Origin of the sequence: Citrobacter sp. KTE151, assembly GCF_000398845.1 — a bacterium.
GTDB classification, from domain to species: Bacteria; Pseudomonadota; Gammaproteobacteria; order Enterobacterales; family Enterobacteriaceae; genus Citrobacter; species Citrobacter braakii.
In genome coordinates, this window is sequence record NZ_KB976066.1 from 382367 (window position 1) to 485453 (window position 103087).

97 protein-coding genes, 1 rRNA gene, 1 pseudogene and 1 other annotated feature (1 of these 100 only partly in view) are annotated in these 103087 nt (G+C 51.8%); of the genes and pseudogenes, 41 read left to right on the plus strand and 58 right to left on the minus strand.

Annotated elements, in window-relative coordinates:
* Window positions 1-615, minus strand: the 5' portion of a protein-coding gene (locus WC7_RS02540; protein ID WP_016155022.1) for a helix-turn-helix transcriptional regulator. Its footprint begins 3 nt before the window's first position; the window shows 615 of its 618 coding nt (coding positions 1-615); its start codon is at window positions 613-615; the stop codon falls past the left edge of the window.
* 577 nt (window positions 616-1192) lie between these two features.
* Between WC7_RS02540 and WC7_RS02535 the strand changes: the two genes are divergently transcribed.
* The 3 genes from WC7_RS02535 (at window position 1193) to WC7_RS02525 (ending at window position 4267) form a co-directional block, all read left to right on the plus strand.
* Window positions 1193-1966, plus strand: coding sequence for a winged helix-turn-helix domain-containing protein (locus WC7_RS02535; RefSeq protein ID WP_016155023.1), 774 nt, complete (start codon window positions 1193-1195; stop codon window positions 1964-1966).
* Window positions 1963-2427 carry a hypothetical protein gene (locus WC7_RS02530; protein WP_016155024.1) on the plus strand — a complete coding sequence of 155 codons (465 nt, stop codon included), beginning with the start codon at window positions 1963-1965 and terminating at the stop codon, window positions 2425-2427. Before WC7_RS02535 ends, WC7_RS02530 begins: the two co-directional genes overlap by 4 nt.
* Before the next feature lie 343 nt (window positions 2428-2770).
* Window positions 2771-4267: a C69 family dipeptidase gene (locus tag WC7_RS02525; protein WP_016155025.1), complete on the plus strand. Its 1497-nt coding sequence runs from the start codon at window positions 2771-2773 to the stop codon at window positions 4265-4267.
* 62 nt (window positions 4268-4329) lie between these two features.
* Here WC7_RS02525 and WC7_RS02520 read toward each other — a convergent pair whose 3' ends face one another.
* Window positions 4330-4992: a LuxR C-terminal-related transcriptional regulator gene (locus WC7_RS02520; protein WP_016155026.1), complete on the minus strand. Its 663-nt coding sequence runs from the start codon at window positions 4990-4992 to the stop codon at window positions 4330-4332.
* 482 nt (window positions 4993-5474) lie between these two features.
* Between WC7_RS02520 and WC7_RS02515 the strand changes: the two genes are divergently transcribed.
* The 4 genes from WC7_RS02515 to WC7_RS02500 are packed head-to-tail and all read left to right on the plus strand — an operon-like array spanning window position 5475 to window position 10250.
* Entirely contained in the window at window positions 5475-6056 is a 582-nt protein-coding gene (locus WC7_RS02515) for a fimbrial protein (RefSeq protein WP_016155027.1), read from the plus strand.
* Window positions 6057-6110: 54 nt separating this feature from the next.
* On the plus strand, window positions 6111-6815 hold the full coding sequence (locus WC7_RS02510; RefSeq protein WP_016155028.1) for a fimbrial biogenesis chaperone: 705 nt from the start codon (window positions 6111-6113) through the stop codon (window positions 6813-6815).
* A gap of 25 nt (window positions 6816-6840) precedes the next feature.
* Entirely contained in the window at window positions 6841-9312 is a 2472-nt protein-coding gene (locus tag WC7_RS02505; protein ID WP_016155029.1) for a fimbria/pilus outer membrane usher protein, read from the plus strand.
* On the plus strand, window positions 9303-10250 hold the full coding sequence (locus tag WC7_RS02500; protein ID WP_016155030.1) for a fimbrial protein: 948 nt from the start codon (window positions 9303-9305) through the stop codon (window positions 10248-10250). Before WC7_RS02505 ends, WC7_RS02500 begins: the two co-directional genes overlap by 10 nt.
* A gap of 60 nt (window positions 10251-10310) precedes the next feature.
* Here WC7_RS02500 and WC7_RS02495 read toward each other — a convergent pair whose 3' ends face one another.
* Window positions 10311-11147 carry a helix-turn-helix domain-containing protein gene (locus WC7_RS02495; protein ID WP_016155031.1) on the minus strand — a complete coding sequence of 279 codons (837 nt, stop codon included), beginning with the start codon at window positions 11145-11147 and terminating at the stop codon, window positions 10311-10313.
* A gap of 355 nt (window positions 11148-11502) precedes the next feature.
* Complete coding sequence (locus WC7_RS02490; protein ID WP_016155032.1) at window positions 11503-12408, minus strand: LysR family transcriptional regulator; 906 nt, start codon at window positions 12406-12408, stop codon at window positions 11503-11505.
* Window positions 12409-12518: 110 nt separating this feature from the next.
* Here WC7_RS02490 and WC7_RS02485 point away from each other — a divergent pair, with 110 nt between their 5' ends.
* From WC7_RS02485 to WC7_RS02475, 3 genes are all read left to right on the plus strand, one after another.
* The gene (locus tag WC7_RS02485; protein ID WP_016155033.1) at window positions 12519-13526 is read left to right on the plus strand and encodes a zinc-binding alcohol dehydrogenase family protein; all 1008 of its coding nucleotides are present in this window, start codon (window positions 12519-12521) and stop codon (window positions 13524-13526) included.
* 1 nt (window position 13527) lies between these two features.
* Window positions 13528-13833: a putative quinol monooxygenase gene (locus WC7_RS02480; RefSeq protein ID WP_016155034.1), complete on the plus strand. Its 306-nt coding sequence runs from the start codon at window positions 13528-13530 to the stop codon at window positions 13831-13833.
* A gap of 118 nt (window positions 13834-13951) precedes the next feature.
* Window positions 13952-14854 (plus strand): carboxylate/amino acid/amine transporter, encoded by a 903-nt coding sequence (locus WC7_RS02475; protein ID WP_016155035.1) that lies wholly within the window; start codon window positions 13952-13954, stop codon window positions 14852-14854.
* 28 nt (window positions 14855-14882) lie between these two features.
* Here the strand turns inward: WC7_RS02475 and nlpA are convergent, their stop codons facing one another.
* Window positions 14883-15701, minus strand: a complete 819-nt coding sequence (gene nlpA / locus WC7_RS02470; protein ID WP_016155036.1) for a lipoprotein NlpA — start codon at window positions 15699-15701, stop codon at window positions 14883-14885.
* Window positions 15702-15872: 171 nt separating this feature from the next.
* On the minus strand, window positions 15873-16289 hold the full coding sequence (locus WC7_RS02465; protein WP_016155037.1) for a GNAT family N-acetyltransferase: 417 nt from the start codon (window positions 16287-16289) through the stop codon (window positions 15873-15875).
* A 130-nt stretch (window positions 16290-16419) separates the two neighbouring features.
* Between WC7_RS02465 and WC7_RS02460 the strand changes: the two genes are divergently transcribed.
* Both WC7_RS02460 and WC7_RS02455 read left to right on the plus strand, forming a co-directional pair.
* Complete coding sequence (locus tag WC7_RS02460) at window positions 16420-16713, plus strand: YicS family protein (RefSeq protein WP_016155038.1); 294 nt, start codon at window positions 16420-16422, stop codon at window positions 16711-16713.
* Window positions 16714-16805: 92 nt separating this feature from the next.
* Window positions 16806-18188, plus strand: a complete 1383-nt coding sequence (locus WC7_RS02455; RefSeq protein ID WP_016155039.1) for a glycoside hydrolase family 1 protein — start codon at window positions 16806-16808, stop codon at window positions 18186-18188.
* Window positions 18189-18243: 55 nt separating this feature from the next.
* Here the strand turns inward: WC7_RS02455 and nepI are convergent, their stop codons facing one another.
* From nepI to rbsK (WC7_RS02410), 9 genes are all read right to left on the minus strand, one after another.
* Window positions 18244-19428, minus strand: a complete 1185-nt coding sequence (gene nepI / locus WC7_RS02450; RefSeq protein ID WP_016155040.1) for a purine ribonucleoside efflux pump NepI — start codon at window positions 19426-19428, stop codon at window positions 18244-18246.
* 168 nt (window positions 19429-19596) lie between these two features.
* Window positions 19597-20049, minus strand: a complete 453-nt coding sequence (locus WC7_RS02445) for a DUF1198 family protein (RefSeq protein ID WP_016155041.1) — start codon at window positions 20047-20049, stop codon at window positions 19597-19599.
* A gap of 148 nt (window positions 20050-20197) precedes the next feature.
* Window positions 20198-21589, minus strand: coding sequence for a hexose-6-phosphate:phosphate antiporter (gene uhpT / locus WC7_RS02440; RefSeq protein ID WP_003023929.1), 1392 nt, complete (start codon window positions 21587-21589; stop codon window positions 20198-20200).
* A gap of 142 nt (window positions 21590-21731) precedes the next feature.
* Window positions 21732-23060, minus strand: coding sequence for an MFS transporter (locus WC7_RS02435; RefSeq protein ID WP_016155042.1), 1329 nt, complete (start codon window positions 23058-23060; stop codon window positions 21732-21734).
* 9 nt (window positions 23061-23069) lie between these two features.
* Window positions 23070-24572, minus strand: a complete 1503-nt coding sequence (gene uhpB, locus WC7_RS02430; RefSeq protein ID WP_016155043.1) for a signal transduction histidine-protein kinase/phosphatase UhpB — start codon at window positions 24570-24572, stop codon at window positions 23070-23072.
* Window positions 24569-25162 carry a response regulator transcription factor UhpA gene (gene uhpA / locus WC7_RS02425; protein ID WP_016155044.1) on the minus strand — a complete coding sequence of 198 codons (594 nt, stop codon included), beginning with the start codon at window positions 25160-25162 and terminating at the stop codon, window positions 24569-24571. Before uhpA ends, uhpB begins: the two co-directional genes overlap by 4 nt.
* Window positions 25163-25357: 195 nt before the next feature.
* A complete protein-coding gene (locus WC7_RS02420) occupies window positions 25358-26371 on the minus strand; it encodes an aldose 1-epimerase family protein (protein ID WP_016155045.1) in 1014 nt (337 codons plus the stop codon).
* A gap of 11 nt (window positions 26372-26382) precedes the next feature.
* Window positions 26383-27699, minus strand: a complete 1317-nt coding sequence (gene fucP / locus WC7_RS02415) for an L-fucose:H+ symporter permease (protein ID WP_016155046.1) — start codon at window positions 27697-27699, stop codon at window positions 26383-26385.
* A gap of 27 nt (window positions 27700-27726) precedes the next feature.
* On the minus strand, window positions 27727-28647 hold the full coding sequence (gene rbsK, locus WC7_RS02410) for a ribokinase (protein ID WP_016155047.1): 921 nt from the start codon (window positions 28645-28647) through the stop codon (window positions 27727-27729).
* Between the two features lie 325 nt (window positions 28648-28972).
* On the opposite strand from rbsK (WC7_RS02410), the gene WC7_RS02405 reads away from it, so the two are divergent.
* Window positions 28973-29758, plus strand: coding sequence for a DeoR family transcriptional regulator (locus WC7_RS02405; RefSeq protein ID WP_016155048.1), 786 nt, complete (start codon window positions 28973-28975; stop codon window positions 29756-29758).
* Between the two features lies 1 nt (window position 29759).
* On the opposite strand, the gene ilvN is transcribed toward WC7_RS02405, so the two are convergent.
* From ilvN to ivbL, 3 genes are all read right to left on the minus strand, one after another.
* Window positions 29760-30050 carry an acetolactate synthase small subunit gene (gene ilvN / locus WC7_RS02400; protein WP_003023914.1) on the minus strand — a complete coding sequence of 97 codons (291 nt, stop codon included), beginning with the start codon at window positions 30048-30050 and terminating at the stop codon, window positions 29760-29762.
* Between the two features lie 3 nt (window positions 30051-30053).
* On the minus strand, window positions 30054-31742 hold the full coding sequence (ilvB, locus tag WC7_RS02395) for an acetolactate synthase large subunit (protein ID WP_016155049.1): 1689 nt from the start codon (window positions 31740-31742) through the stop codon (window positions 30054-30056).
* 107 nt (window positions 31743-31849) lie between these two features.
* A complete protein-coding gene (gene ivbL / locus WC7_RS26145) occupies window positions 31850-31948 on the minus strand; it encodes an ilvB operon leader peptide IvbL (protein WP_016155050.1) in 99 nt (32 codons plus the stop codon).
* A gap of 522 nt (window positions 31949-32470) precedes the next feature.
* Here ivbL and tisB point away from each other — a divergent pair.
* From tisB to emrD, 3 genes are all read left to right on the plus strand, one after another.
* Window positions 32471-32560, plus strand: a complete 90-nt coding sequence (gene tisB, locus WC7_RS02390) for a type I toxin-antitoxin system toxin TisB (RefSeq protein WP_003023909.1) — start codon at window positions 32471-32473, stop codon at window positions 32558-32560.
* A gap of 123 nt (window positions 32561-32683) precedes the next feature.
* Window positions 32684-33517 carry a DMT family transporter gene (locus tag WC7_RS02385; protein ID WP_016155051.1) on the plus strand — a complete coding sequence of 278 codons (834 nt, stop codon included), beginning with the start codon at window positions 32684-32686 and terminating at the stop codon, window positions 33515-33517.
* 193 nt (window positions 33518-33710) lie between these two features.
* Complete coding sequence (gene emrD / locus WC7_RS02380) at window positions 33711-34895, plus strand: multidrug efflux MFS transporter EmrD (protein WP_016155052.1); 1185 nt, start codon at window positions 33711-33713, stop codon at window positions 34893-34895.
* Here emrD and WC7_RS02375 read toward each other — a convergent pair.
* On the minus strand, window positions 34822-35904 hold the full coding sequence (locus tag WC7_RS02375) for a cellulase family glycosylhydrolase (RefSeq protein WP_032947245.1): 1083 nt from the start codon (window positions 35902-35904) through the stop codon (window positions 34822-34824). The two genes, emrD and WC7_RS02375, sit on opposite strands and share 74 nt — an antisense overlap.
* A gap of 78 nt (window positions 35905-35982) precedes the next feature.
* Window positions 35983-36909, minus strand: coding sequence for a DNA-binding transcriptional regulator DsdC (dsdC, locus tag WC7_RS02370; protein WP_016155054.1), 927 nt, complete (start codon window positions 36907-36909; stop codon window positions 35983-35985).
* 229 nt (window positions 36910-37138) lie between these two features.
* Here dsdC and dsdX point away from each other — a divergent pair, with 229 nt between their 5' ends.
* Window positions 37139-38476: a D-serine transporter DsdX gene (dsdX, locus tag WC7_RS02365; RefSeq protein WP_016155055.1), complete on the plus strand. Its 1338-nt coding sequence runs from the start codon at window positions 37139-37141 to the stop codon at window positions 38474-38476.
* Window positions 38477-38493: 17 nt separating this feature from the next.
* Window positions 38494-39816: a D-serine ammonia-lyase gene (dsdA, locus tag WC7_RS02360; protein ID WP_016155056.1), complete on the plus strand. Its 1323-nt coding sequence runs from the start codon at window positions 38494-38496 to the stop codon at window positions 39814-39816.
* Between the two features lie 12 nt (window positions 39817-39828).
* On the opposite strand, the gene WC7_RS02355 is transcribed toward dsdA, so the two are convergent.
* The 3 genes from WC7_RS02355 to WC7_RS02345 are packed head-to-tail and all read right to left on the minus strand — an operon-like array spanning window position 39829 to window position 41637.
* Window positions 39829-40941, minus strand: coding sequence for an anaerobic sulfatase maturase (locus tag WC7_RS02355; protein WP_161623139.1), 1113 nt, complete (start codon window positions 40939-40941; stop codon window positions 39829-39831).
* A complete protein-coding gene (locus tag WC7_RS02350; RefSeq protein WP_016155058.1) occupies window positions 40938-41300 on the minus strand; it encodes a DUF202 domain-containing protein in 363 nt (120 codons plus the stop codon). Before WC7_RS02350 ends, WC7_RS02355 begins: the two co-directional genes overlap by 4 nt.
* A complete protein-coding gene (locus WC7_RS02345; protein ID WP_016155059.1) occupies window positions 41290-41637 on the minus strand; it encodes a YidH family protein in 348 nt (115 codons plus the stop codon). The genes WC7_RS02350 and WC7_RS02345 overlap by 11 nt, the downstream gene beginning before the upstream one ends.
* 108 nt (window positions 41638-41745) lie before the next feature.
* On the opposite strand from WC7_RS02345, the gene WC7_RS02340 reads away from it, so the two are divergent.
* Complete coding sequence (locus tag WC7_RS02340) at window positions 41746-42195, plus strand: hypothetical protein (protein ID WP_016155060.1); 450 nt, start codon at window positions 41746-41748, stop codon at window positions 42193-42195.
* A gap of 67 nt (window positions 42196-42262) precedes the next feature.
* On the opposite strand, the gene WC7_RS02335 is transcribed toward WC7_RS02340, so the two are convergent.
* The 4 genes and pseudogenes from WC7_RS02335 to ibpA form a co-directional block, all read right to left on the minus strand.
* Window positions 42263-43924 carry a putative transporter gene (locus WC7_RS02335; protein WP_016155061.1) on the minus strand — a complete coding sequence of 554 codons (1662 nt, stop codon included), beginning with the start codon at window positions 43922-43924 and terminating at the stop codon, window positions 42263-42265.
* A gap of 110 nt (window positions 43925-44034) precedes the next feature.
* Window positions 44035-44136 (minus strand): annotated as a pseudogene (locus WC7_RS27380) (DNA damage-inducible protein D); the annotation flags it as partial.
* 68 nt (window positions 44137-44204) lie between these two features.
* Complete coding sequence (gene ibpB / locus WC7_RS02330; protein ID WP_003827096.1) at window positions 44205-44633, minus strand: small heat shock chaperone IbpB; 429 nt, start codon at window positions 44631-44633, stop codon at window positions 44205-44207.
* A 92-nt stretch (window positions 44634-44725) separates the two neighbouring features.
* Window positions 44726-45139: a small heat shock chaperone IbpA gene (gene ibpA, locus WC7_RS02325; protein ID WP_003023882.1), complete on the minus strand. Its 414-nt coding sequence runs from the start codon at window positions 45137-45139 to the stop codon at window positions 44726-44728.
* Window positions 45133-45205: a sequence feature (ROSE (Repression Of Heat Shock gene Expression) occurs in the 5'-region of heat shock genes and acts as an RNA thermometer to modulate expression.), on the minus strand. Its footprint overlaps the gene before it by 7 nt.
* Before the next feature lie 236 nt (window positions 45206-45441).
* On the opposite strand from ibpA, the gene WC7_RS02320 reads away from it, so the two are divergent.
* Window positions 45442-45777 carry a YceK/YidQ family lipoprotein gene (locus WC7_RS02320; protein WP_016155062.1) on the plus strand — a complete coding sequence of 112 codons (336 nt, stop codon included), beginning with the start codon at window positions 45442-45444 and terminating at the stop codon, window positions 45775-45777.
* Window position 45778: 1 nt separating this feature from the next.
* On the opposite strand, the gene WC7_RS02315 is transcribed toward WC7_RS02320, so the two are convergent.
* Window positions 45779-47005: a YidR family protein gene (locus tag WC7_RS02315; protein WP_016155063.1), complete on the minus strand. Its 1227-nt coding sequence runs from the start codon at window positions 47003-47005 to the stop codon at window positions 45779-45781.
* Window positions 47006-47104: 99 nt separating this feature from the next.
* Between WC7_RS02315 and cbrA the strand changes: the two genes are divergently transcribed.
* Window positions 47105-48223: a colicin M resistance lipid reductase CbrA gene (gene cbrA / locus WC7_RS02310; RefSeq protein WP_016155064.1), complete on the plus strand. Its 1119-nt coding sequence runs from the start codon at window positions 47105-47107 to the stop codon at window positions 48221-48223.
* 4 nt (window positions 48224-48227) lie between these two features.
* Here cbrA and yidA read toward each other — a convergent pair whose 3' ends face one another.
* The 5 genes from yidA to dnaA form a co-directional block, all read right to left on the minus strand.
* Window positions 48228-49040 carry a sugar-phosphatase gene (gene yidA / locus WC7_RS02305; protein ID WP_016155065.1) on the minus strand — a complete coding sequence of 271 codons (813 nt, stop codon included), beginning with the start codon at window positions 49038-49040 and terminating at the stop codon, window positions 48228-48230.
* 130 nt (window positions 49041-49170) lie between these two features.
* Complete coding sequence (gene gyrB, locus WC7_RS02300; protein WP_016155066.1) at window positions 49171-51585, minus strand: DNA topoisomerase (ATP-hydrolyzing) subunit B; 2415 nt, start codon at window positions 51583-51585, stop codon at window positions 49171-49173.
* 28 nt (window positions 51586-51613) lie between these two features.
* Complete coding sequence (gene recF / locus WC7_RS02295) at window positions 51614-52687, minus strand: DNA replication/repair protein RecF (protein ID WP_016155067.1); 1074 nt, start codon at window positions 52685-52687, stop codon at window positions 51614-51616.
* The gene (gene dnaN, locus WC7_RS02290) at window positions 52687-53787 is read right to left on the minus strand and encodes a DNA polymerase III subunit beta (RefSeq protein WP_016155068.1); all 1101 of its coding nucleotides are present in this window, start codon (window positions 53785-53787) and stop codon (window positions 52687-52689) included. Before dnaN ends, recF begins: the two co-directional genes overlap by 1 nt.
* Window positions 53788-53791: 4 nt before the next feature.
* Window positions 53792-55195 (minus strand): chromosomal replication initiator protein DnaA, encoded by a 1404-nt coding sequence (gene dnaA, locus WC7_RS02285; protein WP_016155069.1) that lies wholly within the window; start codon window positions 55193-55195, stop codon window positions 53792-53794.
* A gap of 606 nt (window positions 55196-55801) precedes the next feature.
* Here dnaA and rpmH point away from each other — a divergent pair.
* From rpmH to WC7_RS02245, 9 genes are all read left to right on the plus strand, one after another.
* Window positions 55802-55942 carry a 50S ribosomal protein L34 gene (gene rpmH / locus WC7_RS02280; RefSeq protein WP_003023858.1) on the plus strand — a complete coding sequence of 47 codons (141 nt, stop codon included), beginning with the start codon at window positions 55802-55804 and terminating at the stop codon, window positions 55940-55942.
* A 17-nt stretch (window positions 55943-55959) separates the two neighbouring features.
* Window positions 55960-56319 carry a ribonuclease P protein component gene (gene rnpA / locus WC7_RS02275; RefSeq protein ID WP_003844432.1) on the plus strand — a complete coding sequence of 120 codons (360 nt, stop codon included), beginning with the start codon at window positions 55960-55962 and terminating at the stop codon, window positions 56317-56319.
* Entirely contained in the window at window positions 56283-56540 is a 258-nt protein-coding gene (gene yidD, locus WC7_RS26150) for a membrane protein insertion efficiency factor YidD (RefSeq protein ID WP_003023846.1), read from the plus strand. Before rnpA ends, yidD begins: the two co-directional genes overlap by 37 nt.
* Window positions 56541-56542: 2 nt before the next feature.
* Complete coding sequence (gene yidC, locus WC7_RS02270) at window positions 56543-58189, plus strand: membrane protein insertase YidC (protein ID WP_016155070.1); 1647 nt, start codon at window positions 56543-56545, stop codon at window positions 58187-58189.
* A 135-nt stretch (window positions 58190-58324) separates the two neighbouring features.
* Window positions 58325-59689, plus strand: a complete 1365-nt coding sequence (mnmE, locus tag WC7_RS02265) for a tRNA uridine-5-carboxymethylaminomethyl(34) synthesis GTPase MnmE (RefSeq protein WP_016155071.1) — start codon at window positions 58325-58327, stop codon at window positions 59687-59689.
* A 180-nt stretch (window positions 59690-59869) separates the two neighbouring features.
* Window positions 59870-61051: an MFS transporter gene (locus WC7_RS02260; RefSeq protein WP_016155072.1), complete on the plus strand. Its 1182-nt coding sequence runs from the start codon at window positions 59870-59872 to the stop codon at window positions 61049-61051.
* A complete protein-coding gene (gene yidZ, locus WC7_RS02255) occupies window positions 61020-61979 on the plus strand; it encodes an HTH-type transcriptional regulator YidZ (RefSeq protein ID WP_016155073.1) in 960 nt (319 codons plus the stop codon). The genes WC7_RS02260 and yidZ overlap by 32 nt, the downstream gene beginning before the upstream one ends.
* 166 nt (window positions 61980-62145) lie before the next feature.
* Window positions 62146-62892, plus strand: a complete 747-nt coding sequence (locus tag WC7_RS02250; protein WP_016155074.1) for a 4'-phosphopantetheinyl transferase family protein — start codon at window positions 62146-62148, stop codon at window positions 62890-62892.
* Between the two features lie 30 nt (window positions 62893-62922).
* Entirely contained in the window at window positions 62923-63489 is a 567-nt protein-coding gene (locus WC7_RS02245; RefSeq protein ID WP_003827046.1) for an NADPH-dependent FMN reductase, read from the plus strand.
* Window positions 63490-63604: 115 nt separating this feature from the next.
* Here WC7_RS02245 and adeP read toward each other — a convergent pair whose 3' ends face one another.
* The gene (adeP, locus tag WC7_RS02240) at window positions 63605-64942 is read right to left on the minus strand and encodes an adenine permease AdeP (protein ID WP_016155075.1); all 1338 of its coding nucleotides are present in this window, start codon (window positions 64940-64942) and stop codon (window positions 63605-63607) included.
* A 167-nt stretch (window positions 64943-65109) separates the two neighbouring features.
* Between adeP and yieH the strand changes: the two genes are divergently transcribed.
* The gene (gene yieH / locus WC7_RS02235) at window positions 65110-65775 is read left to right on the plus strand and encodes a 6-phosphogluconate phosphatase (RefSeq protein WP_016155076.1); all 666 of its coding nucleotides are present in this window, start codon (window positions 65110-65112) and stop codon (window positions 65773-65775) included.
* A gap of 83 nt (window positions 65776-65858) precedes the next feature.
* Here yieH and phoU read toward each other — a convergent pair whose 3' ends face one another.
* The 5 genes from phoU to pstS all read right to left on the minus strand — a co-directional run bounded on the left by phoU (window position 65859) and on the right by pstS (window position 70561).
* Window positions 65859-66584, minus strand: coding sequence for a phosphate signaling complex protein PhoU (gene phoU, locus WC7_RS02230; RefSeq protein WP_003023824.1), 726 nt, complete (start codon window positions 66582-66584; stop codon window positions 65859-65861).
* Between the two features lie 14 nt (window positions 66585-66598).
* Window positions 66599-67372 (minus strand): phosphate ABC transporter ATP-binding protein PstB, encoded by a 774-nt coding sequence (gene pstB, locus WC7_RS02225; protein ID WP_003023821.1) that lies wholly within the window; start codon window positions 67370-67372, stop codon window positions 66599-66601.
* A gap of 106 nt (window positions 67373-67478) precedes the next feature.
* Window positions 67479-68369 carry a phosphate ABC transporter permease PstA gene (gene pstA / locus WC7_RS02220; protein ID WP_016155077.1) on the minus strand — a complete coding sequence of 297 codons (891 nt, stop codon included), beginning with the start codon at window positions 68367-68369 and terminating at the stop codon, window positions 67479-67481.
* Entirely contained in the window at window positions 68369-69328 is a 960-nt protein-coding gene (gene pstC, locus WC7_RS02215; protein WP_016155078.1) for a phosphate ABC transporter permease PstC, read from the minus strand. Before pstC ends, pstA begins: the two co-directional genes overlap by 1 nt.
* Before the next feature lie 192 nt (window positions 69329-69520).
* Window positions 69521-70561, minus strand: coding sequence for a phosphate ABC transporter substrate-binding protein PstS (pstS, locus tag WC7_RS02210; protein WP_016155079.1), 1041 nt, complete (start codon window positions 70559-70561; stop codon window positions 69521-69523).
* Between the two features lie 351 nt (window positions 70562-70912).
* Here pstS and WC7_RS26880 point away from each other — a divergent pair.
* A protein-coding gene (locus WC7_RS26880; RefSeq protein WP_155849795.1) for an IS3 family transposase occupies window positions 70913-72276 on the plus strand; the annotation gives its coding sequence in 2 pieces (ribosomal slippage) (window positions 70913-71390 and window positions 71390-72276; 1365 coding nt in all).
* Between the two features lie 69 nt (window positions 72277-72345).
* Here WC7_RS26880 and glmS read toward each other — a convergent pair.
* From glmS to asnC, 15 genes are all read right to left on the minus strand, one after another.
* Window positions 72346-74175: a glutamine--fructose-6-phosphate transaminase (isomerizing) gene (glmS, locus tag WC7_RS02195; protein ID WP_016155081.1), complete on the minus strand. Its 1830-nt coding sequence runs from the start codon at window positions 74173-74175 to the stop codon at window positions 72346-72348.
* A gap of 223 nt (window positions 74176-74398) precedes the next feature.
* The gene (gene glmU, locus WC7_RS02190) at window positions 74399-75769 is read right to left on the minus strand and encodes a bifunctional UDP-N-acetylglucosamine diphosphorylase/glucosamine-1-phosphate N-acetyltransferase GlmU (RefSeq protein ID WP_016155082.1); all 1371 of its coding nucleotides are present in this window, start codon (window positions 75767-75769) and stop codon (window positions 74399-74401) included.
* A gap of 672 nt (window positions 75770-76441) precedes the next feature.
* Window positions 76442-76861 carry a F0F1 ATP synthase subunit epsilon gene (locus WC7_RS02185; RefSeq protein WP_003023809.1) on the minus strand — a complete coding sequence of 140 codons (420 nt, stop codon included), beginning with the start codon at window positions 76859-76861 and terminating at the stop codon, window positions 76442-76444.
* Between the two features lie 20 nt (window positions 76862-76881).
* Window positions 76882-78264: a F0F1 ATP synthase subunit beta gene (gene atpD, locus WC7_RS02180; RefSeq protein ID WP_003023806.1), complete on the minus strand. Its 1383-nt coding sequence runs from the start codon at window positions 78262-78264 to the stop codon at window positions 76882-76884.
* A 26-nt stretch (window positions 78265-78290) separates the two neighbouring features.
* On the minus strand, window positions 78291-79154 hold the full coding sequence (gene atpG, locus WC7_RS02175) for a F0F1 ATP synthase subunit gamma (RefSeq protein WP_016155083.1): 864 nt from the start codon (window positions 79152-79154) through the stop codon (window positions 78291-78293).
* 50 nt (window positions 79155-79204) lie between these two features.
* The gene (gene atpA, locus WC7_RS02170; RefSeq protein WP_003023802.1) at window positions 79205-80746 is read right to left on the minus strand and encodes a F0F1 ATP synthase subunit alpha; all 1542 of its coding nucleotides are present in this window, start codon (window positions 80744-80746) and stop codon (window positions 79205-79207) included.
* Between the two features lie 12 nt (window positions 80747-80758).
* Complete coding sequence (gene atpH / locus WC7_RS02165) at window positions 80759-81292, minus strand: F0F1 ATP synthase subunit delta (RefSeq protein WP_006687767.1); 534 nt, start codon at window positions 81290-81292, stop codon at window positions 80759-80761.
* A 14-nt stretch (window positions 81293-81306) separates the two neighbouring features.
* The gene (gene atpF / locus WC7_RS02160; protein ID WP_003827022.1) at window positions 81307-81777 is read right to left on the minus strand and encodes a F0F1 ATP synthase subunit B; all 471 of its coding nucleotides are present in this window, start codon (window positions 81775-81777) and stop codon (window positions 81307-81309) included.
* Between the two features lie 59 nt (window positions 81778-81836).
* Window positions 81837-82076, minus strand: coding sequence for a F0F1 ATP synthase subunit C (atpE, locus tag WC7_RS02155; protein ID WP_003023794.1), 240 nt, complete (start codon window positions 82074-82076; stop codon window positions 81837-81839).
* A 46-nt stretch (window positions 82077-82122) separates the two neighbouring features.
* Entirely contained in the window at window positions 82123-82938 is an 816-nt protein-coding gene (atpB, locus tag WC7_RS02150; protein ID WP_003023792.1) for a F0F1 ATP synthase subunit A, read from the minus strand.
* 7 nt (window positions 82939-82945) lie between these two features.
* The gene (gene atpI, locus WC7_RS02145; RefSeq protein ID WP_003023790.1) at window positions 82946-83326 is read right to left on the minus strand and encodes a F0F1 ATP synthase subunit I; all 381 of its coding nucleotides are present in this window, start codon (window positions 83324-83326) and stop codon (window positions 82946-82948) included.
* 614 nt (window positions 83327-83940) lie between these two features.
* Window positions 83941-84564, minus strand: a complete 624-nt coding sequence (gene rsmG, locus WC7_RS02140) for a 16S rRNA (guanine(527)-N(7))-methyltransferase RsmG (protein ID WP_016155084.1) — start codon at window positions 84562-84564, stop codon at window positions 83941-83943.
* Between the two features lie 103 nt (window positions 84565-84667).
* A complete protein-coding gene (gene mnmG / locus WC7_RS02135) occupies window positions 84668-86557 on the minus strand; it encodes a tRNA uridine-5-carboxymethylaminomethyl(34) synthesis enzyme MnmG (RefSeq protein ID WP_016155085.1) in 1890 nt (629 codons plus the stop codon).
* 372 nt (window positions 86558-86929) lie between these two features.
* The gene (gene mioC, locus WC7_RS02130) at window positions 86930-87379 is read right to left on the minus strand and encodes an FMN-binding protein MioC (protein ID WP_016155086.1); all 450 of its coding nucleotides are present in this window, start codon (window positions 87377-87379) and stop codon (window positions 86930-86932) included.
* Window positions 87380-87467: 88 nt separating this feature from the next.
* Window positions 87468-87926 carry a transcriptional regulator AsnC gene (gene asnC / locus WC7_RS02125; RefSeq protein ID WP_003023780.1) on the minus strand — a complete coding sequence of 153 codons (459 nt, stop codon included), beginning with the start codon at window positions 87924-87926 and terminating at the stop codon, window positions 87468-87470.
* A gap of 151 nt (window positions 87927-88077) precedes the next feature.
* Between asnC and asnA the strand changes: the two genes are divergently transcribed.
* Entirely contained in the window at window positions 88078-89070 is a 993-nt protein-coding gene (asnA, locus tag WC7_RS02120) for an aspartate--ammonia ligase (protein WP_016155087.1), read from the plus strand.
* A 3-nt stretch (window positions 89071-89073) separates the two neighbouring features.
* Here asnA and viaA read toward each other — a convergent pair whose 3' ends face one another.
* Both viaA and ravA read right to left on the minus strand, forming a co-directional pair.
* Window positions 89074-90525: an ATPase RavA stimulator ViaA gene (gene viaA, locus WC7_RS02115; RefSeq protein ID WP_016155088.1), complete on the minus strand. Its 1452-nt coding sequence runs from the start codon at window positions 90523-90525 to the stop codon at window positions 89074-89076.
* Window positions 90519-92015: an ATPase RavA gene (ravA, locus tag WC7_RS02110; protein ID WP_016155089.1), complete on the minus strand. Its 1497-nt coding sequence runs from the start codon at window positions 92013-92015 to the stop codon at window positions 90519-90521. Before ravA ends, viaA begins: the two co-directional genes overlap by 7 nt.
* 330 nt (window positions 92016-92345) lie before the next feature.
* On the opposite strand from ravA, the gene kup reads away from it, so the two are divergent.
* The 7 genes from kup to rbsR all read left to right on the plus strand — a co-directional run bounded on the left by kup (window position 92346) and on the right by rbsR (window position 100292).
* The gene (gene kup, locus WC7_RS02105; protein ID WP_003023768.1) at window positions 92346-94214 is read left to right on the plus strand and encodes a low affinity potassium transporter Kup; all 1869 of its coding nucleotides are present in this window, start codon (window positions 92346-92348) and stop codon (window positions 94212-94214) included.
* A 192-nt stretch (window positions 94215-94406) separates the two neighbouring features.
* Window positions 94407-94826, plus strand: a complete 420-nt coding sequence (rbsD, locus tag WC7_RS02100) for a D-ribose pyranase (protein ID WP_016155090.1) — start codon at window positions 94407-94409, stop codon at window positions 94824-94826.
* Between the two features lie 7 nt (window positions 94827-94833).
* A complete protein-coding gene (rbsA, locus tag WC7_RS02095; RefSeq protein WP_003023764.1) occupies window positions 94834-96339 on the plus strand; it encodes a ribose ABC transporter ATP-binding protein RbsA in 1506 nt (501 codons plus the stop codon).
* 5 nt (window positions 96340-96344) lie between these two features.
* Complete coding sequence (gene rbsC, locus WC7_RS02090) at window positions 96345-97310, plus strand: ribose ABC transporter permease (RefSeq protein ID WP_003023762.1); 966 nt, start codon at window positions 96345-96347, stop codon at window positions 97308-97310.
* A gap of 24 nt (window positions 97311-97334) precedes the next feature.
* The gene (gene rbsB / locus WC7_RS02085; protein ID WP_016155091.1) at window positions 97335-98225 is read left to right on the plus strand and encodes a ribose ABC transporter substrate-binding protein RbsB; all 891 of its coding nucleotides are present in this window, start codon (window positions 97335-97337) and stop codon (window positions 98223-98225) included.
* Window positions 98226-98366: 141 nt separating this feature from the next.
* The gene (gene rbsK, locus WC7_RS02080; protein WP_016155092.1) at window positions 98367-99296 is read left to right on the plus strand and encodes a ribokinase; all 930 of its coding nucleotides are present in this window, start codon (window positions 98367-98369) and stop codon (window positions 99294-99296) included.
* 3 nt (window positions 99297-99299) lie between these two features.
* Window positions 99300-100292, plus strand: coding sequence for a ribose operon transcriptional repressor RbsR (gene rbsR, locus WC7_RS02075; RefSeq protein WP_016155093.1), 993 nt, complete (start codon window positions 99300-99302; stop codon window positions 100290-100292).
* Here rbsR and mdtD read toward each other — a convergent pair.
* Entirely contained in the window at window positions 100258-101685 is a 1428-nt protein-coding gene (gene mdtD, locus WC7_RS02070; protein ID WP_016155094.1) for a multidrug transporter subunit MdtD, read from the minus strand. The two genes, rbsR and mdtD, sit on opposite strands and share 35 nt — an antisense overlap.
* A 1-nt stretch (window position 101686) precedes the next feature.
* Window positions 101687-102391, minus strand: a complete 705-nt coding sequence (locus WC7_RS02065) for a FadR/GntR family transcriptional regulator (protein ID WP_016155095.1) — start codon at window positions 102389-102391, stop codon at window positions 101687-101689.
* 454 nt (window positions 102392-102845) lie between these two features.
* On the opposite strand from WC7_RS02065, the gene WC7_RS0124775 reads away from it, so the two are divergent.
* A 16S ribosomal RNA gene (locus tag WC7_RS0124775) occupies window positions 102846-103087 on the plus strand; the annotation flags it as partial.

Here is a 103087-nt window from a genome sequence, read left to right on the forward strand (position 1 = left end):
TAAAATATTCGACAGTATTTGATGAATGCTATGGCCTAATTTATCTTCAAGCCTGAGCTTGTAGACATATATTTTCTTAATATCTATATTATCTATTTTGGTAATTTGCTGAATACTTTTCCCTGACACAAACCGCTTCAGTAATATCATTTCTGTATAGTTGAGTGAGCGTCCGCGTTTACTGTTCGCAAGGTGGCCGGTAAATAATCGGCGAATTTTCTGATGCTGAACTTCATCATCATCATCGGAATATATAATCCCTTGTATTTTATTGCTTTTCGACAGCCAGTAGTTGGCTAACGGCGCGAGATTCCTGTCCGCTATCAACACAATATACATACCGCTGTAGGCCAGCCGGTCAACCCATTGCGGATCGGCGAACAGGCGCAAGTTTGGGAAGGAAAAGTCCACAAAAATAAACCCACGCGACAAATGATTTTGATTATTAAGGAGAAGTTTTTCAATAATTCCTTTTTGCAGAAAACTATTTCCCTCTGGCCAGATCGCAAAAGTGGCTCGGTGACAGTAGTTGGCGCGTACCACAGTATCCGGAAATAATTGACAGGATAATTCACAGCTTATGCAACGAACACTCTGTGATGGTGATCTCTTCATCAAAAATGACTCCTGTTATTTTTCCATAAATATTTCATTGGTAAATAAATGTGTCAATCCGACACGTATGACATTCCTTGTCAGTTAATAACAGTGACACTTAAAAAATGTAATAAACTCCTGATATGTTATTATGTATAGGCTGTAAGCAATGCGATTGCGCTAAGCTTTTTTCTGCTTTATCTCAGAATAACAGTCTGGGTATTAGGAATTTTATGCATAAATCCAAATCCCAGAATAAACATTAAAAAAGCACTATTTGCTAAAAATTAATCAATGAAAGGGGTACTTATAAATTACACAATTCTGATAACTCAATCCCCCTTGAAGTGCTGTTGATAAATATAATGAGAATTCAGATAAAACTGTAATGAATTCTCATTATTTAACATTAGTTAATACTCACCTAAGAATTTACAAACGTAACACATTGTATTTAAAGTATTTTTAATCCTTAAGCGAAATTCTTATCTTCGATCACGTATAAAGAGTGAGGCATATTCACGATTTGGATGTAAAATTTAAGGTATGTGTAGGCACACGCGGTGATACGTTATAGTTACTGAGGGCTGGGCAATTGTACCTTATCAATCAGTTGGTCGAATTTAATCCTGACAGCAAAAGTCTGGTCAATCGTCAGACCGGGCGCGCAATACAACTTCAGCTCCCAGCTTCGCTTTGCTTTCTCTATTTAATTACTCACGCAAGTGACATTGTTTCGCAGAACACATTGATGAAAGTGGGTTGGGGTGAGAGAAATAATGTGACCACAACCAACACATTTTACCAGGCTATTCTGACGCTACGTAACGCGCTGGCGGATGTGGGTCTGCCACGTGATACGGTGAAAACTATTTCACGACGCGGACTCAGATTAAATGGAAATACGCAGGTAGAGGCGATAACGCATCCTCAGAGTGAAGTTTGCCAGTCACCGCTAATAGAGGAATACGCGCCCCCAAAGATAATTCCTCCCGCGGCACAACAAACGACGCGGGTCCCCTGGTGGAATATTATATTTAGCGCTGGCATCGTTATTGCCACCTTGTTTATCTGGCTGGTGTGGTATCAGACACGTCCTGTTATGCCGTTTAGTAAATTCATTTCTGTTTCTATGCAGGTCCCATCTCGGCAAAACTGTAAAATTTATTACTCACTGAATGATCACGATCAGGAAAATTATTTCAATCTGATGCAACTGCACCCTTCTCTCTGTGAAAACAACAAACATGTTTTCCTTTCCGGCTACCGTAAAGCGGAGAGGATCGTGGCATTTGTTTGTGATAAAGATGCACGGGTAGATGCGCACGCGTTTTGTACTACCCATTATTACTGGATGCGCGGGCAATGAAAAAAATACACCACCTTATTTTAATCGTAATCGGCGTGGCGACATTGCTCGGCTCAGGCGGATGGCTATGGCATTCACGCTATGCCGAAAAGCAGCTAAATTGCGTTGGAAATGTCGAATGGAATATTGGCAGCAACCGCTTTGCAGGTACGGTTTCATTTCGGATGTACAAAGATGCAGGGCTAGCGACCATTACCGGAAAACTGTACGGACGTAATACCTCAGACATTAGCAGGAACATCTATTTCAGTTACACCCGTCAGCACGAAGCCCGAGTGCTACAGGCAATGCAGGTGGTCAAAACCTTCGCTGATAGCGCCGATGAAGCTGATATTAACAACACATTACCCGGATTTTACCGTCAAAGCGGACGAAACCTGAGCCTGGTTATGGAGGAGTATAAGGGCGCATGGATTTTTGCCAGCTCAAATGTCCCCTCGCTGTATTGCCGCAAAAGGTAACGTCATATCCGGATACAAAAAGGACGCCCCCTTCAATAGAATTCATATTTTCCATCATCAACTTACGCGACATGGGTCACTGAATCCACTCATATCCCATTGCTATTCTTCATCCCGAATCAGGAAACATCCTGAATACCACGATATCCATTGCGCAATAATTAAGCGAAATGGGCGTTTTATTTTGCCCAGAAGACTTCAACCTACGGATGGATATTTGGAGAAGACGTGGACAGGGGCGTTTATCTCTCTCGCGAGCAATGTCTGAGCGTTCAGGCGTTATCGCATTTCAGGAAACGGTGTGTTTCCGGTGTATTTTTGGCGTACATATGAGGGATACGTAATGTTTACTTTTAAAAAGTGCCTGATTGCACTTTCTATAAATTTGGCCGTTGTTTCATCAGGTTTTGCTTGTACGACCCTATTGGTCGGTAATGAAGCATCAGCGGACGGCTCCATGCTGGTAGCCCGTAGCGCTGACAGTGATGCCCTGAAAGCGCAGCATTTTGTCATTCATCCGGCCAAGCAGAATCAGACCGGGGTATACAGCACCAAAGCACATAATGGCGCGAATGACTTTACCTGGCCGCTACCCAAAAACTCTCTGCGTTATACCACCGTTCCAAACTGGAAAACCCAACTGCACGGCGCGACCGGATTTAACGAATTGGGCGTTGGCGTGAGCGGTACAGAATCTATTTTTGCCTCAGCAAAAGCGCTGGCTGCCGACCCCTATGTCGAGGATAAAGGGATCACCGAAGATGATATCCCGGATATTCTGTTGTCCCAGAGCAAAACCGCGCGTGAAGCCGTGGCGCTACTGGGTCATATCGTTGAGACCGTCGGCGCTGGGGAAGGTTTTGGCGTGGCCGTCGTCGACGATAACGAAATCTGGTACCTGGAAACCGGCAGCGGTCACCAGTGGATGGCGCAGCGCCTGCCGAATAACCAGTATTTTGCCACCGGTAATCAGGGCCGCTTACAGGATTACGACCCTAAAAACCCGGACATGATGGCGTCAAAAAACCTGATTCAATTTGCGACCGAAAAAGGTCTGTACGAACCGGCAAAAGATGGCAAATTCAACTTCTCCAAAGCCTATACCCGTGATGATGAACGTGACCGCACGTATAACGATCCTCGCGTATGGACCATCCAGAAAGAGTTCAATCCTTCCGTAAATCAGGATATGGCCAAAGGGCGCGAATTCCCGGTGTTCATGACACCAGAGAAGAAGATGACGCTGGATGATGTGAAGGCCGTGCTGCGTAACCATTACGAAGGCACCAGCCATGACCCGTACACCAACGGTCTGAATGGCAAAGAGCCATGGCGTCCGGTTAGCGTCTTCCGCACCTATGAAGCACACGTGATGCAGGTCCGTCCGTGGTTGCCAAAAGAGATTGGTGAAACGACCTACATTGGTCTGGGTATGGCCGACCTCACCGCGTTTGTTCCGTACTACAGCGGCCTGAAAGCGTATCCGGCAAACTATACGATGGGTACCGATAAAGCGGACGATCAGTCCATTTACTGGAAATACCGTAAGTTACAGACGCTGACGATGACCGATTATCCGAAGCTCGCGCCAATCGTCAAAAAAGCCTACAAAGCATGGGAAGATAAAGTGGCGAAGGAGCAAAAAGAGGTCGAAGCAAAATATCTGAAGATGGCGAAAACCGATAAACCTGCCGCAGATAAGATGCTGAATGACTTCAACTTGCGCATCATGGCCGATGCCGAGAAGCTGACGGAAGATCTAACTAATCAGCTGTTTACCATCCGCACTAAAGACATTCAGTCTGATATCTTCTTCGCAAACGCTGCGAAAAAAGACTGAGTAACGACACGATGACATGCTGGCGCAAAGTAAGCTTCAAAACTTTGCGCCAGTAGTACGGCTTACATTTCCTTCCGCGGCAGTTGATCGAGAGCCAGACTTCTTAGATGCAAGTTGGCCCAGCAAGCTGCCTGTGTTCGGTTATTCACAGATATCTTTTTAAATATATTATAAATATGCGTTCTCACTGTATTTTCACTAATAAAAAATGCGTTAGCAATTTCTACATTAGACGCACCTTTCGACAACTCAGTTAAAATTTCATATTCTCTTTCGGTTAAAACGCCGTAGTTATTATCTGATGGCGTGAGGTTTACATACTCTGGCAGCGGTGACAGTGAGCGTGGTGGACGGGAGGTTTTTAGCCCCTCTTTAAGGAGTTCTAACAAATATTCTGTAGAGCAATTATTTGGTACGATCGACTCAAAATTTGGCCATAGCATGCTCTCATAGAGTGGGAGCGACCGCAGGCAGTTAATAATATAAACGCGCAAACTATATGCGCTGTCATTGAGTAATTTTGACCAGACATTTTTTAATTTACGGCTTGATGCCTGTATATCATAGAGGATGATACTTCCCTCAACGATAAATGACATGTCTGGTCTGCTAATGTTAACAAAATCAACCAAGATATCGTTTTGCTTATTGAGATAATCCAGCAAGAGTTGCGTCTGTATTGATTGGTTACTAATGAGTATTATCTTACTGTCCATGTTAAGCATATGTAGCCTTCATTCAAATGATGATTGACAATATTCCTTATCGTTATTGCATGCCAAGCCAATAACAAGTCACTACTTAAGATTAAAGATAATCTGATTGAATTATAAGAATTTAGCTAATTGTGCAATTCGATCATTCGCTTTTTCCGAGCGCAGGATTCGATTTTTCTTTATAGCACTTAAAGAAGTATCACAATACAAACATAACATATTGTATTCCAAGTGTTTTTATTTAACCCTTGAGTAAAGGACTATCTCAATCACAATCTGCTTATAGATAATAATAATTCATTAATACTCATAGTTAATGATCATTATTAATATTATAGGATGAGTGAAATACGTCCAATCTACGATGTACAACAATAATTTATCTAACATAATTGATAGCGGGCGACAGCCTTACAGGGCGCAAGAAAAAAAGGAGCCCAGACAATGTTACTGATAATAGGGACGATCTATCTCTAAATGAGGAGCGCATTATGAGTAAACTATCCATTATAAGTTTAATTAGCTGTGCCATCGCAATTCCTTCCGCTATGGCAGATTTTGGACATGGCCCCAACAGGGATCAAAAAGGCGTTGTTAATTTTTCCGGTCATGTTTATTCCAATTCGTGCATAATTGAAGCAGGTGATAAAGATAAACAGGTAAAATTAAACCCAGTTCTCAATACATTAGTTAGCAAATTACATGCAACGCAACTCCAGCAATTCAGTATTAAGGTGAAGGGTTGTTATATTAATGAAAAAATAGTTCCCAAATTAGCCTGGAATGTTAATTCCCCTCTAACTCACGATGGATATCTCAAAAATACGACAAGGGGTGGAGCCCAAAACGTAGCGCTAGTCCTTAAGGATAATCGTGAAAAAAATATTAACCTGAGAAATAAGAATGACCGATTTGAACCTGAGAAAGATTATCTCCGACATGGCAATGATAGCCCGACTTTAACTTATAAATTCAGCGTGGGTTACATTATACCACGTGAAAATAGTGGTTCATCATATGTTCAACCGGGACCGGTAAGCGCTCAGGCAAACTATAGCATTACTTATCTCTAAATACACAATGCTATAGCTGCCTTGCGCTATAGCATTTATTTTAATAGAGGCTTCATGAAAATTTTCATTTATTTATTAGCTCTATTTGCTCTCTCTACCGCACATGCAAATAATATCATTGTCAATGGCACCCGATTTATTTACTCTGAAGATTCCGCAGAGATCACGATACAAATGACGAATACGGGAAACTATCCATCGTTGGCCCAGGTATGGTTGGATGAGGGAAATCCAGAAAAGTTACCGGAAGAAATTTCCACTCCATTTATTATTTCTCCACCCATTGCCCGCGTTGACGCAGGCAATGGGCAATCACTCAGAATAAAAAAAGCCGTTGATAAAAATATTGTCGCCACCGACCGTGAGTCTATGTGGTGGCTTAACATACTGGATATTCCTTCCGTGGATAAGAATAGCGTCACGGACAATTCAGCTGTGCTCAATTTAGCCATTCGCTCACGCTTTAAGTTTTTCTGGCGACCCAGTGGGTTAGGTGACCGTCAAAACGCGGAAAATAAGGTAAAAATTATTGCTAACCAACGTGACATAACGCTGGTAAACCCCACCCCCTTCTTCATCACGGTTGCGGATATTGTGACGTCATCAGGCCATGGACTCATAAACGAAGGGGTCATGATCGCCCCGAAAAGCAGAACGACTATCAATGCAAAACAACAAGTCGGCCAGGGTGAATCGGTTGTTTTACAAGCAATCAGCGATTACGGCGGAATTGTGGAACACAAAACAACCATTAATTAATAAAAAGGGATAAAAGGAATTAGTAATGGGTTTATGTAAAAGGATCCTCACCATACCCTGTTTCATTATTTTTCATGGTTCATTATTTTCCGTTGGAGCTCACGCAGAAGACAGCACTCGCTACGAGTTCGATAACGCCATCTTAATGGGCAATGCTTCACTTAACGATTTGCAGTCCTTTAATGCCGCAGGCTTATTGCCCGGGACATATATCGTAGATATTTATATTAATGATAACTGGCGTGGACGTCGTGAACTCTTATTCAAAAAAGATAATCACGGCGATTTAGTTAGCTGTTATTCAGAAGCATTTCTCAAAGGCGTGGGCATTAACCCAGAAAAAATGAATCAAACGCTGGCAGCTCACCCTTCACGCTGCGGCAGCATTGCCGATTGGGACACCAGCGGGAAAGCAACGGAGAGACTCAACACCAGCCAGCTTGAGCTGCGCATCACCATCCCGCAGGCTTATGTTGATAATATCGAAAACAATTATGTCCAACCTGAACTCTGGCAACCAGGGGCGCCGGCGATTAATTTCAGCTATAACGCCGATTATTACAGCACCCAGCAACGTGGTAACGATCGTTCAAGTACGGACAGCGCCTGGGTGGGAATGGATATCCGAAGCTCTGCTGGAGGGTGGCTAATTGAACATTTTGGTAGCCAAAATTGGGACAGTAAAATAGGTAGCCATTACGCCAATAATCGCACGACGCTAAAACGGCCCATCACTCGTTGGAAATCCATGTTAAGCGCTGGCAAGTTCTATACTGACAGCCAGATGTTCGACAGTATGGCTATTCTCGGAGTGGGATTGGCTTCTGAGGATTTAATGCGCCCGGATAGCACGCTGAACTGGGCGCCGATTATTCGCGGCGTAGCTGAGACCAACGCCCGTATTACCGTTACCCAGGATGGTCAAACCATTCATCAGTCCTCGGTTCCGGCTGGGCCATTCTCGATTGATTCCGTGTTGCCCGCGAATACTGGCGGCGAGTTGCTGGTCACGATTCAGGAATCAGACGGGCGTATCCGCCGCTTTACCGTTCCATACTCTTCGGTACCACAGCTACTAAAACCCGGCATTTCGCGCTATGGCATCACTCTCGGCACCGTCGATGAAGATAATTATGATGAAGATCCGTTTTTAGCCCAGGCCTACTGGCAGTATGGCCTGAACAACTATTTAACGTTGTATACCGGGGCCTCTGGATTCGAGCGCTATCAGTCAGCCCTCATAGGTAGCGGTCTGAACACCCAACTCGGCGCATTCGCCCTTGATATCACCCAATCGCGCCTGAAGCTTGAGGACAATCGTCAACAAGGACAACAGTATCGTCTGACATGGAATAGCACCCTACCCTGGTCGGCAACCGCGCTCTGGCTGGAAGCAAAATACAGTTCACATCACTTTTACGGTCAACGCGATGCCCTGGATGCCCTGGATGCCCTGGATGCACAGGCATTCGTCAGCCAATATTTCTCGTCACGCGAGAAGCAGTCGTTTAGCGCCAGTATTAATCAGCCGTTATCCGATACCTGGGGCTCATTCTATTTATCCGGCTCTCTTAAGAAGTTCTGGGATCAGCAGGATAATTATCGCCAGTATGCCGTGGGATACACCAATGCCTGGGGCAACCTGACCTGGAGTATATCCGCCCAGCGTTTCTGGAATGAGGATCAACAGGGTTCGGTCACCAAAGATGACCAAATCATGCTCTCATTCAGCTATTTCCTGCCCCGGGATAACGCCGGTTTTACGCAGATCTCCTCTGATAGCTACAGCAATAACGGCAAAGCCAGCAATACACGCCTCGGCTTCACGACCTCGACTGATGAGGAAAACAATATCGTTTGGGGAGCCAATACCGGCTATCTCCGCGGCGGTAGTGTGGAATGGGGAGCAAACGGCATGGTGCGTACGCCTTATACCTCGCTGAACGGGACGTGGAGTCAGAGTAACTCATGGCACCAGGTAAGCGGTGGAATGAGTGGCATGCTGGTTGGGCACGCGGGGGGAATAACCTTCTCGCCAGAGCGCTCAGATACCGTCGCGCTGGTCTATGCGCCTGATGCGCATGGCGCTCATCTTGAAGGCGTACCTGGAACCCGCTTCGATAAAAATGGCTACGCCATTCTGCCCTGGCTTCGTCCGTGGCGCGTGAATGACGTTACTATCGATCCAAAAGGTTCAACTGAAGGTCTGAACTTTACCAAAACTCAGGCCAAGGTTGCGCCTTACGAAGGTAATGTCATTCCAGTCACCTTTGAAACGACGCTCAGAAAACAGAACATTATTTATCCCCGCCTGCAGGGTCAGCAGAGAATGCCATTCGGTGCCATCATCCGCGACAATGCCAATAATCATGTCGGCTACGTCGGACAAGGCGGTGCGCTTTATATTGATGAAACCACCTCACCAGAAGTGTTCGTTTCACTGGAAACAGGGAAATGCACGATCGTGTTAAAAAACCAGGAGGCCACATGTCGGTAATACGTACCGCTTTAATTCTGGGCTGTGCCTTGGGCATTCATCAGACAGCCAGTGCTGCATGTACCCTGACCACACAAAAGTTTATTTTGTCGCCGGAAATCGTTAACGATAAGCAATCAATCCAGTCAGGGGGAGTTATTCAGACGCGCACGCTTTCGCTACAGAATATTCAGGCGTCAGGCTGTACTAACAACCAGCCTTTTTCCGCACAGATTATTGGCGATCGGTCCGCAATGAAACAACCCGGTATTATACGCAGCAATGTGAGTGGAATTGGCATTAAAGTCACCCTGGAAACCTCAACCGGACAAACGATCCAGTGGCCATCAACTTTCAGAGCGACGGCAGATGAATTCAGGAACAGCAAAATAAAGATTGAGCTGATCAAACTGGATGATCAGCTTGCGGCAGGAGCCGCTGCGGGTTCCATCAACCTGCAAATCAGAAGTGAGGCTCAATCGTTGCCCGTGGTGGATATCATTGTGCCGGCAAAATATATCACGATGCTCAACCGTTCATGCGCAATCAAAGGCAACCGCTCGATCAACGTCAAACTGCCCGATATAGCACTTGAGCAATTCAGAGGCTATGGAAGCACTGCGGGAAGAAAACCATTTACTATCGACCTTCTCTGTAAAAGTGATTTTACGACGCCTTCCCGGGTTATTCTAAGCTGGAGCGACACAGAGAATGGTCACCGCAGTATTATCGGTGTACTAAAGAATATCCACCCCAAAGGCGCTGCTGGCATCGGCATTCAGGTGTTAGATCAACAACAACAGCCTGTTAAATTCAATACACCTTCATATATCAATTTAGCGCCTCAAGATAAAGGTAATCATTCCATCCCGTTTTATGCTCAGTATTATCAAACAGCTAACAATGTCAGTCCCGGCATTGTACGTTCAGTTTTGTATTTCAATGCTGAGTACCAATAATTAATCCTAATTTAGGCGTACTGCGAGGTCTTTGCTCCACGCAAGTGGAGCTTTTTTACATTACACATCTATCGGAATGTAATGTTCACAGGTGATTATTTTATTTTTAAGATCCTCTTGGTTATAATGGAATATTTCAATATCATAGCCTGCCTTTCTTTTTAATTTACTCTCCGGCAACATCTTAAAATAAATATATCTTGAATAGAGTGGATAGTCCTCTTTCTTGAATCTGAATGAAAAACAGGCATACGTTCCCGAAGGACACTCATAACGATTATAGGCATTGGGCGAATGATGACTTTTATTACCAATGATGCTTTTAACTTTCAACCGCATCATTGAGTTTGGATTAGACGAGAAATCAGTTAATGCCCACACATTTTGTTTTGAACTAGTAAGTTGCTCAAATATTAGATTTAATCGATGCAGATGCGAGTCACTGGCAGGCGGGATTGGTGTGTCATAGTTGTACTGAAATCCATGCACGGTATCAGCAGGTAAGGTACGTAGTTGCAATTCGCCGACAACAATATCACTGCGCAGTACAAACGACATTAACGGCGAAAGGTCCCAACTGGGATTTTTACGGTATTCTGTGGGGGTATAACCGGTTAGTTTTTTAAATTCACGGCAGAAAGATTGCTGAGAATCGAATCCCACCCGCACTGAAATATCGATAATATCCATATGAGTAAGGCGTAACAAGCTTGCTGCTTTGGTTATCCGTCGCCTACGAATATAAAGCCCCACAGGCATATTTATTCGCTGTTTTAAAATATTCTGTATATGCCTGCGGCTGTATCCGGAAAACTGTGAAATGTCATCAATACCAATGCCTGAAACAAAATTATCTTCTATATAATACAATGCATCATTTATAGTCTTTGACTTCAATGGCCCTCTCCTACCCCAATAAATAACGTAATAACAAAAAGCATCAATGCGTTTAACAATCAGGCAAAGAAATAGGTATGTATCGGGGCTATTATGTTTTATATCGTAGCAGAAGGTATCTCGTCAAATACCTTTTAATAAATATACAAGTCATTAAATCATCGACCACAAAATCCTTAACATAAATATTATAAACACTGCATTAGTTTAAGAAATAATATTTATCGAAGAAACTATACTCATTGAAACAATTATCACTAACTGATCGGCGTTCCGATCAGATTAATGCCAGCAACAGAGATTAGCTATTATTTATGCGTATGGCTATCGAATAATATTCCTGAGATTGAACACCTCACGGGGAAATGCCCAACGTGTCACACCGCGCCTTCACGGCGTCATGCAGCAGACGGACAGCCGTTGAAAGCTGCTTACGATGTGGGCAAATCATATTCAGCGGGGCTTTCTCGCCCAGGTAATCAGGCATCAGTAGCTGCAATCGTCCATCACGCACATCCTCGCTGACATCCAGCCACGACTTGTACGCGATGCCTTCTCCGGCAATCGCCAGCCGTCGGATTACTTCAGCATCGTCGCTCATAATGGTGCCGTTAACCTGCACACTGCTAACCTCGCCGTTATGCGTAAACGTCCAGCGATCGTGCAGGCGTCCGCGTAAAACGAAGGTCATGGCGTTGAGCTGTGTTAAATCATCCGGAGTTTGCGGCGCGCCGTTTTGCACAACCCATTCCGGTGATGCCACCAGCACGCGTCGGTTACCCGATGCGACAGGCAGCGCAATGTAAGATGCGTCTTCGGTGTTGCCATAGCGAAACGCTACATCGACGGGGTCTTTAAAGACATCCGTCACCTGGTCGGAGAAAAAAATCCGCAGGCGCAGCGCGGGATAGCGGCGTCGAAACGACTGAAAGACCGGCAGCAGTAGGTTCCGACCGAGATCGGAAGGTACGGCGATTTGCAGCGTGCCTGAAACTTCATCTTCCGGGGTCTGAATTTTTTGCAGTCCGGCATGCATCACGTCCAGCATCTGGCGGGCATAGGGTAGCCAGACCTCACCTTCCGGCGTCAGGCGCAGACTGCGCGTGGAGCGGGCGAACAAGCGGATAGCCAGCGTAGACTCCAGGCGCTTAATAGCAGAACTGACCTGAGCAGGCTGAACGCCGACTTCGCGTGCGGCATCGCTAAAACTATTTAGCGCCGCGGCGCGGACAAACAACGTGAGATCTTCAAGCCGGAACATTTTCACTCCCCGAGTATAAGTCCTGTCGCCGAAGGGCTATTTTTCCCGTTCTGCTACCGGTTTACCATCGAATTATTCAACAGATAGAAGGTTTATGAACCGGAGAGATTATGAAAGCCATCGCTATTACCCGCGCCGCAACCGACGGCAGTAACATTGAATTTTTACAAGAGATTGACCTGCCCATGCCCGTCGCCTCCGGGCACGATCTGCTGGTTGAAGTAAAGGCCATTTCCGTCAATCCCGTTGACACCAAGGTCCGCGAAGGTTTTAACGCTGATGTGCCCCGCGTGCTGGGTTGGGACGCCGTTGGCGTAGTGAAGTCCGTGGGTGAAGCAGTCACTCTGTTCGCTCCTGGCGATGAAGTCTGGTACGCCGGTGCGCTGGGTCGCGCTGGCAGTAACAGTGAATTTCAGCTGGTTGATGAACGTATTACCGCGCTGAAGCCGCAATCTCTGGACAACGCTTCTGCTGCGGCACTGCCGCTGACCGCCATCACCGCCTGGGAAATGCTGTTCGACCGCCTGGGCGTTGAGGAAAATGGCAATGAAAATGATGTGTTATTGATTGTTGGCGCTGCTGGCGGTGTCGGTTCTATCCTGACGCAACTGGCCAGTAAGCTGACCAAAATGACTGTCATCGGTACCGCTTCACGTCCACAGAGCCAGAAATGGGTACGTGAAGCAGGCGCTCATCATGTGATTGACCACAGCAAGCCGCTGATGGAAGAGCTGGCTCGGATAGGCATTAAAGAGGTGACGCACGTTGCCAGCCTGAACAATACCGAGCAGCACTACCCGCAAATTATTGCCGCCCTGGCGCCGCAGGGCAAACTGGCGCTGATTGACGATCCGCAAACCCTCGATGCACGTCCACTGAAAGCCAAAAGCATTTCGCTGCACTGGGAATTTATGTTTACCCGTTCGATGTTTACCACCCACGACATCATTGCGCAGCATCAGCTATTAACCCGCGTGGCACAGTTGATCGATGACAACACCATTCGCACCACGCTGGGCGAGCATTTTGGCGCAATCAACGCGGCGAATCTGCAAAAAGCGCACGCGCAAATTGAAACCGGTCGTTCAGTCGGCAAGATTGTGCTGGAGGGGTTTTAACATGTCTGATTCAGAGGTGATTTCAATTATTGCGGTACTGAAAGCCAGACCGGGGAAAATCGACGCACTGAAACAGGCGCTGCAGGCTCTGCTGCTGCCCACGCACCAGGAGCCGGGCAATATTGAGTATGCCCTGTTCCAGTTGCGCGACACACCGGATGTCTTCTACGTTCGTGAATCCTGGCGCGGTCAGGCCGGTCTGGACGAGCATATCGCCCTGCCCCATTTCCAGACGTTTATTCTGCAAATGAACGAGCTGCTGGCCGAACCGCTACGACTGGATTATCTGACGCCGATTGCGCCGTAAGATGACTGCCGAAGCCCCCTGCGGTGTGGGGGGCTGTGCCCGTCATGTCTCACTCGCTTTGCTATCTCTGCTATGATGCCTGCACACAAATAAAACAAAACAACATGCAGAGGGATAGATGAGTTCCACCAGAAGAGGGATGATGAACGTCCTGATTGCCGCCGTATTATGGGGAAGTTCAGGCGTTTGCGCGCAGTACATCATGGAACAAAGCCAGATGTCGTCGCAGTTTCTGACCATGACGCGCCTGATTTTCGCGGGGCTCATTCTGCTGATGCTCTCTTTCGTTCATGGCGACAACGTGTTCTCCATTATCAAAAACCGCAAGGACGCCATCAGCCTGCTGATTTTTTCCGTGGTCGGGGCACTCACCGTACAGCTAACCTTCCTGCTGACCATCGAAAAATCCAACGCCGCCACCGCGACGGTGCTGCAATTTTTGTCACCGACCATTATCGTGGCGTGGTTCTCCGTGGTGCGCAAAGCGCGGCCGGGGGTTTTAGTGCTGACGGCGATCTTCACCTCGCTCATCGGTACCTTCTTACTGGTCACCCACGGTAATCCGACGTCGTTATCTATCTCAGCTGCCGCGCTGTTTTGGGGAATAGCCTCGGCGTTTGCTGCCGCGTTCTATACCACTTACCCCTCAACGCTCATCGCGCGCTACGGCACGTTGCCGGTTGTCGGCTGGAGTATGTTAATCGGTGGAATGATCTTACTGCCGTTCTATGCCGGGCAGGGAACTCATTTCGTGGTGAATGGCAGTTTGATTCTGGCGTTTTTCTATCTGGTGGTCATCGGCACGTCACTCACGTTTAGCCTGTACCTGAAAGGCGCGCAGATGATTGGCGGACCGAAAGCGAGCATTTTAAGCTGCGCGGAACCGTTGAGCAGTGCGTTGCTATCCCTGCTGCTGTTAGGCATCACCTTTACCCTGCCAGACTGGCTGGGTACGCTTTTGATCCTCTCATCGGTCGTGCTTATCTCAATGGACTCACGTCGCCGCGCCAGAGCGGTTTAACCCCAACCGGCGCGGCAACGGGTGACGATTACCAGCCCGGAACTGCGCCGCCGTTAAAGATAGTTTCAGCGGCCTTCGCCACTTCCGGTGACTGATAAGATTGCAGGAATTCTTTCACATTCTCGGCATCTTTATTGTCTTCTCGCGCCACGAGAATGTTCACGTACGGTGAATTTTTGTCTTCGATAAATACGCTGTCATGTACCGGAGAAAGCCCGGTTTGCTTGATGTAGGTGGTACTGATAATCGCCACATCCACTTTTTGATCGTCCAGCACACGCGGTAGCTGCGCCCCTTCCAGTTCCATAATTTTCAGATGTCGCGGATTATCCGTAATATCCAGCGCCGTTGGCAGCAGGCCGGTATCCGCTTTCAGAGTGATTAACTTCTCTTTTTGTAGCAGCAACAGCGCCCGCCCAAGGTTGGTCGGATCGTTAGGTATCGCAATCGTCGCACCGTCTTTTAGTTCAGCAACAGTTTTGATTTTCTTCGAATAACCCGCCATCGGGAACACAAAGGTATTGCCCACCGCTACCAGCTTATAGCCGTGCGCTTTATTATCTTGTTCAAGGAACGGACGATGCTGGAAGACGTTGGCATCCAGCTCACCATGATTAGTGGCATCGTTGGGCAGCAGAGAACCGCTAAACCCCACCAATTCCACCTCCAGGCCATATTTTTCTTTAGCGACTTTCTTCGCGACTTCCGCCACATCCTGCTCCGCGCCGTTAATCACGCCCACTTTAATATGCTTTGCATCATTGTTCTGCTGATCGCATCCTGCCAGCAATAATCCCGCCAGTAATAACACCGTCCCAGCCCCAAAATAAGGTATCTTCAGTTTCACGTTTTTTCCTTTTGCAATAACCGCCTGATGAGTAATGAAATGACTATAGCGGGAAGGCCGCTGCGGTTTAAAAAACGAAAAAGCATCAGCAAGAAGAAAAAAGCATAATGCGAAAAGGAAAATGAGTCGGAATGTGCCGTTAGGTCATCCCTTTTGCAGTCCTTCCGGTCATCAAAACGTTTTCGACAAATAATGGCGCGCGGAACCGGTTTCTGGAAAGTTATCGAGGGTCATTTGCAACTGATAGCCGTTTTTCTGATAAAACGGCAGCGCCTGGAAACTCATCGTGTCCACCAGCGCATGCAGGCATCCTCTCTCACGCGCCGTCTGTTCAGCGGCCTGCATCAACTTTGTGCCGTAACCGCCTTTACGCAGCGAGTCATGCATCCACAGGAAATCAATGCACAGCCATTCGCCTTTGATTTTACCGATCAGCCCGCCCAGTATTTCATTGTGCTCATCGCGCCAGTACACCGCCAGGTCGCCAAAATTGGTGGTCCTCAGGAACTGGCGATTGTAAGCGCGCAATCCAACAAGCAGAGCATTTTGATCGTCTTCAGTAATGGTATCTGTAATCTGTATTTGCATCCTATCCTCCTGAAAAACTAAAACTTCTGGCTGATTTTCTTTTTAGAAATTAACACAGGCTGATGAGTGAGGCGCATGCCGTCTACACTTACTCTTGAGATGATGCGCATCGACAACAAGGATTATTATCATGAAACAAGCCGTTTTTCCGCTTATTGCCATTCTTTTCATGCTGCCGGGTTTGGCGCAGGCCGATTCGGCTTATGGCTCTCTACAGTCCGTTCATGAAAAAAACACCGTATTGAAGGATTTACGCAAGATTTGTACCCCGCAGGGGTCGCCATCGGATGAGGTGTGGGAAAAAACGATTATGGCTGATACCCGTAATCAGCAACACATCCGCGAAGCCATTCTGGCAATACAAAGAAACAATCAGAACAACTACTGGGAAGCGCTGGGCAAAGTTGAATGCCCGGATTTGTAACTATCACATTGAAAAACGAGTGCTGTAACCGGTTTCTGTTTTGCAAAATCGCCTATTGTGTAGGGAAATGAAACACATCAAGGAGCAAGATAATGCGATACCGTTTTCCCGAAAACTTTTGGTGGGGCAGTGCCTGCTCGGCGCTGCAAACCGAAGGGGATAGTCTGAACGGCGGCAAAAGCCAGACGACATGGGACGTGTGGTTCGACCGCCAGCCAGGGCGTTTCCATCAGGGGGTTGGCCCGGCGAACACCTCGGCCTTTTATCAGCACTGGAAACAGGACATCGCACTGCTCAAACAGCTGAAGCACAACAGCTTCCGCACTTCAATCAGTTGGTCACGACTGATCCCGGACGGTACTGGCGACGTCAACCCGCAGGCAGTTGATTTCTATAACAACGTCATCGATGAGCTGCTGGCGCAAGGCATTACGCCATTTATCACCCTGTTCCACTTCGATATGCCGATGGTGATGCAGGAGAAAGGTGGCTGGGAAAACCGTGATGTGGTTGAGGCGTTTGGTCGCTACGCACAAACCTGTTTTACCTTGTTCGGCAATCGGGTGAAGCACTGGTTCACCTTTAACGAACCGATTGTCCCAGTAGAAGGCGGCTATCTGTATGACTTCCATTACCCTAATGTGGTGGATTTCAAACGCGCGGCCACCGTGGCGTATCACACCATACTGGCGCATTCCACGGCGGTACGCGCGTACCACGCCGGAAGTTATGACGGTGAAATCGGTGTGATCCTGAATTTAACGCCCTCTTATCCGCGCTCACAACACCCAGCGGATGTAAAAGCTGCGCACCATGCGGATCTGCTGTTTAACCGCAGCTTCCTTGACCCGGTGCTAAAAGGTGAATATCCGGCGGATCTGATAGAGCTGCTAAAAGAGTACGATCAACTCCCAGCATGTCAGCCAGGCGACAGTCAGCTCATCGCCGATGGCAAAATCGACCTGCTCGGTATTAATTATTATCAGCCGCGCCGCGTGAAATGTCGTGATACTGCCGTCAATCCTGACGCGCCGTTTATGCCGGAGTGGCTGTTTGATTATTACGAAATGCCGGGGCGTAAAATGAACCCTTACCGTGGCTGGGAAATTTACGAGCCAGGTATTTACGATATTATTACTAATCTGCGTGATAACTACGGCAACCCACGCTGTTTTATTTCTGAAAACGGCATGGGAGTCGAAAATGAGCAACGTTTTATTCAGCAGGACCAAATCAACGACAGCTACCGTATTGAATTTGTTTCCGCGCATCTTAAATGGCTACATAAAGGCATTAGCGAAGGGTGTAATTGTCTTGGCTACCATATGTGGACCTTTATTGATAACTGGTCCTGGCTCAACGGATATAAAAACCGCTACGGTTTTGTCCAGTTAGATTTAGATACGCAAAAACGTACGGTGAAGAAAAGCGGCGAATGGTTTGCCCATACCGCCGAAAACAATGGTTTTGATTGAGTCAGCCGTCAGATAACGGTGTTGCCTGAAAGCTGCGCGCCATCAGGCAACAATCTCACTGTATTCTGACCTTCATCGTGACCAGAAGCGCCGTCAGCAGCATCAGGCTGCCGGAAAGCATCAGGGGCGAAAGCAGTCCGAGGTTATCGAGCGCATAGCCTCCCACCGCTGCCCCGCAGGTATTGGCAAGCTGGATCACGGCAACCTGGACGGATCCGGCTTTTTCTGCCTGATCGGCAAGCGATCGGGTGATCCACGTCGACCAGCCGACCGGAACCAACGCAAACGCCAGGCCCCAGATAATCGCAATACCTGCCGCCACAACTTTGTCGCTACCCCACAGGATCAGGACCAGCGCGCTAAGCGCCAGCACCAGCGGCGCACCGGCTAAGGCCAGTTTGACCGAGCGCTTCAGAACCACCGACGAGAGCGACGTCCCGACAAAGCTGGCGATACCAAAACTCAGCAGTACCAACGTCAGGCCATCAACTTCAAAGCCTGCCAGATTCATATAGATCGGGCGAATATAGGTAAAGAAGGCGAACTGTCCGGCAAAGGACATAAAGATGGCAATCATCCCGGCCATCACCCCCGGGCGCTGCAGCAGGCTGAACATATTTTGTTTCTGATGCGAAGGTTCACCTGGCAACGACGGCAGCGCTCTCACCACCCAAATCGTGCACAGCACGCCCATTACCGCCGCCGCATTAAACACGTTGCGCCAGCCGATAATGCCGCCCAAAAAACTCCCCAGCGGCGCGGCAATCACCAGCGCGACAGAGACCGCGCCAAAAATCACCGACAGCGCTTTCGGTACCGTACGGGCGGGCACCAGACGCATGGTCAGCGACGCTGACATCGCCCAGAATCCGCCAAGCGCCAGACCGAGGCAGGCGCGGCCAATGAGCAGCAGTGAAAAAGAGTTGGCAAAGGAAACCAGCAGGCAGGAGAGCGTCAGCAGCACCGAAAACACGATCACCACGTAGCGACGATCGGTCGCCTGGATAATTTGCGTCACAAACAGGCTGGCGAACATGGCAACAAATGCCGTCACAGTCACCGATTGTCCGGCAACACCTTCAGAAATCCCCAGATCCTGCGCCATCGGCGTTAACAGGCTAACGGGCAGAAACTCAACGGTTATCAGGCAGGCAACGCAGAACGCCACAGCGAATACCGCCGACCAGTTCGGTCGGGCATTTGCCTCAGCGCGGGATTTTTGTTCAACAGCTTCACTCATTTTGTTACCTGCGTGGGGTTATTGCAGAAAAGTTACGCAGTGTAACACTAAATTTGTGACGCATTTAACGTTTTGGCAACTTTACCGCTGAATGTCGACGTGTCTTATTCGACCAGCGGCAGGATCCCTTTGTCGGCCTGAGTCACGTAACGCCAACAGGCATGACTGTCAGTGCAGCCAGTGCACGCCATCTTCGGGCTGGAAAAAGGCGTTATAGCGCATCTGAAACGCATTAAACTCCTGCATATCCGGCTCTATCTCGCGCAGAAAACCGAGCGCCAGACGCACCTGTGCGTCAGTAATCGGCGTGGCCAATCGGGCTTTTTGCAGCCAACGGTACCATTGCAGCAGATTCGACTCACTGCCGTCGACAATAACGATTTGCCAGATCAACAACACCTGGGCAGCATTTTGCAGATGCGATTCATCTGGGCGGTGGAGGTACTGTAAAAAAGCCTCACCCTGTACTTTTCCCATCTGATCGATCATCGACTCTACCGGCACAACATCAATATTCAGTCGCTCGCTCAGACGGCGAATTGCCCGTCGAGATCCGGACGTCAACACCCGAAAACCCACTACAAAAACAACGACCAATGTGGCCAGCATTATCCAAATCATGCGCACATCCATTACCAGACAGGATGCCCATCATAACGGCAAATTCCTCTCTGTCGACGACTGAACGTATCAACGCGATTCAGGATGGATCCGCGGCATAAAAAAGCCCGCCATTCAGGCGGGCAAAAGTTACCAATGCACACTTAACTTAAGCGACTTTCAATTGTTGAATTTTTTTCTCGCGGCGAATTTTACGTTCTTCAAACACGGCCACGATGGCCATCAGGCAGATACAACCGATGGCGGCGGTATCCAGCGCGGCGAACGTTCCCGCCCAGCCGGTCAGACCGAAAATCGGCGTGCCGTCGGCAATCATCCCCAGACCCAGCTTGGCGAAGCTGTCACCAATCAGATATGCGAAGGTGCCTTTAATCCCGTCGGCTGCGCCGATCGCTTTTTTCGGTACGAATCCGACAGCTGCAACGCCGATTAACAGCTGAGGACCAAACACCAGGAAGCCCAGCGCAAACAGCGAAGCCAGATAGACATACTGGTTGCTGGCGTGCTGATAAACGCCCAGGGTCGCGATAATCAACGCCAGCGCCACGCAGGCTACCAGCGCACGACGACCGTTAGCCAGGTCAGAGAGCCAACCCCACAGTAACGTGCCGACCAACGCACCCACTTCAAACAGGGTAAAGCCCTGAATCGCCACCTCTTTGGAGAGCTTCAGCTCCTGGAAAGCGTAGACAGTGGACCACTGGTCGATACCGATGCGCACCACGTACAGGAAAATATTGGAGAAGCACAGCAGCCAGATCACTTTGTTTTTCAGCACGTACTCAACAAAGATCTGCCATTTGGTCATCTCATTTTCTTCAGTCTCTTTGTCCTCTTCGCTTATCTCCTCGCCGAACAGCTCTTCAGCTTTACCGAGGCCATAAGACTCCGGGGAGTCGCTGCCGTAGCGCAGGCCGATAAAGCCGACAATCAGGGCGATAATTGACGGGAAGATAAACATACCAATGACGTGACCGTCGAACAGATAGTTGGCGCCAAACAGCGCCACGCCAGCCGCACCCGCACCACCGAGGTTATGCGAGATATTCCACATGCCGAGGTAAGAACCCCGCTTGCGACGCGGCGTCCATTTGGTGATGGTGGAATAGCTACACGAGCCACCGGTACTCTGGAAAAAACCGCTCAGCGCGTAGAAGGCGATCATCAGGAACAGGCTGGTTGAACCCGCCCCCATGCTGGCGCTGAAGCCGAGCATACAGATGGCGGAGAGGATCAGCATAAACGGCAGGAACTGCTTGGTATTTTTGCCGTCGGCGTAGTAGGAAACCAGCGTTTTACCCACGCCGTAGGTGATGGAGAAGCCCAGGCCAATCATCCCCAGCTGCGTCATGCTCAGCCCGTAGGTGGAGATCATGTCATTCTGCGCGATGTTGAAGTTTTTGCGGATCAGATACATGGTCAGGTAGCCAATAAAGACCACCAGATAGGACTGCATGAACGGTTTGAACCACATTTTGCGCCGCACATCGAGCGGCAGATCCAGGGTCGGCTTGCGTACCTGGTTTAGAAAGGCCAGCATTTGACACTCCCGAGCTAATTTTTATACCTGCGAATGGCAGGCATTGTAAAAATCAGCCGGGAGACGCGCCTGAGACAGCGTCCAGGTGAAACCGGGAAAATTTCTTAGTTTTACCCTACTCGGGGCAAAAAGGTGAGGTGCATCACGCTTCGTTGAGTTCGCGTGGAGCCTGGGCGTTCAAAAACGGCAGCAGCAGCAGCGCGGAAATCCCCGCCGCAATGGCGATCACCACAAAGAATCCGGTCCAGTGCCAGACCTCCATCACCTTCGCCAGCGGCCAGCCGGAAAGCGATGCCCCCAGATAGGCAAACAGCCCGACAAATCCGGTTGCCGCGCCCGCTGCCTCTTTGTGCGAGCACTCCGCCGCCGCCATGCCGATCAGCATTTGCGGGCCGAAGACGAAGAATCCGGTGGTGAAGAAGCACGCCGCCTGCATCACGTAACTGGCGAACGGCATCAGCCACAACGAGCCCACGGAGAGCAAAATTCCGGCAGCAAAAATCAGGTTCATTGGACCGCGGTTGCCGTTAAACAGTTTGTCCGAGCCCCAGCCTGCGACCAGCGCGCCGATAAATCCGCCCAATTCGAACATGGTCACGGCGGTATTGGCGGTCACCAGATCCACGCCGAGCGTCTCCGACATATACAGATTGCCCCAGTCGTTGATGGCGGCGCGGACGACGTACACCAGCACGTAACACAGCGACAGCAACCAGATATAGGGATTCAGCAATACATAGCGGGTGAGGATCTCTTTACGGCTCAGCCCTGCTCCTTCCTGCTGCTGGGCGATTTCCAGCTCATCATGGCGCCAGTCGCCAATCGGCGGCAGACCAATCGCCTGCGGCCTGTCGCGCAGCCGCCAGCAGAGAAAAATCCCCACCACAATCGCCAACAGCCCAGCGATCATCATCCCGGCACGCCAGCCGTAGTGCAGCGCCGTCGCCGCCATCACGATAGGGATCAGCGCCCCGCCAACATTGTGCGCAGTATTCCACAGCGCCCACCAGCCGCCGCGTTCGGTACGCGAATACCACGCAGTCAATAAACGCGCGCAGACCGGCGACCCCCAGCCCTGGAAAAAGGCGTTCAGCGCCCAGAGCACCGCAAAAGCCCAGAGCGAGGTGGAGAAGCCAAACAGAATGTTCACCACGCCGGTGGCGATAAGCCCAAACCCCATAAAATAACGGGCGTTGGAACGGTCACTGACGATACCGGAAACAAACTTCGACAGGCCGTAGGTGATGTAAAACAGCGTCGCCAGCAGACCAATGTCGCTACGGGTCAGCACGCCGCTGGTGAGGATATCCGGTACGGCGGCGTTGAAGCTCTTGCGTGTGAAATAGAACAGCGCGTAGCCGAGCCAGATAGTGGTCAGAATATGCCGCCGCCAGTAGCGGTAGAGGGCATCCACTTCACGCTTATCGGTGATGAGCGGCGCGCTGACTGGGGCTTTTAAAAACGAAAACATGACCGCTCCTTACACATAACGCTGGGGTAACGACACGCTGACCCGCGTGCCGTGCGTACAGGAAATCGAGAGCGATCCCCCGAGGGCGGTAATACGTTCACGCATCCCGGTGAGGCCAAATCCCTGCTGATTCGACCCCGGCGGCAGGCCGCTGCCGTCGTCCTCAATCACCAGCATCAGCCGTTCATCCTGCTGCCAGCCCTGAAGCGTCACCGCGCTGGCGTTGGCGTGCTTAACGATGTTGTTCAGCCCTTCCTGACAGACGCGAAACAGCGTCACCCGCTGACTTTCGCTGAGTGCAGATTCGTCAATTCGCCAGTCAAGGTGGCTGACAATGCCACGGCTTTCCAGCTCCATTTCACGCATCAATGAGCGGATCGCTTGTTCCAGCGTGAGATCATCCAACTGGCGCGGACGCAGACGACCCAACAGACGACGCACCGAATCGTACACGCCAAGAGAAAGTTGTTCGATATGCGCCCCGCTGCGCTTCACCCCTGCGTTTTCCGGCGCCAGCCGCTGGACAATGCCCGCCTGGGTGCGAATGGCGGTGATGGTCTGACCGATATCATCGTGCAGTTCGCGCGCCACATCCCGGCGCACGCTCTCTTCGGTCTCCAGCAGGCGTTCAGCCAGACGGTGGTTGCGCGCTAATTCGTTTTGCAGCGACTGGTTAAGCTCGCGCAGACGCTGGATCCCCGCGCCGAGCAGCAGCCCGGTCAGGCTTTGCACCAGCAGGGAGAGCAACAGGTCGACGGGATGATCGTGCCAGGTCTGGCTGGCAATCAGCGCAATGGCGTTCATTAACGTGGCAATCAGTGCCCCCTGCCAGCCGTAGTGCCAGGCGAGCGCAATGATCGGCAGTGCGAGGCAAAACGGCGTGAAGCGTGACAGTTCATCGGGCAGGCCAAGCTGCAACCACAGGCTGACGCTAAACAGCAGCAGATACCAGACCAGATGCCGCCCGCGCCAGTTCACCGGCTGAGACACCACCGCCGGACCCAGCGGCAACCAGGTGGTGCTGGTAAGATAGTGCCAGAAAACCAGACAGATCGGAGCCAGCGTTAATCCACCGGTGAGCGTCAGCAGTAGGGCATTCCACGCCTCTTCGCCTTGCCCAAGCCAGGGCAGCGATTGCAGCAACGCCGCCGCCGTCAGCGCCGCGCCCTGCAACAGCAGCGTGCGCCAGTCGCGCTGATGGCGGTAGCGCGAAATCAGCATCACCGGGAGTAACGTGAGGAAGCTCCCGATCATCAAAAGTAGCAAGTGAGCCAGCGCCACTTCCTGCGCCAGCCAGAAAAGAAGCAGCCATTCCGCACCCAGCAGCACCGGCCAGTAGCCGCGTGGACATTGCAGCATCAGCCCCAGACGCAGGCCAAACGGAAACAGCAGTACCGCCAGCTCCGGGCGCTCAACCAGGTGCAGGCTGATACTCCACAAGCAGAACCACGCGGCAGAGAAGATAAAGAAGCAGGCAACAACGGTGATGAACCGGGAACAGAGCGTGTTCATTGCCAGCCGTCAAACATCCGGCGGGCCAGTTCGACATCGTTGCTAACGCCCAGTTTTTCCATCAGGTTAGCGCGATGCACGTGCACCGTTTTCGGCGACAGGCCCAGTTCGGCGGCAATCTCTTTTACCGCCATGCCTTGCGCCAGTTTCTCCGCCACCTGACGTTCGCGTTTGGTCAGCGGATCCTGACGACCAGCCGCCAGTTTGACGGCGATATCCGGCGTCAAATAGCAGCCGCCGGTCGCCACGGTATGCACCGCCGCGATCAGCTCATCAGGGCTACAGCGTTTAGAAAGGAAACCACGCGCGCCCGCGTTGAGCGCCTGCTCCACCAGCGCCGGGCTGTCGTGGACGGAGAGCATGATAATCGCCATCCCTTTTGGCAACTGGCTTAACAGTTCAAGACCGGAGATATCAGGCATCGAGATATCACAGATACATACCTGCACGCCACGTCCCGGTAATCCCGCCAGCGCCTCGCTGCCTGAGCCGAACTCAGCCACAACCTGCAAATCAGGTTCCAGCCCCAGCAACTGGGCAAAGCCGGAGCGGACGATAGTGTGGTCGTCGATAAGGGCAACGGTGATCATGGGTTCTGTCCTGGGGGATAAAAAACGTGCTTACCTTAACGATATACACTTTATCCTTCAAGCAGCCTCTGCGTTGGCTTGGTCTGCTCACCCCAGTCACTGACTTGAGTAAGCTTCTGAGGTGAGCAGACTTGCCGCCTTATGCAGCTTGAAGGATTTTGTGTTCCGACGCGCTGCTGTTTAAGCCTTGAGCGATCAGGCGATGCCTGTTGTGACGGTAAATGTGCGGGTGTGCTGCGGTTCTAGCTGAATCAACGTGCCTTTTCGCTGCGCCGCCAGGAAGCCTTCAGGGCGACAGGTCGCAGGTAGGGCAAAGGCTGCCACTTGTTGATCGCCGTTATAGAGGATCCAACGGGTGACATAATTCAGCTCCGCGCTCGAGAAACGTGTCACGAACGTGGTGCCATCAGGTGCGATCATGCGAAATTCAGGCTTATCCGTGTATCGGTCCAGTTGGTCAGCGAAGAAAACGATTTCCGGATCGTAAAAATCGGGCTCGTTGAGGCGCCCCAGCGAGGTCTCGCCCTGAATGATCCGCTGATTAAACGCCAGCCACTGCTCGGTAGGCTTAACATGCGCGGGTACCGACTCACGCAGCTTCATGGCTTCATCCGGGATATTCTGGCTGAAGGTCGCTTCCGGTACGTAGGCATAGTTCATATGGCACATATACTGTAAGGGCATTGCCACTGAGGCGAGGTTGGTGACCGCCATCTGAATATCAAACTGCGCACTCGCTTTGCGCATAACCACCGCAGGATGCGCCTGATAATGATGACCGAATCCCATCACATACTCGTAGCGTCCGCTCACGCGCAAATTCTCTCCCTCCAGCTCCAGCCAGGCCTCATCCATCGCGGCACAGGCCATTTCGCCATGCAACGGGTGAGAATCTTCCGGCGAAGGGCAGCCATTAGCCAATATACCCGAGTGGAAAGCAAAGCAGCCGTAAGTCGCTACCACTTCCGCAGCCGGTTTCGGCTGACTGAACATGTTGCGCATGGTCAGTTCATGCCCGTCAAACTGAGCATCCCAGATCATCTGCCCCATCCAGGGCAGAATAACCAGATGTCCACGACTGTTTTCTACCTTCAGCCCTTCCACACCGCTGGCGTAACGAAATGCGGTAACCGTGAAGTCGCTATTCTTCAGTAAGATTCGCGGATGCTCTGCAAAGAGTTCCCGCCACAGCGTGATACGTGTTGTCATGATCGCTCTCCTCAGGAAACAGTCGCTTCAGCCAGGTTATTGCGCACTTTGCTTTCACGCCAGAAGTAGATACCGACGTACACGAAGCACAACATGGAGACCAGGAACGAGAGTTGTAGCGAGTGGAACATATCGGCCACATAGCCCTGAATTGCCGGAACCACCGCTGCACCAACAATCGCCATGACAATGACTGCTCCCGCCATTTCAGTATGTTCGTTATCCACGGTATCCAGCGTACCGGCATAGATTGTCGCCCAGCAGGGTCCAAACAGGACGCTCACCAGTACGGCAACGTACACGGCGCTGAAGCTTGGCGCCAGCGCAACATAGACCAGAAACAGTGCGCCAATGATGGAGTAGAGGATCAGCACTTTTTCCGGATTGAAGCGTGTCATCAATATGTTGGCGATAAACTTGCCGATAAAGAAGCAGGCAAAGCTATAGACCATGAAGGTTGAGGCGTCGCGCTCGTTGATATCACCCAATTCCAGCGCCAGACGGATGGTAAATGACCACACCGCGACCTGCATCCCCACGTACAGGAACTGCGCCACAATCCCACGGCGGAAACGGGCATTGCTGGCCAGATAACGCAGCGTATCCATCGCTGACGGACGTTTATGACTCGCCGTTTGCGCGACTTTACAGGTCGGGAAGCGGGTCAGCAGGAACAACACCATCACCACAATCAGCACCATAATCATATACTTGTAAGGCTCAAGGGTATTTTCCAGCATCAACACTTTAAAGTTGTGGATCTGCTCCGCGTTCATCCCAGCCATCTGTTTTTCCAGACTCTCGCCTTCAGAGAAGACCAGATATTTACCCAGCAGAATACCGGCGGCTGCGCCAATGGGGTAAAAGGTCTGGCTGATGTTCAGGCGCAGGGTGGCATACGCTTTTGGGCCAATCATGGAGCTGTAGGTGTTGGCCGCAGTTTCCAGGAAGCTCAGGCCAATCGCAATCGCAAAAATTGCCGCGAGGAACATGGTGTAGGTGGCCATGTGCGATGCCGGGAAAAAGAGCGTACAGCCAACAATATAAAGGGTCAGTCCCATTAAGATGGCGATTTTATAACTGGTCTTTTTAATCACCAAAGATGCCGGAATCGCAATTAAAAAATAACCGCCATAAAAGGCACTCTGAACTAATGCCGAAGCAAAGTTGCTGAGTGAAAATACGCTTTTGAATTGCGTAATCAGAATATCATTTAATGCGGCTGCGCATCCCCATAAAGGGAATAAACAGGATAACAAAATAAACTGGAACAGAGGCGTCTTATTCAGATAGCCGTCGGGCATCTGAATGATGTTTTTATCGTTCATAGTGCTACCTTTTACAATGCAGGAGTATTATTCGTTTAAGATAAGAAACTCATTAAATTGTTCGATGCTTGGATAAGATGATTGAGTGCCTTTCCCGGTAACGCTGAATGCAGCGAAGAGAGCGGCTTTTTTCATGGCGGCTTCGACATCACCGCTTTGAACGTAATAGTGGGCAAAACAACCGATGAAAGCGTCACCTGCGCCACTGGTATCGACAGCGTTCACTTTAAACGCCGGGACATGGACTTCCTGGTCACGCGTCATCCACAGAGCACCTTTCTCCCCCATGGTGACGATAATATTGTTCAGACCTTTATCGACCAAAGAACGTGCCGCGGCGCGAATATGGTCATAGGTATCCACCGGCATACCGGTTAATATTTCGAGCTCGGTTTCATTTGGCACGAAGAAATCGCATTTACAGGCATAAGACATATCTAATTCCCGTAATGCAGGGGCGGGATTTAATAACACTTCAATACCGTGTTTTTTACCGAATTCAATCGCGTGATAAACCGTTTCCAACTGTACTTCCAGCTGCAGGACAATAAGTTGACACTTTTTCAGATCTTCCGCTGCGCGATCGATATCTTCCGGGGAGAGAAACTTGTTGGCGCCTTTAATAATCAGAATGCTGTTGCTGGAGTTTGCATTAACAAAGATCGGTGCAACGCCGCTGCTGGTGCAGGGTACCTTTTCGACATAGGTCGTATTAATCCCCCAGGATTCGAGATTACGAATGGTGTTATCCGCAAAAATATCATCACCGACTTTCGTCAGCATCAGCACTTTGGAATTGAGCTTAGCAGCCGCAACGGCCTGATTTGCCCCTTTACCGCCACAACCAATTTTAAAGGCGGGCGCTTCCAGCGTTTCCCCTTCTTTGGGCATCTGGTTGATGTAGGTGATGAGATCCACCATGTTGGAGCCAATAACCGCGATATCCATTTTACTACCTCTCAGAAACAATCACACAACAATGATATTAAAATAACATTATCATGTTACTTCCGTATCATTTGTGACTAGGATCGCGATTGGAGGATCATTTTATTGTTTATTTATTATGCTAAATGTTGCGTCTCTATCACACTCAAAATGATTAACTTGCTTACAATTGACTGAAAACTCGCTGCTTATAATCAATAAAACGTGTAAAAACACGCTTTTATTTCCCAATGGTCAGACGTATAGTAATGCAGCAATGTCATGTTCTCAGAAACACATAAATGTTACTGAAGGAACATGAAAACATGATTCGTGGAGAGTGTGCATGGAAACCAAGCAAAAAGAACGTATTCGACGTCTGATGGAATTGTTGAAGAAGACCGACAGAATCCATCTGAAAGAGGCGGCGCGCATGCTGGAGGTTTCCGTGATGACCATCCGTCGGGATCTCAGCCAGGATGACGAACCATTGCCGCTTACGCTACTCGGTGGTTACATCGTGATGGTGAACAAGCCTGCCACCCTCGTTAACGCTCCGCTCCCCGTGCAAAAGCAGTATCATCGCGACGATTTACCGGTTGCCATTCTGGCCGCGGGACTGGTCAGTGAAAACGATCTGGTCTTTTTTGATAATGGTGCCGAAATGCCATTAGTCGTCAGCATGATCCCGGACGATATTATCTTTACCGGAATTTGCTACTCACACCGGGTATTCGTGGCGCTAAATGAAAAACCCAACGCCACGGTGATTCTTTGCGGGGGCACCTATCGGGCGAAAAGTGATGCCTTTTACGACACCAGCAATCCCTCTCCGCTGGATGCGCTCAACCCGCGAAAAGTGTTTATCTCTGCCAGCGGAGTCCATGAGCATTTCGGCGTTAGCTGGTTCAATCCGGACGATCTGGCCACCAAACGCAAAGCGATGGAACGCGGATTGCGCAAAATTCTGCTGACGCGCCACGCCCTGTTTGATGAGGTTGCTCCCGCCAGCATTGGTCCGCTCTCCACTTTTGACGTACTGATAAGCGATCGTCCGTTGCCGGCAGATTACGCAACCCACTGCCGGAACGGTTCTGTCAAAGTCATCACCCCGGATTCAGACGGCGACTAACTCACTCAAAGAAAACCGTGATTTTGTTAAACATCGACGGGTCGGACTGGTTGCGGGCCACTTTCACCACATCTTCCAGCTTGTCGATCTGGCTTATCATCTGCTCAAGACGTTGATCGTCGTTGACCAGTAGCCAGATGCGGCTCTTGTCGCTGTCCTGAATCGGTAGACAGAGAATGCCTTCCACGTTGAATGCGCGGCGGGCAAACAGCCCGCAGACGTGGGTCATTACGCCCGGATGGTTGCGTACGGTGAGTTCCAGGATTACGTTGTCATGAGTCTGCTGTTGCATGGCTTATTCCCCCACCATTTCTGTGTTTGCCGCACCCGGCGGCACCATCGGGTACACTTTTTCTTCGGCATCGATGCGCACGTGGATCAGCGCAGGTCCAGGGCGATTAATAATCTCCTGCAACGCTGCCTGTGGATCCGCTTCGTTATTCAAATCGCAGGTTTCGAGGCCAAACCCGGCGGCTATCTGCATAAAGTTAATCATCCCCGGATATGTCGCTGCAAAAACGCCCTGCTTATAGAACAAACTCTGCTGCTGATACACCAGACCCAACGCTTCGTTATTCATCAGGATGATTTTAATATCCAGTTGATTTTCGCTGGCCGTCGCCATTTCCTGAATATTCATCATCAGGCTACCGTCGCCGGAGAAGCACAGCACCTTTTTGTCCGGGTTGACCAGCGCTGCGCCAATTGCCGCCGGCAGGCCAAAGCCCATGGTTCCCAGACCGCCGGAGGTCAGCCACTGACGCGGACGGTTCAGCGGGTAAGCCTGTGCGGCCCACATCTGATGCTGGCCTACGTCGGTGGTGATAATGGCGTTGTCATCCACGCAGGCCGCTACGGCGTTGATCAGCCCATAGTGGCTGAGCGGGTCGCTTTCCTGCGGAATGCTGCAGGGGAATTCGCGTTGTAAATCGGCCACCATTTGATGCCACGACTCTCGCGGCTGCGCGTCAATTAATGGGATCAGTTGCGCCAGAACCTCATCGACATCCGCCTGAATCGCCACGTGCGGCTGTTTGATTTTACCCAGCTCCGCGCGGTCGATGTCCACGTGGATGATTTTGGCGTTCGGACAGAACTGCTCAGTTTTACCAATCGCCCGGTCATCAAAACGTGCGCCCAGAACAATCAATAAGTCCGCTTCTTGCAGAATAAAGTTAGTGCTGCGTGCGCCATGCATACCCAGCATGCCTAACGACAGCGGATGCGCTTTCGGCAGCATACCGAGCGCCATTAAGGTCATGGTGGTGGGCAGCATGGCTTTTTCTGCCAGTTCACGAACCCGCTCAGGCGCGTTAATCACGCCGCCGCCGAGATACAGCACCGGACGCTGTGCGGCGTTAATCATAGCTGCGGCATCGCGAATGCTGTCCTGGCTGAACGCCGGTGCCGCCATTTTCTGCGCAGGCTCCGGCATCTCTTCAATTTCAAAAACGGCGGTTTGAATATCTTTAGGAATGTCTATCCACACCGGGCCCGGACGGCCGGACTGCGCAATGCGGAACGCATCGCTCATGACCTGCGGTAATTCACTGATATGGCGGACCAGATAGTTGTGCTTGGTGATGGGGATAGAGATGCCGTAGGTGTCGACTTCCTGGAAGGCGTCGGTCCCGATCATTGAGGCCGGAACCTGCCCGGTGATACACACCAGCGGGATAGAATCCAGCCGCGCGTCGGCAATGGCGGTCACCAGGTTGGTCGCGCCCGGTCCGCTACAGGCCATACAGACGGCGGGTTTACCATCGGTTCTCGCCATCCCCTGCGCGATAAACCCCGCGCCCTGCTCGTGGCGCGCCAGGATATGACGGATTTGCGTGCTTTGGCTCAAGGCGTCATACACGGGAAGAATCGATCCGCCAGGAATACCGGTGACCACCTGAATCCCCTGGCGTTCCATGAAATGAACGATGAATTCTGCGCCCGTAAAACGCGTACGCTTGGATGTTATGCCCGAACTTGCCATGCTCCAGTCCTTTTATTCTGGGCCTTTGCTTCGGGCAGGTCTCTTAAACGAAAAACCCCGCCCGGTTTGCGCCGGCGGGGTTTTGGAATCGTGTGTTGATCCGGACCCTACGGCGCATTGCCGACGACCACCACCACACGCACGACGACCGCTGCGCGAGATGGCGCAGTTTCTAGTAGGGTCGCAGTCAGCATGGAAGGGTTCATTAGGGACCTGTCTGTTTGTTGATTAACTGGATTTATACAAACACAGGTTTTTCAGCGTGACAATGGAAAATTTTTCATCTGCATAAAAGTGCGTCAACGATCACATTTCGCTGTGCAGAGTCGGAAAACAAAAAACCCCGCCGGAGCGAGGTTTTTTTCAGCGCTGTGCGGTTGGTAGCCGCCGAACACACTGTGTTATGTCAACGGAAAAAGTATACGCGTTCTGCGAAGAACACGCAATTTCGGCACGAATTTTGATGGTTTTGAGTATGGAACATGAATGGCACAATGTCCACAAAATACTGTTAATTTATACAGTGTATATCTATAATGTCTCGGTACGCAATGTGTTATGCGGGGGCCGCATCGTAAACCGGCGCATCAAAGTCCTGGCTGAAACGGGTGGTGCCGTCAGCGCCTTAACCCCCGTGTGAGCACACTGTGTTATGTCAACAAAGGTGCTGGCAACAGGCAGCGGCGAGGTACGTCAGCACCGTGCTCCTTGTACCAAAAGGAGAGCGTATGAGCCTCGTGGATATCGCTATTCTTATCCTCAAACTCATTGTTGCAGCACTGCAACTACTTGATGCCGTTCTGAAATACGTTAAGTAATTCGGATTCAAGTCGCACCTAAGGGGAGCGGGTAACACTCCGCTCCCCTTTCACCTTCTCCCTGGTGCTTGTCTCGCGCCAATATGTTACGTTTTTATGACATTCTCAGGGAAGAACGCCACCATGACGCTTTCTGTTTTCTGCATTTTGCTGTTTGCCGCGCTGCTGCATGCCAGTTGGAATGCCATTGTTAAAGCTGGTAACGATAAACTGTACTCGGCGATTGGCGTCAGCGGCTCCGCGGCGATTATGGCATTGATCTGCTTACCCTTCGCGCCTCAGCCTTCCACCGCCAGCCTGCCGTTTTTGGCCGTCTCAACTGCGTTGCAAGTGGTGTATACGGTCCTGGTCGCCAAAACCTATCAGGTTTCGGATATGAGTCAGACCTATCCTCTGATGCGTGGGACAGCACCGCTGCTGGTTGCGATTATCAGCGTCTTGTTCCTTGGCGATAGCCTGTCTGTGTTTGCCTGGGTGGGGATTGCTACGATCTGTCTGGCCATTCTCGGCATGGCATTTAACGGACGCAGCAGCTCACAACGCGGGATCGTACTGGCGCTCATTAACGCCTGCTTTATCGCCGGTTACACGCTGGTTGATGGCACCGGCGTACGCTTATCAGAAACCGCGCTCGGTTATACGCTGTGGACCTTCTTTCTGAACGGTTCCTGTCTGCTGGGCTGGGCGATGATCGCCCGGCGCCGGGAAGCGTCACGCTATCTGGTACAACAGTGGAAGAAAGGTATTCTGGGTGGAATTGGTACGATGGGTTCTTACGGTCTGGCGCTGTGGGCCATGACCCAGGCTCCGTTGGCGGTGGTCGCAGCGCTGCGTGAAACCTCCATTCTGTTTGGCGCTCTGCTCGCCTGGCTGCTGCTGAAAGAAAAGGTTGCCGGAATACGCCTTGTCGCGGCCGCCGGTATTGCCGTAGGCGCTGTCTTACTTCGCTTGTCATGATCGCGCCGTAAAGCCGATGCAATCCGGCAACATTTGTTGCCGCTTTTTGTTTACATTTCCTGCCGTTCATCGCGTAAACATTCCAGCCCACTATCTGGCCTTCTTTTTCTGTTGTGGTAGATTCCACGCGCATTTACGGGAAAGTACAGCACCTTATTCTTCTTTTTTCTCTTTTTTAAAAGTAATCAGCGAAATGAAAAGGCATAGAAGCGTCAATTTGTTGTTGATGTTGGTATTACTGGTGGCGGTAGGTCAGATGGCGCAAACCATTTATATCCCCGCGATTGCTGATATGGCGCGTGAACTGAACGTTCGCGAAGGAGCGGTGCAAAGCGTAATGGCCGCCTACCTGCTGACCTACGGCCTGTCACAACTGTTTTACGGCCCACTTTCCGATCGCGTTGGCCGCCGTCCGGTGATCCTCGCCGGAATGTCTATTTTTATGCTGGCCACGCTGGTCGCGATTACCACCCACAACCTGACGGTACTGATTATCGCCAGTGCAATCCAGGGCATGGGCACAGGCGTCGGCGGTGTAATGGCGCGAACCTTACCGCGCGATCTGTACGAAGGCACGCAGCTGCGCCACGCGAATAGTTTGTTAAACATGGGGATTCTGGTGAGTCCGCTGCTGGCCCCGCTGATTGGCGGCATGCTGGATACCTTGTGGAACTGGCGCGCCTGTTACATTTTCCTGCTGGTTCTGTGCGCGGGCGTCACGTTTAGCATGGCGCGCTGGATGCCGGAAACGCGTCCTGCGGGCGCACCGCGTCCACGCCTTATCGCCAGCTATAAAACGCTGTTTGGTAACAGTTCTTTCACCTGTTACGTGCTGATGCTGATCGGCGGCCTGGCGGGCGTTGCGGTCTTCGAGGCCTGCTCCGGGGTATTGTTGGGCGCAAGGCTCGGTTTAAGCAGCATGGTGGTCAGTATCCTGTTTATTCTGCCCATCCCGGCGGCATTTTTCGGCGCCTGGTTCGCCGGTCGCCCGAATAAGCGTTTCTCGACGCTGATGTGGCAGTCGGTTATCTGCTGTCTGGTAGCCGGTTTAATGATGTGGATCCCGGGCCTGTTTGACGTGATGAACGTCTGGACGCTGCTGGTTCCCGCCGCACTATTTTTCTTCGGTGCCGGGATGCTGTTTCCGCTGGCAACCAGTGGCGCAATGGAGCCTTTCCCATTCCTGGCAGGCACTGCCGGTGCGCTGGTTGGGGGATTACAGAATATTGGTTCCGGCGTGCTGGCGTGGTTCTCTGCAATGCTGCCGCAGACCGGGCAAGCCAGTCTGGGCCTGCTGATGACCCTTATGGGACTGTTGATTTTTGTTTGCTGGCTTCCGCTGGCGTCACGCGTGTCGCATCAGGGGCAGGCGGTTTAAGCGTATGATGGCCCGGCTTATCGCCGGGCTTTTCGCATTCAGGCACGATCATCGTCGTCAGTAACGGCTCCAGCGCCGGACGCCAGGCGCCTTCCTCGCCATCATAAAACTGCGTATCCGCATTGATAGCATAGGGAATTTTCGCTTTTTTCAGTTCGCACGCCATAAATTGGGCAAACGCCATTTGCGAGGCAGAAGGCGCGTTCCTGATGGTTTCTCCTGGCGACCAGCCTCCCACCCAACTGACATGACCTGTTTTCTGCTGCCAGTGAATGGCGGTATTGATACGGGCGCGAATAGCGGCCTTTTCTGCCGCTGTGCCTGAGGTCCAGGGATATTTACCGTTATTTTTCAGCGGCCCCCACGGAAAAATATGCCATTGAGCCAGCACGGTATTCTGACTTTGCGGCGGCAGTTTCAGGTCAGGCAAATCTTCCGGCGCGGCGCGTAGTCGCGGCGCGATAAAAATCATCCGCTGCGGGTCGATGGCATGGACAGTACGAATGGTTTTGTCATACACCCGATTGAGCGACACCTGATTATGATTGAGCTTATCAGAGGGTTCGTATATCAGGTCGAAACCCAGCAACGGCGAGCTTTGACCAAAGTAATGCGCCACCGCCACCCACCAGTTAACCACCTCTTTTTCGTTACCGGTACTGGGATCTTTTTTATATTCGTCAGCCTGATAGGCAATTATCGGGATCACGCCATACTGCTCGCAGGCTTCCACCAGCTTGCGCAGATGTATAAGCCGCGCCTCCGTGGGCTCTCCCGCCACGCGAATGCGCACGTGGGTTAACCCTTTCGCCTTGTAATCCCGCACCACCAGCGGATCGAATTCACGAATACCCCGATCGGTGCGCGCCCAGTCTACGTCCATCCCAACGCCAAGCTGCTGCGCATACTGCGCCGCGGTCAGCACAGGTTGCGCGGCACACACGGTGGCGCTGGCTAACAGTAAAAGGGAAACAATCGGCTTTAACACGGTCGTCCTTACGCAAATCATCAGGAGTGATATCACGTATTTAGCATGCTTTTTCACTTTGCGTGTAGCGAGAAAGCGTAAAAAATATTCGCGGCCCGCTTATTTAACCTGTTCCTGAAGCCAGCGAATAAACGCCTCGATTTTCGGCCATTGTCTGCCAGGCAGGGTAGTGATGTAGTAGTGCTGATGGCATTTCAGCGCCATATCGCCAAAAGGCGCAACCAGCTCTCCGCTGTCGAGGCGTTTTTGCACCAGCCGCTTTCGGCCCATCGCCACGCCGATATGATTCATCGCCGCAATCACCGCCAAATCAGAACGATCGAAACCAATTCCCGACGATGTCGGCAGATTCACCGAAAAATGCTGCGCCCAACTGTGCCATTCATCGGTCCCGGAGTCGTTACTCCACGCCTGTCTGTCATGCAGCAACGTACAGTGCGGTAAATTCACCAGCGAACCGGTAAGGTCATGGCGGCGAGCGTAGTCCGGGCTGCATACCGGCAGGATCTCTTCATCCATCAGGAAGTGGTGCGTGAGCTGCGCGGAGGGCGCGTCGTCAAAATAGATGGCCAGATCGACCCCGGCACGCTGCAGATTGACGTTGTCGTTCCCGGTCAGCATGGTCAGCGAAATCGACGGATAGCGACGGGTAAAGTCGCCGAGCGCCGGAACCAGCCAGCACTGAGCGATAGAAGGCCGTGAGTAGACGGTGAGCGTCCCGGACAACTCCTGATTTTTAATATCAAGGATTTCCTGATTCAGCGTATCCAGCGATGATTTCAGCGCCCAGAACACCCGCTTGCCCTCGTGGGTGAGCTCCACTTTACGATGCGAACGAACAAACAGCTGAATACCCAGCTCATCTTCCAGCTGATTAATGCGATGGCTGACAGCGCTGGGGCTTAATGACAGCTCATCTGCCGCCAGCGCAAACGACTGGTGCCGGGCCGCCACTTCAAAGGTATACAGCTTTGACAACTGCCAGCCGTTGAGCAGCCGATTTCTGACCTCGCGTAAGGGATCCATGTTCACCTCCTGTCCTCCTGATTCATTCTCCGGAGTGTAAAAAAGTTCGCTGCAAAAATCAGCACAAAGATGAATCAAGGTGAACCATATCGCATAAACAAAGCGTAATTAGACGTAAATCACCTACTTGATGCAATCTGGCTCATGTGAAAGGGGATTTATATCGTTTGTCAGACTATGCCTTATTTTTGTCCAATAACCCTATATTAATCACAGGGCAAGGTGAGTTATGCACTCTCAAATCTGGGTTGTGAGCACGCTGCTGATAAGCATCGTGTTAATCGTTTTGACCATCGTGAAGTTCAAATTCCACCCGTTTCTGGCGCTGCTGTTAGCCAGCTTCTTCGTGGGTACGATGATGGGTATGGGGCCGCTGGATATGGTCAATGCCATTGAGAGTGGCATCGGCGGTACGCTGGGCTTCCTCGCCGCAGTTATCGGCCTTGGGACCATTCTTGGCAAAATGATGGAAGTGTCCGGCGCGGCCGAACGTATCGGCCTGACGCTACAGCGCTGTCGCTGGCTTTCCGCTGACGTCATTATGGTACTGGTCGGGCTGATTTGCGGGATCACGCTGTTTGTTGAAGTCGGCGTAGTGCTGTTGATTCCTCTGGCCTTTTCAATTGCCAAAAAAACCAATACCTCGCTACTGAAGCTGGCGATTCCGTTATGTACAGCGCTGATGGCGGTACACTGCGTCGTGCCGCCGCATCCAGCCGCCCTGTTCGTGGCGAACAAGCTGGGCGCGGACATTGGCACCGTGATTGTCTACGGCTTACTGGTGGGCTTAATGGCCTCGCTGATCGGCGGTCCGCTGTATCTGAAATTCCTCGGTAACCGTCTGCCGTTTAAACCGGTTCCGGCTGAGTTTTCCGACCTCAAGGTGCGCGACGAAAGTACGCTGCCATCGCTGGGCGCTACGCTGTTTACCGTACTGCTGCCGATTGGCCTGATGCTGGTAAAAACCGTCGCTGAGCTGAACATGGCGAAAGGCAGCACGGTTTATACGCTGTTGGAGTTTATTGGTAACCCGATCACCGCGATGTTTATTGCCGTTTTCGTGGCCTATTACATTCTCGGCCTGCGTCAGCACATTGGCATGGGTGCGCTGCTGACCCACACCGAAAACGGTTTTGGCTCCATTGCTAACATTTTGCTGATTATCGGCGCAGGCGGCGCATTCAACGCTATCCTCAAGAGCAGCGGACTGGCGGATACTCTCGCGCTGATCCTCTCGAACATGCATATGCACCCGATTCTGCTGGCTTGGCTGGTGGCGTTAATCCTGCATGCTGCGGTGGGCTCTGCCACGGTGGCAATGATGGGTGCGACGGCAATCGTGGCCCCGATGCTGCCGCTCTACCCCAACGTTAGCCCGGAGATCATCTCCATTGCCATCGGTTCCGGCGCGATTGGCTGCACGATCGTCACCGATTCCCTCTTCTGGCTGGTGAAGCAGTACTGCGGCGCCACCCTAAATGAGACGTTCAAATATTATACGACCGCGACATTTATCGCGTCCGTTATTGCACTGGTTTGCACATTCCTGCTTTCCTTTATTATCTAAGCGCAAAGAGACTGACTATGGAAAACATTCAAACACTTATCGCCCAGCATCCTTTAGTGGAAGATCTGGTCGCTCTCAAGGAGACGACCTGGTTTAACCCTGGCACTACCTCTCTTGCGGAAGGTTTACCGTATGTTGGCCTGACAGAGCACGATGTTCAGGATGCCCACGCTCGTCTGACGCGCTTCGCGCCGTATCTGGCGCAGGCATTCCCGGAAACCGCAGCCACCGGCGGCATTATCGAATCTGAACTGGCCGTGATCCCGGCGATGCAAAAGCGGCTGGAAAAAGAGTATGGGCAGCGCATCAACGGCGAAATTCTGCTGAAGAAAGACAGCCATCTACCGATTTCCGGCTCAATTAAAGCGCGTGGCGGTATTTATGAAGTGCTAACCCACGCGGAAAAACTGGCGCTGGAAGCCGGTCTGCTGACCACACAAGACGATTACAGCATTCTGCTTTCGCCTGAGTTTAAACAGTTCTTCAGTCAGTACAGCATCGCCGTAGGCTCCACTGGCAACCTTGGGATGTCGATCGGCATTATGAGCGCCCGTATCGGCTTTAAGGTGACGGTTCATATGTCTGCCGACGCTCGCGCATGGAAAAAAGCCAAACTGCGCAGCCACGGCGTGACGGTCGTGGAGTATGAAGAAGATTATGGCGTGGCGGTTGAGCAGGGCCGTAAGGCGGCACAGTCCGATCCGAACTGTTTCTTTATCGATGATGAAAATTCCCGCACGTTGTTTTTAGGTTATGCGGTCGCCGGCCAGCGTCTGAAGGCGCAGTTCGCGCAGCAGGGGCGCGTGGTGGATGCCGACCATCCGCTGTTTGTTTACCTGCCGTGCGGCGTCGGCGGTGGGCCTGGCGGGGTAGCGTTTGGCCTGAAGCTGGCATTCGGCGATAACGTGCACTGTTTCTTCGCAGAACCGACCCATTCACCGTGCATGCTGCTGGGGATTTATACCGGGCTGCACGATACGATTTCTGTGCAGGACATTGGCATCGATAACCTGACAGCGGCAGATGGGCTGGCGGTGGGCCGCGCGTCCGGCTTTGTTGGCCGGGCAATGGAACGTCTGCTCGACGGTCTGTACACCCTGGACGATCAGACTATGTACGACATGCTGGGCTGGCTGGCGCAGGAAGAAGGCATTCGCCTTGAGCCATCGGCGCTGGCCGGGATGGCCGGTCCGCAGCACGTTTGCGCTTCCGCTGACTATCAGCAAATGCACGGCTTCAGCGCGGAGCAGCTCAATAACGCCACCCACCTGGTGTGGGCGACCGGCGGTGGCATGGTGCCGGAAGCCGAAATGGCGCAGTATCTGGCCAAAGGACGTTAAACGCCGCTGAACTTAACGCAGCATCGCCATCAGTTCCATAGGTGAGCGATGTTGCTTCAGAAGGTCACGCATCACGCGCATATGCGGCGCGGTATGATTGAAGAAAGCGCTGTATCCGCCGCAAATCGCACTCTTTCCACTACTGTCGCGATGCTTTGGACAATCGCCATGGCAAAAGCGTAATAGCGAACACGCCTGGCATTCCGCGCTCAGCGTGGTTCTCTTGGACTGACCAAACGCCGCTGCCCACGGGCTGGCGTTGAGCTCACTCAACGACGTGCGATGAATATTACCCAGGCGAAAATCTGGGTGGACATAGTGATCGCACTGATACAAATCGCCATTCGCTTCCAGAGCAAAAGCATGTCCGCAGGTGGAGCTTAGCGAACACATCTGCGCCGGGTGTCCGCACCATACGCCCAGAGTTGAATCAAATAACTGGACGAATACGCGGCCAATATCCTCTCTGACCCAGATATCAAAGACGGTATTCAGGAAGGTTCCCCACGCCTGAGGCGGGACGGATTCGCCGGTAAGCTCGCCGTCTTCATCATATTCAACCAGCGGAATGAACTGCAAAAAAGGCGTGCCAAGCTGGCGAAGGTAGCGATACATCTGTCCTGGTCGCTGGCTGTTCAGAGAATTAACCACTACCAGCAGATTGAACTCCACCTGATGCTTACGGAGCCTGGCAATGGCGTCCACCACCTTATGGTGAGTCGGTTTTCCGCTGCGGTTAACACGATAAGCATCGTGCAACTCGGCGGGGCCATCCAACGAAATCCCCACCAGCCAGCCGTTATCGTGCAAAAACTGACACCATTCGTCGTTGAGCAAAATCCCGTTGGTCTGGAACGCGTTATGGATTTTCTTCCCTTCCCCGTACTGTTTTTGCAACGTCACTACGCGGCGAAAAAAGTCGATGCCACAGAGGGTTGGCTCTCCGCCCTGCCAGGCGAACATCACGTCAGCCCCCGGCTGTGCGGCGATATGCTGACAAATAAACGTCTCTAAGGTGGCGTCATCCATTTCGGGTTGAGTGGGTTTATCGATGTAAAAACAGTAACGACAATCCAGGTTACAACGAGAGCTGGCTGGTTTGGCCATGACCTGACATCCTGTCATGCTAAATTCCCGATAAACGCAATAAGTTGGCGGACATGCGTTACAGCAAACAGTATTGCGAGGGATAACACCGCGAGGGAGATCATAAATTTGTCACGCACCGCGCGAGATTCAGAAAAATCGCTATGCGTAACATCCATCAGATTACGGCTGCGGGTATAACGCCACAGAACGATTGCCACCAGCGCCAGCACCACAATTGAAACCCAAAACAGGAAGCCCGCCTGATGCCAGTTGTGCTTCAGCGCCAACGCCATTAGCGCGCCATAACCCAGAAGCGTACGAAACCAGGCCAGCGATGTTCGCTCCGGTTGTAACCCCGGATCGGCGATACGTCGCGACTTACGGCTATCCGGCATACAGCACCAGTCCCATGACAATCACCGCGACGATCAACAAAATCAGACTGATGATTAATAGGCTATGGGTATAGGGCAAATCCTCTTTCAGGCGCATCGCCCTCTCATTACGCAGCCAGCGCAGGTAGCCATAAATCGCCAGACCACCGGCAAACAGGCATAGCAACAGCGCCAAAAGCTCACGAATTACCGGCGTGGCAAAATCCGGTGCTAGTTGGTCGAGACCAACGCCCGCCGCCAGAAACCCCAGCGCGGTACGGATCCACGCCAGAAAGGTACGCTCATTTGCCAGTGAGAAGCGGTAATCCGGGGCTTCTCCAAGGCGGGAAATTTTCATCAGGACTCCTTTTTTACTTTCACAGTTCAGCTAAAACGCTGCTCACTTTCAGAATTGCGAACATGGTATTGCTGATACTCTTTATGCCATCCAGCACAAGGAGGTCTGATGGACATATTATCGCAAAACAAATGTAGCTCATTGGGAATGCTTTTTGGCGCCATTGCATTGATCCTTGGCATTTTTCATTTTTCTTTCGGCCCTTTTTCCGCCCCGCCTCCTACGCTTGAAAGCGTGGTATCAGAGAAGGTATCAGCCATTAAAAAAGGTATTCTTGCTGGACTGAAAGGCGAACAAGCGTCTACCGCAGTGGAAAAACCAGCAACAGATATCGATAAGATACTGGATAACAGCGGCATTGCTCTTGCCGTCATCGCGCTGGTATGTGCATTTATTGGCGGCATGCGCAAAGAAAATCGTTGGGGTATTTGTGGTGCGATGTGCTTTGGTGGCGGAACGCTCGCCTTTCACGCCCTGCTTTTTGGTATTGGAATTATCTGCGCCATCATCCTGCTTATTCTGATCTTCTCCTTTCTCGGCAACGTTTCACCGGTTTAGTTTGCATGCCAGATGGCGACGTTCATCTTACCCGGCCTACAGGTGATGCAGGCCGGATACTCGCTCTTTAACCCATCCCCCAAAAAATCACCGCCAGCAGTTGCGGCGTGATAATTCGCAGGAACATCACCAGCGGATAAACGGTCGCATACGAAAGCGCCGCCGCCCCGCTGGTGGCATGCAGGTTGTTAGCAAATGCCAGTGCAGGCGGATCGGTCATTGAGCCAGCCAGCATGCCGCACAGCGTGAGGTAGTTCATTTTGACGAAAATCCTCGCCAGCAGCCCCACGGTAATCAGCGGAATCGCGGTGATGAAAATACCGTAACCCACCCAGCTCAGGCCATCCCCCTGCGTCAGGGTATGAACAAAATCACCGCCTGACTTCAGACCAACCACTGCGAGAAACAGCACGATACCCAACTCTCGCAGCGCCAGGTTAGCGCTGGGGGGCATAAACCAATACAGCTTACCAATGCTGCCAATACGCCCCAGGATCAACGCCATAATCAGCGGCCCACCGGCCAACCCCAGTTTTAGCGCCACCGGGAACCCAGGAATGAACAGCGGGATTGAACCCAGCAGAACACCCAGCCCGATCCCGATAAATACCGGCAGCATCTGCACCTGCTGCAGTTTTTGCTGGGCGTTACCCACCACATTGGCAACAGCATCAATCGAGGAAGGTCGACCGACCAGATTGAGGATGTCGCCAAACTGCAGGCTGGCGTCGCTGCTGGCTACCAACTCAACCCCCGCACGGTTCAGACGGGAGATAACCACGTCGTAACGTTCTTTGAAATGCAGGTCGCGGATTCGTTTCCCCAGCACCTGTTCGTTGGTCACCACCACGCGCTCAACGCGTAAATCGGTGCCTCGCGTCGACAGCGATGTGTCCACCTCCTGCCCAATCACCACCTGCGCATTGTGCAGATCAGCAGGCTGACCAACCAGGTGTAGCAGGTCGCCCATCTGAATAATCGTCCCCGGCGACGGCACCATCAATGTTTCTTCACGTTTTAAACGTGAGCAGATGATTTTGTCGCTGTTCAGGATTGGGACATCCTGAATCGCCATATTGTTAAGGTTCGGGTTTTCCACACGGATATTCATCGTCTGAATCAGCGCGTGTCCGTTGGTCAGCGTGGATTCATGCTGATGGGCTTCGGCATCGACGTTAACGCGAAAAATTAGGCGCATCAGCCACATAGTGAGCAAAATACCGCAGATACCAAAAGGATAAGCCATGGCATAGCTCATCCCCATCTGATCCACCACATCAACAGGAGTACCCAGATCGCGCAGAATCTGCTGCCCCGCGCCTAACGCCGGAGTATTGGTGACCGCACCGGAAAAAATGCCCAGCACCACGGGAAGGGGAATGGCAAAAATCTTATGCAGGATCGCGGTGACCAGGCCACCCATGATAACAATCAGCACGGCAAACAGATTCAGCCGCAGGCCCGAAACGCGCAGTGACGCAAAAAAGCCCGGCCCCACCTGAATACCGATGGTGTAGACGAAAAGAATCAGGCCAAATTCCTGAATAAAATGCAGCATGTCGCCGCTCAGGGTCATCCCTGCCTGATCGACAAAATGCCCGACAATAATACCGCCGAACAGCACGCCTCCGATGCCAAAACCAACACCACGTATTTTTATGTTGCCGATCCATAATCCGACAACTGCCACCATTGCCAGAACGCTGACCGTCAATGCTATATCACTCATTTTCCTGTTCCCTGTGAATAACATTTTATTTAACGAAGATTATGACTGAACCGTTCAGGCATGAATGCAGAGTGGCGCACATTATCATGCTACAGAGCGCCCAGGAGCGCTTAAGAAGGGCGTTCTTTACTGTTTTTCTTCACGTCGATTTGAAATTGCTGAATGCTTTTTTCTGGCAATGGCAGCGCTTCCGGCATCCTGCCCTCCAGATCATAGTTTCATGTGGGCTGAGGCACAAAAAAGCCCCGTCATTTCTGGCGGGGCAAAGGCATGGAGCTATTTAACTGTCTAATGCGGGACGTTCGCTGATGGCGATACGTTGTGGAGCGATGGTTTCAGGTTCATTCCGGGTCAAATCGATATGCAGCAAGCCGTTAGTGAAGCTTGCGCCGGAGACTTCCATATTTTCAGCCAGCGTAAAGCTCAGGCTGAACGGCTGAGTGACCAGCCCCTGATGCAACCATTTGGTCTCTTTTTCCGGCTGCTGCGGCGTACCTTTCACGGTCAGGCGTGTGCCTTCCAGTTGAATATCCAGATCTTCCTGGCGGAAACCGGCTAACGCAAGGGTAATGCGGTAGTGGTTATCATCGCTCTTTTCGATGTTATAAGGCGGGAAGCTCTGGCTTTCGCCCGTGTTTTGCAAGGCATTGGCCAGTTTGTCAAAACCGATCCATTGACGCAGCAGTGGGGATAAATCGTAGTTACGCATAATAATCTCCTTCTAAGAAGCGAGTAAGTACCTTTTGGCTCCCTGACGGCAAGCCGATTGCTTAGCAGGGCCGCCTGAAGCGGCCCACAGAATTAGTTGATTTCGATGCGGCGCGGCTTATTCGCCTCGGGAATCACGCGTTCGAGATCGATATACAGCAGACCATTCACCAGGTTCGCGCCGCGAACATGAATGTTCTCCGCTAACTGGAACTTACGTTCGAAGTTGCGCTCGGCAATCCCCTGATACAGGTAAGTACGTTCTTTTTGATCGTCCGCATGGGCACCTTTCACCACCAGCAGATTGTCCTGGGCAGTAATTTCCAGTTCGCTTTCAGCAAAACCAGCAACGGCAATCGCAATTCGGTAATGGTTTTCGTCTACCAGCTCAACGTTATACGGAGGGTAGCCGCCATTGCTCTGGCCCTGATTGTTTTCCAGCAGGTTAAACAGGCGATCAAAACCAATAGCAGAACGGTACAGCGGGGATAAATCAAAGTTACGCATAATCAATAGCTCCTGAAATCAGCGAGAAAAATAGACCTTCCATCATGGACAGGTCAGGTAGCCAGGACACCCATCAGGCATGCCCTTCGTTTGTCTACACTCTAAAAATGGGTCTTAATACAAACTTTTCAAGCGTATTCATCTGACTTTTTTTGCAGTTTGTTGTCTATTGCTTACACTGGTGGGAGCAGTTGTTATCGTTAAATCGCGATAGCCGCCACAGTGTGACGAAATGGTGATGTTATTTTCGCAACGGATCGCTTTAACTCACCATGCAAACACAATAAATACAGATGAAAAAAATGATGATTAAAAAAATGTTGGTAACACTGACAATGTGCAGCGGGATGGCGTTTGTGAGCGGCTGTTCCAGCATTATGTCGCATACCGGAGGCAAAGAAGGGACGTATCCTGGCACGCGCGCCAGCGCCACAATGATTAGCGAAAGTGATACAAACTGGGGAACCAAGTCACTGGCGATTCTGGATATGCCGTTTACCGCAGTACTGGATACAGTATTACTTCCGTGGGATCTCTTTCGCAAAGATAACTCGGTGAGATCCCGTGTAGAAAAAAGCGAGGAGAGAACGCAGGCCGCGAACGCCGTTATCCCTCCGGCTGAAATGCCTGCTCCTTAAGTTAACGCCCAGTCTCTGTTACCCACATCTGGCGGAAACCCTCGACGTCTTCCATCCACGCAACCTGTCGACCATCAGGAGAGAAGATGATCGCATCGCCCGATGGTGGGTTGCCGTGACGGTCCGTTAGAAAATCAACCTCTCCCGTCTGAGCATCACAACAAGCAATTTTGTTATCCAGTACAAACCCCAGCCATTTCCCTGACGGATGCCAGTTGAATGCTGACTGAACATCCGTGGCGCAGCGGGTAAGCTGACGCGGTTCTCCTCCTTGTGGGGAAATCAGCCACAGTTGCACAATGCCGACGTCATCACGCATTAAAAACGCAATCTCAGATGCCTTTGGATTACTGCGCACCCAATGGCGCGGCTGATTTACCAGACCGGGAAAGGCGCGCGCATGAGTAAACGTCAGACGGCGTTGATAAATACCGAATGGCGGCGCAGGCATTGTCGCCTCAGTGCCCTCCAGCGGAGCGTCGCCCGGCTGTTTCCAGCCGCTTTCATCCTGTGGTAAATCAACAATAAATAACTCCGGCACTTTCTCGCCCGTGACTGATAACGTATCACCGATAAACGCCAGTCTGTTTTCCCCTACCCAGCCCTCTTCATAGGCGCGGTTAATCTCATCGCTACCCGGTTTAGGCGTGGGTGTCGTCTGGGTTACCAGCACGCACCAATGGCTCCCGCTGTACTCACGGGGATGCTGCGCGGAGACCGTCACCGGACCATAGGGCGCTGCCACACCAACATTGCGTAGATCCAGCGCCGGTGAGCGCTCATGCAGCACATGGTCGTTATAGGTGAAACTGATAAACTCGCCGCTCGGGCTAAATACATGCACATGACTCCCGCCGCGCAGCGCGCCCGGCGTATATGGGGCGGTAATATCCATCGCATCCAGATTCTCCACTTTTGCCTGCGTAGCTATCACCCCACGCCGATGATGGAAGTCGTAATGCCATGTTTCATCAGGATTTTCAGGCCCATGAATAAACACATATTTTTCCAACTTTGGATGAACGGTCACCACGCCAACGTGCGATCCCTGCATGGCCCGATAAATCACCTCCAGCTCGCCAGTATGAATATTGACGCGCTCAATTGTGTCGCCGGTAAAAGAGGCACTGGAAGGGCGCACATCAAAGACCAGCCACTGGCTGTCCGGTGTCCAGGTATTGATATTGGTAAGCTGATGATTACGCGGCGTAAAGGTGATTTGCTTCATGGAATGCCCTGATACAAGACGATTTCAGCAATCATACTTCACAAGCACTTCACTTTCAGGCTTTAGCGTATCGCCATCTTCATTTTTGCGGACAGAAAGATGGAACATTTTGACGTAGCCATTATCGGGTTAGGCCCGGCAGGCGCAGCGCTGGCGCGGCAGTTGAGTGGAAAAATGCGTGTGATCGCGTTGGATAAAAAACACCAGTGTGGCAACGAAGGTTTCACCAAACCCTGCGGCGGTCTGTTAGCCCCGGATGCCCAGCGTTCGTTTATCCGCGACGGGATAACCTTACCCGTTGATGTCATCGCTAACCCACAAATATTTAGCGTTAAAACGGTTGATGTTGCAGCCTCTTTGACGCGTAACTATCAGCGCAGCTACATTAATATCAACCGCCATGCTTTTGATTTATGGCTTAAATCTCTCATTCCTGATGATGTACAGGTGTACCACGACAGCCTGTGTCGGAAAATCTGGCGCGAGGGCGATAAATGGCATGTTATCTTCCGCGCCGACGGTTGGGAGCAGCAGATCACCGCGCGTTATCTGGTGGGAGCCGACGGCGCGAACTCACTGGTACGCCGTCATCTCTATCCCCGGCACCAGATCCGTAAATATGTTGCTATTCAACAATGGTTTGCGGAAAAGCATCCCGTCCCGTTCTATTCCTGCATTTTTGATAACGACGCAACCGACTGTTATTCCTGGAGTATCAGCAAAGATGGCTATTTTATCTTTGGCGGTGCCTACTCGATGAAGGACGGTCAGGCGCGCTTTGACGCGCTGAAAGCGAAGATGGAAGCGTTCCAATTTCAGTTCGGCAAACCGGTGAAAAGTGAAAAATGTACGGTGCTGTTTCCTTCACGCTGGAAAGACTTCGTCTGTGGCAAGGACAACGCATTTTTGATTGGCGAAGCGGCCGGTTTTATCAGCGCCAGCTCACTGGAGGGGATTAGCTATGCGCTGGACAGCGCGGAGGCACTCAAATCTGTATTGTTGCGGGATGCACCAGATATGAATCACGCTTACCGCAAAGCCACCCGCAAGTTACGTCTCAAACTGTTTGGCAAAATCCTGAAAAGTCGGGCCCTGACGTCGGCGTTTTCCCGCAAATGGATAATGCGCAGCGGCGTGGCGCATATTCCTCAAGGTGACCACTCAGTATCACAAATAATTGCTGAAACAGGGCAAATGCGCCAAGGCATTTGCCCATAACATCTTATTTCAGCGCAAACTTCTCAATGGCATACGCGACGCCATCTTCAAGGTTAGATTTCGTCACAAAGTTGGCGATTTCTTTGACTGACCCAATAGCGTTGTCCATGGCAACGCCCACGCCTGCGTATTCAATCATCGCGATGTCGTTTTCCTGATCGCCAATCGCCATCACCTCTTCGGCTTTTATACCCAACGCATCGGCCAGCGATTTCACGCCAGTCCCTTTATTGACGCGTTTATCGAGGATTTCGAGGAAATACGGTGCACTTTTCAGCACGGTGTACTTCTCTTTTACTTCCGCAGGTATGCGCGAGATAGCTTTATCGAGGATCTCCGGCTCGTCAATCATCATCACTTTCAGGAACTGGGTTGCGGGATCCATTTTCTCGGCTTCACAGAACACCAGCGGAATCGTCGCAACAAACGATTCATGTACCGTGTAGTAGCTGATATCACGGTTCGCGGTATACAGGGTGTTGCGATCGAGTGCGTGGAAATGCGAGCCAACGTCCCGGGAGAGCTGCTCCAGATAACGATAATCATCATAGCTCAGCGCGGTTTGCGCGACAGTACTGCCATCCCCTGCTTTCTGCACTAGCGCACCATTGTAGGTAATGCAGTAGTCACCGGGTTCTTCCATATGCAATTCTTTCAGATAGCTGTGGACGCCGGCATACGGGCGCCCCGTGGTCAGCACCACATTTACGCCACGCGCGCGCGCTGCGGCAATCGCCGTTTTGACCGCGGGTGAAATGGTGTGATCGGGCAGCAGAAGTGTGCCATCCATGTCGATAGCAATAAGTTTGATAGCCATGAGTTCCCCGGATTAAATGAGTCCGTCCTCATGCTAACGCGATTCCGCTCAAAAAACAGCTACGAAAAGGGGGATAGAAAGGGGAATCGAGATTCCCCTTTTGCAGGACGGTTGTAGACCTGGGTGCAAGTTAGATATCGATGTTCGCCGCTTTCAGGGCGTTTTCTTCGATAAACGCGCGACGCGGTTCAACGGCATCGCCCATCAGCGTAGTGAACAGCTGGTCGGCGGCAATCGCATCCTTCACGGTAACGCGCAGCATACGACGGCTTTCCGGATCCATGGTGGTTTCCCACAACTGATCCGGGTTCATCTCGCCCAGACCTTTATAACGCTGGATAGCGAGGCCGCGACGTGACTCTTTCTGCAGCCATTCCAGCGCCTGCTCAAAGCTGGCAACCGGCTGGCGGCGCTCGCCACGTTCGATAAACGCATCGTCTTCGATCAGCCCGCGCAGCTTCTCACCGAGCGTACAAATACGACGGTATTCGCCACCGGTCACAAACTCGTGGTCCAGAATATAGTCGGTATCCACACCGTGAGTACGGACGCGCACAATCGGCTCAAACAGGTTCTGCTCTGCGTTGTGGTGGATATCAAACTTCCACAGGCTGCCGTGCTGTTCTTTTTCGTTCAGCTCGGTAATCAGCGTATTAACCCAGCGGGTAACGGTCTGCTCGTTCGCCAAATCAGCTTCCGGCAGCGTCGGTTGATAAACCAGTTCTTTCAGCAGCGCTTTCGGGTAACGACGTTCCATACGGCCAATCATTTTCTGCGTCGCGTTGTATTCAGAAACCAGTTTTTCTAACGACTCACCTGAAAGAGCAGGTGCGCTGGCATTAGTGTGTAGCGTTGCGCCATCCAGAGCGATAGAAATTTGGTACTGATCCATCGCTTCGTCATCTTTAATGTACTGTTCCTGCTTGCCTTTTTTCACTTTGTACAGCGGTGGCTGTGCAATGTAAACGTGGCCGCGTTCCACGATTTCCGGCATCTGACGATAGAAGAAGGTCAACAGCAGAGTACGAATATGCGAGCCGTCGACGTCCGCATCGGTCATGATGATGATGCTGTGATAACGCAGTTTGTCCGGGTTGTACTCGTCACGACCAATGCCACAGCCGAGCGCGGTGATCAGCGTCGCCACTTCCTGAGAAGAGAGCATTTTATCAAAGCGCGCTTTCTCGACGTTGAGGATTTTACCCTTCAGCGGCAGAATCGCCTGGTTTTTACGGTTACGGCCCTGCTTCGCAGAACCGCCCGCGGAGTCCCCTTCCACAAGGTACAGTTCGGACAGCGCCGGGTCGCGTTCCTGACAGTCCGCCAGCTTGCCCGGCAGACCCGCTAAGTCCAGCGCGCCTTTACGACGGGTCATTTCACGCGCGCGACGTGCCGCTTCACGGGCACGTGCAGCATCAATAATTTTGCCAACGACGATTTTCGCGTCAGACGGGTTTTCCAGCAGGTATTCGCTCAGCAGTTCGTTCATCTGCTGTTCTACCGCCGATTTCACCTCAGAGGAGACCAGCTTGTCTTTGGTCTGTGAGGAGAACTTCGGATCCGGTACTTTCACGGAAACAACGGCAATCAAGCCTTCACGGGCATCATCACCGGTGGCGCTGACTTTGGCTTTTTTGCTGTAGCCTTCTTTGTCCATGTAGGCGTTCAGGGTACGGGTCATCGCCGCACGGAAGCCTGCAAGGTGAGTACCGCCGTCACGCTGCGGAATGTTGTTGGTGAAGCAGTAGATGTTTTCCTGGAAACCATCGTTCCACTGCAGCGCAACTTCAACGCCGATACCGTCTTTTTCGGTGGAGAAGTAGAAGATATTCGGGTGGATCGGCGTTTTGTTTTTGTTGAGGTATTCAACAAACGCCTTGATGCCGCCTTCGTAGTGGAAATGGTCTTCTTTACCATCGCGCTTGTCGCGCAGACGGATAGAGACGCCGGAGTTCAGGAACGACAGCTCGCGCAGACGCTTAGCCAGAATCTCGTATTCAAACTCAACGACGTTGGTAAAGGTTTCGTGGCTTGGCCAGAAACGTACCTGAGTACCCGTCGCTTCTGTTTCGCCGGTTACCGCCAGCGGCGCCTGCGGCACACCGTGCACGTAAGTTTGCTGATGCACTTTGCCTTCACGACGAATCACCAGCTCCAGTTTCTGTGACAGGGCGTTTACTACGGACACACCTACGCCGTGCAGACCACCGGAAACTTTATAGGAGTTATCATCGAATTTACCGCCTGCGTGCAGAACGGTCATGATAACTTCCGCCGCCGAAACGCCCTCTTCCGGGTGAATACCGGTTGGGATACCACGGCCATCATCGGTAACGGACACGGAGTTGTCAGCGTGAATCGTTACAACGATATCTTTACAGTGACCCGCGAGCGCTTCGTCGATAGCGTTATCTACCACCTCGAATACCATGTGGTGCAGACCGGTGCCGTCATCCGTGTCGCCGATATACATACCCGGGCGCTTACGCACCGCATCCAGTCCTTTCAGGACTTTGATACTGGAGGAGTCATAAGAATTCGACATCAACGTTTCTCGCTCATTTAAACTTGGGTTAATCCGTTATTTTACCCTTTTCCACGGTGAACATCTTCGAATTTTTGTCCGACATGTCCAGAACGTGTTCAGCGCTGATTGCGCTGACAAAGACCTGAGATTGCGTCGCTTTTAAGCGGCTGGCTAACAGCCCACGACGGGCATCATCAAGTTCAGAGGCAAAATCATCTATCAGGTAGAGACACCGCCGCCCACTTTCGCGGGTGAGGAACTCCCCTTGCGCCAGACGTAAGGCGCACATCAGCAGCTTTAGCTGCCCACGCGACAACGTGTCTTCCACCGGCGCACCGTCAGCGCGAATGCGAAAATCCGCTTTGTGCGGACCGTGCGCGGTGTAGGTCAACATGCGATCGCGTTCAAAACTGCGTTCCAGCACTTCGGCATAATCGGTCTCTTTCTCCCAGCCGCGCTGGAATGAGAAGGAGAGAGAAAACTCGGGTAGAAACTGCTGACAGGTATCCGCCATATCCTGCGCGATACCGGCGCTGTACTCCGCGCGCCAGGTGCTGATTTGTTCCGCCAGCGGGATCAGTTCTTTATCCCACGGACGCAGTTGCTCATAACGACTCACCTGGCGCAGGGCTGCGTTGCGCTGCTTGAGCAGTCGCTTCAGATTGCTCCAGGCGGTGAAAAATCCGGCTTCGTTGTGAAAGCATCCCCAGTCAAGGAATGCTCTTCTGTATTTGGGGCCGCCATTGAGTAAAGTAAACCCCTCTGGCGTGATCAGCTGCATCGGCATCAGGTGCGCCAGTTCCGCGACCTTGTGCCCGTCAGTGCCGTCAATGCGCACTTTGCTGTCGCCCAGTTTGTCTTTCGTCAGGCCAATCGATGTCTCACGCTCTTCCCCCTGCAAACGCCCGTGTAAAACAAACGACTCCTGCTCGTGGCGAATTACGCGGCCAATCTGCAAACTGCGAAACGCCCGACCGTGGCCGAGCGTATAGATGGCTTCCAGCACGCTGGTTTTGCCGCTGCCGTTCGCGCCAACCAGGAAGTTAAAGCCAGGGGATAAAGCGAGATCCGCGCTTTCGATATTGCGAAAGTCGCGGATCAACAGACGGGTGAGCGACATTACAGTCTCATTGGCATAACAACATAAGCCGCGCTCTGGCTGGCAGCATCTTCAATCTGTACGCTCGATACGGAATCGGTCAGCAGAATACGAACGTTCTCGCACTTCAGCGCGTTCAGTACGTCCAGTACGTAGCTAACGTTAAAACCGATTTCCAGTTCAGTGCCAGGATAGGAGACATCCAGAATTTCTTCCGCTTCTTCCTGCTCCGGGTTGTTGGCGGTAATTTTCAGCTGGTTTTCACTGACATACAGACGCACGCCGCGGAATTTCTCGTTAGAGAGGATCGCCGCACGAGCAAATGCCTGTTTGAGGATATCGCAACCGGCTTCCAGATGTTTGTCCGGATTCTTCGGCAATACGCGGCGATAATCCGGGAAACGGCCATCAACCAGCTTGGAGGTAAAGATGAAGTCACCCACGTGCGCACGAATGTTGTTGCTGCCAATCTGCACGCGCAGCGGGTTGTCGCCGCCGTCGAGCATACGCATCAGTTCAATCACGCCTTTACGCGGAACGATCACCGAATGGCTGGGTAACTGCTGACCGACAGGCATTGAACAGACCGCCAGGCGGTGACCGTCGGTCGCCACGGTACGCAGCTCTTCCCCTTCGGTTTCAAACAGCATGCCGTTTAAGTAGTAACGCACGTCCTGATGCGCCATCGAAAACTGCGTGGCTTCAATCAGGCGCTTCATCGTGGCCTGCGGCAGCGTGAATTCGACTTCGCTCTGCCAGTCGTCCAGATTCGGGAAGTCGGCGGCAGGCAGCGTAGACAGCGAGAAACGGCTGCGGCCAGAACGCACCAGCATGCGATCGCCTTCCAGTTGAACGGCAATTTCCGCGCCTTCCGGCAACCCACGGCAAATATCGAAGAATTTACGCGCCGGAACGGTGGTCGCACCAGGTTCATGAGGCTGGATCAGCGCCACGCGCGCCACCATCTCCATTTCGAGATCGGTACCGGTCAGAGAAAGCGCACCGTCAGCAACCTGCAGCAGCAGATTTCCGAGAATAGGCAGTGTAGGACGTCCACCCAGCGGGCCGCTGACCTGCTGAAGCGGTTTTAATAAATGTTCACGTTCAACGGTAAATTTCATAGCGTCACGAAGATAATGTTCTGATTAAATTGGAGAAATCTTCTTTAATATCATGGCTTTCTTCACGCAACTGCTCAATCTTGCGACAGGCATGAAGCACGGTAGTATGGTCACGCCCACCAAACGCGTCGCCAATTTCCGGCAGACTGTGGTTAGTGAGCTCTTTTGCCAGCGCCATCGCCATCTGGCGCGGACGAGCTACCGAGCGAGATCGACGCTTAGAAAGCAGATCCGCAATTTTGATTTTGTAATACTCCGCCACCGTCTTCTGAATATTGTCGATGGTGACCAGCTTTTCCTGCAAAGCCAGCAGATCGCGCAACGCTTCGCGCACGAAATCGATGGTAATCGCCCGGCCGGTAAAATTAGCGTTGGCGATCACACGGTTCAGTGCGCCTTCCAGCTCACGTACGTTAGAGCGTAGACGCTTGGCAATAAAGAACGCCACTTCACCCGGCAGACGAATGTCGTTTTCGTCGGCTTTTTTCATCAGGATCGCGACGCGCGTTTCCAGCTCAGGCGGCTCGATCGCAACAGTCAGTCCCCAGCCGAAGCGGGATTTCAGACGATCTTCAACGCCGTTGATCTCTTTCGGATAGCGATCCGAAGTCAGGATGATCTGCTGATTGCCTTCCAGCAGGGCGTTAAAGGTGTGGAAAAACTCTTCCTGCGATCGTTCTTTATTCGCGAAGAATTGGATATCGTCAATCAGCAGCGCATCCACGGAACGGTAGTAGCGTTTAAACTCTTCGATCGCGTTGTTTTGCAGGGCCTTAACCATGTCCTGCACAAAACGTTCGGAGTGCATATACACCACTTTCGCGTTTGGCTTACGCGCCATAATACCGTTACCGACAGCGTGCAGAAGGTGGGTTTTACCCAGACCCGTACCGCCATAAAGGAATAACGGATTGTAGGCGCCGCCAGGATTGTCCGCCACCTGCCGTGCCGCCGCGCGCGCCAGTTGGTTAGATTTACCTTCAACGAAGTTATCAAACGTGTGTTTGACGTTGACGTTAGAACGATAGGTAGGTTCTGCCGGTGCCGGGACGTTATCCCAGCCTGAGCGCGCCGCCGGAGCGGCACGTTGCGGTTGCACTTGCTGAGCCACGTAAGCGGGTGCAACAACGTTGTTCACCGGCGTTTTCAGCGTTTGCGTGACGGGTTTAGTACCGACTTCAAAGCGCAGCTGCGGGGCATCCGCACCACAGAAGTTATTGAGTAATCCATTAATATTATTAAGGTATTTATCCCTTACCCAATCAAGCACGAAACGGTTTGGCGCATACAAAGCCAGCGTGTTATCGCTCAGTTCCGCCTGCAACGGGCGTATCCACATACTGAACTCTGTGGCTGGTAACTCATCCTGCAATCGGGCAAGACACTGCTGCCAAAGCGAAAGTGACACGGCGGACTCCACTCGAACAAAAGTCGATAAATGACAAAGGCTGAAACATTCATGATTGTTGACGCACATCGACAAGACCCTATGCAAAGGGTGACGTGCGAATTGCTATCTGCAATTTTTACCCGATCAGGATCCATTGAAACGATCAGGACCGCGGATCATAGCGTAAACTGAGAAAGAGATCTTCTGTTTCTCACAGATTCTTCCCGATTTATCCACAGGATGATCCAGAATCGGCTAAGTGTAAACGATCCTGGAGAAGTGCTGCAGGTTTTAGCGCGCATATTGAAAAAATTAATGAGTAAAGATGCTTTACTGCTTAAACGATCTAATAAAGATCCCGAGCGATCCTTGCGCTTTATCCGCCAGCCCGTATAATTCTTACCCCCAGCGAGTAACGGTCGCCTTACGGCGTCAACGCTGCCTGTTTTATACGCGAAACCATGCGGAAAAAAGCGGGAAATAAGGAAAGAGAATTGACTCCGGAGTGTACAATTATTACAATCCGGCCTCTTTAATCACCCACACTGTGGCGTAAGTCGTTCGAAATTCGTTCGGGTATACGCAAAAGTCAGTGAATTTATTCAAGTTTAGGTAGAAATCGCCATGAAACGCACTTTTCAACCGTCTGTACTGAAGCGCAACCGTTCTCACGGCTTCCGTGCTCGTATGGCTAATAAAAATGGTCGTCAGGTTCTGGCACGTCGTCGTGCTAAAGGCCGTTCTCGTCTGACCGTTTCTAAGTAATAAAAGCTAGCCCCTGAGTGGTTAAGCTCGCATTTCCCAGGGAGTTACGTTTGTTAACTCCCACTCATTTCACATTCGTCTTCCAGCAGCCACAACGGGCTGGCACGCCGCAAATCACCATCCTCGGCCGCCTGAATTCGCTGGGGCATCCCCGTATCGGTCTTACCGTCGCCAAGAAAAACGTTAAACGCGCGCATGAACGCAATCGGATTAAACGTCTGACACGTGAAAGCTTTCGTTTACGTCAGCACGAACTTCCAGCAATGGATTTCGTGGTGGTGGCGAAAAAAGGGGTTGCTGACCTCGATAACCGTGCTCTCTCGGAAGCGTTGGAAAAATTATGGCGTCGCCATTGTCGCCTGGCTCGCGGGTCCTGATAGCCCTTATTCGGGTCTATCAACGCCTGATCAGTCCGCTGCTTGGGCCGCATTGCCGTTTCACTCCAACCTGTTCGAGCTACGGAATTGAGGCATTGCGCAGGTTTGGAGTGATAAAAGGCAGTTGGTTGACGGTGAAACGCGTATTAAAATGCCACCCTTTACACCCTGGTGGTGACGATCCCGTCCCGCCCGGACCATTTGATACCAGAGAACACTAACGATGGATTCGCAACGCAATCTTTTAGTCATCGCTTTGCTGTTCGTGTCTTTCATGATCTGGCAAGCCTGGGAGCAGGATAAAAACCCGCAACCTCAGGCCCAACAGACCACGCAGACAACGACCACCGCAGCGGGTAGCGCCGCAGACCAGGGCGTACCGGCCAGTGGCCAGGGGAAACTGATTACGGTTAAAACTGACGTGCTTGATCTGACCATCAACACCCGTGGTGGTGATGTGGAACAGGCTTCACTGCCAGCTTACCCGAAAGAACTCGGTTCTACCGAACCGTTCCAGTTACTGGAAACCACGCCACAGTTCATCTACCAGGCACAGAGTGGCCTGACAGGTCGTGACGGCCCGGATAACCCGGCTAACGGCCCGCGTCCGCTGTACAACGTCGAAAAAGACGCGTTTGTACTGGCTGACGGTCAGAACGAACTGCAGATCCCGATGATCTATACTGACGCAGCGGGTAACACATTCACTAAAACGTTTGTACTCAAGCGCGGTGAATATGCTGTCAACGTTAACTACAGCGTGCAGAACGCCGGCGAAAAACCGCTGGAAGTCTCCACCTTTGGTCAGCTGAAGCAATCCATCAATCTGCCATCTCATCGCGACACCGGTAGCAGCAACTTTGCGCTGCATACCTTCCGTGGCGCGGCGTACTCCACGCCGGATGAGAAGTATGAGAAATACAAATTCGACACCATTGCTGAAAACGAAAACCTGAACGTCAATGCTAAAGACGGCTGGGTCGCAATGCTGCAACAGTATTTCGCAACGGCATGGGTTCCGCGTAACGACGGCACCAACAACTTCTATACCGCTAACCTGGGTAACGGCATTGCCGCTATCGGCTATAAATCACAGCCGGTACTGGTTCAGCCTGGCCAGACTGGCGCGATGACCAGCACCCTGTGGGTCGGCCCGGAAATTCAGGATAAAATGGCGGCAGTTGCACCGCACCTGGATCTGACCGTGGATTACGGCTGGTTGTGGTTCATCTCTCAGCCGCTGTTCAAACTGCTGAAGTGGATCCATAGCTTCCTGGGTAACTGGGGCTTCTCCATCATCGTTATCACCTTTATCGTTCGTGGCATCATGTACCCGCTGACTAAAGCGCAGTACACCTCCATGGCGAAGATGCGTATGCTGCAGCCGAAGATTCAGGCTATGCGTGAGCGTCTGGGCGATGACAAACAGCGTCAGAGCCAGGAAATGATGGCCCTGTACAAAGCTGAGAAGGTTAACCCGCTGGGCGGCTGCTTCCCGCTGATCATCCAGATGCCAATCTTCCTGGCGTTGTACTACATGCTGATGGGCTCCATTGAACTGCGTCATGCGCCGTTCGCTCTGTGGATCCATGACCTGTCTGCACAGGACCCGTACTACATCCTGCCGATCCTGATGGGCGTGACGATGTTCTTCATTCAGAAGATGTCTCCGACCACCGTGACCGACCCGATGCAGCAGAAGATCATGACCTTCATGCCGGTCATCTTCACCGTGTTCTTCCTGTGGTTCCCATCAGGTCTGGTGCTGTACTATATCGTCAGCAACCTGGTAACCATTATTCAGCAGCAGCTGATTTACCGTGGTCTGGAGAAACGTGGCCTGCATAGCCGCGAGAAGAAAAACTCCTGATACTAGTCGCAGGGGCGTTGGCTGAATTTGCTTGCCGCCTTCCTGCACTTGAATTATTTCGAGTATTCACGGTAAAGTTAATGCCAGAGAAGGCGGTCATTAGACCGCCTTTTTTACATTTACAAGAGAGCTATCATGAACCATAACGACACCATCGTCGCTCAGGCCACCCCACCGGGACGTGGTGGCGTGGGTATCCTGCGCATCTCCGGCCTGAAGGCGCGCGAGGTTGCAGAAACCGTACTGGGGAAACTACCAAAACCGCGCTATGCCGACTATCTGCCGTTTAAAGACGCGGATGGCAGCACGCTGGATCAGGGAATTGCCCTGTGGTTCCCCGGCCCGAACTCCTTTACCGGTGAAGATGTTTTAGAGCTTCAGGGCCATGGCGGTCCGGTGATTCTCGATCTGCTGCTCAAACGTATTCTGACCATTCCCGGGCTGCGCATTGCCAGACCGGGTGAATTCTCCGAGCGTGCGTTTCTCAATGATAAGCTTGATCTGGCCCAGGCAGAGGCAATTGCCGACCTGATCGATGCCAGCTCAGAGCAAGCCGCTCGCTCGGCGCTGAACTCGTTGCAGGGCGCATTTTCTGCACGGGTAAATCATCTTGTGGAAGCGCTCACTCACCTGCGCATTTACGTGGAAGCGGCGATCGACTTTCCGGATGAAGAAATCGACTTCCTGTCTGATGGCAAGATTGAAGCGCAGCTCAACAACGTTATCAGCGATCTCGATGCCGTTCGTGCCGAAGCGCGTCAGGGCAGCCTTCTGCGCGAAGGGATGAAGGTGGTCATTGCCGGTCGCCCAAATGCCGGGAAATCAAGCCTACTGAACGCGCTGGCAGGTCGTGAGGCGGCCATTGTGACCGACATTGCGGGTACGACTCGCGACGTACTGCGTGAGCATATTCATATCGACGGTATGCCGCTGCACATCATCGACACTGCCGGTCTGCGCGATGCCAGCGATGAAGTTGAACGCATTGGTATCGAACGCGCGTGGCAGGAAATTGAACAGGCCGACCGCGTTCTGTTTATGGTTGATGGCACCACCACCGACGCCGTGGACCCGGCTGACATCTGGCCAGACTTTATTGCCCGTCTGCCAGCCAAACTGCCGATTACCGTGGTGCGTAACAAAGCGGATATTACCGGTGAGACGCTGGGCCTTAGCGAAGTAAATGGCCACTCACTGGTTCGCCTATCCGCGCGTACCGGTGAAGGCGTTGACGTGCTGCGTAACCATCTCAAACAGAGCATGGGTTTTGAAACCAATATGGAAGGCGGCTTCCTGGCGCGCCGTCGTCACCTGCAGGCGCTGGCAGAAGCGGCGGAGCATCTCGAGCAGGGTAAAGCCCAACTGCTCGGAGCATGGGCCGGAGAATTGCTGGCAGAGGAACTACGTCTGGCGCAGCAGAACCTCAGTGAGATCACCGGGGAATTTACCTCCGACGATCTGCTGGGAAGGATTTTCTCCAGCTTCTGTATTGGCAAATAACGTTGTGTTGCCCGGTGGTGCGATGCCTACCGGGCCTACAGTACCCGTAAGTCGGATAAAGCAAAGCGGCTATCCGGCTACAAGTAATTTCCCATATGGAAATCACTGTTGTCCAAATGGCAACTCGTGCAGTTGACTCTCTGCCCGTATGCTTAGCGCCACATTCCTCATGAGGTCGCTATGACACGCTTTCTAATCTGCAGTTTCGCCCTGGTGTTACTCTATCCCGCGGGTATTGATATGTATCTGGTGGGGCTGCCCCGTATTGCTGCCGATTTACAGGCCAGCGAGGCGCAACTGCATATCGCGTTTTCGGTTTATCTGGCGGGAATGGCGACGGCGATGCTGTTTGCCGGGAAAATTGCTGACCAGTCAGGACGCAAACCCGTCGCTATTGTCGGCGCCCTCATCTTTATTTTCGCCTCTGCGCTGTGTTCATTCGCCGAAAGCGGTACGCCGTTTCTCACAGGCCGCTTTATTCAGGGCGTAGGCGCAGGCTGCTGCTATGTGGTGGCTTTCGCCATCCTGCGCGATACGCTCGATGATCGCCGCCGGGCGAAGGTACTGTCGCTGTTGAACGGTATCACCTGTATCGTGCCGGTACTGGCACCGGTGATGGGGCATCTGATTATGCTCAAATACCCGTGGCAGAGCCTGTTCTACACGATGATCGGTATGGGTGTGGCCGTTTGCCTGCTGTCAGTGTTTATCCTGCGAGAATCGCGCCCAGCGATGCTCCCGGCATCTGCAGAGAAGAACCACCTATCTGAATCGCTGGTGAACCGTTTTTTCTTAAGCCGTCTGGCCATCACCACTCTCAGCGTGTCGGTGATCCTGACCTTCGTGAATACTTCGCCGGTGCTGTTGATGGAAGTGATGGGCTTTGACCGTGGTGAGTACGCCACCACGATGGCCATGACCGCAGGCATCAGTATGGCGGTCTCGTTCTCTACGCCATTCGCCCTGAGCGTGTTTAAACCTCGCGTTCTGATGCTGACCTCACAAGTGCTGTTTCTGTCTGCCGGTGTGGTGTTAACTCTTGCCAGTACGCACATGGTGACGCTGTTTGGGCTGACCTTAATCTGTGCCGGGTTCTCGGTCGGCTTCGGTGTCGCGATGAGTCAGGCGCTGGGACCTTTCTCGCTGCGTGCGGGCGTTGCCAGCTCGGCGTTAGGTATTGCACAGGTTTGCGGTTCCTCGCTGTGGATATGGCTGGCGGCGGTGCTCGGTCTTGATGCGCTGAATATGCTGATCGGGATTCTGATTGGCTGTAGCATAGTGAGTATCATGCTGATTATCACTGTTGCCCCTAACCGGTCCACGCCAACTCATGAAGAAATCCCTCAGCAGTCTCGATCTTAATTTATTGCTCTGCCTGCAGCTGTTGATGCAGGAACGCAGTGTTACCAAAACTGCCAAACGGATGAACGTCACGCCGTCGGCAGTCAGCAAGTCGCTGTCGAAACTGCGGGCCTGGTTTGACGATCCACTGTTTGTAAACACCCCGCTGGGGCTAACGCCCACACCGCTGATGGTCAGCATGGAACAGAATCTGGCAGAGTGGATGCAGATGAGTAACCAGTTGCTGGATAAGCCACACCATGAAGCGCCGCGCGGGCTGAAGTTTGATCTGGTGGCCGAAACGCCGCTGGTGATGATCATGTTTAACGCGCTCTCCCGACAGATCTATCAGCGTTATCCCCAGGCTACTATCAAAATACGCAACTGGGACTATGATTCGCTGGATGCAATTATTCGCGGCGAAGTGGATATTGGCTTTACTGGCCGGGAAAGCCATCCGCGTTCGCGTGAACTGTTGAGTTTGCTGCCGTTGTCGATCGACCATGAAGTGCTGTTTTCCGATCTCCCCTGTGTCTGGCTACGTGAAGATCATCCGGCATTGCAGGAAGAGTGGAATCTGGACACATTTCTGCGCTATCCGCACATCAGCATTAGCTGGGAGCAAAGCGATACCTGGGCGCTGGATGAAGTCCTGCAAGAGATGGGGCGCGCGCGCAATATTGCGTTATGTCTGCCCGGTTTTGAGCAGTCGCTGTTTATGGCCGCCCAGCCGGATCACGCGCTGATAGCCACAGCTCCGGTTTATTGCCAGCGTTATAACCAACTCCACCAGCTTCCGCTCGTGGCGCGTCCTATGCCTTTTGATGCCGCGCAGCTGGAAAAAATGCGCGTACCGTTCACCCTTCTTTGGCACAAACGTAACAGTCATAATCCTAAGATCGTCTGGTTGAAAGACACCATCAAGGCGCTTTATCGCGATATGTCTTGACGTTGCACCGCCACTTTGTTGCTAAATCGACTATTCTGGCAACAGAAATGTAAATATCGCGTAATGTATTCTATTTCAGCTTACTTTTTGGGCAGCAAAGCCTGCCTGGATGCCGCGTAAATGTTACTCTGGTAATTATCACGGACCATTAATCACGGAGCGAAAAATGGCGACACATTTTGCCAGAGGGATTCTTACGGAGGGACACCTGGTTTCAGCTCGCCTCCCTTCTCCATGTCATATCGAAGCAAGAGATCTCCCCGCTCATCGCCGAACACGTTTCCTGGCTTCCCGAAGTTTACTCGCTGAACTGATGTTTATGCTTTACGGCACCAGTACGCTGCCCGAGATTGTTACTCAGGCCAAAGGTAAGCCCATTTTTCGCGATAAGAACCTGCCGGGATTTTCGATTTCTTATGCCGGGAATATCGTTGGCGTTGCGCTAACAACTGAAGGAACGTGCGGGCTGGATATGGAACTGCAGCGAGCTACCCGCAGCTTTCACCATCCGCATTCAACGGAAACATGGCGCTTCTCCAGCAACGAAAATCTGTGGATCAATAACCAAAACGACCCCAACGAAGCACGCGCGCAGCTCATTACGTTGCGCCAGAGCGTACTCAAACTCACCGGCGATGTAAGCAATGATGATCCGCACGAACTCCAGCTTTTACCCGGCGCAGGACGTCTGAAATGTGCACATGTTGCGCAGGTTGAAGCCATTTGCGATGCGGAAGATGTTCTGGTGTGGTCGGTTGCGGTTACGCCAACCATTGAAAAACTCAAGGTTTGGGAGTTTGATGGTAAACAGGACTGGAAAAGTTTGCCTGATATCCAGACCCGCGCCAATGAGCCTACGGGTCGTCTGATCCGGTTCTCTCAATTATGCGCAGCGAAGAGCCATACGCTTTGATTTAACCTTTATGATGAAACAGGAGTCACCATGTCAGAAACATTGAATGTTGTTACGTTACTGGGAAGTCTGCGCAAAGGTTCGTTTAATGGAATGGTTGCCCGTACGCTGCCCAAGATTGCTCCAGCAGGAATGGAAGTCAACGCGTTGCCATCAATTGGTGATATCCCACTGTACGATGCCGACCTCCAGCAGGAAGAAGGTTTTCCGGCAAGCGTAGAAGCGCTGGCAGAGCAAATCAGGAAGGCTGACGGTGTCGTCATCGTGACACCGGAATATAACTATTCCGTGCCTGGCGGACTGAAGAACGCCATCGACTGGCTGTCCCGCCTGCCGGATCAGCCATTATCGGGTAAGCCGGTGCTGATCCAGACCAGCTCCATGGGCGCCATTGGCGGCGCGCGCTGCCAGTACCATCTGCGTCAGATCCTGGTGTTCCTCGACGCCATGGTAATGAATAAGCCGGAATTTATGGGCGGTGTGATTCAGAACAAAGTGGACCCGCAGACAGGTGAAGTGATCGACCAAAGTACGCTGGACCATCTAACCGGCCAGCTGACCGCATTTGGCGACTACATCCAGCGTGTGAAAGCCTAAAAGAAAAAGCCCGCTGGCTGCAATGCCTGGCGGGCCGTATCCGGTTATCAAATTTGCCTGATGGCGCTGCGCTTATCAGGTCTACACGCCTCGCGCAGCACCGTCTCAGCGGCAATTAATGCGCGTCGATAAACACAATCTTCAACACAAACAGCAGTGCGACAACGATGACGCATGGGCTGAGATCGCGGAAACGTCCGGTACCGATTTTCATCACACAGTAGGAAATAAAGCCCAGCGCGATACCTTCGGTAATCGAGAAGCTAAACGGCATCATCACGGCGGTAATAAACGCCGGAACGGCTTCAGTCAGGTCATCCCACTTCACGCGCGACAGGCTTGATGTCATCAGGACGCCAACGTAAATCAGCGCACCAGCGGCCGCATATCCCGGTACCATTCCCGCCAGCGGCGACAGGAAGATAACCAACAGGAACAACAGGCCAACAACTACCGCGGTCAGGCCAGTACGTCCACCGACAGAAACCCCGGAAGAAGACTCGATATACGCGGTAACGGAAGAAGTACCGATAAACGCACCAGCAACCGATGACACGCTATCCACATACAGCGCCTGCTTCATGCGCGGAAACTTACCCTTCGCATCCGCCAGACCTGCTTTATCCGTGACGCCAATTAGCGTACCGGAGGAGTCGAACAGGTTGACCAGCATGAACGAAAAAATTACGCCCGCAAGACCAATGTTAAACGAACCAGCCAGATCAACATGCCCGATAACGGACATTACGCTCGGCGGCGCGGAGACGATCCCGTTGTAATGGACATCGCCCAGCATCCAACCCAGCAGCGTGGTCACAATGATAGAGATCAGTACCGCCGCATGGATGTTACGTGAAGCCAGAATCGCGATGATAAAGAAGCCCAGAATACCGAGCAGTACGCTGTGGGACGTCAGGTTGCCAATAGACACCAGGGTGTCTTGGTTGGCGACGATAACACCAGCGTTTTTCAGCCCCATCATGCCGATGAACAGACCAATACCGCTGGTGATCCCCACGCGCAAGCTAACCGGGATGTTGGCAATCATCCAATAACGTACGCGGAAAATCGTCAGTAGCAGCAGACCTACCGCGCCCCAGAAGATTGCGCCCATACCGATCTGCCATGACAGGCCCATCGCGCCAACGACCACGAAGGCGAAGAACGCATTCAGACCCATAGCAGGCGCAAGTGCGACCGGCAGGTTGGCAAACAGGCCCATCAGGATGCTACCAAATGCAGCAATCAGGCAGGTGGTCACAAAGACGGCGCTGGTATCCATGCCAGCCACGCCAAGAATTTGCGGGTTAACAAAAACGATATACACCATCGTCAGGAAGGTGGTTAAACCGGCGATCACTTCGGTCCGTGCCGTCGTGCCATGTTCGCGCAGTTTGAACACGCGTTCCAGCATCCCCTGGCCAGAAGCCTGGGTTGTGTGTTGTTGACTCATTATCAATTTCCGAACAAGGAGGGAAAATTCGTCGCTATCCTATACCAAAATGCGACAATAGGGTTGGGTTATGAGCAACTTTTTTCATTGATTTTGCTTATACGGCAACGATTGCGTCACCCAATAATGCATTACGAAAACGTTAAACTTGTTAAAACGGAAATGACATGTCCCAGATAGAAGCCGTATTTTTTGACTGTGACGGTACCCTTGTCGACAGTGAAGTGATTTGTTCTCGCGCGTATGTCAGCATGTTCCAGGCGTTCGGCATTACGCTCGATCTTGAAGAAACTTTTAAACGCTTCAAGGGGGTAAAGCTGTACGAGATCATCGACATTATCAACGAAGAGCACGGTGTCGAACTGGCAAAAGCCGAATTAGAACCGGTTTACCGCGCAGAGGTCGCACGTCTGTTCGATACGGAACTGGAGGTGATTGCCGGAGCCAATGCGCTGCTGGACAGCATGACCGTCCCTATGAGCGTGGTATCTAACGGTCCGGTCAGCAAAATGCAGCACTCTCTGGGTAAGCTGGGCATGTTGCACCATTTCCCTGATTTACTGTTCAGCGGCTACGATATTCAACGCTGGAAACCCGATCCGGCCCTGATGTTCCATGCGGCGAAAGCGATGGACGTTAACGTTGAGAACTGCATTCTGGTTGATGACTCCAGCGCAGGTGCGCAGGCGGGGATTGCTGCAGGGATGGAAGTGTTTTACTTCTGCGCCGATCCGCATAACAAACCAATCGATCATCCAAAAGTGACGACGTTTACCGATCTGGCGCAGTTGCCAGCGTTGTGGAAAGCGCGGGGTTGGAATATTACGCGATAACTGAAAGGCCGTATGGCGCTAACGCTGATCCGGCCTGCATGTCTTGTAGAGCGGGTAAGCGTTAGCGCCACCCGCCACAAATATCACTCTTTCGGATCTTTGCCCGCCAGCAGCTTATCCAGCTCATCACCGCCCACGTGACGGAAGTCTTGTCCCTTCACGAAGTAGAAGATGTATTCGCAGATATTCTGGCAACGGTCACCAATACGCTCGATGGAGCGCGCGCAGAACAGCGCGGTCAGCACGCTTGGAATGGTACGCGGGTCTTCCATCATGTAGGTCATCAGCTGACGCACGATACCTTCATACTCCTGGTCGACTTTCTTATCTTCGCGATAAATACGTACCGCTTCGTCAAGATCCATACGCGCAAACGCATCCAGCACGTCATGCAGCATTTGTACGGTGTGACGACCCAGTGATTCCAGGCTTACCAGCAGCGGCTGATGCTGTTGAGAAAATTTCTCCAGCGCGGTGCGGCAAATTTTATCCGCAACGTCGCCAATACGTTCCAGCTCAGCGATCGTTTTGATAATCGCCATCACCAGACGCAAGTCACTGGCGGTCGGCTGACGCTTGGCAATGATACGCACGCAGGCCTCGTCGATCGCCACTTCCATCATATTGACGTTCTTATCGCCCTCAATGACGCGCTTCGCCAGCTCACTGTCCTGATTGTGCATGGCGGTAATCGCATCAGAAAGCTGCTGCTCGACCATGCCACCCATGGTCATCACCTGGGTACGGATGCTTTCCAGCTCTGCATTGAACTGGCCGGAAATATGTTTATTAAGGTTAAGATTATCCACAACAAGCTCCTGAATCAGCCGTAACGACCGGTGATGTAGTCTTCAGTTTGTTTCTTCGCGGGCTTGGTGAACAGATCGTCCGTGTTACTGAACTCAATCAACTCGCCCAGGTACATAAATGCCGTGTGATCGGAACAACGCGCAGCCTGCTGCATGTTGTGGGTAACGATAACGACGGTGTAATCCTCTTTCAGCTCAGTGATCAGCTCTTCAATACGCCCGGTAGAAATAGGGTCGAGCGCTGAACACGGCTCATCAAGCAGAAGCACTTCCGGGCGAATGGCGATCCCACGCGCAATACACAGACGCTGCTGCTGACCACCGGAGAGAGAGTACCCGCTCTGGTGTAATTTATCTTTGGTTTCGTTCCACAGTGCGGCCTTGGTCAATGCCCACTGCACACGCTCGTCCATATCCGCTCGAGAGAGTTTCTCAAACAGACGCACGCCAAAAGCGATGTTGTCGTAGATGGACATCGGGAACGGCGTCGGCTTCTGGAATACCATGCCCACTTTGGCACGCAGCAGAGCGATATCCTGAGTGTTGGTGAGAATATTGTCGCCATCCAGCAGGATTTCGCCTTCCGCACGCTGTTCCGGGTACAGTTCAAACATTTTATTGAACGTACGCAGCAACGTCGATTTACCACAGCCTGACGGCCCGATAAACGCCGTTACCTGGTTTTTGGCAATATCCAGGTTGATGTTCTTCAGGGCATGGAACTTGCCATAGTAGAAGTTCAAATCACGAACCTGAATCTTACCCGGGGCAGTATCAACCATACTCATTTCAATCTTTTCCTCATCATGCCTGATGGCGCGCAGCTTTCAGGCCTACAAATGTCTTCAATCGTAGGCCGGATAAGGCGTTTACGCCGCCATCCGGCACTTCGTCTTAACCGTGTTTCTTCTTCGCGAAAATGACGCGCGCCAGAATGTTCAGCAGCAGTACGCACAGGGTAATAATCAGTACCCCGGCCCAGGCCAGTTGCTGCCACTCAGCAAACGGGCTCATCGCAAACTTAAAGATAGTGACCGGCAGGTTGGCGATAGGCTGCATCATGTCGGTGCTCCAGAACTGATTGGAGAGCGATGTAAACAGCAGCGGAGCCGTTTCACCTGCGATACGTGCAATAGCCAGTAAAACGCCTGTAATGATGCCTGAGACAGAGGCCTTCAGGGTGATTGCAGAAATCATCTTCCATTTCGGCGTACCCAGCGCATAGGCGGCTTCACGCAGGCTATCCGGTACCAGCTTGAGCATGTTCTCCGTGGTACGAATAACAATGGGCACCTGCAGCAGCGCCAGCGCGATAACGCCCGCCCAGCCGGAAAAGTGCTCCATTTTTGCTACCACGATGGTGTAAACGAACAGACCGACCACGATTGATGGCGCAGAAAGCAGGATGTCGTTGATAAAGCGGATCACCTCAGCCAGCCAGGACTTGCGTCCGTACTCAGCCAGGTAGATGCCCGCCATAATACCAAGCGGTGTACCAAACACGGTCGCCCACAGAATTAACAGTCCGCTACCGGCCAGGGCATTCGCCAGACCACCACCAGCCGTATTCGGCGGAGGTGTCATTTCGGTGAACAGTGCCAGTGACATACCGTCAATACCGCGGGTGATCGTGGACATCAGGATCCAGATAAGCCAGAACAGACCGAATGCCATGGTCGCCATAGAGAGCGTCAGCGCAATGCGGTTCTTCAGACGACGACGCGCCTGCATTTTACGGCGGGATTCCGCAAGCGCAGCGGTGTTTTGCATTTCAAGCGTAGCCATTAGCGTGCCCCCTCGTTTTTCGCAAGGCGCATGATCATGAACTTAGACGCCGCCAGCACGATGAAGGTAATCACAAACAGAATCAGGCCCAGTTCCATCAACGCGGCAACGTGCAGTCCTGATTCCGCTTCGGCAAATTCATTCGCCAGCGCAGAAGTAATACTGTTGCCCGGCATGTACAGCGAGGCACTATCGAGCTGGTAGGTGTTACCGATGATGAACGTCACCGCCATGGTTTCACCCAACGCGCGGCCCAGACCGAGCATCACGCCGCCGATCACACCGTTTTTGGTGAACGGCAGGACGATGCGCCAGATAACTTCCCAGGTAGTACAACCGATGCCGTAGGCTGACTCTTTCATCAGCACCGGCGTTTGTTCGAACACATCGCGCATAACCGCCGCAATGTACGGGATGATCATGATGGCGAGGATCACGCCAGCGGCCAGAATACCGATACCAAATGCCGGACCCGCAAACAGCGCGCCAACAAACGGAATGTTGGAAAGGATGTTCCCGACCGGTTCCTGGAAGTAAGTCGCAAACAGCGGGGCAAAGATAAACAGGCCCCACATGCCGTACACGATACTCGGAATTGCCGCCAGCAATTCAATAGCGATACCCAGCGGGCGACGCAGCCAGCCAGGAGCAAGTTCAGTCAGGAATAAGGCTATGCCAAAACTCACCGGAACGGCGATCAGCAGTGCGATAAGCGAGGTGACCAGCGTACCGTAAATCGGTACTAATGCACCGTAGATATCGTTTGGCGCATCCCATTCTTTAGTCCACAGAAAGGAGAAGCCAAATTTCTGAATGCTTGGCCAGGAGGAGATAACCAGAGAGACAATAATGCCACCCAACATCAATAGCACAATCAGCGCAGCCAGTTTTACCAGCGCGCTGAATATCATGTCACCTTTTTTACCCGGTGGGTTCAAAGCAGGCTTGGTTGCAGCCATAAATCACTCTTTAAGTTTGGGCCAGGAAGCACGCATTTTATCGTGCTTCCCGGCTAACGTAATGCCATACCCTAAATAATTCGAGTTGCAGCAAGGCAGCAAGCTTGTGAATACCCAGTCACATAGATTCACTATGTGACTGGGGTGAACAAGCACAGCCAACACAGCTGCGGCTCGAAGTATGACGGGTATTTAGTACAGCGCTTTACCGCTGCTGTCCTTCACGTTGGTCTTCCATGCAGCACGAATCTGCTCAACCACGCTGTCCGGCAGGCTGGCGTAATCCAGGTCATTAGCCTGTTTGCCACCATTTTTGTACGCCCAATCGAAGAACTTCAGCACTTCAGCGCCCTGCTCAGGTTTCTTCTGCTCTTTATGCACCAAGATGAAGGTGGTGGAAGTGATCGGCCACGCATCGTCACCTTTCTGGTTAGTCAGATCCTGAGCGAAGGTTTTGCTCCAGTCAGCGCCTTTTGCAGCGTTGGCAAAGTTTTCTTCGGTCGGACTTACCGGTTTGCCATCAGCAGAGACCAGCTTGGTGTACGCCAGGTTGTTCTGCTTAGCGTAAGCGTACTCAACGTAGCCGATAGAACCCGGCAGACGCTGTACGAACGCAGCGATACCGTCGTTACCTTTACCGCCCAGACCGGTCGGCCAGTTAACGGTAGAGCCGGAACCAATTTTAGATTTCCACTCTTCGTTCACTTTCGCCAGGTAGCTGGTGAAAACGAAGGAAGTACCGGAACCGTCAGCACGACGCACAACGGCGATATTCTGAGAAGGCAGCTTCAGACCCGGGTTCAGTTTGGTGATGGCTTCATCATCCCACTTCTTAATTTTACCGAGGTAGATGTCGCCCAGCGTTTTACCGTCCAGCACCAGTTCGCCGGATTTCAGGCCAGGGATGTTCACCGCCAGCACCACACCACCGATAACAGTCGGGAACTGGAACAGGCCTTCTTGAGCCAGTTTCTCGTCAGACAACGGTGCGTCAGAGGCGCCGAAATCAACGGTATTGGCCGTAATTTGTTTTACACCACCGGAGGAGCCGATACCCTGGTAGTTTACTTTGCTACCGGTCTCTTTCTGATAGGTATCTGCCCATTTGGCATACACTGGCGCAGGGAAGGTTGCACCTGCACCTGTCAGGCTCGCTGCTGCAAACGCAGAAAACGCGCTCATGGATAAGGTCGCGGCGACAACAGTTGCGACAGTGGTACGCATAACTTTCATAATGTCTCCTGCACGGTTTTCGTAAATCGTTGTTTGAGTTGCTACTGTGAGCAAAATAGGACAAACAGGTGACAGTTAAATGTACGAAATATGACAGTTTTATGACAATGAAAAACTTGGGAAGTTTTTTATCTAAAAATACATTTAAAACAGAATGTTAATCACCATCATGACAATAACATTTCGCTGAAATTTTCTTTTTATGACACTGAAAACAGTAGTTGAAGATGACGGTTTGTCACATAAAACAGGCGGGATAATTGATTAAAAACAGAACAAGCTAAAAAAATGCCCCGCTTGTGGACTGCACCCCAAAAGTTGGACACCCAACTGACTAAGGTGCAGTTTTTTATGGCAAAGCCAAAATATTCCCTCGAAACCAGATTAGCTGTAGTTAATCATTACCTTGCCGGACTCGATGGCACACATCGTACCGCTGAACGTTTTGGTGTTGAAAGAACATCGGTGCGACGCTGGGTAAGAGCCTGGCAACTTCACGGTATTGATGGTATTACCTGGAAAAATGACCGCCATTCACCGTCGTTTCGGATTGCTGTAGTCCGGACTGTACTCGCTGAAGAACTTTCCATGCGCGAGGCCGCCGCACGGTTTAATATCTCAACCGAAACCGTTGTCCGGCACTGGGTTAATGTTTACCAGGATGCTGGTGAGAAAGGACTTCTGAGGATAAAACAGGGCCGGAGCAAGGACATGAAAAAACCTAAAAAATCATCTCCACTTACCGATGCTGCACTGGAAACGTTATCGCCCGAAGAACTACGGGCTGAACTCCGTTACCTGCGTGCAGAGAATGCCTACCTAAAAAAGCTGAAGGCCTTAGTTCAAAGCGAGAAAAACGGCAAAAAGCCGCAATAATCAGTGAGCTAAGGCTGGAGTATGCGCTCAGTGATCTTCTGCGTGCCGCGGGTATGTCCCGCAGCACGTGGTATCACAATATGAACGCGCTAAAGCGCATGGACAGGCATGCCGGACTGAAAGATAAAATAAGAGAGATTTACCACTATCACAAAGGACGTTATGGCTACCGCAGGATCACGCTCTCGCTGAAAAAACAGGGGCTGCTGGTGAACCATAAAACAGTGCAACGACTGATGGCAGAGCTGTCGCTCCGGTCCCTGATAAGGGTGAAGAAATATCGTTCCTGGAAAGGCGAAACTGGCAGGGCAGCGCCCAATATACTGAACCGGAACTTCGGCGCGTCAAAAGCCAACGAAAAATGGGTTACAGATGTTACTGAGTTCTCGGTACAGGGTAAAAAGCTGTACCTGTCACCGGTTCTTGACCTGTTTAACCGGGAGATTATCTCCTACAGCCTGTCGGAAAGGCCGGTGATGGAGATGGTTAATACGATGCTGCACGATGCGTTCCTGAAGCTCAGCCCGGAAGATAGCACGCTGCTGCACTCGGATCAGGGCTGGCAATATCGAATGGAAGGTTATCAGGCCAGGTTAAAGGCGAAGGGCATGACGCAGAGTATGTCGCGTAAAGGGAACTGTCTGGACAATGCGGTGATGGAGAACTTCTTCGGGACGCTGAAATCGGAATGTTTTTATCTGAGTCAGTTCAGCAGTGTCAGCGAACTAAGGAAGGCGATAGAGAGCTATATCCATTACTACAACAACGAACGAATAAGCCTGAAATTAAAAGGCCTGAGTCCGGTAGAATACCGAACCCAGGCTCTGAAAGCCGCTTAACATGAACTGTCCAACTTTATGGGGTCAGTCCACTTGCAGCAGGGCATTTTCAGTTCAGTTAAGTGCGGATTACTCTACGGTAACCGACTTTGCCAGGTTACGCGGCTGGTCCACGTCGGTGCCTTTAATCAGCGCCACGTGATACGCCAGCAACTGCAGCGGAACGGTGTAGAAGATCGGTGCAATCACCTCTTCCACATGCGGCATCTCAATGATGTGCATGTTTTCGCTGCTGGTAAAGCCAGCATCCTGGTCCGCAAAGACGTACAACTGACCGCCACGAGCGCGAACTTCTTCAATGTTGGATTTCAGTTTTTCCAACAGTTCGTTGTTCGGTGCAACTACGATAACCGGCATATCGGCATCAATCAGCGCCAGCGGACCGTGTTTCAGTTCGCCTGCAGCATATGCTTCAGCGTGAATATAAGAGATCTCTTTCAGCTTCAGCGCGCCTTCCAGCGCAATCGGGTACTGATCGCCACGCCCCAGGAACAGCGCATGGTGTTTGTCTGAGAAACCTTCCGCCAGAGCGGCAATGCGTTTGTCCTGAGACAGCATCTGCTCAATACGGCTCGGCAGTGCCTGCAGACCGTGAACGATCTCCTGCTCAATAGACGCATCCAGGCCTTTCAGACGAGACAGTTTCGCCACCAGCATCAGCAGAACGGTCAATTGGGTGGTAAATGCTTTCGTCGAGGCCACACCGATTTCGGTACCGGCATTGGTCATCATCGCCAGGTCGGATTCGCGCACCAGAGAAGATCCCGGTACGTTACAAATAGCCAGCGAGCCCAGATAGCCCAGCTCTTTAGATAAGCGCAGACCCGCCAGGGTATCCGCCGTTTCACCGGACTGGGAAAGGGTAATCATCAGACTGTTACGACGCACGGCGGATTTGCGATAGCGGAACTCGGAAGCGATTTCGACATCACAAGGAATACCAGCCAGCGATTCAAACCAGTAGCGGGACACCATACCGGAGTTGTAGGACGTACCGCAGGCGATAATCTGGATATGCTCAACCTGAGACAGCAACTCGTTGGCACGTGAACCCAGTTCGCTTAAATCCACCTCACCGTGACTAATGCGACCGGTCAGCGTATTTTTAATTGCGTTCGGCTGTTCGTAGATCTCTTTCTGCATGTAGTGGCGATAAATACCTTTTTCGCCCGCGTCATACTGCAGATTCGATTCGATATCCTGACGCTTCACTTGTGCGCCAGACTTGTCGAAAATAGAGACAGAACGACGGGTCACTTCTGCGATGTCACCTTCTTCCAGGAAGATAAAGCGACGGGTTACCGGCAGCAGCGCCAGCTGATCGGAAGCGATAAAGTTTTCCCCCATCCCCAGACCAATCACCAGCGGGCTACCTGAACGGGCCGCCAGCAGCGTTTCCGGGTTACGGGTATCCATGATCACCGTGCCATAGGCACCGCGCAACTGTGGAATAGTACGCAGTACGGCTTCACGCAGCGTACCACCCTGTTCCAGTTCCCAATGCACCAGGTGAGCAATCACTTCGGTGTCGGTTTCAGAAACAAAGGTGTAACCACGGGTTTTCAGTAGTTCACGCAGAGGTTCATGGTTTTCAATGATGCCGTTATGCACCACAACAATGTGTTCAGAAACATGGGGATGCGCGTTCGCTTCTGAAGGTTCACCGTGTGTCGCCCAACGGGTATGAGCGATACCTGTACCACCATGCAGCGGATGTTCTTCCGCGGCAGCAGTCAGCATCTGCACTTTACCCAGACGACGCAGACGGGTCATGTTGCCTTCAGCATCGACAACGGCCAGACCAGCAGAGTCATAACCACGATATTCCAGACGACGTAAACCTTCGAGAAGGATTTCAGCTACATCACGCTGCGCGATAGCGCCAACAATTCCACACATATTTTTTGATTCCGAATTTAGGCATTTGCCTGTCGTTGTCGCTGACCTGTATTTGCCCTTTCCGGGCGCCCCGAGCCTTGTAGAGAGTGGGGTTATTTTTATGGTACTGCTTGTTGAGCGGAGGATTATGTTATCCCCTCATCTCTTGTCTGCCTGATGGCGCTTACGCTTATCAGGCCTACAGAACGTCACCGCACGTAGGCCACCATCCGGCAAAAATCACTTACTTCTTCTTCACCGGACGCTGCCAGCCCTGTTTATGGACCTGAGGTACACGGCTTAATACCAGTTCGTTATCGGCGACATTACGCGTTACGGTAGTGCCAGCAGCGATGGTGGCACCTTTACCCACGGTGACAGGCGCCACCAACTGAGTATCAGAACCCACAAACACATCATCACCAATAATGGTTTTAAACTTATTGGCACCATCGTAGTTGCAGGTAATCGTACCCGCGCCGATATTCACGTTATCGCCAATTTCCGCATCGCCCAGATAGGTCAGATGACCAGCTTTAGAACCTTTACCCAGACGCGCTTTTTTCATTTCGACGAAGTTACCCACGTGCGCGCCTTCCTGCAGCTCAGCACCCGGGCGCAGACGCGCGAATGGACCGATGGTGCAAGCGGCTTCCAGATGGGCATCTTCCACCACACTGTATGGGCTAAGCTCACAACCTTCACCAATCACGCTGTTTTTGATGATACAGCCAGCACCAATCTTGACGCGATCCCCAACGGTTACGTTACCTTCAATGATAACGTTAGTATCAATTTCAACATCGCGCCCGTGAATAAGCGTACCGCGAAGATCAAAACGTGCAGGATCGCGCAGCATCACGCCCGCCAGCAACAGTTTCTCTGCTTGCTCAGATTGATAAACACGCTCCAGACGGGATAACTGAAGACGGTTATTCACCCCTTCTGTTTCGCTAATACGTGCCGGATGTACCGCAGCAATTTCGCGTCCTTCCTGATACGCCATCGCAATGATATCGGTGATGTAGTATTCACCCTGCGCATTGTTATTGGTGAGTTTGGACAGCCAGCGCTTCATATCCGCGCCATTGGCAATCAGAATACCAGTGTTGATTTCCTGGATTTGGCGCTGCTCGTTAGTTGCATCTTTATGCTCGACGATACCGGTGACGTTACCGTTCTCACGCGTAATACGCCCATAGCCGGATGGATCATCCAGTTTTACCGTTAACAGGCCGATGCCGCCCTGCGGTTTAGCATCACGCAGGCTACGTAAGGTATCGGTAGAGATCAGCGGCACATCGCCATAGAGCATCAAAATGTCTTCGTCATCACCAAAGAATGGCGCTGCCTGCTGCATTGCATGGCCGGTCCCCAACTGCTCTGCCTGCAGAATCCAGTTTAGATTGCCATCTTTCAGCGTCTGCTTAAGCAAATCACCACCGTGCCCGTAGACCAGATGTACGTGAGTCGCACCTAATTCATTAGCGGCATCAATGACATGCTGAACCATCGGCTTTCCTGCGAGGGTATGCAGCACTTTAGGGAGATCGGAATACATACGCGTGCCTTTGCCTGCGGCAAGGATCACGACGCTCATAGCATTATTCAACATACACGTCCTGACTGTAATTTGAGAACGAATTTATACCGTTTCACATTGAAAATACTACATTTTTTTCATCGTGAAATGGACCGAAAATAAAACGTTCAATCGGGATAATTTCCCCTCTGATAACACTCTATTTTCGTCTATTTCGGCGTCTTTTGTCTCCCAAAACCAGGAGTCTGCTCTTATTAAAGCCTTAGGTTAATGTTTTTGCTATTTTTTTACTGCATGAATAAAGAGTTACAAAAGAAAAGTACAATTTTATTAATGTGATTCAGCGAGAAGCAGAAAAAACAGACAGGGAAAATAGAGTTTTAAAAGGGAAGAGGACAAACGATAAAGCGGAGGAGTGGGATTTAATAACAACTGGCGCGTGCTGATAACCGTATGAAGCATCGCGCCACAGAGCAGGTCGGGAAGACTAAACTTCCATGCTGCTGAAAAGGGCGATGATTTTATTAATCAGTTTCATGTTGCTATCCTGTTTTTATCTGAGTTAATTATGTGACACACATCACACAAAAAAGAGTCTACGCCTCATTTTTTAACCGATCAATATTTTTGTGATATAAATCACAAAATAATAAAACGGCTTTTTAGTTCCACTTTCACTGAAACAAAACCATAAAAAAAGCCAGCCTGGCAACCAGACTGGCTTTTGTGCTTTTCAAGCCGGTGTTACATCGCTTTTTTGGTCAACTCGATAACGCGCAGTTTCGCGATCGCTTTGGCCAGTTCCGCAGATGCCTGAGCGTAATCCACGTCACCATGAGAGCTCTTAATGTGCTCTTCAGCCTTACGCTTCGCTTCCAGGGCTCTCGCTTCATCGAGATCCTGTCCGCGAATCGCGGTATCAGCCAGAACGGTCACGCTGCCAGGCTGCACTTCGAGAATGCCGCCAGACAGATAGATAAACTCTTCATGACCGAACTGTTTAACGATGCGGATCATACCAGGCTTAATGGCGGTGAGCAGCGGTGCGTGACCCGGGAAAATACCCAGTTCACCTTCGCTACCCGTTACCTGGATTTTTTCGACCAGACCAGAGAACATTTGCTGCTCTGCGCTGACGACGTCCAGGTGGTAAGTCATTGCCATATCACCCTCCGATTAAGGCGTTAAAGTTTTTTGGCTTTTTCCACGGCTTCGTCGATAGAACCAACCATGTAGAACGCCTGCTCTGGCAGGTGGTCGTATTCGCCTTCCATGATACCTTTAAAGCCACGGATGGTGTCTTTCAGGGATACGTATTTACCCGGAGAACCGGTGAATACTTCCGCAACGAAGAACGGCTGGGACAGGAAGCGCTGAATTTTACGTGCGCGTGCTACCACCAGTTTGTCTTCTTCAGACAGTTCATCCATACCCAGGATGGCGATGATGTCTTTCAGTTCCTGATAACGCTGCAGCAGAGACTGTACGCCACGCGCGGTGTCGTAGTGTTCCTGACCAACAACCAGCGGATCCAGCTGACGGCTGGTGGAGTCCAGCGGGTCAACTGCCGGGTAGATACCCAGAGATGCGATCTGACGGCTCAGTACCACGGTTGCATCTAAGTGAGCAAAGGTGGTTGCTGGGGATGGGTCAGTCAAGTCATCCGCAGGTACGTATACCGCCTGAACGGAGGTGATAGAACCGGTTTTGGTAGAGGTGATACGTTCCTGAAGAACACCCATCTCTTCCGCCAGGGTCGGCTGGTAGCCTACCGCTGATGGCATACGACCCAGCAGAGCGGATACTTCTGTACCGGCCAGGGTGTAACGATAGATGTTATCAACGAACAGCAGAACGTCACGACCTTCGTCACGGAACTTCTCAGCCATGGTCAGACCGGTCAGAGCAACGCGCAGACGGTTTCCCGGCGGCTCGTTCATCTGGCCATATACCAAGGATACTTTGTCCAGAACGTTGGAGTCAGTCATTTCGTGGTAGAAGTCGTTACCCTCACGAGTACGTTCACCCACGCCCGCAAACACGGAGTAACCGGAGTGTTCGATCGCGATGTTACGGATCAGCTCCATCATGTTTACGGTTTTACCTACACCCGCACCACCGAACAGACCAACTTTACCGCCCTTAGCGAACGGACACATCAGGTCGATAACTTTGATGCCGGTTTCCAGCAGTTCCTGGGAGCTGGACAGCTCTTCATAGGAAGGTGCCGCGCGGTGGATAGCCCAACGCTCTTCTTCACCGATATCGCCTTTCATGTCGATCGGGTGACCCAGGACGTTCATGATACGACCCAGAGTTGCTTTACCTACCGGGACTTCGATCGGGTGCTCGAGATCTTTGACTTCCAGACCACGACGCAGACCGTCGGAAGAACCCATGGCGATGGTACGTACGATACCGCCGCCGAGCTGCTGCTGAACTTCCAGCACCAGGCTCTCTTTACCATTCATAACCTCAAGAGCATCGTACACGCGCGGTACGGCATCCTGAGGGAATTCGACGTCAACCACGGCGCCGATTACCTGGACAATTTTTCCAGTAGCCATCTTGAATCCTCTACGAATTAACCTGGTTATACCGCGGATGCACCACCGACGATTTCGGTGAGTTCCTGAGTAATGCTGGCCTGACGAGCTTTGTTGTATACCAACTGCAGCTCTTTAATCAGGCTGCCGCCATTGTCGGTCGCGGCTTTCATCGCCACCATACGTGCGGCCTGCTCGCTGGCCAGGTTTTCTACCACGCCCTGATAAACCTGAGACTCGACATAACGACGCAGCAGGGTATCCAGCAGCGCTTTCGGGTCTGGCTCATACAGGTAATCCCAGGATTTACGCTTCAATTCATCATCATCTGATGCCGGCAGAGGCAGCAGTTGGGTGATGGTTGGCGTCTGAGACATGGTGTTAATAAATTTGTTGCTGACAACGTACAGTCTGTCCAGACGACCTTCATCGTAGGCCTGCAGCATCACTTTAACCGGACCGATCAGTTCGGACAGGGAAGGGTTATCCCCCATACCGGTTACCTGAGCAATCACATTACCGCCAACGGAGTTAAAGAAAGACACGCCCTTAGAGCCGATCATTGCGATATCGCACTGAACGCCTTTATCGGACCATGCTTTCATATCCGCCAGCAGCTTTTTGAACAGGTTAATGTTCAAGCCACCGCACAGACCACGGTCGGTCGACACCACCAGGTAGCCCACGCGCTTAACGTCGCGTTCTTCCAGGTAAGGGTGCTTATATTCCAGATTACCATTCGCAAGGTGACCAATCACTTTGCGCATGGTCTCTGCATAAGGACGGCTGGCCGCCATGCGATCCTGCGATTTACGCATTTTGGAAGCGGCGACCATCTCCATCGCTTTAGTGATCTTCTGCGTGTTCTGGACGCTTGCGATCTTACTACGTATCTCTTTTGCGCCGGCCATGAGCTTCTCCTCAATGCCTTGCGGTCCGCCCTAAAGCAGACCGCCAGACGTTACCAGGACTGGGTTGCCTTGAAGGAATCGAGGATAGCTTTCAGCTTGCCTTCGATTTCATCGTTATAGCCACCGGACTGGTTGATCTCTTGCATCAGCGGAGCGTGATCACGGTCAACGTAAGCCAGCAGAGCGGCTTCGAAGCTACCGATTTTCGCCAGTTCCACATCTTCGAGGTAACCGCGTTCAGCCGCAAACAGCACCACACCCTGCTGTGCTACAGACATTGGGGCATACTGTTTCTGCTTCAGCAGTTCAGTTACTTTCTGACCGTGGCTCAGCTGCTTACGAGTAGCTTCATCCAGGTCGGAAGCGAACTGAGAAAACGCTGCCAGTTCACGATACTGCGCCAGTGCGGTACGAATACCACCGGACAGTTTCTTGATGATCTTGGTCTGCGCTGCACCACCTACACGAGATACGGAGATACCCGGGTTAACTGCCGGACGAATACCGGAGTTGAACAGGTTGGTTTCCAGGAAGATCTGACCATCTGTAATGGAAATTACGTTGGTCGGAACGAACGCAGAAACGTCACCTGCCTGGGTTTCGATAATCGGCAGAGCGGTCAGGGAGCCGGTTTTACCTTTAACTTCACCATTGGTGAACTTCTCAACGTATTCCGCGTTTACGCGGGATGCGCGCTCCAGCAGACGGGAGTGGAGGTAAAATACGTCGCCCGGGAATGCTTCACGTCCTGGTGGACGACGGAGCAGCAGGGAAACCTGACGGTAAGCAACAGCCTGTTTAGACAGGTCATCGTAAACGATCAGCGCGTCTTCACCGCGGTCACGGAAGTATTCGCCCATTGCGCAACCAGCATATGGCGCCAGGTATTGCAGAGCAGCAGATTCAGACGCGGTCGCCACAACAACGATGGTGTTGGACAGTGCGCCGTGTTCTTCCAGTTTACGAACCACGTTAGAAATGGTGGACGCTTTCTGGCCGATAGCCACGTACACACATTTGATACCGGAATCACGCTGGTTGATGATGGCATCGATTGCCATCGCGGTTTTACCTGTCTGGCGGTCACCGATGATCAGCTCACGCTGGCCACGACCGATTGGGATCATGGCATCAACAGATTTATAACCTGTCTGTACTGGCTGGTCGACGGACTGACGTTCGATTACGCCTGGTGCGATAACTTCGATTGGCGAGAAGCCATCGTTATCAACCGGACCTTTACCGTCAATTGGGGAACCCAGAGTGTTCACCACACGACCCAGCAGGCCACGGCCAACCGGAACTTCCAGAATACGACCCGTACACTTAACCTTCATGCCTTCGGCGAGGTCAGCGTATGGGCCCATCACAACGGCACCTACGGAGTCGCGCTCCAGGTTCAGTGCGATAGCGTAACGGTTACCCGGCAGGGAAATCATCTCACCCTGCATACAATCGGCCAGGCCGTGAATGCGGATAACACCGTCACTTACAGAAACAATAGTACCTTCGTTGTGAGCTTCGCTCACAACATTGAACTGAGCAATGCGCTGCTTGATCAGTTCGCTGATTTCGGTGGAATTCAGTTGCATGCTCCAGTCCCCTTAAGACTGCAAGACGTCTGCAAGGCGCTCAAGACGGCCGCGTACGCTGCCATCAATGACCATATCACCCGCTCGGATGATTACGCCTGCCATTACAGACTTATCGATTTTGCAATTCAGCTTAACTTTGCGTGACAGACGTTTTTCCATCGCTGCACTAATCTTCGTAAGCTGTTCATCACTCAGTGCATTGGCAGAAGTGACTTCTACCTCAGAGATAGCCTCACTGGCTGCACGCAGATGAATAAACTGCTCAAGAACATCCGGGAGCGCATTCAGACGGTTATTTTCAGCCATTACCCTAATCAGGTTTTGGCCGCTTTCGTCCAGCTGCTCACCGCACACGGCGATAAACGACTCAGCGAGCGTTTCCGGCGCCAGCGCGCCAGAGAGAAGCTCTGCCATTTGTTCGTTTTTCGTCACCTCAGCGGCAAACGTCAGCATATCCTGCCAACGGTCAACGCTTTGGTGCTCAACGGCAAAGTCAAAAGCTGCTTTGGCGTAGGGGCGAGCTACCGTAATAAATTCAGACATCAGCCCCTCCCTCCTTACAGTTCAGCGACAAGTTTGTCCACGATGTCGCTATTAGCAGCTTCATCCACGGAACGTTCGATGATCTTCTCGGCGCCAGCAACAGCCAGGATAGCAACTTGCTTACGCAGCTCTTCGCGAGCACGTTTACGCTCGGCGTCAATTTCCGCCTGCGCCTGTGCCACGATTTTAGTACGTTCCTGCTCTGCTTCAGTTTTAGCTTCGTCCAGGATCTGAGCACGGCGTTTGTTCGCCTGCTCGATGATTACCTGAGCTTCCGCTTTCGCTTTTTTCAGCTGGTCGGTCGCGCTGGCCTTTGCAAGGTCAAGATCCTTATGTGCTCGTTCTGCAGAAGCAAGGCCGTCAGCAATTTCTTTTTGACGTTTTTCGATGGCAGCCATTAAAGGCGGCCATACGTACTTCATGCAGAACAGAACGAACAGGACAAACGCGATGGCCTGGCCGAGGATTGTTGCGTTAAGATTCACAGCACAATGCCTCTATCTAGTTAACGTTCTGATATTGCTCTTAATTCAAGCAACGCTTACTACGCGACAGCAAACATCACGTACAGACCCAGACCTACAGCGATCATTGGGATTGCATCCACCAGACCCATAACGATAAAGAACTGAGTACGCAGCAGAGGAATCAGATCCGGTTGACGCGCTGCGCCTTCCAGGAATTTACCCCCGAGGATGCCGATACCGATCGCAGCACCGATTGCCGCCAGACCCATCATCACAGCGGCAGCAATGTACAGCAGATCCATATTCAGGTTTTCCATGACAGTCTCCAGTTTGTTTCAGTTAAAACGTAGTAGTGTTGGTAAATTAATGCTCTTCAGATGCCATCGACAGATAGACAATCGTCAGAACCATAAATATGAAGGCTTGCAGCGTGATAATCAGTATGTGGAAAATGGCCCATGGCACATTCAGGATCCACTGTGACCACCACGGCAACAGACCAGCAATCAGAATGAAAATCAGCTCACCGGCATACATGTTGCCGAACAGTCGCAGACCAAGAGAAATTGGTTTGGACAGCAGGCTTACCCCTTCAAGGATTAAGTTGACAGGGATGAACGCCCAGTGATTGAACGGCTGCAGCGTCAACTCTTTCGCGAAGCCGCCGATGCCTTTCATTTTGATGCTGTAGAACAGAATGAGGATAAATACGCCCAGCGCCATCGACAGGGTGATGTTTACGTCAGCAGACGGAACCACACGCAGAGCCGGCAGGCCAAAGATATGCTCACCGATGTACGGCAGCAGGTCGATAGGCAGTAAATCCATCAAGTTCATCAGGAATACCCAGACGAAAATCGTCAGGGCCAGCGGAGCAATCAGCTTGCTTTTGCCATGGTACATGTCTTTCACGCTACCATGCACAAAGCCGATTACCAGCTCAATCGCGGTCTGAAATTTACCTGGTACGCCGCTGGTCGCCTTTTTAGCTACGCTACGGAACATAAGCAGGAACAACAGACCCAGAACCACCGAGAAGAAAATGGAGTCAATATTGAGCGTCCAGAAGGTGGCTGGGGGGTTGTGCGGATCCACCAGCGAGAATGTACGTAGGTCCAACTGAAGGTTATTCAGATGGTGTCCTATGTAATCCTGCGGCGTCATATTTTCTGAAGCCATGATGCCTTTACCCTTTGTTGTTAATTACAGCCGGCGCCAGTATCTGAACCACCAGCACCAAAACCCACGTAACGATCAGCGGCATGAATACCGCTTTCAAAACAGCCAACGCCACCACCAGCAAAACCAGCATAGCTAACACCTTGAAGGCTTCGCCGAAGGCGAACGTCCAGGCTACTCGGCCTTTAGCTGGTGTATGCGCCTGGTGACGCCAGGCAAATATCATAAACAACACATTAGGCAGTAACACTGCCAATCCACCGCACAATGCGGAGATGCCCCAGAAAGGGTCTTTGAGGCTAAACAGCAATCCACTTGCTATTACCGCCAGAAACTGTGTGAGCAAAAGCTTACGAGCAACGTTTCGACTCAAGAGCGACATAGACATCACGTTTTTACTCCTGCTCCCTTCGAGGTATGCCGCGTGTCGTATAAAACGTTCTTTATGGCTTAGAGTCAAGCATCAAAAAGCGGTCAAATTATACGGTGCGCCTTCGTGATTTCAAACAATAAGTAGCTAAAAAGTGAATAAATGTTTAAATATTTTTCGCTACCCCACATTTATCACTTTTAAGCAAACTGTGAACGATCATGCAAAACTGCAAATGCCGCGTAAATACTGGCGGCAAAGCGTGCACCAGATCACATATTGAACATATTCACCTTCGCATAATTTATTTACGTGGCAAATGATGCCTTTTCATCTTTTTGATATTTAAGCGTAAAAATAGCCACTATTTCAAAAACAACAGCTAACAACAAAAAAACCACGCATTGACATTTATAATAAAAAATTAACACAACGGGTGGTTCTTACGTTCTATTTTTAGCAGACTGATATTTTCACAGCTGACTTGTTTCGCTTTTAACAAAAAACGGTACGTTATAGTTATGATGCAAAACCGTAAGGCGCTAGTGAATTGTAACGACATTTAACCACACTATTCCCTATGACTTTTAACACCTGAATAGCCGTTTTTTTTCTATTTTTTTTGATAAAAATTAAATTTTGTTTGGCTTAATAACCACCAGATGACGTTCACCATCCAGTTGCGGAACGCGTAATTTTTCGACCGACTCGACGCTGAATTCTGCAGGCAACGAAGCGATTTCATCTTCAGGCAACTGCCCTTTTAGCGCATAAAAACGCCCATCCAGGCCAGGCAAATGATGGCACCAACTCACCATATCAGTAAGTGACGCGAACGCACGGCTAATGACCCCATCGAACGGCGGCTCTGAAGGGAATTCTTCAACGCGACTTTGCACAGGAGTGATGTTAGTAAGCGCAAGCTCATGCTGCACCTGACGCAAGAAACGGACGCGTTTTCCCAGACTATCCAGCAGTGTGAAATGCGCTTCTGGGCGCACGATAGAGAGAGGAATACCCGGCAGGCCCGGTCCCGTACCCACGTCAATAAAACGCTCCCCCTTCAGATACGGCGCGACGACAATACTGTCCAGAATATGGCGCACCAGCATTTCGTTGGGATCCCGTACCGACGTCAAGTTGTACGCTTTGTTCCATTTGTGCAGCATATCGACATACGCAATCAGCTGATTTTTCTGGTGATCGGTAAGAGAAATACCGGCATCAGCCAGCAGACGAGAGAGTTTGTTGAGCACGGTCGTTACCTGTTCATAATCAATTTCCCGATGCGCTATAACTTATCGGGACTACAAATTGGTAGGGCGGGCAGGCGAAGCGCCCGCCGCCAAAATAGTGTTATCAAGCGCTGCGGCGCAGCATACCTTGTTTCTTCAGCCATACCAGCAGAATGGAAATGGCGGCAGGCGTTACGCCAGAAATTCGCGATGCCTGGCCGATCGATACCGGTTTGTGATCGTTCAGCTTGGCGATAACTTCATTCGACAAGCCTGAGACCTGACGATAATCCAGCGTTGCAGGCAACAGGGTGTTCTCATTACGCTGTTGTCTTTCGATTTCTTCCTGCTGACGGGCGATATACCCTTCGTATTTCACCTGAATCTCAACCTGTTCCGCGGCCTGAGCATCATCAAGCGCTGGTGCAAACGCAGATAAAGAGGTCAACTGAGCATAGGTCATATCCGGGCGTCGCAGGAGATCTTCACCGCTGGCTTCACGTGACAAAGGCGTAGCCAGGTGAGCATTCACTTCTGCTGCAGATTCCGCTAACGGATTTACCCAGGTTGATTTGAGACGCTGACGTTCCTGTTCGATACGCTCCAGCTTCTCGTTGAAACGAGCCCAGCGCTCGTCGTCCACCAGACCCAGTTCACGACCAATTTCGGTCAGACGCAGGTCGGCGTTATCTTCGCGCAGCATCAAACGGTATTCTGCGCGTGAGGTGAACATACGGTACGGTTCTTTGGTGCCAAGCGTACACAGATCGTCCACCAGTACACCAAGATAAGCCTGATCGCGACGCGGTGCCCAACCGTCTTTCTCAGCAGACAAGCGTGCGGCGTTCAGACCCGCCAACATCCCTTGCGCAGCAGCTTCTTCGTAACCGGTAGTACCGTTAATCTGGCCCGCAAAGAACAGACCCTGGATGAATTTACTTTCCAGAGTGGGTTTCAGGTCGCGCGGATCGAAGAAATCATACTCAATCGCGTAGCCAGGACGGACGATTCTGGCATTTTCCATACCCTGCATGGAGCGGACAATTTGCATCTGCACATCGAACGGCAAGCTGGTGGAGATACCATTCGGATAAATTTCATTAGACGTCAGTCCTTCCGGTTCGAGGAAGATCTGATGCTGATTACGATCGGCAAAGCGCATCACTTTGTCTTCGATCGACGGGCAGTAGCGCGGACCGATACCTTCGATCACGCCTGCGTACATCGGGCTACGATCGAGGTTATTGCGGATCACGTCATGGGTTCTCTCATTGGTATGCGTGATGTAACACGGCATCTGACGCGGATGTTGAGAAGCATCGCCCAGGAATGAGAAGACCGGCATCGGGTTATCGCTGTTTTGCTGGCCGAGCACGCTGAAATCAATAGTGCGTGCATCGATACGCGGCGGCGTACCGGTTTTCAGGCGGCTGACGCGTAACGGCAGTTCACGCAGACGGCGTGACAGCGGGATAGACGGCGGATCGCCAGCACGGCCGCCGCTGTAGTTGTCCAGACCAATATGAATTTTGCCGTCAAGAAAAGTCCCTACGGTTAACACAACCGCTTTGGCACGGAACTTCAGTCCCATTTGGGTCACTGCACCCACAACACGATCGTTTTCAACAATCAGATCCTCAACTGCCTGTTGGAAGATCATCAGATTGGGTTGATTCTCGAGTGCGGTGCGTACTGCCTGGCGATAGAGCACACGGTCGGCCTGAGCTCGGGTAGCACGAACGGCTGGCCCTTTGCTGGCGTTTAGTATCCTAAACTGGATACCTGCATGGTCGATCGCTTTTGCCATCAACCCACCAAGCGCATCCACTTCTTTTACCAGGTGTCCCTTCCCAATACCGCCGATCGCCGGGTTGCAGCTCATCTGTCCCAGGGTGTCGATATTGTGTGTCAAAAGCAGAGTCTGTTGACCCATTCGCGCCGCGGCCATTGCGGCCTCGGTGCCTGCATGACCCCCGCCAATGATGATGACGTCAAAAGGATCCTGATAAAACATGGTAATTGCCTCGCATAACGCGGTGTGAAAATGGATTGAAGCCCGGGCCGTGGATTCTACTCAACTTTAGTCGATGGAGAAAGCCCTGGGATCCTGGGTATTAAAAAGAAGATCTTTTTATTTAGAGATCTGTTTTATTGTGATCTCTTATTAGGATCGCAACTTTCTGTGGATAAGGGCGATCCTTTGAATAAGATCAACAGGTTGTTGAGGATCATTAGCTGTGAATGATCGGTGATCCTGGCCCGTATAAGCTGGGAGCAGAATGAAGGGTTATACACAACTCAAAAACTGAACAACGGTTGTTCTTGGGATAACTACCGGTTGATCCAAGCTTTTAACCAGAGTTATCCACATAAAAAAGTACGATCTTTACAAATCTCTGAGCAATGGATGCCAGGATCCCAGCCAAATTTCAGCTGGATCTTCCGGAATTTCATGTTCCAGTACGTTGATCCTGAGCGTTTCGCCGATCTGTTTTGCCCCGCAGGCTTTCAGTTCGGCTTCCAGCTTGTCGATTGCGCCGCAAAAGGTGTCATATTCACGACTGCCGATCCCGATTGCACCAAAGTGCACTTGTGAAAGGTCCGGTTTTTGCTCGCATAAGGCATCATATAAAGGCTGCAGGTTGTCAGGAATGTCTCCCGCACCGTGTGTGGAGCTAATAATCAGCCAGATCCCATCAGTCGGGACCTCTTCAAGCATTGGCCCATGCAGTATTTCGCTGGAAAAACCCGCGTCGTCCAGTTTTTCAGCCAGATGCTCTGCTACATATTCCGCACTGCCAAGCGTGCTGCCGCTGATAAGAGTGATTTCTGCCATGATCGCCCACCTTTATAAAGAGGGCGTATTGTACGCTGTGAGCGAGCTGGGATCTACCTGTGGAAAAATAGGGGATTAAAAAAAGCGATCATGGCTTGATGGTACGCATGATCGGGTTTTGCAGGACGATCAGGGTCTCCGTGGACTGAATTTCATCAATTGTTTGGATCTTGTTGATAAGTACCTGCTGTAACGCGTCGATCGACTTGCACATCACCTTTATAAAGATGCTGTAGTGCCCGGTGGTGTAATACGCTTCGGTCACCTCATCGAGGCTTTCCAGTCTGGCCAACGCTGACGGATAGTCTTTCGCACTTTTCAGGATGATGCCGATAAAGCAGCCGACGTCATAGCCTAACTGTTTGGGACTAACATCAATCCGCGCGCCGGTAATAATCCCGGCCTGCTTCATCTTCTCTACGCGAACGTGAATTGTCCCCGGGCTAACGCCGAACTGTTTGGCCAATTCGGCATAGGCCGTTCGTGCATTTTCCATCAGGGCGTCAAGAATGCCGCGGTCCAGATTGTCGATCTGATAATTTTCCATAGGTTTTTCTTATGTAGATTAATGATTCCCTCTATTTTAGACGTTAATTTTAACGAATCAAAATCGAAGACGGCTTTTTGTTTGTTGATTATTGAATATTACCTACATTCTGTTGCTTAATCATAGGCAACAGGACACAGGAGTACACATAATGAAAACCGCTTACATTGCCAAACAACGTCAAATTAGCTTCGTAAAATCTCATTTTTCTCGTCAGCTGGAAGAGCGTTTAGGTCTGATCGAAGTTCAGGCTCCGATCCTCAGCCGCGTAGGAGATGGCACGCAAGATAACTTGTCGGGCTGTGAAAAAGCGGTGCAGGTGAAGGTTAAAGCATTGCCGGACGCTCAATTCGAAGTGGTTCATTCACTGGCGAAGTGGAAGCGTCAAACATTAGGACAACACGACTTTAGCGCAGGCGAAGGGCTGTACACGCATATGAAGGCCCTGCGTCCTGATGAAGATCGCCTTTCCCCGCTGCACTCAGTGTATGTTGACCAGTGGGACTGGGAGCGCGTGATGGGCGACGGCGAGCGTCAATTCTCCACTCTGAAAAGCACGGTAGAGGCTATCTGGGCGGGAATTAAGGCTACCGAAGCTGCGGTGAGCAAAGAGTTTGGTCTGGCACCGTTCCTGCCAGAGCAGATCCACTTTGTTCATAGCCAGGAACTGTTATCTCGTTATCCTGGTCTTGACGCAAAAGGTCGTGAACGTGCGATCGCTAAAGAGCTGGGCGCGGTATTCCTGGTGGGGATCGGCGGCAAGCTCAGCGACGGTCACCGCCATGATGTACGTGCGCCTGATTATGATGACTGGAGTTCAGCGTCCGAGCTGGGTCACGCCGGTCTGAACGGTGATATTCTGGTCTGGAACCCGGTACTGGAGGATGCGTTTGAGCTGTCTTCTATGGGGATCCGTGTGGATGCTGACGCTCTGAAACATCAGCTGTCTCTGACCGGAGATGAAGATCGTCTGAGTCTGGAATGGCACCAGGCGCTGCTGCGCGGTGAAATGCCACAGACGATTGGTGGAGGAATTGGGCAGTCGCGTCTGACCATGCTGTTGCTGCAATTACCACACATTGGTCAGGTTCAGTGTGGCGTATGGCCGGCACAGGTACGTGAAAGCGTCGCCTCTCTGTTGTAAGAATTAACGCCGCCAGCGTCTGAGCAGGCGGCTTCGCATCCCGGTATCAAAGCGCCAGATATGATCGAAAATGCGCATGATGCCGGGTTTACCATGTGCTGACATCGCCACCGCGTGAAAACGGTGCTGGTGCACCCGCTGTAATTCCCCCACTTTGCTGACAACCTCATCGGGCAATCGCTGTGCGATAAAATCTGAGATCACCACCGCATCAGCATCAAACCATTCCCGACCCTGCATGCGCTCAGTAATGGCGCGAAAACAGCTGGCAATATCGGTACCACCGCGAAAGCGCTGACTTAAAAAACGGATCGCCTGTTCGATGCCCTCCGGGCCGGATAGCTCATAGCGCACTACTTCTGTTGAAAACAGCATGATGAAACAGCGTCGGTTATCGGCAAGGGCGACGCGCATTAGCGCCAGGCAAAAGGCTTTCGCACACTGCTCATTAAAGCCGCCCATCGATCCCGAAGTATCAACGCAGACGATAAAAGGTCCGCGCGGTTGCTCGTCAAAATCCTGATGCACCACGGGGCGTTCCGTGACTTTCTCACGCCATGCTTCGCCGTGCAGGCGATAGGTCAACAGCTGCTTTTCCACCAGTCGTCGGTAGAACTCGTATTCCAGTTCGGTAATGCCCAGCGTGGCCAGTTCCGGCGGCAGCAGGCGCAGGATATCGTCGCTTTGCTGGATGCCATCTACTTGCTCCGGGACGGTTGCCGGTTCGCGCACCAGGGTGCGGAAGGTTTCCATTGGCGCATCTTTACGCGGTACGGATTTCGCTTCTCTGGAACGGCCTAACTGCTCAGCCAGACGCTGGAGTTCAGGTTGTTGCGTCAGGAATTCGCCATATTTCACCATCAACTGATAATCACCGCGCTTGATTTGACCTGCGCTCATATCCCACAACCGGCCTGCTGCGTTGTCATTTTCTGCCAGTACGGGTTCCAGTTGCCCGCTGAGGGTCATCCGTTCCTGTACTTCACTGAGCAAATGCTCGCGCTCTTCTTCCAGCAGTTGCTGATTCAGCGTTGTGGTTTGCACCACCAGGCTCAGGCGCCAGCGCTGGAGAAAAAGCGTATGTAGGGCAGGCGTAAACGCGCTGTTGTCATTGACCAACTGCTGCGCTTGTCCGGCCCATGGCGAATGGAGGTGATGCAATAGCGACAATATTTGCGGTAGCTGGACGATAAACTGCGCATGAGAGAGGAGCTGGCTTTGTTGATAGCATATAACCTCTTCCGCTAACTCCGGCGGTACATGGGTATCTTTGAGGCGGCTACGCAAAGATTCACGCCAGCGGGGAATATCGTCAGTGATCGCTTTTTTAAGACGAGGGAATTTGTTAAAAAATACCACCATCTTCGGAGAAGCCAGTAGGGCGACGATCATCTCTTCGATCATCGCTTCTTCACTGACTGCCAGCATGATGTTGAGCGTATCAAGGGTCAGCATTGTTGCGCCTGGTGGATTTGTGCCCCGACATCCTGCAGACTGGCCTCAATGCGGCCTAACCAGTCGCTATGAATAAACAGACATTTTTGCTGCTCGCTAAATGCGCCGTGCTGCTGATGCCACTCGTTATCGAGCGCTTCAAGCTCCTGTTTTATTTCAGCGGGCATACTCTCTTGTGATGTACCGGGCAATGCCAGGCGAGAGCCTTGTAAGCTGACGTCGCGTACAACCAGGTGCTGCGCGCTATCCACTTCCATGTTCAGCGTCTGGGCAAAACCGATCCCGTTTAATTTTCCGCGGACCTCACCACCTTTGGTTAACCACAGTTCCAGCGCACTACGTTCGAAAGCAATATGGATTACTTCCATATCATGCAGCTTTAAGGGCTTTTGCAGTAGTAATGTCACGACGGAAGACGTGGCCTCCGGCGGTAAATCATAATGAGGACGACGGCTGAACATGCCGCCCTGACGGATCACGGTGAATGCTGTTTTATCGCTTTGCTGCTGCTGGATCTGAATGCGGCGCTGCACAATACTGCCCAGACGGGTCAGCATGGCTTGCTGTTGCCATGCGTGTCCGGTCATCAATATTTCCAGCTGCTGCTGCATCAGATTCAGGCTTTGTGCGTCGTACCACAGGCAATCTTTCAGCAGGATCAGGTCGATGGGAACTACCGCATCACGTCCGCTAAAGAAGGCGCTGGCCTGGAGCAAGCGAATGGCTTTTTTCCAGCGACGATCGGACACGTAGGGGGCATTCGGTAGCGTGTCCAACTGCTGGCGCAGCATGAAAATAAGCTCAAACACGCGATCGGGAAGCGTGATGGCGCCAATGTCCTTTTGCCACTGGTAATACTCTTCATCCGTTACCTGTAACGATGCCGGGACCGGATTGTCGCTTTCATCCTGCTGACTTAACAGCATCGAGCGGAAGTTGGCCTTGTCCTGGACTTTATCCAGCCACAGACGAATCAGCATACGGTCGTACAGTGCTTCCAGGCTGCTGTCTGCTTCAGGCAGTTCGTTGGAGGCTGCCACCAGCAGGCGCATCGGGATTTTCTCTTCATGCGCGCCGTTGCGGAAGTGGCGTTCGTTGATGGCGGTTAGCAGGGTGTTAAGAATCGCCGGTCCCGCCTTCCAGATTTCATCGAGAAAGACAATTTCAGCTTCAGGGAGATAGCCTGCCGTTAAGCGTTCATAGCGACCTTCGTCTTTTAACGCCTGAATGGAGAGCGGGCCGAAAACCTCTTCCGGCGTAGAGAAGCGCGTCATCAGATATTCGAAGGCGCGAGCATTTTGAAAGGCAAATTTCAGTCTGCGGGCAATTAAGCTTTTCGCGATCCCGGGAGGACCTAATAAGAAAACGCTCTCGCCGCTAAGCGCAGCCAGCAGACACAGACGAATGGCGTGGCTACGTTCATAAAGTCCCTTTTCCAGCGCATTGCTCAGACGGGAAATTCTTTCCGCTAATAAATGTGGGTGAGCCATAATGAAGTGGCGTCCTTTCGCCAAATGTACTGCATAAACAGCGAGTATAGATGCTTCACACCAGTGCAGTAATAGACTGAAGGTGCGCTTATTTTTCTTTGAGCCAGATTAATCTGGTCTCATTTAGGGGTACGATTTTGCGATTAATCGTGCATACTGTGCGCCTTTTTGTGGGCCAAGGGACGACGCACACATTTCTTATATATACACCAAATCAATCAAGCTGCACCAAGGCGGCAATGGAGTTTTCTTCTGGGATGGGGGAAATAACGAATGCAGCCCACGCGGAGGTGGCTTGAAAGATGATGTGTATAAACGAAAGACGAGTCTATGAGCACTGATAATAAACAATCATTGTCTGCGATTACCCTTGCGGCCATTGGGGTTGTCTACGGTGATATTGGTACCAGCCCACTTTATACGCTTCGTGAATGTTTGTCCGGCCAGTTTGGTTTTGGCGTTGAACGTGACGCCGTATTTGGCTTTCTCTCGCTGATTTTCTGGCTGCTGATCTTTGTTGTCTCCATTAAATACCTGACGTTTGTCATGCGCGCGGATAACGCCGGAGAAGGCGGGATCCTGACGCTGATGTCATTGGCCGGGCGTAATACTTCAGCACGAACAACCTCCATGCTGGTGATTATGGGGTTGATTGGCGGCAGCTTCTTCTATGGAGAAGTGGTGATAACGCCTGCTATCTCGGTGATGTCGGCGATTGAAGGTCTGGAGATCATTGCCCCGCAACTGGATACCTGGATTGTTCCGCTCTCGATAATCGTACTGACCCTGCTGTTTTTGATTCAAAAACACGGTACCGGCATGGTCGGTAAGCTGTTTGCGCCGATTATGCTGTTGTGGTTCCTGACGCTGGCGGTGTTAGGCGTGCGCAGTATTATTGGCAATCCGGAAGTGCTGCAGGCGCTCAATCCATATTGGGCGGTGCATTTCTTCCTCGAATTCAAAACGTTGTCCTTTATTGCGCTGGGTGCGGTGGTGTTGTCGATTACCGGTGTTGAAGCGCTATATGCGGATATGGGCCACTTCGGTAAGTTGCCGATTCGCCTGGCATGGTTCTCCGTGGTATTGCCTTCGCTGGTACTGAACTATTTTGGTCAGGGGGCGTTGCTGTTAAAGCATCCTGAAGCGATTAAAAACCCGTTCTTCCTGCTGGCACCGGACTGGGCGTTGATACCGCTCCTGATCCTCGCCGCGCTGGCAACGGTTATCGCTTCACAGGCGGTTATCTCCGGCGTCTTCTCACTGACGCGTCAGGCCGTGCGTCTGGGGTATTTATCGCCGATGCGTATCATCCATACCTCGGAAATGGAATCGGGCCAGATCTACATTCCTTTCGTTAACTGGATGCTCTATTTTGCAGTGGTTATTGTGATTGTGAGCTTTGAACACTCCAGCAATCTGGCTGCAGCGTACGGGATTGCGGTGACGGGGACGATGGTGCTGACCTCAATTCTATCGACCACCGTGGCGCGCAAAAACTGGCACTGGAATAAATACTTCGTCTTCCTGATCCTGGTGGCGTTCTTGTGCGTCGATGTTCCGCTGTTCTCCGCGAACCTCGATAAACTGATTTCCGGCGGTTGGCTGCCTCTGACGCTGGGTCTGGTGATGTTCACCATCATGACCACCTGGAAAAGCGAGCGTTTCCGTCTGCTGCGTCGCATGCATGAGCACGGCAACTCTCTGGAGGCGATGATTGCCTCTCTGGAGAAATCACCACCGGTACGCGTGCCGGGAACGGCGGTGTACATGTCTCGTGCATTGAACGTCATCCCGTTTGCGCTACTGCATAACCTCAAACATAACAAGGTTCTGCATGAACGCGTTATTCTGCTGACGCTGCGCACGGAAGATGCGCCATATGTTCACAATGTGCGTAGGGTGCAGATTGAGCAGTTATCGCCCACCTTCTGGCGCGTGGTGGCCAGCTACGGTTGGCGCGAAACGCCGAACGTTGAAGAAGTGTTCCATCGCTGCGGTCTGGAAGGCTTAAGCTGTCGGATGATGGAAACCTCGTTCTTCATGTCGCACGAGTCGTTGATTGTTGGAAAACGACCATGGTATCTGCGTCTGCGCGGTAAGCTGTATCTGCTACTACAACGCAATGCGCTGCGCGCCCCGGACCAGTTTGAAATCCCACCGAACCGGGTTATTGAGCTCGGTACTCAGGTCGAGATTTAATCTCATCGACGCCCTCTTTCATCGCGAAAGGGGGCGTTTTGTTTTGTCCCTCCCAGTTTTCATTTCATCGAATGATAATCCTTGCGAAACGTTTCGATGGCGATCACATTTTCGTAACTTCGCGGTGGTTTTATCTCCACTCTTCGCTCTACACTTATCTTCAGCGAAACGTTTCGCTAGTGGGGAAAGAAAATGAAGAAAGGCACGGTACTCAACTCTGAAATTTCATCGGTGATCTCCCGTCTGGGGCATACCGATACGCTGGTGGTGTGTGATGCAGGTTTACCCATCCCGAATAGCACAACGCGTATCGATATGGCATTAACCCAGGGCGTACCTTCTTTTATGCAGGTACTGGATGTGGTGACACGTGAAATGCAGGTCGAGGCGGCCATTCTCGCGACGGAAATTAAACAACATAATCCGCAACTCCACGAAACGTTGCTCAGCCACATTGAGCAACTGCAACAACACCAGGGAAACACCATAGAAATTCGTTACACCACGCATGAACAATTCAAAAAACAAACCGCAGACAGTCAGGCGGTAATTCGCAGCGGAGAGTGTTCTCCGTATGCGAATATTATTCTCTGTGCTGGCGTCACGTTCTGAGGCCATCATGAACGCATTACTGCAACTCAAAGGGATCGATAAAGCGTTCCCGGGCGTAAAAGCGCTATCCGGCGCCGCGCTGAATGTCTACCCAGGCCGCGTAATGGCGCTGGTGGGCGAAAACGGCGCGGGCAAATCTACCATGATGAAAGTGCTGACCGGGATCTATACTCGTGATGCCGGTTCTTTATTGTGGTTGGGAAAAGAGACCACCTTTAACGGCCCTAAATCCTCCCAGGAAGCCGGAATCGGTATCATCCACCAGGAGCTGAATTTGATCCCGCAACTCACTATCGCCGAGAACATTTTTCTTGGCCGTGAGTTCGTTAATCGCTTTGGCAAAATTGACTGGAAGAAGATGTACGCCGAAGCCGATCTGCTGCTTGCCAAACTGAATCTGCGCTTTAAAAGCGACAGACTGGTCGGTGAACTGTCGATTGGCGATCAGCAGATGGTTGAAATTGCCAAAGTGCTGAGCTTTGAATCGAAGGTCATCATTATGGATGAACCGACGGATGCGCTCACCGATACCGAAACCGAATCCCTGTTCCGCGTCATTCGCGAACTGAAATCTCAGGGACGCGGCATTGTCTATATTTCTCACCGCATGAAAGAGATCTTCGAGATTTGCGACGACGTGACCGTTTTTCGCGACGGGCAGTTTATTGCCGAGCGTGAAGTCGCCTCGCTGACCGAAGACTCGCTGATTGAAATGATGGTGGGACGTAAGCTGGAAGATCAATACCCGCGCCTGGAAAAAGCGCCGGGTGATATTCGCCTGAAGGTCGATAACCTGTGCGGCCCTGGCGTAAACGATGTTTCATTCACGCTGCGTAAAGGCGAGATCCTTGGCGTATCGGGGCTGATGGGTGCCGGACGTACCGAGCTGATGAAAGTGTTGTACGGCGCATTGCCGCGCACCAGCGGTTACGTCACGCTTGATGGTCATGAAGTGGTCACCCGTTCGCCGCAGGATGGGTTGGCTAACGGCATCGTCTATATTTCTGAAGACCGTAAACGCGATGGTTTAGTGCTGGGCATGTCGGTGAAAGAGAACATGTCACTAACCGCGCTGCGTTATTTCAGTCGCGCTGGTGGAAGCCTTAAACATAAAGACGAGCAGCAGGCGGTAGGTGATTTTATTCGTCTGTTCAATGTTAAAACGCCATCGATGGAACAGGCTATCGGCCTGCTTTCTGGTGGTAATCAGCAGAAAGTGGCGATTGCGCGCGGTCTGATGACCCGACCAAAAGTCCTGATCCTCGATGAACCAACGCGCGGCGTTGACGTTGGGGCTAAGAAAGAAATCTATCAGCTTATCAACCAGTTTAAGGCCGATGGGCTGAGCATCATTCTGGTCTCCTCTGAGATGCCAGAAGTATTGGGCATGAGCGATCGAATTATCGTTATGCATGAAGGGCATCTCGGCGGTGAGTTCACTCGCGAGCAGGCCACTCAGGAAGTATTAATGGCTGCCGCTGTGGGCAAGCTTAATCGCGTGAATCAGGAGTAAAAAAGATGACTACCCAGGCTGTTTCTGGTCGCCGTTATTTCACTAAAGCATGGCTTCTGGAGCAAAAGTCGCTCATCGCTCTGTTAGTGCTGATCGCGATTGTTTCCACCATGAGCCCTAACTTTTTTACCGTTAACAACCTGTTCAACATCCTCCAGCAAACGTCGGTGAACGCCATCATGGCCGTTGGCATGACGCTGGTTATCCTGACGTCGGGGATCGATCTGTCTGTCGGTTCTTTGCTGGCGCTTACCGGTGCGGTTGCGGCTTCCATTGTAGGGATTGAAGTCAATGCGCTGGTGGCTGTCGCTGCGGCCCTGGCGCTCGGTGCTGCTATTGGCGCGGTAACCGGGGTGATTGTCGCGAAAGGCCGGGTACAGGCGTTTATCGCGACCCTGGTGATGATGCTGCTGCTGCGTGGTGTGACCATGGTATACACCAACGGCAGTCCGGTTAATACCGGGTTTACTGACAATGCCGATCTGTTTGGCTGGTTTGGTATTGGTCGTCCGTTAGGCGTCCCTACGCCTGTGTGGATTATGGGGATTGTCTTCCTCGCGGCGTGGTACATGCTGCACCACACTCGTCTGGGTCGTTATATCTATGCGCTGGGCGGTAACGAAGCGGCAACGCGCCTGTCCGGTATCAGCGTAAGTAAAATCAAAATTATCGTTTACTCCCTGTGTGGTCTGCTGGCATCGCTGGCGGGCATCATTGAAGTAGCGCGCCTCTCCTCTGCGCAACCGACGGCAGGTACTGGCTATGAGCTGGATGCTATCGCCGCGGTGGTGTTAGGTGGTACCAGCCTGGCGGGCGGTAAAGGACGTATTGTTGGGACGCTGATCGGCGCATTGATTCTTGGTTTCCTCAATAATGGTTTGAATTTGTTAGGTGTATCCTCCTATTACCAGATGATCGTCAAAGCGGTGGTGATTTTGCTGGCGGTACTGGTAGACAACAAAAAGCAGTAACAACGATTACAGGACATCTTAAATATGAACATGAAAAAACTGGCTACCCTGATTTCTGCTGTTGCGCTGAGCGCCACCGTGAGCGCGAATGCGATGGCGAAAGATACCATTGCGCTGGTGGTCTCCACCCTCAACAACCCGTTCTTTGTTTCTTTGAAGGATGGGGCGCAAAAAGAGGCCGATAAGCTGGGCTACAACCTGGTGATTCTGGACTCACAGAACAACCCGGCGAAAGAGCTGGCTAACGTTCAGGATTTAACGGTTCGTGGAACTAAAATTCTGCTGATTAACCCGACGGACTCCGATGCTGTTGGTAACGCTGTGAAGATGGCTAACCAGGCGAAAATTCCGGTTATCACCCTTGACCGCGTTGCGTCCAAAGGCGAAGTGGTAAGCCATATTGCATCTGATAACGTGCTGGGCGGTAAGATTGCGGGCGATTACATCGCGAAAAAAGCGGGTGAAGGCGCGAAAGTTATCGAACTGCAGGGTATTGCCGGTACTTCAGCGGCGCGTGAGCGTGGCGAAGGTTTCCAGCAGGCTGTTGCGGCACACAAATTTAACGTACTGGCCAGCCAGCCAGCCGACTTCGACCGCACCAAAGGTCTGAACGTCATGCAGAACCTGCTTACCGCGCATCCTGACGTGCAGGCCGTATTTGCCCAGAACGATGAAATGGCGTTGGGTGCGCTGCGCGCACTGCAAACTGCGGGTAAATCTGATGTGATGGTGGTTGGATTTGACGGTACTCCAGATGGCGAAAAAGCAGTAAATGATGGCAAACTGGCTGCGACCATTGCTCAGCTGCCGGATCAGATCGGCGCGAAAGGCGTTGAGACTGCGGATAAAGTACTGAAAGGCGAGAAGGTTCAGGCTAAATATCCGGTTGACCTGAAGCTGGTCATCAAGCAGTAATACCGATTCAGGTCGCTCGCGGCCTGATGGAGACATAAAGACGCCATCCCCGTATCGGGTTTTGGGGATGAAAGCGTAAAAAGAAAAGCAGGGCACGCGCCACCCTAATCCGGTGGCGCACTTTGACTTGGAACACCAAATATGAAAACCGCAGGCAACCTCGTTGTTCTTGGCAGTATCAATGCCGATCACATCCTCAACCTTAACGCTTTCCCGACACCTGGTGAAACCGTAACCGGTAACCATTATCAGGTCGCATTTGGTGGTAAAGGCGCGAATCAGGCTGTTGCTGCGGGGCGTAGTGGCGCGAATATCGCATTTATTGCCTGTACGGGTGATGATGATATTGGCGAAAGTGTTCGTAAACAGTTAGCCAAAGATAATATCGATATTGCGCCGATTAGCGTAATTTCGGGGGAATCGACCGGTGTGGCGTTGATTTTTGTGAATGGTGAAGGTGAGAACGTCATCGGCATTCATGCTGGTGCGAACGCGGCACTTTCGCCTGCGTTGGTGGAAGCTCAGCATGAGCGTATTGCCCAGGCGTCTGCCTTACTGATGCAGTTAGAGTCGCCGATCGAAAGCGTACTGGCTGCGGCAAAGATTGCACATCAAAATAAGACCACGGTAGCCCTTAACCCGGCCCCGGCAAGTGAACTTTCTGACGAACTGCTGGCGCTGGTGGATATTATTACCCCGAATGAAACCGAGGCTGAAAAGCTCACGGGGATCCGGGTTGAAAACGATGAAGACGCGGCCAAAGCTGCGCAGGCATTGCACGCGAAGGGGATCCATACTGTACTGATTACCTTAGGCAGTCGCGGGGTGTGGGCTAGCGTAAATGGTGAAGGTCAGCGTGTGCCTGGGTTTAAAGTGGACGCTGTTGATACCATCGCCGCTGGGGATACCTTTAACGGCGCGTTAATTACAGCGTTACTGGAAGAGACTCCGCTGCCTGAAGCGATCCGATTTGCACATGCCGCTGCGGCGATTGCGGTCACCCGTAAGGGCGCACAGCCTTCCGTTCCATGGCGCGAAGAAATAGAAGCGTTTTTAAGTCAACAGAGGTAACGCTTGGCTACAATGAAGGACGTCGCCCGCCTGGCGGGGGTTTCCACGTCGACGGTTTCTCACGTCATTAATAAAGATCGCTTTGTCAGTGAGTCTGTCACTGACAAAGTTGAAGCGGCGATTAAAGAGCTTAACTACGCGCCCTCAGCGCTGGCGCGTAGTCTCAAGTTAAACCAGACCCACACTATTGGCATGTTAATCACTGCCAGTACCAACCCCTTTTATTCCGAGCTGGTGCGCGGCGTTGAACGTAGTTGTTTTGAACGCGGCTACAGTCTGGTGCTGTGCAATACCGAAGGTGATGAACAGCGCATGAACCGTAATCTGGAAACGTTAATGCAAAAACGGGTGGACGGCTTGCTGCTGCTCTGCACGGAAACTCATCAACCTTCCAGGGAGATCATGCAACGCTATCCTTCTATACCGACCGTCATGATGGACTGGTCGCCTTTTGATGGTGAAAGCGATCTGATCCAGGATAACTCCCTGTTGGGCGGGGATTTAGCCACTCAACATCTTATCGAAAAAGGTTTTACGCGCATTGCCTGCATCACCGGGCCGCTGGATAAAACTCCGGCGCGTTTACGTCTGGAAGGATATCGGGCGGCAATGAAGCGGGCGGGGTTGCCGGTCCCGGAAGGTTACGAGATTACCGGTGACTTTGAGTTCGGCGGCGGCTTTGAAGCTATGCAAACGTTGCTGTCGCATAAACAGCGACCGCAGGCCGTTTTTACCGGCAATGATGCCATGGCGGTTGGCGCGTATCAGGCACTGTACCAATCGGGATTGCGCATTCCGCAGGATATGGCGGTGGTGGGTTATGATGATATCGAGCTGGCGCGCTATATGACGCCGCCGCTGACGACCATCCATCAACCAAAAGATGAACTGGGCGAACTAGCCATCGATGTATTAATCCACCGGATGGCGCAGCCCGCATTACAGCAACAGCGCCTGCAACTTACTCCTGTTTTGATGGAGCGGGGGTCGGTTTAGGATTATGTCGCTCTTTAATCAGATTACGTCCATCTTTTGCTTTTAGCAGCATGAACATCAGCGCAGACACTACCGTGATAGCGCCCATCGTCATAAAGGTGTAGTGGAACTGCTCGACCGTATTGGTACCTTCCATACCTTCATAGATACGCAGAACGGCAGCGCTGATGGCGACCCCTAAACTGATTGATAACTGCTGAGTAACGGCCAGCACACTGTTGCCGCTGCTGGCGTTTTCATCAGTCAGGTCTGCCAGAGTGATGGTATTCATGGAGGTAAACTGGGTGGACATCGCCATACCCAAAATGAACAACGGCAGGATCAACATCCAGACCGGCATGGCGGGAGATTGCAATGCGAACTGCGCAATCATCAGGCCGATAAATATCGTAACACCCACCAGTGTGGTTCTGTAGCCGAGCCGGCGCAGCACCTGCGTCACCATTGATTTCGCCAGTATTGATCCCAGCGCCGTTGGCGCCATCATGCAACCGGCTATCAGCGCCGGGTATCCAAAGCCTACCTGCAACATTAGCGGCATTAAGAAGGGCACGCACCCTGTACCCAGACGAGTGGCAAGGTTTCCGGCGATCCCGACGGAAAAAGTTCGGGTCTTAAATATAGGAAGCGATATTAGCGGCGTTGGGTGACGACGCGCGTGGCGAATGTAGGCGAGCAGTAACAGAATGCTGGCAAGAATAATGCTGAGCGCTATCCAGGTCTCGACAAGCTTCTCACCGAACAGCTCTACCCCGCTGGAAAACAACACCAGGCTCAAACCAAACAGAAAGAAACCGGTTATATCAAAACCGCGGCGCGGCGTGGTGAAGTTCGGCATATATTTGCGGGCATAGAAGATACCGGCAACCCCAATTGGAATATTAATCAGGAAGATCCAGTGCCAACTGGCCCACGTGACCAGTATACCGCCCAATACCGGACCTAAAATCGGCCCCACAAGTCCAGGCATGGTTACGAAGTTAAGCACGGGAAGCAGTTCGCTGCGGGGGTAAGCACGCAATAATGCCAGACGGGCAACGGGCATCATCATAGCGCCGCCAATGCCCTGAATGATGCGGAAAATCACCAGTTCGCTTAGGGAGCTGGACAGCGCACAGGCCAGCGAACCCAGCGTAAACAGGCTAACAGCTATCATAAAGACGCGCCGGGTACCGAACCTGTCTGCCAGCCATCCACTCACCGGGATCAGCATCGCGACCGTCAGGGTGTAGCTGATAATGGCCGACTGCATGGCGAGCGGAGAGCGGTTAAGGCTGTGTGCTATTGCGGGTAAGGCGGTATTGAGGATCGTGGCGTCTAGTGCCTGCATAAAAAAGGCCATGGCTGCTATCCACGGTAGCCCGGCCATACTGCGTGATTTCTTTTCTGACATATTATTTATCCGGTAGCACGTTCGGTGCTATCAGCAATGCCTGACAGGCAGCGAAGGCGCGATCGCCATCGCTCTCATCTATTGCGTCGACAATGGCCTGGTGTAAATCCAGCTTGACCACGTCGTTATAGGTAATAGAGGTAAAATAGGTCTGGTAAACGGAATGGAAGAGTGATGCAAAGGAGATAAGGAACGGGTTCGCACTCATTTCATAGATGTGTTCATGCCAGGCGATATCAACCTCAATCCAACGCTCGCGTCTGAAGTTTCTTTTCAGCTCGACCATTTCTTCCATCAGCGTGTTGAGATGCGCTTTCTGTTCTGCCGTACCTATAGTCGCCGCCAGTAAACACGCCTGAGGCTCCAGGCTGATACGCATCACCAGAAAATGTTTAATGACCTGAGAGAAATTATCTTCCGTCATCCACCAGGTGAGCAGCTCCTGATCGAGGAAGTTCCAGTTTGCTTGCGGCATGACGCGTGTACCAATACGCGGGCGCGGTAATACCATACCTTTTGCCGTTAACGTCTTTACCGCTTCTCTTACCGCGGTACGACTTACGCCAAACAGATCGCCCAGCTCTATTTCGCCAGGCAATATAGCGCCCGGTGCGTATTCACCTTTTAATATTCGCTGAGCCAGCTTTTCGGCCAGAACGTAGGACAGGTTTTTCTGTGCGGCTAGCTGTTGGGCATTTAACGGCATGAATGGTTTTCCTTACTTTATTTCCTATTCATTAGTATGCCACCTGGAAGTGTTATTGCGGCTGCAAAAACGGCAATTTGCTTATTTTATGGCATGTTAATGGTGGTTTTGCTGAAAAAACACGCACTCGGAAAGTTATTTTAAATTTCCCCTTGTCAGCCTGAAATAACTCCCTATAATGCGCCTCCACTGACACGGAACAACGGATTACAAACCGCCGGGTCAGCGGAGAAAAGCGAAAATAAACGCTTGACTCTGTAGCGGGATGGCGTAATATGCACACCCCGCGCCGCTGAGAAAAAGCGAAGCGGCACTGCTCTTTAACAATTTATCAGACAATCTGTGTGGGCACTCGAAGATACGGATTCTTAACGTCGCAAGACGAAAAATGAATACCAAGTCTCTGAGTGAACACGTAATTCATTACGAAGTTTAATTCACGAGCATCAAACTTAAATTGAAGAGTTTGATCATGGCTCAGATTGAACGCTGGCGGCAGGCCTAACACATGCAAGTCGAACGGTAGCACAGAGGAGCTTGCTCCTTGGGTGACGAGTGGCGGACGGGTGAGTAATGTCTGGGAAACTGCCCGATGGAGGGGGATAACTACTGGAAACGGTAGCTAATACCGCATAACGTCGCAAGACCAAAGAGGGGGACCTTCGGGCCTCTTGCCATCGGATGTGCCCAGATGGG

What these genes read in the sequence shown, in the direction of transcription:
- atpB (WP_003023792.1), bottom strand. Translation starts at nt 82,938, where the DNA reads ATGGCTTCAGAAAATATGACGCCGCAGGATTACATAGGACACCATCTG.
- atpA (WP_003023802.1), bottom strand. Translation starts at nt 80,746, where the DNA reads ATGCAACTGAATTCCACCGAAATCAGCGAACTGATCAAGCAGCGCATT.
- WC7_RS02355 (WP_161623139.1), bottom strand. Translation starts at nt 40,941, where the DNA reads ATGACAGGATGTCAGGTCATGGCCAAACCAGCCAGCTCTCGTTGTAAC.
- ivbL (WP_016155050.1), bottom strand. Translation starts at nt 31,948, where the DNA reads ATGAACCCTTCCATGCTGACTGCGACCCTACTAGAAACTGCGCCATCT.
- WC7_RS02335 (WP_016155061.1), bottom strand. Translation starts at nt 43,924, where the DNA reads ATGAGTGATATAGCATTGACGGTCAGCGTTCTGGCAATGGTGGCAGTT.
- yieH (WP_016155076.1), top strand. Translation starts at nt 65,110, where the DNA reads ATGTCCCAGATAGAAGCCGTATTTTTTGACTGTGACGGTACCCTTGTC.
- rbsB (WP_016155091.1), top strand. Translation starts at nt 97,335, where the DNA reads ATGAACATGAAAAAACTGGCTACCCTGATTTCTGCTGTTGCGCTGAGC.
- mnmG (WP_016155085.1), bottom strand. Translation starts at nt 86,557, where the DNA reads ATGTTTTATCAGGATCCTTTTGACGTCATCATCATTGGCGGGGGTCAT.
- dsdX (WP_016155055.1), top strand. Translation starts at nt 37,139, where the DNA reads ATGCACTCTCAAATCTGGGTTGTGAGCACGCTGCTGATAAGCATCGTG.
- ilvN (WP_003023914.1), bottom strand. Translation starts at nt 30,050, where the DNA reads ATGCAACAGCAGACTCATGACAACGTAATCCTGGAACTCACCGTACGC.
- atpG (WP_016155083.1), bottom strand. Translation starts at nt 79,154, where the DNA reads ATGGCCGGCGCAAAAGAGATACGTAGTAAGATCGCAAGCGTCCAGAAC.
- ilvB (WP_016155049.1), bottom strand. Translation starts at nt 31,742, where the DNA reads ATGGCAAGTTCGGGCATAACATCCAAGCGTACGCGTTTTACGGGCGCA.
- rbsA (WP_003023764.1), top strand. Translation starts at nt 94,834, where the DNA reads ATGAACGCATTACTGCAACTCAAAGGGATCGATAAAGCGTTCCCGGGC.
- WC7_RS02500 (WP_016155030.1), top strand. Translation starts at nt 9,303, where the DNA reads ATGTCGGTAATACGTACCGCTTTAATTCTGGGCTGTGCCTTGGGCATT.
- WC7_RS02345 (WP_016155059.1), bottom strand. Translation starts at nt 41,637, where the DNA reads ATGAAAATTTCCCGCCTTGGAGAAGCCCCGGATTACCGCTTCTCACTG.
- atpH (WP_006687767.1), bottom strand. Translation starts at nt 81,292, where the DNA reads ATGTCTGAATTTATTACGGTAGCTCGCCCCTACGCCAAAGCAGCTTTT.
- uhpA (WP_016155044.1), bottom strand. Translation starts at nt 25,162, where the DNA reads ATGATCACCGTTGCCCTTATCGACGACCACACTATCGTCCGCTCCGGC.
- pstB (WP_003023821.1), bottom strand. Translation starts at nt 67,372, where the DNA reads ATGAGTATGGTTGATACTGCCCCGGGTAAGATTCAGGTTCGTGATTTG.
- dnaN (WP_016155068.1), bottom strand. Translation starts at nt 53,787, where the DNA reads ATGAAATTTACCGTTGAACGTGAACATTTATTAAAACCGCTTCAGCAG.
- glmU (WP_016155082.1), bottom strand. Translation starts at nt 75,769, where the DNA reads ATGTTGAATAATGCTATGAGCGTCGTGATCCTTGCCGCAGGCAAAGGC.
- WC7_RS02375 (WP_032947245.1), bottom strand. Translation starts at nt 35,904, where the DNA reads ATGATTTGCGTAAGGACGACCGTGTTAAAGCCGATTGTTTCCCTTTTA.
- glmS (WP_016155081.1), bottom strand. Translation starts at nt 74,175, where the DNA reads ATGTGTGGAATTGTTGGCGCTATCGCGCAGCGTGATGTAGCTGAAATC.
- WC7_RS02420 (WP_016155045.1), bottom strand. Translation starts at nt 26,371, where the DNA reads ATGACAACACGTATCACGCTGTGGCGGGAACTCTTTGCAGAGCATCCG.
- WC7_RS02505 (WP_016155029.1), top strand. Translation starts at nt 6,841, where the DNA reads ATGGGTTTATGTAAAAGGATCCTCACCATACCCTGTTTCATTATTTTT.
- WC7_RS02530 (WP_016155024.1), top strand. Translation starts at nt 1,963, where the DNA reads ATGAAAAAAATACACCACCTTATTTTAATCGTAATCGGCGTGGCGACA.
- WC7_RS02435 (WP_016155042.1), bottom strand. Translation starts at nt 23,060, where the DNA reads ATGTTTTCGTTTTTAAAAGCCCCAGTCAGCGCGCCGCTCATCACCGAT.
- WC7_RS02320 (WP_016155062.1), top strand. Translation starts at nt 45,442, where the DNA reads ATGATGATTAAAAAAATGTTGGTAACACTGACAATGTGCAGCGGGATG.
- WC7_RS02405 (WP_016155048.1), top strand. Translation starts at nt 28,973, where the DNA reads ATGGAAACCAAGCAAAAAGAACGTATTCGACGTCTGATGGAATTGTTG.
- mnmE (WP_016155071.1), top strand. Translation starts at nt 58,325, where the DNA reads ATGAACCATAACGACACCATCGTCGCTCAGGCCACCCCACCGGGACGT.
- atpD (WP_003023806.1), bottom strand. Translation starts at nt 78,264, where the DNA reads ATGGCTACTGGAAAAATTGTCCAGGTAATCGGCGCCGTGGTTGACGTC.
- yidZ (WP_016155073.1), top strand. Translation starts at nt 61,020, where the DNA reads ATGAAGAAATCCCTCAGCAGTCTCGATCTTAATTTATTGCTCTGCCTG.
- WC7_RS02525 (WP_016155025.1), top strand. Translation starts at nt 2,771, where the DNA reads ATGTTTACTTTTAAAAAGTGCCTGATTGCACTTTCTATAAATTTGGCC.
- WC7_RS02340 (WP_016155060.1), top strand. Translation starts at nt 41,746, where the DNA reads ATGGACATATTATCGCAAAACAAATGTAGCTCATTGGGAATGCTTTTT.
- rbsK (WP_016155047.1), bottom strand. Translation starts at nt 28,647, where the DNA reads ATGGATATCGCGGTTATTGGCTCCAACATGGTGGATCTCATCACCTAC.
- kup (WP_003023768.1), top strand. Translation starts at nt 92,346, where the DNA reads ATGAGCACTGATAATAAACAATCATTGTCTGCGATTACCCTTGCGGCC.
- nepI (WP_016155040.1), bottom strand. Translation starts at nt 19,428, where the DNA reads ATGAGTGAAGCTGTTGAACAAAAATCCCGCGCTGAGGCAAATGCCCGA.
- WC7_RS02490 (WP_016155032.1), bottom strand. Translation starts at nt 12,408, where the DNA reads ATGTTCCGGCTTGAAGATCTCACGTTGTTTGTCCGCGCCGCGGCGCTA.
- WC7_RS02485 (WP_016155033.1), top strand. Translation starts at nt 12,519, where the DNA reads ATGAAAGCCATCGCTATTACCCGCGCCGCAACCGACGGCAGTAACATT.
- WC7_RS02520 (WP_016155026.1), bottom strand. Translation starts at nt 4,992, where the DNA reads ATGCTTAACATGGACAGTAAGATAATACTCATTAGTAACCAATCAATA.
- WC7_RS02065 (WP_016155095.1), bottom strand. Translation starts at nt 102,391, where the DNA reads ATGCCGTTAAATGCCCAACAGCTAGCCGCACAGAAAAACCTGTCCTAC.
- uhpB (WP_016155043.1), bottom strand. Translation starts at nt 24,572, where the DNA reads ATGAACACGCTCTGTTCCCGGTTCATCACCGTTGTTGCCTGCTTCTTT.
- uhpT (WP_003023929.1), bottom strand. Translation starts at nt 21,589, where the DNA reads ATGCTGGCCTTTCTAAACCAGGTACGCAAGCCGACCCTGGATCTGCCG.
- WC7_RS02185 (WP_003023809.1), bottom strand. Translation starts at nt 76,861, where the DNA reads ATGGCAATGACTTACCACCTGGACGTCGTCAGCGCAGAGCAGCAAATG.
- WC7_RS02445 (WP_016155041.1), bottom strand. Translation starts at nt 20,049, where the DNA reads ATGATTTGGATAATGCTGGCCACATTGGTCGTTGTTTTTGTAGTGGGT.
- mdtD (WP_016155094.1), bottom strand. Translation starts at nt 101,685, where the DNA reads ATGTCAGAAAAGAAATCACGCAGTATGGCCGGGCTACCGTGGATAGCA.
- rbsD (WP_016155090.1), top strand. Translation starts at nt 94,407, where the DNA reads ATGAAGAAAGGCACGGTACTCAACTCTGAAATTTCATCGGTGATCTCC.
- WC7_RS02315 (WP_016155063.1), bottom strand. Translation starts at nt 47,005, where the DNA reads ATGAAGCAAATCACCTTTACGCCGCGTAATCATCAGCTTACCAATATC.
- pstC (WP_016155078.1), bottom strand. Translation starts at nt 69,328, where the DNA reads ATGGCTGCAACCAAGCCTGCTTTGAACCCACCGGGTAAAAAAGGTGAC.
- WC7_RS02475 (WP_016155035.1), top strand. Translation starts at nt 13,952, where the DNA reads ATGAGTTCCACCAGAAGAGGGATGATGAACGTCCTGATTGCCGCCGTA.
- yidD (WP_003023846.1), top strand. Translation starts at nt 56,283, where the DNA reads ATGGCGTCGCCATTGTCGCCTGGCTCGCGGGTCCTGATAGCCCTTATT.
- dsdC (WP_016155054.1), bottom strand. Translation starts at nt 36,909, where the DNA reads ATGGATCCCTTACGCGAGGTCAGAAATCGGCTGCTCAACGGCTGGCAG.
- asnA (WP_016155087.1), top strand. Translation starts at nt 88,078, where the DNA reads ATGAAAACCGCTTACATTGCCAAACAACGTCAAATTAGCTTCGTAAAA.
- WC7_RS02460 (WP_016155038.1), top strand. Translation starts at nt 16,420, where the DNA reads ATGAAACAAGCCGTTTTTCCGCTTATTGCCATTCTTTTCATGCTGCCG.
- WC7_RS02385 (WP_016155051.1), top strand. Translation starts at nt 32,684, where the DNA reads ATGACGCTTTCTGTTTTCTGCATTTTGCTGTTTGCCGCGCTGCTGCAT.
- yidC (WP_016155070.1), top strand. Translation starts at nt 56,543, where the DNA reads ATGGATTCGCAACGCAATCTTTTAGTCATCGCTTTGCTGTTCGTGTCT.
- rbsK (WP_016155092.1), top strand. Translation starts at nt 98,367, where the DNA reads ATGAAAACCGCAGGCAACCTCGTTGTTCTTGGCAGTATCAATGCCGAT.
- pstA (WP_016155077.1), bottom strand. Translation starts at nt 68,369, where the DNA reads ATGGCTACGCTTGAAATGCAAAACACCGCTGCGCTTGCGGAATCCCGC.
- asnC (WP_003023780.1), bottom strand. Translation starts at nt 87,926, where the DNA reads ATGGAAAATTATCAGATCGACAATCTGGACCGCGGCATTCTTGACGCC.
- fucP (WP_016155046.1), bottom strand. Translation starts at nt 27,699, where the DNA reads ATGAACGATAAAAACATCATTCAGATGCCCGACGGCTATCTGAATAAG.
- viaA (WP_016155088.1), bottom strand. Translation starts at nt 90,525, where the DNA reads ATGCTGACCCTTGATACGCTCAACATCATGCTGGCAGTCAGTGAAGAA.
- atpI (WP_003023790.1), bottom strand. Translation starts at nt 83,326, where the DNA reads ATGTCTATGTCGCTCTTGAGTCGAAACGTTGCTCGTAAGCTTTTGCTC.
- yidA (WP_016155065.1), bottom strand. Translation starts at nt 49,040, where the DNA reads ATGGCTATCAAACTTATTGCTATCGACATGGATGGCACACTTCTGCTG.
- WC7_RS02455 (WP_016155039.1), top strand. Translation starts at nt 16,806, where the DNA reads ATGCGATACCGTTTTCCCGAAAACTTTTGGTGGGGCAGTGCCTGCTCG.
- emrD (WP_016155052.1), top strand. Translation starts at nt 33,711, where the DNA reads ATGAAAAGGCATAGAAGCGTCAATTTGTTGTTGATGTTGGTATTACTG.
- atpE (WP_003023794.1), bottom strand. Translation starts at nt 82,076, where the DNA reads ATGGAAAACCTGAATATGGATCTGCTGTACATTGCTGCCGCTGTGATG.
- cbrA (WP_016155064.1), top strand. Translation starts at nt 47,105, where the DNA reads ATGGAACATTTTGACGTAGCCATTATCGGGTTAGGCCCGGCAGGCGCA.
- adeP (WP_016155075.1), bottom strand. Translation starts at nt 64,942, where the DNA reads ATGAGTCAACAACACACAACCCAGGCTTCTGGCCAGGGGATGCTGGAA.
- tisB (WP_003023909.1), top strand. Translation starts at nt 32,471, where the DNA reads ATGAGCCTCGTGGATATCGCTATTCTTATCCTCAAACTCATTGTTGCA.
- WC7_RS02510 (WP_016155028.1), top strand. Translation starts at nt 6,111, where the DNA reads ATGAAAATTTTCATTTATTTATTAGCTCTATTTGCTCTCTCTACCGCA.
- WC7_RS02260 (WP_016155072.1), top strand. Translation starts at nt 59,870, where the DNA reads ATGACACGCTTTCTAATCTGCAGTTTCGCCCTGGTGTTACTCTATCCC.
- dsdA (WP_016155056.1), top strand. Translation starts at nt 38,494, where the DNA reads ATGGAAAACATTCAAACACTTATCGCCCAGCATCCTTTAGTGGAAGAT.
- ravA (WP_016155089.1), bottom strand. Translation starts at nt 92,015, where the DNA reads ATGGCTCACCCACATTTATTAGCGGAAAGAATTTCCCGTCTGAGCAAT.
- WC7_RS02480 (WP_016155034.1), top strand. Translation starts at nt 13,528, where the DNA reads ATGTCTGATTCAGAGGTGATTTCAATTATTGCGGTACTGAAAGCCAGA.
- WC7_RS02350 (WP_016155058.1), bottom strand. Translation starts at nt 41,300, where the DNA reads ATGCCGGATAGCCGTAAGTCGCGACGTATCGCCGATCCGGGGTTACAA.
- gyrB (WP_016155066.1), bottom strand. Translation starts at nt 51,585, where the DNA reads ATGTCGAATTCTTATGACTCCTCCAGTATCAAAGTCCTGAAAGGACTG.
- WC7_RS02245 (WP_003827046.1), top strand. Translation starts at nt 62,923, where the DNA reads ATGTCAGAAACATTGAATGTTGTTACGTTACTGGGAAGTCTGCGCAAA.
- pstS (WP_016155079.1), bottom strand. Translation starts at nt 70,561, where the DNA reads ATGAAAGTTATGCGTACCACTGTCGCAACTGTTGTCGCCGCGACCTTA.
- ibpA (WP_003023882.1), bottom strand. Translation starts at nt 45,139, where the DNA reads ATGCGTAACTTTGATTTATCCCCGCTGTACCGTTCTGCTATTGGTTTT.
- WC7_RS02250 (WP_016155074.1), top strand. Translation starts at nt 62,146, where the DNA reads ATGGCGACACATTTTGCCAGAGGGATTCTTACGGAGGGACACCTGGTT.
- WC7_RS02515 (WP_016155027.1), top strand. Translation starts at nt 5,475, where the DNA reads ATGAGTAAACTATCCATTATAAGTTTAATTAGCTGTGCCATCGCAATT.
- WC7_RS02465 (WP_016155037.1), bottom strand. Translation starts at nt 16,289, where the DNA reads ATGCAAATACAGATTACAGATACCATTACTGAAGACGATCAAAATGCT.
- ibpB (WP_003827096.1), bottom strand. Translation starts at nt 44,633, where the DNA reads ATGCGTAACTACGATTTATCCCCACTGCTGCGTCAATGGATCGGTTTT.
- mioC (WP_016155086.1), bottom strand. Translation starts at nt 87,379, where the DNA reads ATGGCAGAAATCACTCTTATCAGCGGCAGCACGCTTGGCAGTGCGGAA.
- rpmH (WP_003023858.1), top strand. Translation starts at nt 55,802, where the DNA reads ATGAAACGCACTTTTCAACCGTCTGTACTGAAGCGCAACCGTTCTCAC.
- rbsC (WP_003023762.1), top strand. Translation starts at nt 96,345, where the DNA reads ATGACTACCCAGGCTGTTTCTGGTCGCCGTTATTTCACTAAAGCATGG.
- recF (WP_016155067.1), bottom strand. Translation starts at nt 52,687, where the DNA reads ATGTCGCTCACCCGTCTGTTGATCCGCGACTTTCGCAATATCGAAAGC.